The organism is Arenibacter sp. F20364 (assembly GCF_023015905.1).
In the GTDB taxonomy this organism is placed as follows: domain Bacteria; phylum Bacteroidota; class Bacteroidia; order Flavobacteriales; family Flavobacteriaceae; genus Arenibacter.
This window is the reverse complement of sequence record NZ_JALKBD010000004.1, coordinates 1-115,343: the sequence shown is the minus strand read 5'-3', so window position 1 is coordinate 115,343 and position 115,343 is coordinate 1. Positions and strand designations below refer to the sequence as shown.

Annotated in this window: 107 protein-coding genes (1 of these 107 running past the window's edge); 82 read left to right on the top strand and 25 right to left on the bottom strand. The window is 39.3% G+C overall.

Going from position 1 to position 115,343, the window contains the following annotated elements; translation table 11 throughout:
* The 3 genes in view from MWU84_RS04435 to MWU84_RS04425 are tightly spaced (at most 46 nt apart) and all read right to left on the bottom strand, a layout consistent with a single transcriptional unit that may run on beyond the window.
* Window positions 1–610 carry the 5' portion of a type 1 glutamine amidotransferase domain-containing protein gene (locus MWU84_RS04435; RefSeq protein ID WP_246898722.1) on the bottom strand. Its footprint begins 68 nt before the window's first position, so 610 of the gene's 678 nt are visible here — the first part of the coding sequence; the start codon lies at window positions 608–610; the stop codon falls past the left edge of the window.
* A 46-nt stretch (window positions 611–656) separates the two neighbouring features.
* Window positions 657–1,655, bottom strand: a complete 999-nt coding sequence (locus tag MWU84_RS04430; protein WP_246898720.1) for an NADP-dependent oxidoreductase — start codon at window positions 1,653–1,655, stop codon at window positions 657–659.
* 24 nt (window positions 1,656–1,679) lie between these two features.
* A complete protein-coding gene (locus MWU84_RS04425; RefSeq protein WP_246898717.1) occupies window positions 1,680–2,258 on the bottom strand; it encodes a TetR/AcrR family transcriptional regulator in 579 nt (192 codons plus the stop codon).
* 420 nt (window positions 2,259–2,678) lie between these two features.
* Here MWU84_RS04425 and MWU84_RS04420 point away from each other — a divergent pair, with 420 nt between their 5' ends.
* Together MWU84_RS04420 and MWU84_RS04415 are read left to right on the top strand one after the other, a co-directional pair.
* Window positions 2,679–3,488, top strand: a complete 810-nt coding sequence (locus tag MWU84_RS04420; RefSeq protein WP_246898715.1) for a helix-turn-helix transcriptional regulator — start codon at window positions 2,679–2,681, stop codon at window positions 3,486–3,488.
* 89 nt (window positions 3,489–3,577) lie between these two features.
* Window positions 3,578–6,088, top strand: a complete 2,511-nt coding sequence (locus MWU84_RS04415; RefSeq protein ID WP_246898713.1) for a TonB-dependent receptor — start codon at window positions 3,578–3,580, stop codon at window positions 6,086–6,088.
* A 126-nt stretch (window positions 6,089–6,214) separates the two neighbouring features.
* Here MWU84_RS04415 and MWU84_RS04410 read toward each other — a convergent pair whose 3' ends face one another.
* Window positions 6,215–6,910, bottom strand: a complete 696-nt coding sequence (locus MWU84_RS04410) for an intradiol ring-cleavage dioxygenase (RefSeq protein WP_246898711.1) — start codon at window positions 6,908–6,910, stop codon at window positions 6,215–6,217.
* A gap of 235 nt (window positions 6,911–7,145) precedes the next feature.
* Between MWU84_RS04410 and MWU84_RS04405 the strand changes: the two genes are divergently transcribed.
* The 4 genes from MWU84_RS04405 to MWU84_RS04390 all read left to right on the top strand — a co-directional run bounded on the left by MWU84_RS04405 (window position 7,146) and on the right by MWU84_RS04390 (window position 10,711).
* Window positions 7,146–8,489: a DEAD/DEAH box helicase gene (locus MWU84_RS04405; RefSeq protein ID WP_246898709.1), complete on the top strand. Its 1,344-nt coding sequence runs from the start codon at window positions 7,146–7,148 to the stop codon at window positions 8,487–8,489.
* Between the two features lie 2 nt (window positions 8,490–8,491).
* Window positions 8,492–9,805, top strand: a complete 1,314-nt coding sequence (locus MWU84_RS04400) for a DEAD/DEAH box helicase (protein ID WP_246898707.1) — start codon at window positions 8,492–8,494, stop codon at window positions 9,803–9,805.
* A 144-nt stretch (window positions 9,806–9,949) separates the two neighbouring features.
* On the top strand, window positions 9,950–10,144 hold the full coding sequence (locus tag MWU84_RS04395) for a cold shock domain-containing protein (RefSeq protein WP_031444295.1): 195 nt from the start codon (window positions 9,950–9,952) through the stop codon (window positions 10,142–10,144).
* Between the two features lie 117 nt (window positions 10,145–10,261).
* Window positions 10,262–10,711: a KTSC domain-containing protein gene (locus MWU84_RS04390; protein ID WP_246898705.1), complete on the top strand. Its 450-nt coding sequence runs from the start codon at window positions 10,262–10,264 to the stop codon at window positions 10,709–10,711.
* 229 nt (window positions 10,712–10,940) lie between these two features.
* Here the strand turns inward: MWU84_RS04390 and MWU84_RS04385 are convergent, their stop codons facing one another.
* A complete protein-coding gene (locus MWU84_RS04385) occupies window positions 10,941–11,330 on the bottom strand; it encodes a DoxX family protein (RefSeq protein WP_246898702.1) in 390 nt (129 codons plus the stop codon).
* A 207-nt stretch (window positions 11,331–11,537) separates the two neighbouring features.
* Here MWU84_RS04385 and MWU84_RS04380 point away from each other — a divergent pair, with 207 nt between their 5' ends.
* From MWU84_RS04380 to MWU84_RS04340, 9 genes are all read left to right on the top strand, one after another.
* A complete protein-coding gene (locus MWU84_RS04380; RefSeq protein WP_246898700.1) occupies window positions 11,538–12,110 on the top strand; it encodes a TetR/AcrR family transcriptional regulator in 573 nt (190 codons plus the stop codon).
* A 100-nt stretch (window positions 12,111–12,210) separates the two neighbouring features.
* Window positions 12,211–13,311 carry an MBL fold metallo-hydrolase gene (locus MWU84_RS04375; protein WP_246898698.1) on the top strand — a complete coding sequence of 367 codons (1,101 nt, stop codon included), beginning with the start codon at window positions 12,211–12,213 and terminating at the stop codon, window positions 13,309–13,311.
* Between the two features lie 14 nt (window positions 13,312–13,325).
* Window positions 13,326–13,532: a hypothetical protein gene (locus tag MWU84_RS04370; protein ID WP_246898696.1), complete on the top strand. Its 207-nt coding sequence runs from the start codon at window positions 13,326–13,328 to the stop codon at window positions 13,530–13,532.
* A 97-nt stretch (window positions 13,533–13,629) separates the two neighbouring features.
* A complete protein-coding gene (locus tag MWU84_RS04365; protein ID WP_246898694.1) occupies window positions 13,630–14,517 on the top strand; it encodes a carbon-nitrogen hydrolase in 888 nt (295 codons plus the stop codon).
* Window positions 14,518–15,546: an agmatine deiminase family protein gene (locus tag MWU84_RS04360; protein WP_246898691.1), complete on the top strand. Its 1,029-nt coding sequence runs from the start codon at window positions 14,518–14,520 to the stop codon at window positions 15,544–15,546.
* A 416-nt stretch (window positions 15,547–15,962) separates the two neighbouring features.
* Window positions 15,963–16,808 (top strand): helix-turn-helix domain-containing protein, encoded by an 846-nt coding sequence (locus MWU84_RS04355; protein WP_246898689.1) that lies wholly within the window; start codon window positions 15,963–15,965, stop codon window positions 16,806–16,808.
* Between the two features lie 83 nt (window positions 16,809–16,891).
* The gene (locus MWU84_RS04350; RefSeq protein ID WP_246898687.1) at window positions 16,892–17,440 is read left to right on the top strand and encodes a carboxymuconolactone decarboxylase family protein; all 549 of its coding nucleotides are present in this window, start codon (window positions 16,892–16,894) and stop codon (window positions 17,438–17,440) included.
* 67 nt (window positions 17,441–17,507) lie between these two features.
* The gene (locus tag MWU84_RS04345) at window positions 17,508–17,930 is read left to right on the top strand and encodes an OsmC family protein (RefSeq protein ID WP_246898684.1); all 423 of its coding nucleotides are present in this window, start codon (window positions 17,508–17,510) and stop codon (window positions 17,928–17,930) included.
* A gap of 262 nt (window positions 17,931–18,192) precedes the next feature.
* Window positions 18,193–19,296, top strand: coding sequence for a heparan-alpha-glucosaminide N-acetyltransferase domain-containing protein (locus MWU84_RS04340; RefSeq protein WP_246898682.1), 1,104 nt, complete (start codon window positions 18,193–18,195; stop codon window positions 19,294–19,296).
* 403 nt (window positions 19,297–19,699) lie between these two features.
* Here MWU84_RS04340 and MWU84_RS04335 read toward each other — a convergent pair whose 3' ends face one another.
* Together MWU84_RS04335 and MWU84_RS04330 are read right to left on the bottom strand one after the other, a co-directional pair.
* On the bottom strand, window positions 19,700–20,065 hold the full coding sequence (locus tag MWU84_RS04335) for an ArsC/Spx/MgsR family protein (protein ID WP_246898680.1): 366 nt from the start codon (window positions 20,063–20,065) through the stop codon (window positions 19,700–19,702).
* Between the two features lie 21 nt (window positions 20,066–20,086).
* Window positions 20,087–20,302 carry a hypothetical protein gene (locus tag MWU84_RS04330; protein WP_246898678.1) on the bottom strand — a complete coding sequence of 72 codons (216 nt, stop codon included), beginning with the start codon at window positions 20,300–20,302 and terminating at the stop codon, window positions 20,087–20,089.
* 369 nt (window positions 20,303–20,671) lie between these two features.
* Here MWU84_RS04330 and MWU84_RS04325 point away from each other — a divergent pair, with 369 nt between their 5' ends.
* Window positions 20,672–21,685 (top strand): zinc-binding alcohol dehydrogenase family protein, encoded by a 1,014-nt coding sequence (locus tag MWU84_RS04325; RefSeq protein ID WP_246898675.1) that lies wholly within the window; start codon window positions 20,672–20,674, stop codon window positions 21,683–21,685.
* A 70-nt stretch (window positions 21,686–21,755) separates the two neighbouring features.
* On the top strand, window positions 21,756–22,226 hold the full coding sequence (locus MWU84_RS04320) for a RidA family protein (protein ID WP_246898671.1): 471 nt from the start codon (window positions 21,756–21,758) through the stop codon (window positions 22,224–22,226).
* Window positions 22,227–22,290: 64 nt separating this feature from the next.
* On the opposite strand, the gene MWU84_RS04315 is transcribed toward MWU84_RS04320, so the two are convergent.
* Entirely contained in the window at window positions 22,291–23,397 is a 1,107-nt protein-coding gene (locus MWU84_RS04315) for a Gfo/Idh/MocA family oxidoreductase (protein WP_246898669.1), read from the bottom strand.
* Between the two features lie 190 nt (window positions 23,398–23,587).
* Here MWU84_RS04315 and MWU84_RS04310 point away from each other — a divergent pair, with 190 nt between their 5' ends.
* Entirely contained in the window at window positions 23,588–24,907 is a 1,320-nt protein-coding gene (locus MWU84_RS04310) for an MFS transporter (RefSeq protein WP_246898666.1), read from the top strand.
* A 27-nt stretch (window positions 24,908–24,934) separates the two neighbouring features.
* Here MWU84_RS04310 and MWU84_RS04305 read toward each other — a convergent pair whose 3' ends face one another.
* Window positions 24,935–25,819, bottom strand: coding sequence for an AraC family transcriptional regulator (locus MWU84_RS04305; protein ID WP_246898664.1), 885 nt, complete (start codon window positions 25,817–25,819; stop codon window positions 24,935–24,937).
* A 167-nt stretch (window positions 25,820–25,986) separates the two neighbouring features.
* Here MWU84_RS04305 and MWU84_RS04300 point away from each other — a divergent pair, with 167 nt between their 5' ends.
* The 17 genes from MWU84_RS04300 to MWU84_RS04220 all read left to right on the top strand — a co-directional run bounded on the left by MWU84_RS04300 (window position 25,987) and on the right by MWU84_RS04220 (window position 41,909).
* Window positions 25,987–26,661 carry an NAD(P)H-dependent oxidoreductase gene (locus tag MWU84_RS04300; protein ID WP_246898661.1) on the top strand — a complete coding sequence of 225 codons (675 nt, stop codon included), beginning with the start codon at window positions 25,987–25,989 and terminating at the stop codon, window positions 26,659–26,661.
* An 81-nt stretch (window positions 26,662–26,742) separates the two neighbouring features.
* Window positions 26,743–27,750: a zinc-binding alcohol dehydrogenase family protein gene (locus tag MWU84_RS04295; protein WP_246898659.1), complete on the top strand. Its 1,008-nt coding sequence runs from the start codon at window positions 26,743–26,745 to the stop codon at window positions 27,748–27,750.
* Window positions 27,751–27,886: 136 nt separating this feature from the next.
* Complete coding sequence (locus tag MWU84_RS04290) at window positions 27,887–28,384, top strand: cupin domain-containing protein (RefSeq protein WP_246898656.1); 498 nt, start codon at window positions 27,887–27,889, stop codon at window positions 28,382–28,384.
* 25 nt (window positions 28,385–28,409) lie between these two features.
* Window positions 28,410–29,243, top strand: a complete 834-nt coding sequence (locus tag MWU84_RS04285) for a DUF4437 domain-containing protein (RefSeq protein WP_246898654.1) — start codon at window positions 28,410–28,412, stop codon at window positions 29,241–29,243.
* Window positions 29,244–29,299: 56 nt separating this feature from the next.
* Complete coding sequence (locus MWU84_RS04280; RefSeq protein ID WP_246898653.1) at window positions 29,300–30,166, top strand: AraC family transcriptional regulator; 867 nt, start codon at window positions 29,300–29,302, stop codon at window positions 30,164–30,166.
* 213 nt (window positions 30,167–30,379) lie between these two features.
* Window positions 30,380–31,225, top strand: a complete 846-nt coding sequence (locus tag MWU84_RS04275) for an enoyl-CoA hydratase/isomerase family protein (protein WP_246898651.1) — start codon at window positions 30,380–30,382, stop codon at window positions 31,223–31,225.
* Between the two features lie 36 nt (window positions 31,226–31,261).
* Window positions 31,262–32,245, top strand: coding sequence for a zinc-dependent alcohol dehydrogenase family protein (locus tag MWU84_RS04270; protein WP_246898648.1), 984 nt, complete (start codon window positions 31,262–31,264; stop codon window positions 32,243–32,245).
* Window positions 32,246–32,451: 206 nt separating this feature from the next.
* Window positions 32,452–33,414, top strand: coding sequence for a 2OG-Fe(II) oxygenase (locus MWU84_RS04265; protein WP_246898645.1), 963 nt, complete (start codon window positions 32,452–32,454; stop codon window positions 33,412–33,414).
* A 97-nt stretch (window positions 33,415–33,511) separates the two neighbouring features.
* Complete coding sequence (locus MWU84_RS04260) at window positions 33,512–34,315, top strand: SDR family NAD(P)-dependent oxidoreductase (protein ID WP_246898643.1); 804 nt, start codon at window positions 33,512–33,514, stop codon at window positions 34,313–34,315.
* A 708-nt stretch (window positions 34,316–35,023) separates the two neighbouring features.
* On the top strand, window positions 35,024–35,998 hold the full coding sequence (locus MWU84_RS04255; protein WP_246898641.1) for an LLM class oxidoreductase: 975 nt from the start codon (window positions 35,024–35,026) through the stop codon (window positions 35,996–35,998).
* A 487-nt stretch (window positions 35,999–36,485) separates the two neighbouring features.
* Window positions 36,486–37,934, top strand: coding sequence for a CotH kinase family protein (locus MWU84_RS04250; protein WP_246898638.1), 1,449 nt, complete (start codon window positions 36,486–36,488; stop codon window positions 37,932–37,934).
* 158 nt (window positions 37,935–38,092) lie between these two features.
* Window positions 38,093–38,947 carry an AraC family transcriptional regulator gene (locus MWU84_RS04245; RefSeq protein WP_246898635.1) on the top strand — a complete coding sequence of 285 codons (855 nt, stop codon included), beginning with the start codon at window positions 38,093–38,095 and terminating at the stop codon, window positions 38,945–38,947.
* A gap of 92 nt (window positions 38,948–39,039) precedes the next feature.
* A complete protein-coding gene (locus tag MWU84_RS04240; RefSeq protein WP_246898633.1) occupies window positions 39,040–39,441 on the top strand; it encodes a DUF5367 family protein in 402 nt (133 codons plus the stop codon).
* A gap of 4 nt (window positions 39,442–39,445) precedes the next feature.
* Window positions 39,446–39,955, top strand: coding sequence for a DUF1772 domain-containing protein (locus tag MWU84_RS04235; protein WP_246898629.1), 510 nt, complete (start codon window positions 39,446–39,448; stop codon window positions 39,953–39,955).
* A 49-nt stretch (window positions 39,956–40,004) separates the two neighbouring features.
* Window positions 40,005–40,850 (top strand): NAD(P)H-binding protein, encoded by an 846-nt coding sequence (locus tag MWU84_RS04230; protein WP_246898626.1) that lies wholly within the window; start codon window positions 40,005–40,007, stop codon window positions 40,848–40,850.
* Between the two features lie 94 nt (window positions 40,851–40,944).
* Complete coding sequence (locus MWU84_RS04225; RefSeq protein WP_246898624.1) at window positions 40,945–41,406, top strand: hypothetical protein; 462 nt, start codon at window positions 40,945–40,947, stop codon at window positions 41,404–41,406.
* Window positions 41,406–41,909: a GNAT family N-acetyltransferase gene (locus tag MWU84_RS04220; protein ID WP_246898622.1), complete on the top strand. Its 504-nt coding sequence runs from the start codon at window positions 41,406–41,408 to the stop codon at window positions 41,907–41,909. The genes MWU84_RS04225 and MWU84_RS04220 overlap by 1 nt, the downstream gene beginning before the upstream one ends.
* 21 nt (window positions 41,910–41,930) lie before the next feature.
* On the opposite strand, the gene MWU84_RS04215 is transcribed toward MWU84_RS04220, so the two are convergent.
* Entirely contained in the window at window positions 41,931–42,824 is an 894-nt protein-coding gene (locus MWU84_RS04215; protein WP_246898619.1) for a LysR family transcriptional regulator, read from the bottom strand.
* A gap of 105 nt (window positions 42,825–42,929) precedes the next feature.
* Here MWU84_RS04215 and MWU84_RS04210 point away from each other — a divergent pair, with 105 nt between their 5' ends.
* The 10 genes from MWU84_RS04210 to MWU84_RS04165 all read left to right on the top strand — a co-directional run bounded on the left by MWU84_RS04210 (window position 42,930) and on the right by MWU84_RS04165 (window position 50,021).
* The gene (locus tag MWU84_RS04210; RefSeq protein WP_246898617.1) at window positions 42,930–43,433 is read left to right on the top strand and encodes a lipocalin-like domain-containing protein; all 504 of its coding nucleotides are present in this window, start codon (window positions 42,930–42,932) and stop codon (window positions 43,431–43,433) included.
* 51 nt (window positions 43,434–43,484) lie between these two features.
* Window positions 43,485–44,693 carry an MFS transporter gene (locus MWU84_RS04205; RefSeq protein ID WP_246898615.1) on the top strand — a complete coding sequence of 403 codons (1,209 nt, stop codon included), beginning with the start codon at window positions 43,485–43,487 and terminating at the stop codon, window positions 44,691–44,693.
* Window positions 44,694–44,795: 102 nt separating this feature from the next.
* Window positions 44,796–45,140 (top strand): 5-carboxymethyl-2-hydroxymuconate Delta-isomerase, encoded by a 345-nt coding sequence (locus MWU84_RS04200; RefSeq protein ID WP_246898612.1) that lies wholly within the window; start codon window positions 44,796–44,798, stop codon window positions 45,138–45,140.
* A gap of 196 nt (window positions 45,141–45,336) precedes the next feature.
* Window positions 45,337–45,630: a hypothetical protein gene (locus MWU84_RS04195; protein ID WP_246898610.1), complete on the top strand. Its 294-nt coding sequence runs from the start codon at window positions 45,337–45,339 to the stop codon at window positions 45,628–45,630.
* A complete protein-coding gene (locus MWU84_RS04190) occupies window positions 45,623–46,030 on the top strand; it encodes a hypothetical protein (protein ID WP_246898608.1) in 408 nt (135 codons plus the stop codon). Before MWU84_RS04195 ends, MWU84_RS04190 begins: the two co-directional genes overlap by 8 nt.
* 26 nt (window positions 46,031–46,056) lie before the next feature.
* Entirely contained in the window at window positions 46,057–46,998 is a 942-nt protein-coding gene (locus MWU84_RS04185; protein WP_246898605.1) for a hypothetical protein, read from the top strand.
* Window positions 46,998–47,450 (top strand): GNAT family N-acetyltransferase, encoded by a 453-nt coding sequence (locus MWU84_RS04180; RefSeq protein ID WP_246898603.1) that lies wholly within the window; start codon window positions 46,998–47,000, stop codon window positions 47,448–47,450. The genes MWU84_RS04185 and MWU84_RS04180 overlap by 1 nt, the downstream gene beginning before the upstream one ends.
* Window positions 47,451–47,719: 269 nt before the next feature.
* On the top strand, window positions 47,720–48,316 hold the full coding sequence (locus MWU84_RS04175; protein WP_246898600.1) for a DUF6515 family protein: 597 nt from the start codon (window positions 47,720–47,722) through the stop codon (window positions 48,314–48,316).
* Between the two features lie 398 nt (window positions 48,317–48,714).
* Window positions 48,715–49,245: a hypothetical protein gene (locus MWU84_RS04170; RefSeq protein ID WP_246898598.1), complete on the top strand. Its 531-nt coding sequence runs from the start codon at window positions 48,715–48,717 to the stop codon at window positions 49,243–49,245.
* A 410-nt stretch (window positions 49,246–49,655) separates the two neighbouring features.
* Window positions 49,656–50,021 carry a DoxX family protein gene (locus tag MWU84_RS04165; protein WP_246898596.1) on the top strand — a complete coding sequence of 122 codons (366 nt, stop codon included), beginning with the start codon at window positions 49,656–49,658 and terminating at the stop codon, window positions 50,019–50,021.
* An 11-nt stretch (window positions 50,022–50,032) separates the two neighbouring features.
* Here MWU84_RS04165 and MWU84_RS04160 read toward each other — a convergent pair whose 3' ends face one another.
* Window positions 50,033–50,380, bottom strand: a complete 348-nt coding sequence (locus MWU84_RS04160; RefSeq protein ID WP_246898594.1) for a DoxX family protein — start codon at window positions 50,378–50,380, stop codon at window positions 50,033–50,035.
* A gap of 212 nt (window positions 50,381–50,592) precedes the next feature.
* Here MWU84_RS04160 and MWU84_RS04155 point away from each other — a divergent pair, with 212 nt between their 5' ends.
* From MWU84_RS04155 to MWU84_RS04145, 3 genes are all read left to right on the top strand, one after another.
* Window positions 50,593–51,144, top strand: a complete 552-nt coding sequence (locus MWU84_RS04155) for a fasciclin domain-containing protein (RefSeq protein WP_246898592.1) — start codon at window positions 50,593–50,595, stop codon at window positions 51,142–51,144.
* Window positions 51,145–51,492: 348 nt separating this feature from the next.
* Window positions 51,493–53,520, top strand: coding sequence for a M13 family metallopeptidase (locus MWU84_RS04150; protein ID WP_246898590.1), 2,028 nt, complete (start codon window positions 51,493–51,495; stop codon window positions 53,518–53,520).
* A 396-nt stretch (window positions 53,521–53,916) separates the two neighbouring features.
* Window positions 53,917–56,121 (top strand): hypothetical protein, encoded by a 2,205-nt coding sequence (locus tag MWU84_RS04145; protein ID WP_246898588.1) that lies wholly within the window; start codon window positions 53,917–53,919, stop codon window positions 56,119–56,121.
* Between the two features lie 103 nt (window positions 56,122–56,224).
* Here MWU84_RS04145 and MWU84_RS04140 read toward each other — a convergent pair whose 3' ends face one another.
* Complete coding sequence (locus MWU84_RS04140) at window positions 56,225–57,139, bottom strand: response regulator transcription factor (RefSeq protein WP_246898586.1); 915 nt, start codon at window positions 57,137–57,139, stop codon at window positions 56,225–56,227.
* A 202-nt stretch (window positions 57,140–57,341) separates the two neighbouring features.
* Between MWU84_RS04140 and MWU84_RS04135 the strand changes: the two genes are divergently transcribed.
* Window positions 57,342–58,166 (top strand): DUF4440 domain-containing protein, encoded by an 825-nt coding sequence (locus MWU84_RS04135; protein ID WP_246898584.1) that lies wholly within the window; start codon window positions 57,342–57,344, stop codon window positions 58,164–58,166.
* A gap of 28 nt (window positions 58,167–58,194) precedes the next feature.
* Window positions 58,195–58,335 carry a hypothetical protein gene (locus tag MWU84_RS04130; RefSeq protein ID WP_246898581.1) on the top strand — a complete coding sequence of 47 codons (141 nt, stop codon included), beginning with the start codon at window positions 58,195–58,197 and terminating at the stop codon, window positions 58,333–58,335.
* Window positions 58,336–58,698: 363 nt separating this feature from the next.
* Here the strand turns inward: MWU84_RS04130 and MWU84_RS04125 are convergent, their stop codons facing one another.
* The 4 genes from MWU84_RS04125 to MWU84_RS04110 all read right to left on the bottom strand — a co-directional run bounded on the left by MWU84_RS04125 (window position 58,699) and on the right by MWU84_RS04110 (window position 63,638).
* Window positions 58,699–59,427, bottom strand: a complete 729-nt coding sequence (locus tag MWU84_RS04125) for a c-type cytochrome (RefSeq protein ID WP_246898579.1) — start codon at window positions 59,425–59,427, stop codon at window positions 58,699–58,701.
* A 9-nt stretch (window positions 59,428–59,436) separates the two neighbouring features.
* Window positions 59,437–60,906 (bottom strand): NAD(P)/FAD-dependent oxidoreductase, encoded by a 1,470-nt coding sequence (locus tag MWU84_RS04120; protein ID WP_246898578.1) that lies wholly within the window; start codon window positions 60,904–60,906, stop codon window positions 59,437–59,439.
* A 235-nt stretch (window positions 60,907–61,141) separates the two neighbouring features.
* Window positions 61,142–62,002, bottom strand: a complete 861-nt coding sequence (locus tag MWU84_RS04115; RefSeq protein ID WP_246898576.1) for an RNA polymerase sigma factor RpoD/SigA — start codon at window positions 62,000–62,002, stop codon at window positions 61,142–61,144.
* Between the two features lie 349 nt (window positions 62,003–62,351).
* Window positions 62,352–63,638, bottom strand: coding sequence for an esterase-like activity of phytase family protein (locus MWU84_RS04110; RefSeq protein ID WP_246898573.1), 1,287 nt, complete (start codon window positions 63,636–63,638; stop codon window positions 62,352–62,354).
* Window positions 63,639–64,143: 505 nt separating this feature from the next.
* On the opposite strand from MWU84_RS04110, the gene MWU84_RS04105 reads away from it, so the two are divergent.
* Window positions 64,144–65,235, top strand: a complete 1,092-nt coding sequence (locus MWU84_RS04105; protein WP_246898570.1) for a nickel-binding protein — start codon at window positions 64,144–64,146, stop codon at window positions 65,233–65,235.
* A gap of 128 nt (window positions 65,236–65,363) precedes the next feature.
* The gene (locus MWU84_RS04100; RefSeq protein ID WP_246898567.1) at window positions 65,364–65,852 is read left to right on the top strand and encodes a nuclear transport factor 2 family protein; all 489 of its coding nucleotides are present in this window, start codon (window positions 65,364–65,366) and stop codon (window positions 65,850–65,852) included.
* Window positions 65,853–65,975: 123 nt separating this feature from the next.
* Here the strand turns inward: MWU84_RS04100 and MWU84_RS04095 are convergent, their stop codons facing one another.
* Complete coding sequence (locus tag MWU84_RS04095) at window positions 65,976–66,167, bottom strand: hypothetical protein (RefSeq protein WP_246898565.1); 192 nt, start codon at window positions 66,165–66,167, stop codon at window positions 65,976–65,978.
* 174 nt (window positions 66,168–66,341) lie between these two features.
* On the opposite strand from MWU84_RS04095, the gene MWU84_RS04090 reads away from it, so the two are divergent.
* Window positions 66,342–66,887 (top strand): hypothetical protein, encoded by a 546-nt coding sequence (locus MWU84_RS04090; RefSeq protein ID WP_246898563.1) that lies wholly within the window; start codon window positions 66,342–66,344, stop codon window positions 66,885–66,887.
* Window positions 66,888–67,062: 175 nt separating this feature from the next.
* On the opposite strand, the gene MWU84_RS04085 is transcribed toward MWU84_RS04090, so the two are convergent.
* Complete coding sequence (locus MWU84_RS04085) at window positions 67,063–69,090, bottom strand: NADPH-dependent 2,4-dienoyl-CoA reductase (protein ID WP_246898562.1); 2,028 nt, start codon at window positions 69,088–69,090, stop codon at window positions 67,063–67,065.
* A gap of 250 nt (window positions 69,091–69,340) precedes the next feature.
* On the opposite strand from MWU84_RS04085, the gene MWU84_RS04080 reads away from it, so the two are divergent.
* The 10 genes from MWU84_RS04080 (at window position 69,341) to MWU84_RS24265 (ending at window position 80,049) form a co-directional block, all read left to right on the top strand.
* Window positions 69,341–69,928, top strand: a complete 588-nt coding sequence (locus MWU84_RS04080) for a DUF6515 family protein (protein ID WP_246898560.1) — start codon at window positions 69,341–69,343, stop codon at window positions 69,926–69,928.
* A gap of 337 nt (window positions 69,929–70,265) precedes the next feature.
* The gene (locus MWU84_RS04075) at window positions 70,266–71,483 is read left to right on the top strand and encodes an efflux RND transporter periplasmic adaptor subunit (RefSeq protein WP_246898557.1); all 1,218 of its coding nucleotides are present in this window, start codon (window positions 70,266–70,268) and stop codon (window positions 71,481–71,483) included.
* Window positions 71,461–72,231 carry an ABC transporter ATP-binding protein gene (locus MWU84_RS04070; protein ID WP_246898555.1) on the top strand — a complete coding sequence of 257 codons (771 nt, stop codon included), beginning with the start codon at window positions 71,461–71,463 and terminating at the stop codon, window positions 72,229–72,231. The genes MWU84_RS04075 and MWU84_RS04070 overlap by 23 nt, the downstream gene beginning before the upstream one ends.
* Before the next feature lie 9 nt (window positions 72,232–72,240).
* The gene (locus MWU84_RS04065; RefSeq protein WP_246898553.1) at window positions 72,241–73,458 is read left to right on the top strand and encodes an ABC transporter permease; all 1,218 of its coding nucleotides are present in this window, start codon (window positions 72,241–72,243) and stop codon (window positions 73,456–73,458) included.
* Window positions 73,459–73,707: 249 nt separating this feature from the next.
* Complete coding sequence (locus MWU84_RS04060; protein WP_281502504.1) at window positions 73,708–74,277, top strand: TetR/AcrR family transcriptional regulator; 570 nt, start codon at window positions 73,708–73,710, stop codon at window positions 74,275–74,277.
* Between the two features lie 56 nt (window positions 74,278–74,333).
* The gene (locus MWU84_RS04055) at window positions 74,334–75,158 is read left to right on the top strand and encodes an N-acyl homoserine lactonase family protein (protein ID WP_246898549.1); all 825 of its coding nucleotides are present in this window, start codon (window positions 74,334–74,336) and stop codon (window positions 75,156–75,158) included.
* Between the two features lie 413 nt (window positions 75,159–75,571).
* The gene (locus MWU84_RS04050; RefSeq protein ID WP_246898547.1) at window positions 75,572–76,030 is read left to right on the top strand and encodes a carboxymuconolactone decarboxylase family protein; all 459 of its coding nucleotides are present in this window, start codon (window positions 75,572–75,574) and stop codon (window positions 76,028–76,030) included.
* A gap of 706 nt (window positions 76,031–76,736) precedes the next feature.
* Window positions 76,737–77,834, top strand: coding sequence for a histidinol-phosphate transaminase (locus tag MWU84_RS04045; RefSeq protein WP_246898545.1), 1,098 nt, complete (start codon window positions 76,737–76,739; stop codon window positions 77,832–77,834).
* A 42-nt stretch (window positions 77,835–77,876) separates the two neighbouring features.
* Window positions 77,877–78,707, top strand: a complete 831-nt coding sequence (locus MWU84_RS04040) for a transporter substrate-binding domain-containing protein (protein ID WP_246898543.1) — start codon at window positions 77,877–77,879, stop codon at window positions 78,705–78,707.
* 541 nt (window positions 78,708–79,248) lie between these two features.
* Entirely contained in the window at window positions 79,249–80,049 is an 801-nt protein-coding gene (locus tag MWU84_RS24265; RefSeq protein WP_281502503.1) for a hypothetical protein, read from the top strand.
* Window positions 80,050–80,585: 536 nt separating this feature from the next.
* On the opposite strand, the gene MWU84_RS04030 is transcribed toward MWU84_RS24265, so the two are convergent.
* Both MWU84_RS04030 and MWU84_RS04025 read right to left on the bottom strand, forming a co-directional pair.
* A complete protein-coding gene (locus MWU84_RS04030) occupies window positions 80,586–81,188 on the bottom strand; it encodes a hypothetical protein (RefSeq protein ID WP_246898541.1) in 603 nt (200 codons plus the stop codon).
* An 89-nt stretch (window positions 81,189–81,277) separates the two neighbouring features.
* Window positions 81,278–83,902 (bottom strand): T9SS type A sorting domain-containing protein, encoded by a 2,625-nt coding sequence (locus MWU84_RS04025; RefSeq protein ID WP_246898539.1) that lies wholly within the window; start codon window positions 83,900–83,902, stop codon window positions 81,278–81,280.
* 642 nt (window positions 83,903–84,544) lie between these two features.
* Between MWU84_RS04025 and MWU84_RS04020 the strand changes: the two genes are divergently transcribed.
* The 4 genes from MWU84_RS04020 (at window position 84,545) to MWU84_RS04005 (ending at window position 89,532) form a co-directional block, all read left to right on the top strand.
* On the top strand, window positions 84,545–85,144 hold the full coding sequence (locus MWU84_RS04020; RefSeq protein ID WP_246898535.1) for a DUF6642 family protein: 600 nt from the start codon (window positions 84,545–84,547) through the stop codon (window positions 85,142–85,144).
* A 659-nt stretch (window positions 85,145–85,803) separates the two neighbouring features.
* Window positions 85,804–85,953, top strand: a complete 150-nt coding sequence (locus MWU84_RS04015) for a hypothetical protein (RefSeq protein WP_246898532.1) — start codon at window positions 85,804–85,806, stop codon at window positions 85,951–85,953.
* A 105-nt stretch (window positions 85,954–86,058) separates the two neighbouring features.
* A complete protein-coding gene (locus MWU84_RS04010) occupies window positions 86,059–88,953 on the top strand; it encodes a Tn3 family transposase (RefSeq protein ID WP_094998668.1) in 2,895 nt (964 codons plus the stop codon).
* 438 nt (window positions 88,954–89,391) lie between these two features.
* On the top strand, window positions 89,392–89,532 hold the full coding sequence (locus tag MWU84_RS04005) for a hypothetical protein (RefSeq protein ID WP_157730747.1): 141 nt from the start codon (window positions 89,392–89,394) through the stop codon (window positions 89,530–89,532).
* Between the two features lie 317 nt (window positions 89,533–89,849).
* Here the strand turns inward: MWU84_RS04005 and MWU84_RS24395 are convergent, their stop codons facing one another.
* Together MWU84_RS24395 and MWU84_RS03990 are read right to left on the bottom strand one after the other, a co-directional pair.
* On the bottom strand, window positions 89,850–91,712 hold the full coding sequence (locus MWU84_RS24395) for a glycosyltransferase (protein WP_317045924.1): 1,863 nt from the start codon (window positions 91,710–91,712) through the stop codon (window positions 89,850–89,852).
* Between the two features lie 323 nt (window positions 91,713–92,035).
* Window positions 92,036–92,263, bottom strand: coding sequence for a hypothetical protein (locus MWU84_RS03990; protein ID WP_246898529.1), 228 nt, complete (start codon window positions 92,261–92,263; stop codon window positions 92,036–92,038).
* A gap of 304 nt (window positions 92,264–92,567) precedes the next feature.
* Between MWU84_RS03990 and MWU84_RS03985 the strand changes: the two genes are divergently transcribed.
* From MWU84_RS03985 to MWU84_RS24260, 14 genes are all read left to right on the top strand, one after another.
* Entirely contained in the window at window positions 92,568–95,303 is a 2,736-nt protein-coding gene (locus MWU84_RS03985; protein WP_246898526.1) for a Plug domain-containing protein, read from the top strand.
* Between the two features lie 551 nt (window positions 95,304–95,854).
* A complete protein-coding gene (locus MWU84_RS03980) occupies window positions 95,855–96,250 on the top strand; it encodes a hypothetical protein (RefSeq protein ID WP_246898524.1) in 396 nt (131 codons plus the stop codon).
* A 117-nt stretch (window positions 96,251–96,367) separates the two neighbouring features.
* Entirely contained in the window at window positions 96,368–100,783 is a 4,416-nt protein-coding gene (locus MWU84_RS03975) for a CusA/CzcA family heavy metal efflux RND transporter (protein ID WP_246898522.1), read from the top strand.
* Between the two features lie 16 nt (window positions 100,784–100,799).
* Entirely contained in the window at window positions 100,800–102,059 is a 1,260-nt protein-coding gene (locus MWU84_RS03970; RefSeq protein ID WP_246898519.1) for an efflux RND transporter periplasmic adaptor subunit, read from the top strand.
* A gap of 115 nt (window positions 102,060–102,174) precedes the next feature.
* Window positions 102,175–102,513: a P-II family nitrogen regulator gene (locus MWU84_RS03965; RefSeq protein ID WP_246898517.1), complete on the top strand. Its 339-nt coding sequence runs from the start codon at window positions 102,175–102,177 to the stop codon at window positions 102,511–102,513.
* A gap of 15 nt (window positions 102,514–102,528) precedes the next feature.
* Window positions 102,529–102,951: a transcriptional repressor gene (locus MWU84_RS03960; RefSeq protein ID WP_246898515.1), complete on the top strand. Its 423-nt coding sequence runs from the start codon at window positions 102,529–102,531 to the stop codon at window positions 102,949–102,951.
* Between the two features lie 44 nt (window positions 102,952–102,995).
* Window positions 102,996–103,358, top strand: coding sequence for an STAS/SEC14 domain-containing protein (locus MWU84_RS03955; RefSeq protein WP_246898513.1), 363 nt, complete (start codon window positions 102,996–102,998; stop codon window positions 103,356–103,358).
* Between the two features lie 255 nt (window positions 103,359–103,613).
* Window positions 103,614–104,291 carry a hypothetical protein gene (locus tag MWU84_RS03950; RefSeq protein WP_246898511.1) on the top strand — a complete coding sequence of 226 codons (678 nt, stop codon included), beginning with the start codon at window positions 103,614–103,616 and terminating at the stop codon, window positions 104,289–104,291.
* Window positions 104,292–104,316: 25 nt separating this feature from the next.
* Window positions 104,317–104,982, top strand: coding sequence for a bestrophin family ion channel (locus MWU84_RS03945; RefSeq protein ID WP_246898509.1), 666 nt, complete (start codon window positions 104,317–104,319; stop codon window positions 104,980–104,982).
* Between the two features lie 12 nt (window positions 104,983–104,994).
* Window positions 104,995–107,526, top strand: a complete 2,532-nt coding sequence (locus MWU84_RS03940; protein WP_093978618.1) for a heavy metal translocating P-type ATPase — start codon at window positions 104,995–104,997, stop codon at window positions 107,524–107,526.
* 37 nt (window positions 107,527–107,563) lie between these two features.
* Window positions 107,564–108,040, top strand: coding sequence for a transcriptional repressor (locus MWU84_RS03935; protein WP_093978619.1), 477 nt, complete (start codon window positions 107,564–107,566; stop codon window positions 108,038–108,040).
* Between the two features lie 328 nt (window positions 108,041–108,368).
* On the top strand, window positions 108,369–108,725 hold the full coding sequence (locus MWU84_RS03930; protein ID WP_093978620.1) for an STAS/SEC14 domain-containing protein: 357 nt from the start codon (window positions 108,369–108,371) through the stop codon (window positions 108,723–108,725).
* Between the two features lie 160 nt (window positions 108,726–108,885).
* Complete coding sequence (locus MWU84_RS03925) at window positions 108,886–110,784, top strand: heavy metal translocating P-type ATPase (RefSeq protein WP_246899038.1); 1,899 nt, start codon at window positions 108,886–108,888, stop codon at window positions 110,782–110,784.
* Window positions 110,785–111,011: 227 nt separating this feature from the next.
* A complete protein-coding gene (locus MWU84_RS24260) occupies window positions 111,012–111,143 on the top strand; it encodes a hypothetical protein (RefSeq protein ID WP_281502464.1) in 132 nt (43 codons plus the stop codon).
* 379 nt (window positions 111,144–111,522) lie between these two features.
* Here MWU84_RS24260 and MWU84_RS03920 read toward each other — a convergent pair whose 3' ends face one another.
* Genes MWU84_RS03920 through MWU84_RS03910 form a run of 3 tightly spaced genes read right to left on the bottom strand, consistent with a single transcriptional unit; the run spans window position 111,523 to window position 114,407 of the window.
* The gene (locus MWU84_RS03920; RefSeq protein WP_093978622.1) at window positions 111,523–112,746 is read right to left on the bottom strand and encodes a hypothetical protein; all 1,224 of its coding nucleotides are present in this window, start codon (window positions 112,744–112,746) and stop codon (window positions 111,523–111,525) included.
* Complete coding sequence (locus tag MWU84_RS03915; protein ID WP_093978623.1) at window positions 112,743–113,177, bottom strand: Rieske (2Fe-2S) protein; 435 nt, start codon at window positions 113,175–113,177, stop codon at window positions 112,743–112,745. The genes MWU84_RS03920 and MWU84_RS03915 overlap by 4 nt, the downstream gene beginning before the upstream one ends.
* Window positions 113,178–113,180: 3 nt before the next feature.
* Window positions 113,181–114,407, bottom strand: coding sequence for a di-heme oxidoredictase family protein (locus MWU84_RS03910; RefSeq protein WP_232513946.1), 1,227 nt, complete (start codon window positions 114,405–114,407; stop codon window positions 113,181–113,183).
* A 76-nt stretch (window positions 114,408–114,483) separates the two neighbouring features.
* Between MWU84_RS03910 and MWU84_RS03905 the strand changes: the two genes are divergently transcribed.
* Window positions 114,484–115,140, top strand: coding sequence for a metal-dependent transcriptional regulator (locus MWU84_RS03905; RefSeq protein WP_093978625.1), 657 nt, complete (start codon window positions 114,484–114,486; stop codon window positions 115,138–115,140).
* Window positions 115,141–115,343: the final 203 nt, after the last annotated feature.

Genomic DNA, 115,343 nt, shown 5'->3' with positions numbered 1-115,343 from the left:
AATTCCCGTCCTGTATGGCATAGGCTGCCCAATCGGTTTCTTTGGAATAGGTGCCTCCTTTTTCTTTTAACATGTCTTCCACTAAAAATGGAACCACATTCGTGAGCTGAACTGCCGCCTCTTCAGTATTGGTAAATCCGGTTACCTTTTTGCCTTTGACCAGTGGAGAGCCATCTTCATTTTTAACCCCTTTTAGTGCGGCCGGGGCGTGACATACAAAGCCAATCGGTTTCTTCTGTCTGTTAAAAGTCTCAATGAGTGCTATAGATGTGGTATCGTTCGCCAAATCCCATAACGGTCCGTGGCCTCCTGGATAAAATACGGCGTCGTAGTCACTGGGATCTATTTTTGACAAGGCCAAAGTATTCTTTATTTTATCCTGTGCCACGGCGTCATTTTTAAATCGCTCGGTATCCCTTGTACTGGTTTCAGGGGTATCGCTACTTGGGTCTATAGGTGCAACTCCGCCTTTGGGAGTGACCAAGGTAATATCGGCCCCTTTATCCAATAAGGTATAATATGGATTTGCAAATTCTTCGATCCAAAATCCTGTTTTCTTTCCGGTATCCCCCAATTTATCGTGGGATGTTAGTACAAATAGTATTTTCATTTGTTTTTATTTTAATGTTATTTAATATGGGAATTGTAATCCAAACCTAGACTTTTACGATCATTTTCCCTTTGTTTTTACCCTCAAACAAATCCAAAAATGCTTGTGGGGTGTTTTCAAAACCGTTTACAACGGTTTCGGTATAATTTAATTTACCTTCGGCCAACCAAGTGGATAAATTCTTCATGGCTTCAGGGAATTTTTCCGCATAATTGGAAACAATAAAACCTTGCATTAAGGCACTGTTTTTAATCAAAAATGGTTGAACGCTAATACTTTTGGGCATTTCTGTGTTGTTGTACACCGAAATGGCACCGCAAATAATCATTCTAGCATATTTGTTGATATTATATAAAACCGCATCGGAGATTGGGCCACCTACATTATCAAAATAAACGTCCACACCGTCTGGACAAGCTGTTCTTATGGCTGCTCTCATATCGTCTGTAGTGTTATAGTTAATAGCGTGGTCAAAGCCGAATTCCGAGGTAAGCATGGCCACTTTTTCATCCGTTCCGGCAATACCCACAACATATAGTCCTAATATTTTTCCAATCTGCCCAACTACGCTGCCCACTGCCCCGGCGGCACCAGAAATCAGTAAGGTCTCCCCGGCTTTGGGTTTTCCTATTTCGTTGAGGCCCAAATAAGCGGTTAGTCCGGTCATACCTAAAATACCCAAATAAGCACTAAGGGGGGCTAGGTCCTTATTTATATTTAAAAGGCCTTCTCCTTTGGAAACCTGTTGGGTTTTCCAGTCCATCATCCCCGAAACATAATCGCCCTCTTTAAATTTATCGTTCTTGGAAGCCATAACTTTGGCAACAACACCGGAGGTTATGGGTTTTCCCAACTCAAAGGGGGGAACGTATGATTTGGCATCATTCATTCTTCCCCTTAAATAGGGGTCAACGGAAATATAGGTGGCTTCCAGAAGTATTTCTCCTTTTTGAATGTTTAGATCCTTATCCTCATTTACGAATTCGAAATCTGACAGGGTAGGTTTCCCTACAGGTCTTTTTTTTAATATAATAGTCTGTATCATTATGTAGTTTTAGTGTATTGGGGTTTATTTTTTTATACTGCTCCAGGCCGCCTGATAGGCATCCTCCAGGTGATATTGGTTTAATTGAAAAACACCCCTTTGTTGCATTATCATTAAAAAAGATAAAGGATTAATGGTGTAGGCATAGAGGAGATAGGGCGACAAAGGTTTTATGATGCCTTCCTTTTTCCCCTTTTCCCATAGGTCCAATAGTGGCTGCAGGTGTTTTAGACCTTCCTGTCTACTGGCTTCGTCAATCATGGGTGTATTGTCGCACTGGGCCAGAAACATAGCTTCTTCCACTTCCTTAAGTTTAAAATCGGCAATACGCTTCCATATTTTTTCAAAACCTTCGGCTACAGGGGTGTCGCTACTAAAGTTTTTGAAAGCATAGGCCGTATATGTGGCCTTAACTTCTATATACACTTTGTTTACAAGGTCCTGCTTATTGTCAAAATACAGGTAAATAGTAGCGGGTGAGACGTTAGCCATTTTTGCAATCTTGGACATGGGGGTAGCGTGGAAACCATTGTTGTTGACCAAGTTAATGGTAGCTTTTACCAAGGCATTTCGCTTTTCAATACTTTTTTGAAGTTTTGCCATAATGTTCTAAATGGAAATTTATAAGGGTGCTGTTCAAGGTTGATAGCAATATGGGTACAAAGATAAGAATAAAAATGAATGTTCATTCTTTTTCGTAACATTTTAACAAAAGTTTACAGGAATAAAAATTTGCATAGAACGGGATATTGTTATTAAAAGCTGATTATTTGGGAGTGATAGGGGATAGTGGTTAATTTGGGAGGACTTTGATAAAAGCAAAATCTGACCATGATGTAATCTGCCAAAATCGCCGTACTCGAAAAGGCATAGCCTTCAGATACCCAATACAGAGAGCACTTCGGAAATTAAGGTGAATAAAACTTTATGATAAATTTATCTTAAAGTTAAGTTTACTAAAATTGAATTTAAAACGTAATATTTACATTTACTGCTATTATACTTAGTTAACCACAGACCATTTTGAACGATTCCATCAGCACATACAACAAAATTAATGCTGAAGTTGGTATAAAAATAGAACCTTTCGATGTCACTAAAAGGTATACCAAGCCTCACAAACACAATAAATATCTCGAAATAATCTATTTTGTAAAAGGTAGTGGTTTTCATCATATGGACATGACAAGCCATAGCATAGAACCACCGCTGCTGTTTTTGGTGAAGAAGGACGAAGTTCACCATTGGGAGATTATTACTAAACCCCAAGGATATGTCATTATTATTAAGGAGTCCTTTTTAGAAAAAACACTGGACAAATACATCAATACCCAGCTGATTAAACTTAGTAACTGTCAAAAAATAAAGGTTGAAGATCATGATAGTTCTCTAAAATTCCTGTTCGAGGCATTGTGTTGGGAAATGAAACAACTTCAATTGAACCAAGAAGCCGTGGAGGGGGGATTAAAGGCCATATTGTCCAAAATGGTAAAATACGCCTCTGCCCAAGGAGGAGAAAATACGGATAAGACCACGCAATTCATTAATCTATTATCTGAAAATTTAAAGAATAATGTCTCTTTTTACGCAGAGACTTTGAATACCACTTCGCAGAATCTCAACGCCATATGTCATAAGGTCTTCGACAAAACAGCCTCGGATGTTATTGCAGAGCATATTATCAGGGAAGTAAAACGACAACTTATATATACCAATAAATCTATAAGTGATATAGCTTATGATCTAGATTTTAAGGATACCTCGCACTTCACCAAATATTTCAAGCGCTATACACAGCAAACCCCTTTACAGTATAAAAAATCACATTTGTGATTATAAACACCATTCCTTTTTCAAATACACCATTTTAAGTTCTATGGCAGATCTATTTTTGTCGAAAATTAAGATCAAACCAATTACTTATGAATTTTAAAAGTACTTTTATTATTGCGGTCCTATTATGTGGCCTGCAAGTTGTAACCGCCCAGATTTCCGGAAAAATTATTGATGCCAGCGATAGCTCACCCTTGGAATACGCCACGGCAGCACTATATAATCAGACAGATGGGGCTTTGGTCACAGGAGTGGTTACATCTCAAGATGGTTCCTTTGTTATAGACGGAGTAAAACCTGGAACCTATTATGTGGAAGCTTCATTTATGGGGTATGATACCCAAACAATCTCCGATATTGAAATAGATAAAAAGCAACCGGCGAAAGTTCTTGAGGTAGTAGGATTGTCCTTCGGAAACCAACTGGACGAGGTTGTTGTACAAGGAGAACGGTCCACGGTGCTTCACAAGATAGACCGTCAGGTATTTGATACCAAAAAGTTTCAAAATAGTCAGGGAGGAAATGCCATTGATGTGGTTAGGAACTTGCCAACGGTAACGGTAGATGCCCAGGGCGGTGTAAGTGTAAGGGGCAGTCAGGGTTTTGCCGTTTTGATTAACGGAAAACCAACCCAGGGCGACGCCAGTACCATATTGGCGCAATTGCCTGCAAATGCATTGGAAACAGTGGAATTGATTACTGCACCTTCGGCCAAATATGACCCTGAGGGCAAAGGGGGTATATTGAATATAATTACCAAAAAGGGGGCTACAAATGGTGTTTATACCCAAGTAAACGTTCGTGCAGGATTACCTTCCATTGAGCCCTATGGCACCAAGGAGGCTGCACAGCGATATGGTATGGATGCAACTATAAACAAGCGAACCGATAAATGGAACCTGTCCTTTGGAACAAGTTACCAGCGCAATGATAAAACAGGTAGGAGGGAAGGTGAGTTATTTGTCATAAATGAAGCCGAGAACAAACAAACCTTTTTGCCTTCCGATGGGGAACGGAGTTTTGATGATATTAGCTATAACGGTAGATTCGGTATAGACTTTACACCTAATGAGGCGGATACCTATTCTTTGGGTTTTTATGCAGGAAAGCATACAGTAGATCGTTTGGCCGATATCGATTACTATGACAATCACGCCATTTCGCCTATAGGCAGTGGTAACAGGGAATATACTTTTCAGTATTACAATCATAATTTAAGAACCAGAAAGGGCGATTTTGCCCTAGGTAGTTTTGATTATGCCCATAAATTCAACAATGATTCCAAGTTGTCTACCTCCCTATTGTATGAATACACTTTTTTGGGCGGTCCTACCTATAATGATAATTTGGGTCTTACCGATCGTAATATTATTTATCAGCAGGAGTACAATACCAATGACAACCCACTAAACGGGTATAGGGTGAATGTGGATTATCAATTTAAGCCTTTTTCCATTGGTACTTTGGAAACAGGCTATCAATTTAGGGATATTGACCACACAGGTGAGTTTGTTTATGAGCGCGATGGCGTTTTAGTACCTGAGTTTTCCAGTAATATAAGTTTACAGCGTACCATTCATTCTGGATATGCACAACTAACAGGCGCAAGCAATAAATGGGACTATGCCGGAGGTCTGCGATTGGAATCCATGGATCGTACTTATTCGGAAGATTTAAGGACAGCCGACCCCGAGCAAACCTATACCTATGATTTTGTTAAGCTGTTTCCATCCGCATCATTGCAGTATACGGTTAACGACAGGACCAAATGGAAGGCAGCTTATAGCAAAAGGGTAGAAAGAACAACTACCCTTAAAATGAACAGTTTCGCCGAAAGGGAACACTCCGAGGTTTTTGAACAGGGAGACAATCAATTGAGGCCGGAATTTATTGATCTGCTGGAACTAGGTATAACCAAAAGCTTTAAAGGTGGTAATTCCATCAACGCCACGGCTTACTATAGGCATGTTGACAATGTAATAAACCGTGTGAACACCTTGGCCTATGAAGCTAATGGTGCTGTATTGGACAGTATTATTAATAGGGTTTACTCCAACGTAGGAAAAAGCAATGCCCTTGGAATTGAAATAGGGGCACAACTAAAACCTACCGCCAATTGGACGAATTATATAGGAACAAATATTTATTCCTATGATATAGACGGGGCCTTTATTTTTAGACATAGGGATGGTATCTCTAGAAATTACGGTGTAAATAGCAGTGCCACCATTTATTCTTTTAACGTAAATTCCACCTATTCGTTCTGGGAAAATGCCTCTTTGCAATTTACGTTCAATTATTTGTCCGATACGAATACCGCCCAAGGAGAAGATTCTAGATTCTATTCCCCTAATCTTACCTTTCGAAAGTCGTTTTTTGATGATAAATTAACGGCAACCCTTCAATGGCAGAATATAGATATGGGCTTGTTGGACACCAATGAACAACGTATCACTACGTTTAAAGCCAATGAATTCTACACTACTACCAATTACCGATATGAAGTGGATATGATATCCATTAATTTGTCCTATACTTTTAATGCCACAAAAAGTAAGGCCAAGTTTATAGAAAGTGAGTTTGGCAAAAAGGAATTCTAAATAAGAAAGTGTTCTGGATATTAACTAAAATAAGGTCTGGCAATCATATTTTGCCGGACTTTTTTTGTTCTTATAATTAGGTCAGTACTCTTTAAAGAGGCCTAGTCTTAATAAAGGAGTATTATGTTATACTACAATCGTCTTTAACAAAGTGTAACCATCCGTTGTATTGCCTGTTACGGAATCTGCCATATTACCTGTAAGACTGTTGTTAAACACATTATCCTTTGAATTTAAGGTGTCTGCTTCACCTTGATAGGAGGCCGTGGCATATACGTCATCACAAACGGCTTTTGGAAAGGCAATTTGGCTTATTTTAATCGATTTTTCATTGGCATCCAAAATTTCAAGATGAATGTGGGGTGCTCTACCTGGGTACCAACCCGGAAAAATACTTATGAATGAAGCGTTTCCGTTCGAATCGGTAATTTGTCGTCCCCTCAAAAAATGGGCATTGGTATAATCGCTCTGTTGTAGTGCCGTATTCCCATATTCGGAATAATAGCCTTGGGCATCGCAATGCCATACATCAACATAAACTCCGGAAAGTGGATTGCAATCGTTGCTCTTGTTTAACACCTTAAGAGTAAATAGTAAAGCAACACCAATTCTATCCGAGACAATATTGGACTTCATTAAATCCGACGGAGTTTTGATTGGAAACGGTCCGGCCGTCTCACTAGGGGATAATTCACAATCTTCCTTACCCTCTTCCTGGATTTTAGGATCACTATCCTTAGTACAGGCTTGTACCACGGTAGGGACGGCAACGAATATTCCCATCCCCAAAACTCCTTTTTTCAGAAAATCGTTTCTTTTCATCCTAATTCAGCTTTAGTATATAATAAAGTTATTTAAAAAGTAGGTCTTAAGGAAGAAAATTGGAGGAATAGTGCAGGCAAGAGGAATATGGATTATTTTTTTTCTATACTTTTTGTAAAGAATGCTGCATACGATAAAATAGGAAACAAGAGCACTAACCGTTAATATATTGGAATATAAACCAATTACAGGCATTCCCTAGAAAACTGTGGCTATCTTTGCCGAAAATTATTTTATGTCAAAGCAGTTTTCTGATTTAGGAATTAACGAACACCTACTTCAAAGTTTAATAGACCAACAAATATCAGAGCCCACTGATATTCAGAAGAAGGTGATTCCTGTGATTTTGGAGCAAAACAAGGATGTAGTTGCTTTGGCAAAAACAGGAACAGGTAAAACGGCTGCTTTTGGTTTGCCCTTATTACAATTAATAGAAACTGAAAATACCAATATCCAGGGCGTAATATTGGCGCCTACACGGGAACTGGGGCAACAGATCTATACTAATCTGGTTTCCTTTTCTACCCATAGTCCGTCTATTTCCATTGCTTCAATATGTGGAGGAATCCCTATAAAGCCTCAAATAGAACGTTTAAAGAGTGCCACCCATATCGTAGTAGCCACACCAGGTCGCTTAGTGGATTTGGTGAAGCGAGGAGCCATGAACATTAAAAATATTAAGTATTTGGTCTTGGATGAAGCCGATGAAATGGTAACTGCCTTAAAGGTGGATTTGGATAGTATTATTGCAGAAATCCCAAAATCCAGAAAAACATTATTGTTTACGGCTACCATGCCAGGAGCCTTAAAACAATTGATCCAGAATTATATGTCCAAACATGTAGTTCAGATAGAAGCGGACACGGCTACATTAGGGCATCAGGGAATAGAACATAGGTATGTTGTCGTAGAACCCATTGAGAAATTGGAAGTTCTACTTCACTTTTTAAAGTCCAGGGAGGGAGAAAGAGGAATTATTTTTTGCAAGACGAAAGCGGCGGTAAATAAATTGGGAAAAAACTTGGCCATCAATAAATTCCGATCAGGTGCAATACATGGGAGTTTAACCCAAGGTATTCGAGATCGGGTAATGGGACAATTTAGAGAAGGGTTTATAGATATTATGGTGGCGACCGATTTGGCTGCCCGTGGTATTGATGTTAAGGAAATATCCTATGTAGTAAATTATCATTTGCCAGATACTTATGATACCTATGTGCACAGGAGTGGACGTACCGCCAGGGCAGGGGCAGCTGGATTTTCATTAACCGTTATCCAGAAAGAGGAAGTAGAGGATATTGCCGAATTCCAAGAGGAGTTGGGTATAGATTTTAAAGAATTTAAAAAAGCGGATGCCGAAAGTATTGAAGAAAATAACGCCTTGATTTGGGCCAACAAAATATTCAAGACCAAACCCAATCGTACTATTTCCCAAGATTTTAGGGAGAAAATAAGAACAGTATTTCATCACTTGACCAAGGAGGAACTTATAGATAAGATACTTACAGATCATTTGGGGCAATCAAGCAGTGGAAGCCCAAAATTGGAATCGCCCAAAAAGAAAAAAAATAAACAATAATCATGGCCAACAATATAAAAGAGCAGGAGGATATTTTATCAAAATTAAAGATCCAACAGTTGAACCCTATGCAGGAAGAGGCCATTTCTGTTATTGAAAAAACAGCCAATACAATTATTCTGTCCCCAACGGGAACCGGTAAGACCTTGGCATTTCTATTGCCTTTATTGGAAACTCTGGATCCTAATATTGACGAGGTCCAGGCACTTATTCTAGTGCCTACCCGGGAATTGGCCATACAAATTGAGCAAGTGGTTAGGAATATGGGGACCGGTTATAAGGTAAATGCCGTTTATGGAGGGCGCCCCATGTCCAAGGATAAGATTGAAATTAAACATAGCCCTTCTATTTTAATAGGAACCCCAGGACGTATTTTGGACCATTTTGATAGTGACCGGTTCTCTAGGGAAAGTATTGAGACCCTGGTATTGGATGAGTTCGACAAGTCTCTGGAAATAGGTTTTGAGGAAGAAATGTCGGGAATTTTGAATGAATTGCCCAATATTAAGAAGCGCATCCTAACCTCGGCAACCCAGGGTGTTGGCTTTCCAAGTTTTGTAAAATTGGATAATCCTGTAGTTATTGATTATTTACAAGTAAAAATAGCCTCAAAATTAGCTATCAAGAAGGTGAGTACGGAGACTAAGGATAAGTTGCCCAGATTGTTGGAATTGTTATTGCACATAGGAAATCAACCAGGAATAATTTTTTGCAATTTTAGGGACAGCATCGAGGAAGTGAGTACTTTTCTGGATAAAAACAGTATAGGTCATAGCTGTTTTTCCGGTGGCATGGAACAAAAGGATAGGGAGCGTTCCCTTATTAAATTTAGAAATGGGACGAGCCAAATTTTGATAGCAACGGATTTGGCAGCTAGGGGAATTGATATTCCGGAATTGAAATATATTATTCATTATGAACTTCCACATTCTTTGGAAGAGTTTACCCATAGAAATGGAAGGACCGCAAGGGTCAATGCCAAGGGCACTGCCTATGTGCTAAAATGGGAAAATGAAAACCTGCCCTCGTTTATAGATGATGCGGAAGGAGTGGATATAACAAGGCAAGCAAAAAGAAAACCACAATATTGGGAAACCTTGTTTATTTCCGGTGGAAGAAAGGACAAAATTTCCAAAGGGGATATCGCCGGCCTATTTTTTAAACAGGCGCGTATCAACAAAGATCAATTGGGAGAAATAGAGTTAAAACAGGATTGTGCCTTTGTGGCCGTACCATTGTCGATAGCCGGTGAGCTAGTCAAAAAACTGAACAACACGCGTTTAAAAAAGAAAAAAGTACGGATATCCGTACTATAATTAGGGGTATAATAACAGCGTAAATTTGAAAATAAATGCCTCTAAAAAACAAGTTTGTAAATATAAATGAAGTAAATAGCTGTTTTTTAAATTATTAGCACCATCTTTGCAACTTAATATTATAATAAATTTAATTACATTACGATGAGTAGTAAAGGAACAGTAAAATTTTTCAACGACACTAAAGGTTTTGGTTTTATCACTGAAGAAGGTGTTGAAAAAGATCATTTCGTACACATTTCAGGATTGATCGATGAAATTCGCGAAGGCGATGAAGTATCTTTTGACCTTAAAGAAGGTAACAAAGGATTAAACGCAGTAAACGTACAAGTTATATAATATATACTTCCATGTTTAATGAATTGGCCCATCTTAATAGATGGGCTTTTTTTATTTGTTAAATACAGCGGGTTGTAAGAAATTAGACGTAGTTTCGCGCCCTGTAAAAATATCATTATGAAGCGCATAAACGAATACAAGAAACTTTTTGGAATAGAAAAGGAGATCGATCTAAAGGTACTTAAGAAAAGTTACCGCGACTTGGTTAAGGAATGGCATCCGGATAAGTTTCAGGAAGGGGATATTAAGCGCGAGGAAGCAGAGGTAAACAGTAGAAAGATTATAGATGGTTATCATTTTTTGGTGAGCATTGCTCCAGAAACAAAAATGGCAAACTTGGAGGCCTATACGGAAACCATCACCAATTCGGGGATAGCCGATTACCATCACAAGGGCCTTTTATTGGAAATTACCTTCGTGGACGGATCTACCTATGAATATTTTGGTGTTACCAAGCAGGTTTACATCAAGATGGTCAATTCCAATACTGTCAACCGTTTTGCGAAGCGCATGATATATCCTAAATACAACTATAGGCAATCCAAAAAACAGCTACAAGAAGCATAGGAACTGTTGAATCCGTATGGCCGCTAGCTTAAATACAAAATCTAAAAACAAAATATAAAAGTGAAAGCCACTTCGGTTTTCACTTTTTAGTTTTAGAGGTGACCGATAATTGGTTGTTAGGCCTCTTCTGTTGCCCAAATTGCTGTTACTTTCCCAATGCTAAACCTATAATCCCTTATTTGATTTAAGGTAATACTTTGTTTTGGACGGGAACAAGGTCTATCTGTAATTATAAACCGGCCAGTACTACTTCACCAGCCACGATTCCAACGGATAACAAAAACAATATCAGGGCGGGAAACGACTTTATATTAGGGTCATCTGCTTTAAAATGCATGGCAATGGCGCCTAACATAAAAATCCCCATTGCCCCAGCGGCAGGAGTGCTAAGGTCCTTTAACCAAATGGATACCACCAATAGTATGGCCAGGCCAACTTTAATGGTTCCAACTATGTACATTATGGTATGGGAGAGACCATAGGTTTCAAATTCCTCCTTCATGGATTTGGATTCACCTCCTCGCCATGGAGTGGGTTTGTTGAAGCGGAGAAACCAAACATTTAGGATGCTTAAAAAAATGATGATTTTCGCAGCTACCGTAAAGTAGTAAATAAGCATATGTCCCTATGAATTTAATATTGGTAATGGTTATCAAAACCTAAGATAAGAATTATCTGTTTGTACACAGTACTATGGCTGAAAATTTTGGGATTCATGCAGTGAACTGCAGATCAAGGCCATTTTCTATTGATTTAATGAACTTATGAAAATACTAAAATTCACATAAACGAATATTTATTCGATTTTAAATTATATATTTGCGCTGTGAGAGTAAAAGATGAATCAAAACAATTAGCTATTGTAGAAAATACCTTGGATGTTGTTTTTGAAAGGGGATTTGCTGGAATTAAGATGGCGGACCTAGCCAAACGTGTGGGTTTATCGGTATCTACCTTGTATGTATATTATAAGAATAAGGAAGATTTAATAGTTTCCATTGCTACAGCACTTATTGAAAGGGAAACGCAGAGAAGCGAACAGGAAATAACGGAGGACTTGCCCTATAAGTTAAAATTAAAAATGTTATGGCTGTATTGGGTCAATTTCAGTATCAACCACAAAAAGGAGATGAGTTTTTTGGAACAGTTAAAAAAATCGCCCTATTACGATAAGATACCCATATCCGTAAAGGAGACAAAAAGTAAGATGGCTATGGGGCTCATTGATCAAGGAAAGAAGGAGAGGTTGCTCAAAAATATTGACAATCAGATTCTTATGGCTATTATTGGTGCGGTAATGGGGGAAATGGTGAAGTTGATAATGGACAAAAAAATGGAATTGAATCAGGAAAATATCGATTTTATGTTCTCGATGGTTTGGGATGCAATCAAAAGTTAGTTTTTTTTGGATCAAAACAGAATAAATATTCGATAATAGGGGTGTAAATGCTGTATTCGCAGCGAAAATTATGTATCAATTGAAAAAATCAATAAAGAAAATGAGTGTAATAATTGGAAGTGGGTTTCTATTAGTGATCCTCATAGGGGTTTTGTTTTTGTATTTGAGTCCAGAGTTCGGGGGGAAGCTCACTACGGAGCAGAAAGCGGTCTATGCAAAATCCCCAAATTATAGTAATGGGAAATTTATGAATAAGAGTAGGGTAAAATTGGATATGGGTATGCGCGATATGGGCAAGAGTTTGGCTGGCTATTTCCGACAATCGCCAAGTACCAAACCTAGTAAGAATATTCCTGTGGAGAAACTGGATTCACTGGAAATCGTCCAATACCAGGATAGTACACGCCTTATCTGGTTTGGACATTCCGCCTTTTTACTGCAAATGAACAATAAGACCGTTCTAATAGATCCCATGTTCGGTAAGGTTCCCGCCCCGCATCCTGTGTTGGGTTCCAATAGATTCAGCAAGGAGCTTCCGATCGATGTAGAAAAACTTCCTAGAATAGATGCCGTTATAATCTCCCACGATCACTATGATCATTTGGATTATGGCTCCATTCAGAAATTAAAGGACAAGGTGAATATGTTTTATACCCCATTGGGAGTTGGGGTACATCTACAGAAATGGGGGATAGATAAGGAGCGTATTGTGGAGCTGGACTGGTGGGAAGAGATAGTGCACGATGATTTGATTTTTAGATGTACTCCGGCTCAGCATTTTTCGGGAAGAGGACTTACGGATAGGGCCAATACCTTGTGGAGTTCTTGGGTAATACAATCCGAAAGGGATAATATATTCTTTAGTGGCGACAGTGGCTATGGGTCCCATTTTAAGGAAATAGGGGACAAATATGGTCCCTTCGATTTTGCCATGATCGAATGCGGGCAATACAATGAGATGTGGCCGGATATACATATGTTTCCTGAACAGACGGCCCAAGCAGGATTGGATGTTAGGGCAAAGCAGATTATGCCTATTCATTGGGGCGCCTTTAAATTGGCAATGCACCCTTGGACGGAGCCGGTAGAACGCGTTTCGGACAAAGCAAAGGAGCTAAACCTGGAAGTACTTACACCAAGAATTGGCGAACCTATCAACCTTAATAGATTGGAATTAACTAGCACCCAATGGTGGAAATAAACCTATTACAAACAATGATTACAATTTTTAAGACAAATATCAGTGAAGAACAGGAGTCTAAAGTGAGACAATTTTTAAACCTCTTCAAGGAGATATTAAAAGTGGATTTCGATTTTGAGGATTGCGATAATATTTTGCGTATTGAAACCGCGGGAAATATCACGTCCCATGTTGAAATAGTATTGAATTCCAATGGTTATTTCTGCAAAGAACTTTTGTAAGTATATGCGTTACCATTAAGGAATTCTTTTTGTGCCCTTCCTTTAAATGGGCAGATTATTATATAATAAAGATTACTTTTGCAGCATCTTTATTTATATGAATATGAAGAATTACAAGATTGCAGTAGTACAATTAAACCTTAACGATGTTGCCGAAAACAACTTGAAAAAGTGTATAGACTGGGTTAAAAAAGCAGCTGGACAAGGAGCGGAAGTTATTTGTCTGCCCGAACTGTATAGTAGCCATTATTTTTGTCAAAGTGAGGATACCAACAATTTCGCGTTGGCAGAGCCTTTGTACAGTACTTCCTTTAAAGCCTTTAGTGCTTTGGCCAAAGAGCTTGGAGTGGTAATCATAGTACCCTTCTTTGAAAAGCGCATGGCCGGTATTTATCACAATAGCGCCTATATCATTGATACCGATGGTACCGAGGCCGGACTATACCGAAAAATGCACATTCCGGACGATCCTCATTTCTATGAAAAATTCTATTTTACACCGGGTGATCTGGGCTTTAAGAACAATCCTACCAAAAAAGGGAATATTGGAACTCTTATTTGTTGGGACCAATGGTATCCTGAAGCCGCAAGGCTTACGGCCCTAAAAGGTGCGGAAGTTTTATTTTACCCCACGGCAATTGGGTGGCATCCACAGGAGAAGGAGCAATATGGGGAAAAGCAGTACAATGCTTGGATGAATGTAATGAAAGGTCACGCCGTGGCCAACGGTGTTTTCGTTGCCGCCGCCAATAGGATAGGATTGGAACAATATCTGCCCAATACCGATGGAATCGAGTTTTGGGGCAAGTCCTTTATCGCAGGACCACAAGGCGAAATCTTGGCCCTGGCCTCCCACGATAAGGAAGAAATTATCATGGCGGAGGTGGATTTGGACCTACAGGAAAATGTGCGTCAAAATTGGCCGTTCTTTAGAGATCGCCGAATAGACGCCTTTGCCGATATCACAAAAAGAGCTTTGGATTAAATGAGAAGGTTTCCTGCAGAATGGGAAAATCAGCAGGGCATTTTGCTCTGTTTTCCCCATAACGGCAACGATTGGCCAGGTAAATACGGTGCCATTCAATGGGCTTTTGTAGAATTCATAAAAAAGGTGGCTACTTATGAGCAGGTTTTTCTGGTAGTAAACAGTACCCTACATCAGGAAAAGGTGTCGGGAATGCTGGAAATGGCCACAGTAGATCTAAAAAAAATAACTTTTATAATTCAGAAAACCAACCGCAGTTGGATGCGCGATTCCGGGCCTATTGTTGTTAAAGATGGCAAGAATCGGGAAGCATTGAACTTTAACTTCAACGGTTGGGCCAAATACTCCAATTATAAATTGGATAGAAAGCTGCCCAAAGCCATTGCAAAGGTTTTGGAAGTACCTATGAAACAGGTAGTTTATAAGGGAAAACCCGTTGTTTTGGAAGGTGGTGCCCTGGAAGTAAATGGTAAGGGAACTTTAATTACCTCTGAGGAGTGTTTGTTGCACCCTTCGATACAGGTTAGAAATGCCAATTTTACTAAGGCTGACTATGAAGCTATTTTTAAGGAATATTTTGGTATAACCAATACCATTTGGGTGGGAGATGGAATTATAGGCGATGACACCCATGGTCATATAGATGATTTGTGCAGATTTGTGGATGCAGAGACCATAGTAACAGTGGTGGAGCCGGACACAGAGCATAGAAATTATAAGGCCCTACAGGATAATCTTCAGCGCCTAAAAAAATCAGTATTGGAAAATGGCCAATCGCCAAAGATTATTACCCTTCCCATGCCAAAGGATATTGTTTTTGAAGGCTTGACCCTGCCCGCCAGTTATGCCAATTTCTTGATTCTTAACAACTGTGTGTTGGTCCCTACATTTAACGATCCCGCAGATAGAATTGCTCTAAATACCTTGGCCACCTGTTTTTTAGATAGGGAAGTTATAGGCATAAGCGCCATTGATCTCATTTGGGGGTTTGGTACCTTACATTGTCTTAGCCAGCAGATACCAGTGTAATACCGATCTACTTCAATCAGCTTTGAGATGCACTAAAGAAATCTGTAGTTACTATGATATGGGTCCCATTTTGGGGCATCCCGATAACTTTCGGGAGAAAAGTCTCAACCTAAAACCTGACATTTTAAAGTGCTAAAAAATCTTCTTCTTTAAATTAGGTTTCGTTGGCCTACAAGGGGATTGGAATCTGTGAAACCTTCTATTTTTTTTCTGCATGTCTCGTGATCGATAGGTCTGTGTGCCTTTAGTGACGGAGCCTAGAAAAGCTATAAGTTTTCACATTTAGTGGTGGATTGTCCTTAAAATGAAAGCCCTAACACCTTTTTACGACCAACGGAAAGCAGAGAATCTAACTTGTAGTCACTTTGGAGCGATCCAATACGTTTAATAAGAAACAGAATAACAAGGCGCAGCTTATGAAATTTATAGGGAATACCGAAGAGTATCTTTTTTTAAAAACAATTGATGGTCAAAGTTGTGATGTGCTAACGGAGCATATTGAAAGTAGCCTTACCATTTTATGGTTTCAAGCAGAAAATAATATTCTCATTATTGATGGAAAAGAAGAAGTATTCTCTAAAGACCAAATCGTTTTTTTAACTGAGTTCCATCAAATTGTTCCTAAGAAGATTGGGGAAACAAGATTTTTAAGGTTTAACAGGCCGTTCTATTGCATTCTGGACCATGACAGTGAAGTAGGGTGCAAGGGTATTTTATTTTTTGGAGCTTCACAACTGCCTGTTATTACTATTTCCACTGAGGAGCATCAAAAATTTGATATCCTATGGCAGATGTTCGTTATAGAAATGGAATCCAATGATAATTTACAGATAGATATGCTGCAAATGATGCTAAAACGCTATTTAATATTGTGTGCTAGACGTTATAAAAATCAAGAAAATTACCCTAACGAAAAAAGTGAAACGGACCTTGTACGTGAATATAATTTTTTGGTAGAGCAGCATTTTAGAACCAAGCACAGCGTTGCTGATTATGCTGAATTACTGTTTAAGTCCCCAAAGACGATCTCCAATATTTTTTCTAAAATGGATTCAAAATCGCCCTTGAAATATATCCATGAGCGTATTATGTTGGAGGCCAGGCGTACACTTTACTATACGGATAAGTCGGTCAAGGAAATTGCTTATGAGCTAGGGTTTGAGGATATTCAGGCCTTCAGCCGCTTTTTTAAAAAACAGGAGGGTGTTTCCCCAACAGAATATAAAGGAAAAAGGGATTTGGGAACAATTGCCAATTCTTAGGGAACAACTACCTAGCCAGACCCTTGATCTTCATTGCATCTTTGCATTGTCAAAATTAGTATAACAACGTAAAGTATAAGACAATGGAAAGATTTCAAGTACCAAGTAGAGAAGAGGTAAATACCAACAATCAAGCAATTTTCGACAATTTGAAAAAGGCTGTGGGATTCGTTCCCAATTTGTATGCATATTATGCAAAGAACGAAACTGCTTTGGGAGATTACCTAACATTACAGAATAGGAAAACAACCTTAAAAGCTAAGGAAAAAGAGGTTATTAATCTTGTGGTGAGTCAGTATAATGGTTGTAACTATTGCTTGGCCGCCCATACCCAAATTGGTAAAATGAACGGTTTTACCGAAGATCAAATAGTGGAGATAAGGACCGGTAACGCCAGTTTCGACAATAAACTGGATGCCTTGGCCAAGTTCGTGCTGGCTACGGTCAAAAATAGGGGAAGAGCTTCCGAAGAGGTTAAGGAACAACTCTTTGATGCTGGTTATACAGAAGCCAATTTGATAGATGTGGTCATCGTAATCGGAGATAAGACCATAAGTAACTTGATTCACAATCTGGCGGATTTTGAAATAGATTTTCCCTTAGCTGAAGAACTACAAGCAGCGGCCATATAAATCCGAATTAGTCAAAAAATGCCCAATTGGTAATAATCATGCCAGTTGGCTCAAAACAGGAAATAAAATGAGTACAAAAATAAATATCAAAAATTTACCGGTAGGTTACCAATCGGTAATAAGCAATGGAAGACATGCTATACTCGGGGATGAGCCCATCCCTTCCAAGGGTACGGATTTGGGTTTTTCCCCAGTGGAATTGCTATTGGCAGGAATCTCTATGTGTAAAGTGGCAACGATTAGAAATGTGGCCAGAAGAAAAGGCTGGGAAATAGGGGAGGTCGATGCCCAATTGGAACAACGGGCAGTGCGCCAACCCAACGGCAGCTTTAAAACCACAGTGGAATCCAACATCCAAATTCAGGGAAACCTCACCGAGGAGCAAAGGGAGTTATTGGTACAAGAGGCCGACAACTGTTATGTGACCAGACTGGTCAGGGGAGAATGGGAATTTCAGGAATCCGCACCACTAGAGCCAGTAGTGGCATAAATTATCATTACACAATTTATCAAATTAAAATAACCCCGGTGTTTGCATCGGGGTTATTTATTTGGTTATTTTAGGTAATCCGTTATAATACAAGTTGTGCCATGGGGTTTTAGAAGGCAGAACAGAAGTTTTATCTACACTTTACTTTAAAACATTGATAGGCTTAAATCGAAGATTTAATAAGAACCAATGAAAAGAGGCAATTAATTTGGTAGAATAATCGTACTGATTAACTTAGATGCCAAATAAAATGCATTTCACTATGAAAAGATTCAAGGCGCTCGACGTGTTTCGCGGATTGACTATTTGCCTGATGATAGTCGTTAATACCCCAGGAGATTGGGATTTTACATTTGCTCCACTTTTACATGCCAATTGGAATGGTTTTACGCCGACCGATTTGGTTTTTCCTTCTTTTCTATTTGCGGTCGGGAATGCTTTTGCCTTTGTAAAAGCCAGATGGGCCGACAAACCCTTGTCGGCAGTTTTTCAGAAAATCATAAAAAGGACCATAATAATCTTTTTGCTTGGCTATCTGATGTACTGGTTTCCCTTTGTGTCATGGACAGACTCCGGTGAACTGGCCTTGGTGCCTATTAGTGAAACACGCATATTGGGGGTATTACAGCGCATAGCACTTTGTTATTTTATTGGAGCAACCATGATTTATTTTCTTACCAACCGCCAGCTTATTTTCGCATCAATAATCATATTGCTGGGATATTGGGGGTTGCTTAGTGCCTTTGGCGACTATACTTTAGAGGGTAATTTTGTTAGGACCTTGGATAGGTTGCTTCTTGGCGATAGTCATCTTTATGGTGGTGATGGACTTCCTTTCGATCCTGAAGGGCTGTTAAGCACCTTACCGGCGGTCTGTAATGTCATTGCAGGATATCTAGTGGGAAAGTTTGTTATTCAAGGAGGCATTGCCTACGAAAAACTAGCCAAAATGCTAATGATTGCTGTAGGCTTATTGGCCGTGGCTTATTTGTGGAATTTAAGTTTTCCTGTAAACAAGAAGTTATGGACAAGTTCATTTGTTATTCTTACGATTGGCCTCGATATTATTTTATTGTCCATACTGATTTATGCTATTGAGTTTATAAAAAAGCCGGTCAACTTCAATTTCTTCGAAGTTTTTGGAAAGAACTCCCTTTTCATTTATCTACTGTCGGAATATTTGGCTATTTCCCTACTTTTTGTGCGGGTAGCTGAAAATCAAAGTTTGTATAATTATATCTACGAAAAAGGTTTTAGCTGGTTTGGACCCTATTATGGATCGTTTGCCTTTGCTATTGTTTTTATGTTAATATGTTGGCTCATAGGACTTTGGTTGGACAAAAAGAAGATTTATATAAAAGTCTAATTCCTACCTTTTATTTGTACAAACAGACGTTTACGGTAACTTGCAAAATCAACCCTATTAAAGGTTTTTAGCACTAGCCAAAATTATAAGGCTTTTTTAAATGCTTGGTAGAGACCAGAGAAAAATTATTTTTCAAGCTGCTAAAATAACCTTATTTTAAAACATAGGTTTTAAGGGGTTTAGCGAAGTTGTGAATGGTAGGGAGGTCTAGGTTCGTCTGGTGGGGCCTGCCATTCGCAGCCCGGCGTTTGATCTTATTGCTGCTTTAAGGAATAAGGACCGTTAAAACGTGCTTTTAGACCCGTATTATAAAATTTATAGATGTTATATTACTCATATCTAAAAGGATGTGAATAATTGTATAATTTATAACACCTTCAGATAAAGGGGTAAAGGAGGAGTATTAAATTTTAATAATATCGGTAGGGGTTTCTACTAAAATGGACATCTTACCCCGCAACGCTATGGGTTGCTTCATAATTTCAGGGTTGTGCCTTATCATTTTGATCCAGTCATCGGTTGAGAAGTCATGATGGTCAAAATGCGACTTATAGGCCGGATGTTCCTGATTTACCAAGTCTTTGACCTCCAAATTTAATTTGTCTGCCAATTCCACGATTTGGGTTCCGGTCAGCGGGACTTTTAAGATATCAATTTCAAATATCGCCAATCCCTCGGCTTTTGCATAGGCCAAGGTTTGCTTGGCCCTTGAGGATTTGGAACTGTAATACAGGGTAATCTGTCTTTCTGATGTGGCTATTTCTCCCATTATCTATATTTTGGAATTGCACTACCCATTTTTTTTATGAGTATCAATATGATGGCTTAATAATTGTTTTAAACTATCCAAATAATCCTGTAATGCCTTTTTATTAACGTTTGGATGATTTTTTGAAGGAATGGTCAAAGGATTCTCATCCAGAGAACGATATAGCTCAGGGTAATTGGTCTCAATATTGGTAGTGAGCTGGGTGATTTCACCTAATACTCTTTTTAAATCGGTCATATTAAAATGGTATTGATTGAATACTATAAATATAAAGAAGATTTTAGTTTAAATTCCTGATGAAAGTCATATAAATCCTTATTATAGTCTTTACTTTTAGATAATTTTCCTATTACATATTTTCAAATTTATTAACGATTTAGACATAAATGAAGGGTGTTTTGGTAAAATGAACTTCTTAAATTACATTGGGATATAGTGATATTCCTACAAGGTTAATTTCAGGTTATGATCCTATAATAGGACCAATTCAATTATATTTATGGTGTAAGAAGCAAAGTGCATATATCAATGCCCTTTAAGTTTACCTTTTAGGACATGGGTGTGTAAACTCCTAGAAGTGTCATTAAAAAAAATAAAAACTAAAAAATGAAAGCAATAGGATTCAAAAAATCGTTACCTATTAAGGAGAAGGATAGTTTTATAGCGTTCGAAACTGAAAAGCCATCGCCAACAGGATATGATTTGTTAGTTAAAATATGGGCAATATCCGTAAATCCTGTGGACTACAAAATCAGACAAAATGCGGCAAAAGATACAGTGTTGGATACGCCTAAAATTATTGGATGGGATGCCGTGGGAACCGTTGAGGCCGTAGGCGACAAAACTTCTAAGTTCCAGATCGGGGACCAGGTGTATTATGCCGGGGACCTTACTAGGAGTGGTTGTAATGCGGAATATCAACTTATTGATGAACGAATTGTTGGTCACAAGCCAAAAACTTTAAGTGCGCCTGAGGCTGCGGCCATGCCGCTTACAACCTTAACAGCCTATGAAGCACTTTTCGACCGTATTAGGATTGACCCCGAAAAGGACAAGGGTAAATCGGTCCTCATCTTAGCTGGGGCAGGCGGAGTAGGATCTATCGGAATACAATTGGCCAAGAAGCTATGCAACCTCACGGTAATTGCTACGGCCTCCCGCGAGGATTCTATAACATGGTGTAAGGATTTGGGCGCAGACCATGTGGTAAATCACTACCATTTAAAGAAGGAATTGGAAAATATTGGACATAGTGAAGTTAACTACATTTTAGATTTTGTGGATCTGGAAGGATATTGGGAATTGGCGATGGATATTATTAAACCCCAGGGGCACATTGTTTCCATTACAGGTAGCAGTAAGCCCTTAAACCTCAATTTATTAAAAAATAAGAGCGTTAGTTTTTCTTATGAATTTATGTATACCCGCTCCATGTTCAACACAGAGGATATAGAGCGGCAGCACGATATTTTGAACCACGTAGCCCATTTATTGGATGAGGGTACCTTAAAAACGACATTGACTACCACGCTTTATGGTTTTACAGTGGAAAACTTAAAGATCGCACATGAAATGCAGGAATCGGGTAAATCTATCGGCAAAACTGTTATTTTGTTTTAGGGACCTATGGCAATCCCATTCATTTTTCAAATAGTACTTTTGTCGTGGATTGATTAAAAAAGTTATGGGTATGACCATTGAAGAAAAATTAGTAAGCTTAGAAATTGTGGTACCCAAGGTAGCACCTAGAGGGGTGGGAAATTATGCTTCCTGGACCATTACGAACAATACCCTTTATACTTCTGGTCAGTTACCATGGAAAGATGGGGAGTTTGGCGTTTTGGCGTATACCGGCAGGGTAGGGAGCGACCTGAGTATAAAGCAGGGATATGACTGTGCACGTATTTGTGCCATTAATGCCATTGCCCAATTAAAGGATGCTGTTAAGGATTTGGAAAGGGTCAAAAAAATTATCCGTTTGGATTGCCATATCCAGGCGGCTGAGGGGTTTAAGGATCATTCTGATGTTTTGGATGGTGCTTCGGATGTAATGAATCAAGTGTTTGGGGAAAAGGGAATTCACACCCGGTCGGCAATCGGCATTTATCAATCGCCTTTGGATGTCCCTGTAATCGTCTACTTAATTGCAGAGGTGAGCTAATGGAGTTTTCCAATTAGGTCGATTTATTGTTAAATTAATAGCAACGATACCATAAGGTAACTGATTATAAATCAACTCTTTTCCCTGTTCTTGTCGCCTCATAAATGGCATCAATAATCTTTAAATCCTTAAGACCTTCCTCCCCATCAACCGGAACTATGGGTTGAACCCCTTCAAATATAAGTTGGGCCATACCGTCCATCTGCAGGGTTTGGTGGGTTATATGTGGTTGAGTTAATTCTCCTTTATGTGTTCTCCCCTTAATGGGGCCGTATCCTGATGAAGGCTGCATTTCTGCGTAGCCCTTTTCCCCGTTTAGGAAAAATCGGTCCAAATGTCTCATGGCATAGGTGGAAAGGCAGGAGGCTACCGCGCCACTGGGAAATCCCATTTGAAATTGTATGGTTTCATCCACTCCCTCCTTAAATTTAACGGGATCGGTCTTTGTTTCTTGGGCGGTAACCCAAATTGGTTCCTCCCCAAGCATATAGCGGGCACCGTTAATGGAATAAATGCCAATATCCATCATGGCGCCACCACCTGCAAGTTCTTTGTTTAAGCGCCATTGGGTGGGATCGCCTATGGCAAATCCAGATAAGCCTTGAAAAAACTTAAGCTTCCCGAATTCTCCATTCTGACGCATCCGTATTACTTCTACTGTTTTAGGCTCGTAATGCATACGATAGCCTACCAATAGTTTTACATTGGCCTTTTTACAGGCATCTACCATTTCCTGACCTTCCTTGGCATTAATGCCCATAGGTTTCTCGCAGATGACATGTTTTCCTGCCTTTGCCACCCTAATCACCTGATCTTTGTGCAACCCGTTGGGGGTTATGACATACACGACATCTATATCCGGATTATTTTTGATTTTGTCAAAATTCTCGTAGTTGTAGCAATTCTTTTCAGGAATATCATATTTGGCCCGCCAATCAACAACTTTGGATGGCGTACCACTAATGAGTCCGACCAACTTGGCTCTTTTACAGGATTCCATCGCTTTGGCTACTCGAGTGGCGTAACCTCCCAGTCCCATAATGGCCACCCTTAAAACAGGTCCTTCGTAAGGCTCGCTTGGTGCTGCGAACAGCTTGGCGGGACTGTATAAAATTGGTAAACTGATGGCTGAAACACTTAGTTTTTCCAAAAAATCTCTTCTTGAACCCATGGTTATCGTATTTGATTGTTCTAAAAATAGTAAAACGAAGTTAAATATCCAGCAGTTCTTTATCTCTTTTAATATACTTAAGGGGAAGCTGTAGATTGGACCAAAATAAAATTATAGATTTTGGTACTTGAAAATGCGAGGAAAGCTATTCCTTATAAAACCCTTATCTTTGCGGATTTTATTACAAAGCATGCCAAATCCGATTAAAATATCCTTAGTAAATCCCCAAAGGTTTCCTTTCTTTTATGGTTACATAGTACTGGTCATTGGTAGTATTGGCATTTTAGCCAGCATTCCGGGCCAAACCATAGGCGTATCCGTGTTTACAGACCCGGTCAAGGATGCCCTGGGATTATCAAGAAATCAGTTTAGCAATGCCTATATGTTGGGTACCCTGTTGAGTTCTGCCTTGGTGGCGAGGGCAGGCATTTGGTTCGATGCTTATGGGGCCAGATATGTGGCTTTCTTTGCTACTTTGCTTTTGGGGGTATCCCTATTGATTTTTTCAGTTTCCGTTGAAATTAGTGAAACCATTAAAAGGGTTTTTAATTTCCAATCCTGGTCGGTTCCCTTTCTATTGATTACCCTTTTGTTTTTTTTGATAAGATTTAGTGGTCAGGGTGTTTTGACCATGGCTTCTAGAAATATGATCATGATGTGGTTTAAGAAAAATAGGGGCAAAATTAATTCAATAAGCAGTATTACGGTTTCATTGGGCTTTTCCAGTGCGCCTATATTGTTGAACAGGCTTATTGATGACCATGGGTGGGAAATGAGCTGGCAGATAATGGCCATGAGTCTTTTTGTTTTTTGTGTTTGTATCTTGCTGTTATATAGAAATAGGCCGGAAGATTTTGATCTGCTTCCAGACGGATTTGCAAACAAGGAAGCGGATTGGAAGAAAGAGGAGGAGGAATCCCACTTTACCCTGGAAGAGGCAAAAAAAACTCGGGCTTTTTGGATGATAGGGTTGCTATTGGCCTTCAATAGCTTTTATGTAACAGGATTTACGTTTCATATAGTGTCTATTTTTGGGAGCCAGGACTATACTAAGGCCGAAGCCATAGCTATATTTTTACCAATGTCCATAATAGCGATCTTCGTATCCACCTTGTGCAATATTTTAAGCGATTACATTGAGCATAAAATCTATTTGTTTATTATGCTTTCGGCCGGGGTATTGGCCTCGTTAGGATTATTGTTGCTCTCCAGTCCAGTGGGGGTTTATCTATTGGTCGGAGGTTTAGGTACTATGGGCGGTTTATTTGCCGTTATCAATGCGGTTACTTGGCCGCGATTTTTCGGAAGAGAGCATTTGGGGTCCATAACTGGGAAGGTTATGAGTTTTTTGGTCGTGGGCAGTGCCATAGCACCAAGCTTATTTAGTTACTGCTATACCGCCTTGGGTTCTTACCGTTATATTGGCTATGCCACCTTGGCATTTTTGCTATTTTTGATCATTGGGTCCTTTAAGGTGAAGAATCCTCAATTAAAAACAGAGGATATTTAAACATTGGCTAAATAATGGCCATCTTGTTTAGGCAGTACAGGCATTTCGTGTTAAAAGCATATATTCTCCGTTGTTCTTAAATTCGCGGATGGAGGTGCCTACATACTTCTTAAAGGTTTTTGAGAGATGGCTAACATCCGTAAAGCCCAATTCCTGCGCAATTTCGGTCAGAGTAAAATCGGAATTCAATAATCGGATTTCCACCAATTTCAACTTGGCCTTAATAATGTATTCCCGTAAGGGCATATTCACTTGTTTTTTAAAATATTCGCTTACATAGGTAGTGGACATCAAAAAGACATCTGCCAAGTTTTCTACTTTTAAAAGCTCCGGTTTATCAATATTCTCATTAATATAGGTGAGCATCTTTGAGATTCTATCATCGGCATTGTGTTGAGGTCCCTCAAAATAGTTGGTTTTTTTGATGTTCCTTATCAGTATCTCTAAAATACTGGTCATTAGACTTGTAATAAGGTTTACGGACTCCTGCCCATAATCCCTGGATTCCTGTAAAATCATGGAAATTAGACTTTCTATATGCCGTTTATCCAAATCGTTTTTAATGATATCTCCAGGTAACTGATTATAGTTGGAAAGTATATAGGAAGCTTCCTTAAACCATTCATTTCTATCAATGGACATGCCCTTGGTGTTTTTGAAAAACGAATCCGAAAATTTCAAAAAAACAAATTTGCTAGGTTTTTCTATAGTAAACGAATGGCATTTTAAAGGGGGCAATAAAAATATACTGCCTTTGATATAGTGGTATTCATTGTAGTTAATACACTGTATTCCTTCTCCTTCCTGAATAAGGACCAGTTCAAAAAAATTGTTTTTAACCGGCCGTTGCTTCCATTCCCTTAATTCAATTTCTTGTATTTCGAAAGGTTTATGTGTCTGTAGAACATGCATTTTTAACTATTTTAAGGACAAATTTATATAAAATAAGTATATGGACTCATTTTAAGAGCCAATTAACCTTTAAAAGTACATAAATACCCAATGGTTATACCAAAAAGAAAATGACAAGTGCAGGTAACTTTGTCCCTGAATTTAATCGGAAACAAAAATTATAAAAAATGAATACACCAAACATTTCAAAAAAGGAGATTATAAATGCATTTCAATTTAGACATGCAACCAAAGAATTTGATACTACCATGAAAGTATCTGATAGTGATATGGACTTTATTTTGGAAACGGCACATTTATCACCTAGCTCTTTCGGTTTTGAACCTTGGCATTTTATTGTAGTTCAGGATATAGAGTTGAGGGAGGCCCTAAAACCTGTGGCTTGGGGAGCGCCGGTAAAATTGGATACTGCCAGTCATTTTGTGTTGGGCTTGAGCATGAAGGCACCAATGACCAAATGGGATTCGGACTACATCATGTCCATGATGAAGGATGTAAAACAATTGCCTGTGGAGGTGATAGAAATGTATTCCAAATTTTATAGGGAATTCCAGGAGCGCGACTTTAATCTGGATAATGATCAGAAGCTGTTCGATTGGGCTTCAAAGCAGACTTACATTGCCTTGGGTAATATGATGACCTCAGCTGCATTGATAGGTATTGATAGTTGTCCCATTGAAGGCTTTCATCAAGAAAAGGCGGAAGCCTTATTACAAGAAAAATTTGGGGTAGACACGGAAAAATACGGGCTGTCCTATATGGCGGCATTTGGATATAGGAAAGCAGCCCCAGAGTTCCCGAAAACTAGAAGGGATTTGGAAGAAATTGTAACCTGGAAATAATTGGAAATTAAAAAAATAACACCCTTGGGAAAGTACCGAAGAATGAAAATTTTGGAAGGTATTTAGTTAAAAAAAATGACTATGAAAGCTATAGGATACAAGGAGAATTTACCAATCAACAATGTAAAATCTCTACAAGACATAGAATTGGAAACGCCAAAAGCAACGGGAAAGGATATTTTAGTTGAAATTAAAGCCATTTCTGTTAACCCGGCAGATTACAAAGTAAGGGCAGGTATGCCTGTAGAAGGAGATAAGTGGAAAGTAATTGGTTGGGATGCTACGGGAATAGTAAGAGAAGTTGGTGATGATGTGAGCCATTTTAATGTTGGTGATGAAGTTTGGTATGCGGGCGATTTTATGCGTCAAGGTAGTTATGCTGAATTTCAAATTGTAGATGAACGTATTGTGGGCAAAAAGCCTTCAAGTTTAACGTATGCCGAGGCTGCAGCCTTACCGTTAACCACACTCACAGCCTACGAAATGTTGTTTGACAGATTACAGGTTTCTAAAGACGACGCCAACAAATCCATCTTGGTAATTGGTGCTGCTGGTGGTGTTGGTTCTATTCTAGTACAATTGGCCAAAAAGCTTACAAAACTGAATATCATTGGTACTGCTTCTAGGGAAGAAACCACATCTTGGTTAAAAGATTTGGGTGCTGATAGCGTTATAAACCACCGCAATAAATTAAGTGGGGAATTCGCAAAATACGGGTTAGCTGCGCCAGAATATGTAGTGAGTTTAAATGCTACAGAACATCACGTTGATGAAATTGCGAAGTTGATTAAACCGCAAGGTAAATTCGGATTTATTGATGACCCAAAATCGCTAAACGTAATGCCCTTTAAAGGGAAAGCGGTTTCTACTCATATCGAGTTGATGTTCACCCGTTCTATGTTCCAAACAGAAGATATGATAGAGCAACATAACATTTTAAATGAGGTCTCCGATCTTATAGATCAAGGTGTGATTAAAACCACATTAGGAGATAATTTTGGTGTTATAAATGCTGAAAACCTTAGAAAAGCACACGCTTTTTTAGAAACGGGTAAAGCAAAAGGTAAAATTGTTCTAGAAGGATTTTAAACCCTTCATTTACGAATGTCACTTCGAGTGAATGTTGAGGTACGAAAAATTTGTATCGAGAAGCTCTTAGTTAGAATGCATCTCATACAACACCCAGTTTTCGGAACAGAGAATTCACTCCATTAAAATATTCAAAATGAAAATAAAATCTATACTAGCAGCAATGGCTGTAACGGCATTTTTTGCAACTAACACTGCAAATGCACAAGTAAACACGATTGATTCTATAACATCGTCAAAAGTGCAACATTTCAATTTTGATGAAATGGAATCTGAGTCTATAGGTGAAGGAATTAAAAGGAAATGGTTTCATGGTGAAAAAGGGCAAATGACCGTTTTTGATTTGGAAGAGGGAGCACACATTCCTTGGCACCAACACCCTAATGAACAGATTACTTACATCATGTCTGGGAAGGTGAAAATTAAGACCATAATTGATGGCAAAGAGGAATTTGTAATTGTTTCTAACGGAGAAGTAATCGTTTTCCCAGAAAATGTACCACACGAATTTTGGGCAATGGAAAAAACGGTGGATTTAGATGTTCACGTTCCTGTACGCCAAGATTGGTTAAGCAAAGAATTACCGGATTACTTAAAGAAAAGCGAAGAAAATTCGCGTCAGCAATACTTATAAATAAAACATTTTAAAAAATATCACAATGAAAAAAACATTATTACTTGGATTAGCAATAGCAACAACGGCATATACAAGTGCGCAGACACCAATAACGGATCCTGCCAAATCTGTAAATGAGGTAGTAACCGCCGACAAGGTAGAATGGGGATGGTTAAATCCACTACGTGGCGATAAAAGTCCGGCTGCTGGCAAACTTTGGGGAGACCGTACAAAAAACGAACCTGCAGGATTTTTAGTAAAATTTAAAAAAGGATTTTCTTCGCCACCACATATTCATAACATAACATACCGTGGTGTTGTAATACAAGGTTTTCTACATAATGATGATGAAAATGCTGAGAAACAATGGTTGCCAGCAGGTTCTTATTGGCAACAACCAGCAGGGGAAGCACATATTACTGCGGCAGATGGTGAGGAAAATATGGCTTTTTTAGATATTCAAGAAGGTCCTTATTTAGTACAACCTACATCTGAAGCATTTGATAATGGCGAACGGCCAATAAATGTAGATAAAACCAACTTGGTTTGGTTGAACGCTAAGGATATAGAATGGGTAACAGAAAAAAGTAATGTGGAAACTGCATTTTTATGGGGAAGTCACAATGAAAACCAATTGCGTGCAACACTTTTGAAATTACCAGCTGGTTTTAGCGGTAGCATTAAAAACCTGAGTCCAAATTTTAGGGCAGTAGTTATTTCTGGTAACCTAACACATCAGTTTACTAAAAAAGGTGACAAAAACAACCTGGAACCAGGCTCTTATTTTGGAGCTGAAGAAAACGCAACTTCCATTATTTCAACAGATAAAGAGACCGTTATTTATATAAGAAGTAATTGCAATTTTGAAGTTAAGTAGTAAGATTTTTAAGTAAAACTCTCTAAAGGCTTTTTTTAATTAACTAATTCAACAAAATGCCACGTACCATCATTGAAAATATTGTAATTCAAGAATACAAAGACCAAACGTTTTTTGAGTTTTGTAAGTATACTACCATTCGGTTTTTTGAAATAGTATATTTTGAAAAAGGTACTGGCACTATTAGAATCAATGGCAACACCGTAAATTATTCCGCTAACAGTATTTTCGTTTTCATTCCCGATGATATCTATATAGTAAATGCAGAAACAGCAACATCTACAATAGCTATAAAGTTTTTAAAGAGCTTCTTTAGAAACACAACATCCCAAAATGCAAATCTACCTGTAAATGATTGGTTCAGAAAAATAGAGGAAATTCTAAATAGTGAAAGCCATCACCTTCGTGAAATGCAGTTTGAAACCGAATCAGATAGATTGCACTTGGTTTCATTAATAAATATGGTTGCCACCGAATATTTGAGCGAGCAAACTTTTGATATTTTTATCATTCAAAATTCATTATCGGTTATTTTGCATCTCATTGCCAGAAATATCCAGTATATCAATTCTGCGGATGGGACAAAAGAGGTGAAGTCATCAAAGATTCAGCAAATCATCAACTATATTCACGCTAATATTTACAATTCAGAATCGCTTACCACCAAGAACTTGGCAGAAGAGTTTCATATGGCGGACAATTATATTAGTGAGTACTTTAAAAAGCACACCGATGTTTCTTTAAAAAAGTACATTCTTAACTACAAATTAAAACTGGTAGAAACCCGTTTAAAATATACCGATTTACAGTTTTCTGAAATTGCAATGGAACTCGGCTTTACAGATTCTAGTCACTTAAATAAAACCTTCCAAAGTTATAAAGGGATGACTATTGGTTCGTATAAGGCTAGTATTTCTGTATAACTATTTATTAAAATACTTTTAAAGTCAGTACCGGCTTTGGTTTCTAAACCTTGATGCTAGTGCTGATTTTTTTGTTTTTTCCACCGAAAAAAGTATCATTTACCTTCATTTTTACTAAAAGCCCTTTGTTTTTTACCCATTTGAAAGAGTATGTCCAAGATACCTTTGTCCTGTAATTAATACAGAATAATTATCAACCTAAAACATACTATTATGGACTACAAAAACTTTCAAACATTTACAGCAGAACAAAAAGGAGGAATTTTAACAGTTGAAATCAACTTTGGACCGGTAAACGTACAAGGGCAAGAAATGCTTGCCGATTTAAACAGTCTTTGTTTGCGATTAGAGCGTGATAGAAGCGTAAAAGTAGTTGTTTTTGAATCATCAAATCCAGATTATTGGGTGTGTCATTATGATACCAACTTGCTTAAAGACATGTCTACTGAAGCTGTTCCAAGAAACGAAGTACAGTTATTGGACCTACAATCGGTTTTAGAACGCTTAAGCAAAGTACCACAAGCAACTATAGCAAAAATTGAAGGTTTTGCTCGTGGTGGCGGACACGAAATGGCGTTGGCTTTAGATATGCGTTTTGCAGCCAGAGGAAAAGCCAAGTTTATGCAAATGGAAGTAGGTATGGGCATTTTACCATGTGGAGGTGGTGCGTCTCGTATGGCAAGACAAGCAGGGTTAGGAAAGGCTTTAGAAATTATTTTAGGCGCAAGGGATTGGGATGCAGACGAAGCTGAAAAATTCGGAACTATAAACAAAGCTTTGGATGCTGATAAAATAGGGCCATATGTAGATGCATTGGCAGAACGTATATCAAAATTCCCGGCAGATTCTATTGCGGCTAGCAAACGTGCGGTGTATGCATCAATTGACCTACCCATAAAAGAGGCCTTAAAAGAAGAAGCATACCAATTGTTTCAAGCTACAAGTAAAACACCTGCAATAAAAAGATTTGCATACGCAGATGAAAACGGTGCTCAGTTTGACCATAACAACCAAAAGAATTGGGAACAAATGGTAATGGATATTCAAGAAATAAATTAATAGAATAAGAATTATAATTAAATAAGAAAGATTGATATGAAAGCAATGTTATTGAACAGTTACGGAGAAAATGCAGCATTTACAGCAACTCAAATTGAAAAATCAAAAGTAAAAGTAAATCACCTATTGGTAAAAATAGAGGCATCCAGTGTAAATACTATTGATATGATGATTAAAAATATGGGGACGGATTTACCATTGTCACCAGCTTTGCCAGCTTTATTAGGTATGGATTTCTCAGGAACCGTAGAAGCGGTTGGCGATGGTGTTGAAGGTTTTAAGGTAGGGGATGATGTCTACGGTTGCGCGGGCGGTCTGGGCGATTTACCAGGCACCTTAACAGAGTATATTGTAGCTGATAGCAAGCTTGTTGCACACAAACCAAAAGGCTTGACCATGCGCGAAACTGCTGCGTTACCATTGGTAGCTATTACGGCTTACGAAGGTTTGACCAGGGCAGGTGTAAAAGCTGGTCAAAAAGTACTGGTGCACGGTGGTTCCGGAGGTGTTGGGCACTTGGCCGTACAATTGGCCAAATATTTCGGCGCCGAAGTATTTGCCACCGGTACAGGCAACAACCAAAAAGCAATCGTAGAGAAATTTGGTGCTACCTTCATCGATTTTAAAACCGAAAAGGTAGCAGATTATACCGCTAAATATACCGATGGTGGTTTTGATGTTGTTTTTGATACCGTTGGTGGTCCAAACCTTACCAATTCTATTGAAGCAGTTGCCTTAAATGGACACATTTCTACTACGGTTTCTTTATTAGAAATCGATTTAACTCCGTTACACTTTAAAGGTGCATCATTACATGTGGTATTTATGCTGATTCCCATGCTGCACAACTTTAAAAGGGACGTACACGGGAATGTTTTAGAGCGTTTGGCCGAAATTTCCAACGAGGGACACTTAACTCCGATAGTCGATGAAAACCGATTTTCATTGGAGCAGGTGGGTGATGCCTATGCACACCTAGCTAGTGGTACTGCCATTGGTAAAGTAGTAGTTGAAAACTAAAAATAATAAGGATATACAATGTGTCCTTACTATTGGTTAGTAATGTTAAATGCCTCTTTTTGAGGCATTTTTCATATGCAGCTTCGGTCAACCTTGTTTTTTACCGAAACTACCCTTTTTGTTACCAAAGGCCAACAGGTGTTTGCACTTAATTTTGCTTTAAATAACAAGTACAATAAAAAGTATCAAGCTTAAAAAAATAAAAGATGAAAACAAAAACAAATACAAATGCACTCGCAGCAGCTCGTGCGCTTGGTTTATCTACTCGAGAAGCCTCGATAAAACGAGAAGCCTCTGTCTCACAATTTTGGAATAGCAACCGAAATTTACTCGAAGAGGCATGGGCCGAATGGGAAATGGAAAACAAGGATAATTTACTAGTTCCTGATGAAACCTTGCTTGACCCACGCTTGCGACAAGCGGTTAATGAGGCATGGGGAAACCCGGAAAAAGAAAATGCTGTTGCCGATTTATGGGAAGAAATTATTCCTGGTGTTTATTCAGCACAATTTTTTGACCTTGAGCGCTTGGCGGAATTTCGTACTTATTTAGAAGCTGTAGTAAATTCACAAATTCCCAAACGAGCTCCTTATGGTATACAATTAAATCGTTATGGAATGATGCTCGATCTACGCTCGGAGGGACATCTGGCTGCACCTAATTTTCAGGCGTTTTACAACGATATCATGGACCGTTATATGCGTCCTATCGCCCGTTTGTTACTGGGCACTTATGGCTACGATAACCAAACCTTTGGTTTCTCAATCCAGTACAACCCGGATAAGGATAAGGATTTGCACGCGCACACCGATGCTTCGGCCGCCACCTTAAATATCAATATCAATTTACCCGATGAAGAATTTACGGGATCACAAGTTGATTTCTATGATAAAACCACTGGAAACACGGTACAAACCATTTTTGAACCGGGTAAGGCCATAATTCACAGGGGTAACGTACCACACGCTACACACCCGATTACCAGTGGGCAGCGTAGTAACTTGGTAGTATGGCTATACGGCGACCAAATGCAAATACCTCGAGGTAGTACAAGTAGCTACGGTAGTGTTGGTAACTCCTTATCCAAAGTTGTTACAGAGGAAAACATCACTGCCCGCCAGCGTTGGAGTTTACCAGATGGTCCCAAAGACACCATTGCACCGTTTTAAAAAGACCGGAATCATTTTATCCACTAAAAAAAATACCTGAAATTGTAGTAGTGAACGTACTGCTACAATTTCATAATGAACAACAACAAGAAAGATCATGAAAAAACACATACTCATCACAGGAAGTACGGACGGTATAGGCAAACTATTGGCCTTGCGCTTGGCCAAGGAAGGACACTTTGTGGCTGTCCACGGTAGGAACCAAGCAAAATTGGCATCCACAGTAAAGGAAATTAAGGAGCAATCCGATAATGGGAAAATAATCGGTTTTCTAGCCGATTTTTCGGATCTGGAGGAAGTAAGGAAAATGGCAAAGGAGGTTTCTGATGAAATGCCAAAAATCGATGTACTGGTAAACAATGCGGGTATTCTTAGTAGTAGAACGAATACCGCTTCTAATGGTATGGATATTCGTTTGGTGGTAAATTATTTGGCGCCCTATGCATTGACAAATGCCGTTACGCCCCTATTAAAAAAGGCCGATGCTTCTAGAATCGTAAACCTGAGCTCCGCCGCGCAAACCTCTGTTTCCCTTGACGCTTTACAAAGCAATGTCGGCCTGGGTACCAATGAGGCCTATGCGCAAAGCAAGTTGGCATTGACCATGTGGAGTTTTTATTTGGCGGAAAAAGAACCTTCTATCACTATAGTAGCGGTAAACCCTGGTTCTTTATTAAATACCAAAATGGCATACGAAGCCTACGGGCAGCACTGGTCGCCCGCAGAAAAGGGAGTGAATATCCTGTATGACCTAAGCATGACCGACAAGGCCAGGACAAAGGCCTATTTCGACAATGATAAAGGCGGCTATGGAGATGCCCACCCCGATGCCTATGACAAAGTTAAAATAAGGCAACTTATAGCAGTAACCAATGAAGTTTTGGGCAATCCAGTTCCCTAAATAATTGTACGTTCATTCTATGTTTAAGTCCTATGCCATCCATTTGCTAAATCCGGAAATTTTGCCCAAACGTACCGATCCGTGCCCAAACATGCTTAACCCTACCCATGGGAGCAACCTTAAATAACTAATATTGTTCATGGCTTTTTGTAGTAAATAAATAAAAATGTGGGAGTGGGGTAGTTATATTGACAGCCTTAAGAATGCATTTCCCCCTTTTTTTGGTAGAGGTAGAAATTATGGATCAATTTTTCTTGGTAACTATAAAATTCGTTTTTATTATCTTTATAAAAAGTGTGGTAAGATTATTTTTATATTATACGCTGTAATCACCAATTTATACTGGGGACCTATGATTGCTTTGTGCCCAGAATATTCAAGATCTTATAGTCAAGTTTAATTGCACACATGCCATTGAAGTCTGAAGTTTAGGCTGATGAGGGTTCTCTGGTCATTATTGATGTATGGTTTATGATAGGGAAATTATCCATATCCAGGAACGGTATGAAAATTTAAAGCAACTCTGAAACACCCCAAGCCCCGGTAATAGTTCACAAACAATTTATGTAAGAGCTACTATGGTCAGCTTCAAGGTATATGGAGTTATAACATGAAGATTAAGAAGTAGGGCAGTAGGTACCAGTATAACAATCAAGCTGTAGTACAGCTCCATAGAATATAATAATTAAACCCCCGAAGAAAAAGCATATGAAGAATTTTGAGCCCATTAACAAAGCATACAACAGCGTATTTCAGCCCGATGAACTGAGCATTGGAATAACAGTGCCTATAGAGAACTACGATCAAGGGCTTATGCCCACTATGGAACATCATTTAGAACGCGCCGAATTATTGGACGAATTGGGCTTTAAGGCCCTTTGGATTCGCGATGTACCCTTTAACGTACCCTCTTTTGGCGATGCTGGTCAGATGTTTGATCCCTTTACCTATTTGGGATTTCTGGCAGCCAAAACCAAAAAAATTGCATTGGGTATTTCCAGTATTGCATTGCCATTGCACCATCCGGTACATGTGGCGAAATCCGCTGCCACCATAGACCAGCTTTCAGGTGGTAGGTTGTTGTTGGGAGTAGCCTCCGGTGACCGATTTGATGAATATCCCGCTATGGGAATCGAATATGAAAACCGTGGGGAATTGTTTCGCGAAGCCTTCAAATATATTCGTGGGGCACAACAGAGCTACCCTGTATTGGAAACCAAAAATTATGGCGATTTAAAAGGGGATATTGATATACTTCCAAAAGCAAAAAACCATAAAATTCCCTTGTTGATGACCGGCTTTAGTCAACAGTCCTTGGAGTGGAATGCCAAAAACGCAAATGGGTGGATGTACTATCCCAGGGATCCCGGACAACAGAAAAACAGAATTGAAGAATGGCGGGCTTTGGTTGCCGCAACAAGTTTATTTGACAAACCTTTTATGCAACCCTTATATGTTGATCTTCAAGAAGACGATAGTTTTAAGCCAGAACCCATTCATTTGGGCTTTAAGACGGGTGTTAATTATTTGAATACCTATTTATATCATTTAAAATCTATTGGTGTAAACCATGTAAGTATAAATCTAAGGTTCAATTCCAATAGAATGGAACGCACCTTGGAGCGACTGGCAGAAAAAGTATTGCCAGAATTTCAAAAGAACAAAAAGTCAGCAAAAATATAAGTAGCAAAACAATAGTTGTCAAAGGAACACGGACGGCATGGTTATATTTGCCGTAATACAATTGCCTACACAAGCCTATTGGTAACATTGGGGACCAGACGAAAAGGGGGGCGATCTATTAGTGGTCCTGGCCAATTCAGAAAGTATTTTGACAAGGTTAAGGGAGAAGAAAGAAGAGTATTTGCTCCAGCACATCCTGATGCCTGTGACGAAGGTAAAATAAGGCAACCTTTTGGGATTGGGAATAAAATTTTGTGCCATCCATAGGTCTGATTCAATTTTAAATAGCTTATGACCATTATGTTGACTATTCATATTAATCTAGATATTGCGGTTATTCTACGGTAATAGGATTGGTTCAATTGAATGTCATATGCGGACATTTCTTATGTTTCACTTAAAAGAGTAGGCCATTCGCTGATTTTATAAAATCCATCAACATTATATTAACATCTTTGTAAGGAAGTATTAGTCTTTAAAGTATATAATGATGAGAAAGGTAAACTTTTTGTTTTTATTAATTATGCAACTATTGCTGTGGTTTTCCTGCTCCGACGATGCTGTACAAGATACATCGGCCGGGGAAGAAATAATAGATGGCGAGACCTATGTGGAAATCTATTCCGATACCGACTTTGAAGCTGCGGACTGGACTGATGATACCCATAGTAAATCAGCAGACCCTAATTTTGAAGAAGTTTTTGAGGATGACGCAGTAAAACGTTTGGATATTGTAATTAACCAAGAGCGTTGGCAGAGTATGTTGGATGATATGACATCAATGTACGGAGTTTTTGGTGGTAGTGGAGGTCCCGGTGGTGGCCCCGGGGGTGGAGGATTGACAGATGTTGATGAAGATCCTATTTTTGTCCCCAGCGATATCATGTATAATGGCAAGGAATGGTATCGGGTAGGGGTACGTTTTAAAGGCAATTCCAGTTTACAGTCCAGCTGGACCAGCGGCATCTTAAAATTATCCTTTAAGCTGGATTTTGATGAATTTGAGGATCAATACCCCCAAATAGACAATCAACGTTTTTATGGTTTTAAGAAATTGAGTTTGAAAAATAACTATAATGACAAATCCATGCTAAGGGAAAAGGTAGCTACGGATGTTTTCAGGGATGCTGGGATAGCGAGTTCACACGCAGCATTTTATACCGTTTATGTGGATCATGGCGATGGACCCCAATATTTTGGAGTTTATACCTTGGTCGAAGAAGTGGATGACACGGTGATCGATACCCAATTTTCCGATAATGATGGTAATTTATACAAACCGGATGGTACTGGGGCCAGTTTTGCCCAAGGCACCTTTACCGAAGATGTATTTGTAAAGAAGACCAATGAAGATGAGGCCGATTTTAGTGATGTACAAAGTGTCTTCGCAGCATTGCATTCATCGGAAAGAACCACGGATCCTGCAACCTGGCGTGCCGATTTGGAAAGTGTTTTTGACACCGATACCTTTTTGAAATATTTGGCGGTCAATACAGTTATTCAAAATTGGGATACTTATGGCAGAATGACCCATAATTATTATCTGTACAACAATCCCGACACGGAAAAATTATCATGGATTCCATGGGATAACAATGAAGCCCTACAGGAAGGGAACCAGCAGGGGGCGTTAAACTTGGATTTTTCGGATTTGAATGATACGGAATGGCCATTGATAGGATACCTGTATGAAGATGCCACCTATAGAGCAAAGTATGATACCCATGTACGGGATGTAGTGGATAATGCCTTTAATATTAGTGATATGCAATCCAAATATACAACCTATGGGGCATTGTTAGAACCCTACGCCAACCTTGAAGTTTCTGGCTATTCATTTTTAAGTTCAAGTTCGGACTTTCAGGCAGCCATAAACCAATTAAATAGTCACGTTAGTGCACGTACCACAGCAGTAAATAATTATTTAAATGATTAAATATTTTTTGGTTGATGAACCTTCAGGTTGATTAGTTTTTATTGTTCCCCCGATGAAGATCCGGCTACTCGTAAGGGTAGCCGGATTTTTGGTTTATTGAGATATATTTGGTAGTTGAAATTACAAACCCAAAATTTTGTAAATTCGTTGTACGCTATATGACAAGGGATATAATCGATATTAACGACTTTATTATTTTGGTAGAAGAAGCCAAGGTAAATGTGGCTACCATAGATTCATGCTATTTTGAAGAACCTTTGATTGCTGTTGCTTTTTATGGCTCCGGCAATGTTGATTTAAAGGTGAAATATGGGGATAAACAAAAGGACTTTAATCATACCAAGGGTTTGGCACTTTCATTTTTTGCAAATGATAAAGTAGAATTCGTACATACGGTCTCCTCCTCCAAGCCTTTGGAATGCTTGGTTATAGCCACCTCTATAAAAGCCTTGGATAAACTTCCCAATGAAGAAGGCGAGCTTTTTGGGGAAATGCTGGATCAGTTGGTGAACCCTTCGGATCATTATGTGGAGGGGCCGAGTTTTATTATGACGCCGGAAATGCAGACTATTGTTGATTCCTTATTTAATATTCAATATCAGGGCAAAACCAAAATGATGTTTTTCCGAAGTCAGATAACAACACTGCTTTCCCATTTTTTCGGTCAGTTGGCCAGCTTGCAAACAGACAACCTAAGGATTCAGGAACGTAAAAAACTCAATCAGGCCAAAGAAATCCTATTGCAGAATATTGACAATCCCCCTTCACTGAACGAAATTTCCAAACAAATTGGATTGAACACCTTTAAACTAAAAAAGGACTTTAAGGCATATTTTGGTGTTCCCGTTTTTAAATACCTTCAGAACGAACGTTTGACCCTGGCCCATAAATTGATCCGCAATCAAGATGCCACCGTTCAGGAAGCGGCATGGCATGTGGGCTATGAAAGTTTAAGCTCTTTCTCCAATGCTTTTGAAAAAAAGTTTGGGTATAGACCTAGTCAGATCAAGTAGCCTCCTTTTAGAACAAATCTTTCTCCATTTGGGACAAACCTCCCAGAGCGCATTGAAATAATTTTGACATGTAACTTTTAAACTAAAAAGTCATGAAAATTAAACGTGCTCTGCTTATCGGTATTGCCATATGGATTATCGCAATACTATTTTATTCAATTTCTTACTATGTCCCGGTTTTGGAAAATGCTGAGACACAGGCAAATCTTGTGTTGTTTGCTGTAGTCATACCATTGGTGTGGTGGGGTTGTTCCTTCTACTACAGGAAAGAAAAGGATACACATGGTTATTTGGTGGGCCAAACACTGTTGTTGACTGCTGTTGTATTGGATGCCTTGATCACAGTCCCGTTCTTCATAATTCCAACAGGAGGAAGTCACTATAGCTTCTTCACATCTTTAGGATTCTGGATCATAGCTCTCGAATTTTTATTGGTAGCGGTATTGTACTGGTATGCCAAAATACACTCTAAAAAAACAGTTTCAAAACTATAAGGCTATGGAAATCACAATTGAAAATATAGGGATTACCACATTGATATTGCTAACCGGCTTATCGGCAGGTCTATGTTTCACCTGGTCCAATGCCATTACCCCGGGGATTGGCAGACTGAACGATCCTGGCTATTTAATGTCCTTTCAGCAAATGAACAGAACAATAATAAACCCCTTATTTTTGCTGGTCTTCTTTGGACCTTCCATTGTGGGGGCTATTAATCTATATCTCTTTAAAAATGCACCAAGCCCATTAATCTGGTCATTGATCTTAGGGATAGCAATTTATTTTTTCGGAGTTGTTTTGGTAACCATATTTGGTAATGTACCTCTAAATGAGGTGTTGGATAAAACCGACTTAAATTCTGCCAGTATTGAAGAGCTTAGACAATTGAGGGAAAGGTTTGAGGTAAAATGGAATCGCCTGCATCTCATCAGGACCTTGAGTTCCATAATTTCATTCCTGCTTCTTTTGATCGGCCTTTTTCAAGTCTCCAAATACAACATTCAATAGATAAACCTAATCATTATAAACATAAACATAAACATAAACGTAAATAAAAATGGAAAACATGAACAACATTTTAGTCATCGGCGGGACTGGAAAAACCGGCCAAAAAGTAGTGAAAAGATTAAGCGAAGCCGGACATAACGTTAGAATTGGCTCTAGATCGGCAACTCCGGCCTTCGATTGGGAAAATCCTGAAACGTGGTCTCAAAGCATGGAAGGAATGGATAAAGTATATATTACATTTCAGCCAGACTTGGCCGTGCCCGGAGCTTTGGAAGCCATTGAGGAGTTAACCAAAAAAGCGAAACAAAGCAATGTAAAAAAGTTGGTTCTTTTGTCGGGAAAGGGAGAAAGGGAAGCCGAACTGTGTGAACAGGTGGTGATACATTCAGGATTGGATTACACCATTGTTCGGGCCAGTTGGTTTAATCAAAATTTTAGTGAAAGCTTTTTCTTGGAACCCATTTTGGAAGGTTTTGTAGCCTTGCCACAGGCAGAGGCCAAAGTACCCTATGTGGATACCGATGATATTGCCGATGTGGCCGTAGCAGCCTTGTTGGGCGAGGAGCACAATGGAAAAATTTATCAGCTTACAGGGCCTAGGCAGCTTACTTTTAAGGAAGTGATCCAAGAAATCTCGGATGCCACTGGAAGGGACATCGCATTTACACCTATTGCCTTACCGGCCTACACCCAAGTGATGAAACAACAGGGGGTCCCTGCGGATTTTGTTTGGCTTATAGAGTATCTATTCTCTGAAGTACTAGGAAATCCCAACAATGCCGAGATTACCCATGATATAGAAAAAGTGTTGGGAAGAAAACCCAAGGACTTTTCCCAGTACGTGAAGGAGACCGTAGCGACCGGAATTTGGAATACTAAGGTTGGGACCCTTTAAAATTGGGTAATGGATAGACGTGTATTGGGCATTATTTTGCTAATTTCCTTATTTCTCTTAGCGGGGTCTGGTATATTAATGTATTTCAGGCCCTTTGAGAAAAGTGTGGCGTGAGTCTTTGCCGTATTGGTCACACAAACGGGGTATTAAGGCGGAGGACGGACTCTACATGCCCATGGGCAACTCGGCAGATATTGATGCCAATTCCGGAGCAACACCTACAGGCAATTTTATAATCCACGCCAATAGCGAAATAGCAAAGGGGAATTATAAAATACTGATGGAGTTGAATCAGTCTTATGATTGGAACGAGTTTTATACGAAGGACAAATTTCCTGAGGACGAAATTTATTCAGGCTCTGGACAGGTAGGTCAACCATCCTTAATATATGCCTCCGAAATAGCTCCCAAGGATTTTGATGCAAAGACCTATAAATTGATGGAGCTCATAGGTCACGGCCATTATTCTGGAAAAAATGGAGGTTTATATGAAGACCTTTCGCAAATAACTACCGCAAAGCAAATTGCCGATCGCATTATAATAACTATACAATAATGAAATTTAACACGATTAAACTAGAGGATATAGCCATTAGAACTGTAATCTATCCTGGAGATTTAGGTTATATAATATACAGACATGGGGCAATGTATGCCAAGGAATACAATCACGGGGTTTCTTTTGAAGTCTATGTGGCAAAAGGAATCTGTGAGTTTTACCAAAATTATGATGCCAATAAAGACAGGGTTTGGCTATGTGAGCATAAGGGCAAGATCATTGGAAGTATTTTTCTGCAGCATAGAGAGCATAGAACAGCGCAGTTACGATTTTTCTATTTGGAAAGTAAGTATAGAGGATTGGGTCTGGGCAAATTATTAATGGGTCTTTTTATGGATTTCTATAGGGAATGTGGTTACACTTCTTCTTACCTCTGGACCACTGATGAATTGGATACTGCTGCAGGATTATACCAAAAGCACGGATATGTACTACAACAAGAAGTAAAAACAAAGGTATTCGGAAAGCCATTAATAGAACGTAAGTATCAGTTGGGGTAGCTGCTGACAAACAATTAGGATTTAGGAAACGGGAGAGGGTGAGTTTGTATATTGGTCAATAATTTTATAAAATTCGCTTACAGCTCTTTTTTCATAGATGTCTTTGGCGGAAATAATCATCCCCTTTCTCATCAAAGCGGGTTGAATAATTGGGACGGCTATTATTGAGTCGTAATCTTGAATAGTTGTTTTTGCTAAAATTGTATAATATTTGCCTGATTTTACCAGATCCAAAAGCATAGGGATATCGTTTACTTCTATAGAAATATTTAAATTTAAATTCTTCTTTTTAAAAACGTCATCAATGTACTTTCGAGTACTAAATCCTTTGGCAGGTAAAGCCAACGGTAAATTCTCAATATCCTTTACTCTTATCTTATTAACCTTCTTTAAGTCAGATTCAGGGGAACCTATTAACACCATAGGGGAATCAAATAATGGCTGGTATTGGTGACTATTGTTTTTTTCGAACTCTTCAAAGGACAAAATAAAATCCAATTCAAAATTGTCCAATTTTTGTAGAAGTTCTTCAGAAGTACCATAAACAATATGTACCAAAATTTTTGGGTATAAAGCTAAAAATTGTTTTACCGTTGTAGCTATCACTTGCCTTAATGCAAAAGTGACCCCAATTTTCAGTTCACCGGTTTCCATATTATTTAAATCCTTTAACATTTGAAAACCGTTGTTGGCACTAGTAACACTTTGTAAGGCATAGTCATGAAATAATTCCCCAGCTTCGGTAAGCTTTATTCTCTTTCCAATGCGTTCAAACAACGGAGTACCTAATTCAATTTCCAATTGTTTTACCTGCTGTGATAATGTACTTTGACTTATATGCAGCACTGATGCGGCTGCTGTGAAGTTCAACAATTCTTTAGCTCTTAAGAAATATTTTAACTGTCTTAACTCCATTTTATTAATCGGTTTTATCGATTGATGTTATCGAAAAATAACGTTTTACAAATTTAGAACTTATCGTGAACTTTGTCTCAAATAAAAACATCTAATATTTAAAAAATGAAAGAAACAATTATTTTATGTCTCATATTCTTCCATGTAGGAGTATTTGGACAGCAAGTGGAGCCCGAAGTGGAAAACGAATTTATTGGCTCTTGGTCCCTCGTATCTATCACCAACATTTATGAAAACGGCAGCAAGGTTGAGCCTTATGGTCAAAATCCTGATGGATTATTAATATTTGATGCAGACGGAAACTATGCCACTCAAATATTGAAGAAGAACAGGCCATTAATAGCATCTGGCAACAAAAACACCAGTACGGCTGAAGAAAATGCTGCAATAGTTAAAGGTTTTAATGCCCACTACGGCAGATACTCCGTAGATCCCAGTACTGGAATAATGGCTTTTAATATTCTACATGCATCCTTTCCTAATTGGGAAAACAAGATTCAAAAAAGAGCTTTTAGCTGTCATAATGGAGTGCTTACATACAAGGTAACAAATACAACACAAGGCGGCAATGCTGTAATAGCAGAGGTGGTTTGGAAAAAGAGAAATTAAAGACTAGGGGGGGGGGGCATGGGAATACATCCCGAATTATAATTAGGTATTATGATCAACAATCATTCAAAAGCTGCGTTTGGCATCCTTTATTTTATTGGTTTTGCCCACCTTATCAACGATTTAATTCAGGGTGTTATTCCTTCCATTTATCCTTTGTTAAAAGAAAAGTATCAGCTATCGTTCATACAAATTGGATTAATAACTTTTGCTTTTCAGTTTACTGCTTCCCTATTGCAACCATTAGTGGGGCGTTATACGGACAAACGCCCCAAAATATATGCGTTAATTTATGGATTGGGCTTATCTGCCTTTGGGGTTTTGTTGTTGTCTTATGCCAGTAGCTTTTACGCGATACTTGCAGCCTGTATTTTAATGGGTGGGGGCTCGGCCATTTTTCATCCGGAATCCAGTCGAATTGCTAACCTGGCATCTGGCGGAAAGATAGGAGTGGCACAATCAATCTTTCAAATTGGAGGTAATTTAGGGACCGCACTAGCTCCTTTGATGGTAGCTCTTATTGTTTTACCGGATTCTCAGGATTTAATTATTGTATTTATGTTACCATTAATTTTGGGGTTGCTGGTACTTAAGGAAATTACCGTCTGGTATAAAAGGTATTTGGACGGTGTTAAATCAAGAAAAATAATTTCCCCATTGGTAAGTGTCGGCTTTTCCAAAAGAAAAACAAAATTGGTATTCGGTATACTGTTGGTAATAATTTTTTCAAAATTTATTTATGCGGCAAGCCTATCCAATTATTACACCTTCTATTTAATTGAAAAGTTTGACCTTACCATAGAGCAAGCACAAATACATCTATTTGTCTATTTATTTTCCTATATGTTGGGGACGATCATTGGGGGACCAATTGGAGATAAATTTGGAAGGGTATATGCTATATGGTTTTCTGTTTTGGGGGCTATACCGTTTACATTGGTGTTACCTTATATGAATCTTATTTATACTGATATTTTTATGGTCATTATAGCGTTGATAATGGCCTCTGCATTCCCAGCAATTATTTCATATGCCCAAGAATTGCTGCCAAACAAACTTGGGGTAGTTTCTGGTTTGTTTTACGGTTTTGCTTTTGGGGTCGCCGCTATTGGATCCGCAATAATCGGTGTTTTGGCTGACTACACCTCGATTTATTTTGTGTATCAAATTTGTTCTTTCCTGCCTTTAATAGGCGTTGTTTGCTTTTTCTTGCCCAATTTAAATCCTAAAAAAGTAAGATTGCTCTCTTCAACCCCTTAGAAGAAATAACAATGCTTTTGGAACAAATAGTTCTACCTCTAGAACAATATGTTTTTATTTTTTAAAAGCATCTTTGCTACAGGAACTAAAAAAATAGAAGATATGCCACACTTTGTAATAGATTGCTCAGAAAACATTATCAATTTGAAAACTCCGAAAGAGATTATTCAAAAGGTCTATGATACCGCCGAGTCTACGGAACTTTTTGACGAAGGGGATATTAAGGTGAGGATCAACCCTTACAAGCATTATACCATTGGGAATACAAACAGTGATTTCATTCATATTTTTGCCAATATTATGGAGGGTAGGACCAAGGAGCAAAAAAGTTTTCTGTCCAGGAGAATTATTAGCGAGTTAAAATTAATGTTCCCGGAAGTTCCCATTCTATCTATGAACATTCGAGATTTTGAGAAAGCAACCTATTGTAATAAAACCATGGTTTAGGCCGATAATGAACTCCTGCCATATTTTATGAATAAATCATAAACCATGTTCACGTTATAAGAAAATATATTTAGTGAATTAATTTTTATTAAAGACGGACGACCTATTATTTAAAAAGGTCTTTGGTGATTTGGAAAGATTCTAATCGTTTTTCAACAAAAAATAAAACAATTATCAATAATAGAAAAAACATAAGATGAATGAAGACGAAAAATTAAAAATACTAAAATTGAGTTGGGAGTTACATAATCAAGTTGAAACCAGTTACTTGAATAATCCGGCAAATAAGGACGATAAGGAGTGGTTGGAAAAACAACGTATGCTTTTGGCCGATATGGCGCTACATTTATTGCAAACATCTATCAAACCGGGTGAAATTAAATTGGATAGATTGCGCGATAATTTACATGCCATATTAACTATAACTGATCAGTTTTTACCAAACGCTAATCTTAAAAAGGCTACTGAAAAATTGTACGACAATGAATAATCAAAAGACAAGGTCAATCATTACATTCAGTATCCTTCTTTATGCCATTGTGGTTCCATTTTTGGAAATCAATGCAACCCATGTTTTCAATCCAAATTGGACTCCCCATGTTAGAATTCATGAGGTATGGCAATTAATTACCAATTCGTGTATTGGGCTTTTCTGCTTATGGTTGGTGTGGGTCAAAAAGGAAACAAGGGTAAGTGCAATTTTAAGTTTGCTAATCACTGGAGGCTTTTTGTTGGCATTTGCCTTAAAAGACTCTTACGGAGGCTCCATGAAATATTTGGATGGAAATGAAAAAACATTTTTGGGAATCAATATTGGGCTTCTAGGGTTTGGGATAGCTTTTATCTTACTCTTAATTACTATTCCAATTAAAAAGAAACTCAAACAATGATTTTCTTAATCCTCAAAAACAACAATATGAAATATAAAAAAATCACATCCATTTTTTTGACTTTCCTATTGACCTTTATTTCTTGCCAGAATAGCATAAAATCAAATCTCACCTTACTTGGAGATCAAATCCCAACAGATACTCCTTTGGTTTTTGGACCGCGTATTATTTCCACTGACGCTGCCATGGAATTCGCAATAACCTTCAGTCCTCAAATGGACGAAATGTATTTTACACGTCGTAGACCAAAAGAGAGAAATAATATTTTTGTCACAAAATTAGTTGATGGTCAGTGGGCAGAACCAGATATAGCATTTTTTTCGTCAGAGGATACATGGGATTTTGAACCTCATATCAATCCAAAAGGCGATGTACTTTATTTTGGAACTAATAGGCCACTTAACGATACTATTGCATCATCGGGAATACATGAATGGCATATTAAGAAAAACAAAAACGATTGGAGCCCACCAAAGCTTGTGGCAGAACTATTTAAAGATAGGTTTATAATGTTTGTAACCTCTTCAGAGAATGGCAACTTGTATTTCAACTCTGAGGAATTAGGGGCTAACCCCGACGATGAGCTTAGTATTTATTATGTTGTTAATAATGAAGGTCGATATACGGATTTTATAAAAATGGGTAAGGAAATAAATTCTGGAACCATGATAGCGCACCCCTTTATAGCACCCGATGAAAGCTATATGATATTTGATGGTATCAGGTCGTCCGGATATGGGGACTGTGATTTATATATCAGTTTTAAGGAAAATGGAGTCTGGACCAAATCCTATAATTTGGGGCCTGAAATAAATACAGAAATGTGCGAGATGACCGCGAGTGTTTCACCTGATGGAAAGTATCTATTTTTTCACAGAGGAGGAGGGGATATGGGAGATATTTATTGGGTAGATTTCCGACTGGTATTGGAAAGATTAAAAAAAACTGGAGGAAGTAAAGTATTGTGATGAAATTTAGAAAAGCAACAAAGAATGATGTTCCGGCCATTGTAGAAATGATTGCCGATGATGAGTTGGGAAAAACTCGGGAAGATTTCAAAACACCCTTGCCTGAGGAGTATTACAAGGCTTTTGCGAACATAGTTCAGGACAACAACCAGGAACTCATTGTGGTTGAAAATGAAGCTGGGGAGGTAGTGGGCACCTTACAACTTTCCTTTATACAATACCTCACTTATCGTGGAGGTGTCAGGGCACAGATTGAAGCGGTACGGATTAGGAAGGACCAAAGGGGAACAGGTCTCGGCACCGAAATGTTCCATTGGGCCATAGGCAGGGCAAAAGAAAGAAAGGCCCATGTATTGCAATTGACCACGGACAAGAAAAGGCCCAAGGCGATAGCTTTTTATACAAAATTGGGGTTTAAGGCCAGCCATGAAGGGATGAAGATGCATTTTTGATTGCCACCTCTTGGACATATACACTATCCTTCTAAATAAAGGTTACCGAACAATATAGATTAATGGTCCTTGGTTTCGTAAATGGGGATTTCCCTTAGTACGTCATGGACCATTCCCATTAAATCTGTTAAAATTTCATATTCATAGATAGAAATCCCGCGAACGTCTATTTGCTTTCATAATTCTTTAGGGTACCAATACCTTTATCCTGTTAATACGTTGAAACGTCCACGTATTAAGAACCATTAGAACCTTAAATCTTAGAGTTTATGAAAACATTTAATAGAATATACACCTTATCAATTTTAATTGCCCTTGCTTTTGTTACACAAGCAACTGCGCAATCTGTTGGTAACTCAAATTCCAGATCCAACAGTGGTACCAAGTCCGCAACGATCAAAAAAACGGTTAAGAACAGAGTACCGAGTACAAAGGTCACTTATAAAACTCCAATGAAAAAAGTTGTTTCGGTACGTTCGGTGCCCGATAGAAAAGTTATCGAGCATAACGGACAGAATTACTATTATGCCAATAACAAGTATTACACACAATCCAGGGGAAGGTATATTGTAATTGCTCCTAAAATAGGATTCAGAATAAGCAGCTTACCTGCAAAATACAAGCGGGTTAGTTTTAATGATTACAATTATTACAATGCCCAAGGGGTCTTTTATGTTCAAATGAATAATGAATATGAAGTGGTAGAACCCGAAATAGGAACCATGGTGTATGAGCTTCCGGATGATTATGAAAAAGTAGCCATAAATGGAAAGGAATATTACGAATATTCCAGCATCCTTTATGAAAAAGTACAAGTAGATGGCAGTAGGGCCTATGAAGTAGTAGGCTTTATAGATATGGAATAAAGATGGTTAGATTGGTTAATTAGTGAATGGGAGGGTAATTGATTTTTTAATTATCCTCCTTTTTTTGTGCTGTGGACTTATGTGAATACTGCGAAATAAGCAACCCATGATTTTTTACATTCTAAAATTGGATGTTTTTGGAAGTTGGGCCCAATTAACTTGATAATCCTTTTGACACAAAAGATTTTTTTAGTAATTTTATAGATGAACCTACAAACGTAAAATTGCATAAATATTTGATTATCAAATATTTAACAATGCTTATTTCCCGCCCTTCGTTTATACTGTAATTATTATACTGTTTTCCTCCCGTATAGGTCTAAATAGTATTTTATTCCCAAGAAAATATTATTGTCGGTCTTTTTAAACATTTCAAACATCTTTAAAATTATCTTCAAATGAAAACGTATTTCCTTGCTTTGATTTTTTTGGGGGCGAATGCCCTTACCTATTCTCAGGACGCTATAACCTATGCTCATTTTAGGGCTCCTAGACCTGTCAGTCCATCTGTGGTCAATACGACACTTACAAACACGGTCAATGCCAAATTTATGAAGGTATTGCGAAAAGATTACATGCCTATGCGGGCTAAAGCACTTCAAAAGCTGGTGGCAAATTATGATATTTCCAAAGCTTCAGTGTTTATGCCAAAGCAGAATTCTACCTATAAGGTGGTGATGAAAGAAAAGAAAGATGCCAGTACCACTGTATATAGTTACAATGGTATTATCCTTAAAAGCGAACAGACTTTCAAGAGCATTAGGTTACCCTACAATCTGAGTTCAAAAGTTATAAAGGAACATCCTGGCTGGGCTATAGACCAAGTGGATTGCCAGATCCTGTATGAAGTCAACGAAAACCCTTTAATTACATATAAGGTAAGACTTAAACAAGGAAAGGATACCAAAAACCTTGAGCTTTCTATTTAATCCTCTTTTACTGCGATTAGAGCATACAATTGCTTTTTTTTTGGCTTCAATTTTAGGTGGCTGTCTTTTACCTTATTGATAAGTACTACTTACCGGAGTTGGGGCATATGGATTAAAACTAGATGACATTACATTAAATTCTTTTGGCCATTATCACGAGATTCGTCAGAAAAGAATAACTATGGATAATGTACTGGTTTGCCATATTTTCTTTGAGAAACTTGAAAAAGAGAATTTATTTACTTCTTTAGCACAAGGTAAGACAGGAATTGAAGCTCAGGAGAGGTAGTTGTTCCTTTAAACAGGCATTAAACTTATAAGAATTAGTTAAGAAATTATATTTTTTGTTTAATAATAACTATATTTAGTTAAACATTTTGAATTATATTTTAACTAAATATCCAAAAGCCATGAATTATTTATTGATTGCGCTTCAATGCATTGTCGCTTTTAGTATTCTAAATGTGTGGCTTGTCCAAAACAAAAAGGCTACCCCATGGCGGGGAGGCAATGCTACGACCATTATAGAGGAATTTAAGGTATATGGACTTCCGGTATGGATGTGCTATGTGGTAGGCACTTTGAAAGTAATATTCGCCATTGGTCTCTTTGCCGCTATTTGGGTTCCTGAACTGAGACAAATATCGGCACTAGGTCTTGCTGCGCTTCTGATTGGGTCTATAGCAATGCATATTAAAATAAACGATCCATTAAAAAAATCCTTCCCGGCTTTCTTGTTTCTGTGCATGTGCCTCATCATTGCTTTCCCGCTCTAGAAAACATTGTATTATATTGCTCTTATGAGAAGTAGAAAAATAAGGGCATTTATAAGCGCATAGAAGAGGGAGGGGGCAGACTTAAAAAAGTTGTCCCTGATTCTCAAACGAACTATGAAACCTAATATCATTAGGATAGAAAGTCCTCCTGCGGCTAAGGCGTGGACCATTGAATCGTAATAATAACCAAAGACCAACCCTCCAGATCCCGATAACTGTAAGACTCCTACAATTTTTCTAAACTTAGCAAGTCCATATCTTGTATATTCCGCCTTCATTTCAGGGGTAATGAAACATGCTATTCCAAAGAATAGAAATGAAATTACCGAAAAGAAAGACAAACCGGTTAAGAAACCCATAAATATTATAAAAAAAGTATACGGTAAGGCTACGTCTTATATTAATTCGTTCAATTTAAGTGGTTAGAATAATAAGAGGTAATCTTTTCTTTTACAAAGTAAGTCAACCTAAAACGTTCTTCTATAATTATTTTGTTTAATGCTTTGTTAATTATATTAAACAAAAAAGTATTCTGCTTACCTTTATCATATACTTAAAAACTTAAGAAACTATGAGCACATTTAAAACACTTGGTGTTTTGGCAATAGCGGGATTATTATTTATGTCCTTTAGCCAAAACAAAAATGAAATTAGAGAGGAAAGAGACTTAGAACAAGCTGATTCCAATATTGTGGAGGTTGCCGCGGGCAATGACGCCTTTTCAACTTTGGTAGCGGCGGTAAAAGCGGCCGATCTGGTGGGCACATTGAGCAGCGAAGGTCCCTTTACGGTATTTGCACCAACCAATGACGCATTTGGAAAATTAGCTGATGGTACTGTGGAAAGTCTATTATTGCCAGAGAACAAAGAAACTTTGACCGGTATTTTGACATATCACGTTGTATCCGGAAAATTTGAGGCTGCACCCGTTATAGAGGCTATTAATGCGAATAATGGAAAATTTACCGTAACTACCGTTCAAGGTGGGAGTTTGGATTTAAGTTTAAAAGATGGCAATGTAATCTTAACGGATGCCAAGGGCAGAATGGCCACAGTAGTAATTGCGGACGTAGCGGCCTCCAACGGTGTAATTCATGCCATAGATACGGTGGTAATGCCATAACAGATTGATTTTGGAAATTAAAATTGGAAAGCTATTACTTTACGGTAATGGCTTTTTTGCTGTTATATATATATTTGGGAAACCAAAGTCGTTTACTTCAAAAGATTATTAGGGATCAAAGAAAACCATATTGCCGGAAAATCGTTTTTGAAAGTCGAACCTAACTCAAATATTCAACGGGATGGATTTATTTAATCATCCACCCACAGATTGGAAAATTTGGGATAAATGTTAGACAAACTTTAGATCATATGATATAAGGTCAGGAGTTAGAAGTTCTAGTGCAGTATTGAGGTTTACCAGTGACTGCAAATATTTTATATATTTGACAGATCATATCCTAAACAAATGAAAAATCTTTACTACTTCCCTATACTTATTTGCTTGCTTGTATGCTGCAAAAACGAACCGTCCGTAAAAAGTGATTCTCAAACTGTTGAGAGAACAGTAGTTTTTGAGGGTATTACAGACTCCATTAAACCAGGTGATAATTTCTTCGACCACGTTAACAGAACATGGTTCAACGAAGCTGTTATTGCAGAAGATCAGGTAGGAGTGGGGTCCTACCGTTTTCTAAATATTCCACAACAGGAACTACTGCAAAACATTTTAAAGGAAGTTTCCTCAGGGGAATATCCCAAAGGCAGTATTGAACAACAGCTGGGAGATTTTTATGCTTCCGGTATGGATACCCTTGTCATAGACCAAAGAGGGGCTACTCCTATAGTGCCCATATTGGAAAGAATAGAGACCATATCCAATATTCCTTCTATAATGGATTTTGTGGCGACCCAAATAAAATCTGGGGATTATTCTCTAATATCGGCATACGTATCACCCGATGAGAAAAACAGTGCCATCAATATATTGCATTTTACTCAAACAGGTTTGGGGTTGCCGGACCGCGATTATTATTTTGAGGAAGACCCTTCGGTAAAAAAGATCCAGGAGGCTTATAAAACCTACCTTAAAACCCTTTTTGAATTGGTGGGAGATCAGAATGCAAGCCAGCAGGCCAATACGGTATACGACATTGAAAAGCGGTTGGCGAAATCCCATAAAACAAGGATAGAAAGAAGAGTGGTCCAGGAAAACTACCATAAACTTTCTGTGGCTGGTTTGGATAAAACCCAGGGAAACATTGGATGGACTGCGATGTTGGTAAATTTAGGAGCCGAGGTGGATTCTGTTGATATTGGTCAGCCTGCCTATTACGAAGCCTTAAATATGGCGTTGGCCTCCATACCTATAGAGGATTGGAAGTTGTATTTAAAAGCACACTCCATTAAATCTCACGACAATATTTTAAGTACCCCTTTTCAAAACGCTGCATTTGAATTTACCAAGGTATTATCCGGGCAATCTGAGCAACAGGCCCGTGCAAAGTTAATGACACGCCGTGTAGATCAGCAAATTGGTTTTGCCCTAGGGCAATTATATGTAAAGCGCTACTTTAATGAAGATGCCAAAAAGCGCGCCTTGGAACTTGTCAATAACTTTCAGAAAACCTTGGAAAAGCGTATTCAGCAGCTGGATTGGATGAGCGATAGCACAAAGGTTAAAGCTTTGGACAAACTCTACGCTATAAATAAGAAAATAGGATATCCGGATGTGTGGCGTACCTATGAGGTGGACATAGATAGGGGCAAGTTCTTTGAGAATGTTGTCGCCTTACGGCAAAATGAATTTCAGTATGAATTGTCTCAACTCAATAAAGCGCCCAACAGGGATGAGTGGCATACCACTCCCTCTACGGTTACGGCCTACTATAATCCATCCTTAAACGAAATTGTATTTCCGGCAGGAATCCTGCAGTCGCCCTATTTTGATCTTTATGCCGATGATGCAGTGAATTACGGTGGTATTGGTATGGTGATAGGTCATGAATTCACCCATGCCTTCGACGATCAAGGGGCACAATACGATAAGAATGGAAATATCTCCAATTGGTGGACAGAGGACGATTACACGCAATTTAAGGCCAAAACCCAACAAATTGTGGAGCAGTACAATAAATTTACCGTCTTGGATAGTGTGTACCTCAAAGGAGCGTTAACGGTGGGCGAAAATACAGCAGATAATGGAGGGATTGCTATTGCCTATGATGCCTTTAAGTTAACAGAACAAGGTGGGAACACTACCAGGATTGGAGGCTTTACTCCAGACCAGCGCTTCTTTTTATCCATTGCACGTATATGGCGGGTTAAAATGCGCGATGAGTTTTTACGAAATTATGTGGCCACTGATCCACATTCTCCGCCCAAATGGCGTGTTAATGGCCCTTTAATGAATTTTACCCCCTTTTATGAGGCTTTTAATTTGAAAGAGGGCGAAGCCAATTATAAGTCCGAATCAGAAAGAATTAAGATTTGGTAAGGGATCAATACTCAGCCACATAACTATCCATTGAGTAATTTTCAGAGAGGGCAATAGCGTTCACTTGCTCAATTTCATTTTTCTAAAACACATGGAATATTAGCCTATTTGCAGAACGAGCTGTAAAGTCCAAGACCAAATTAAAGTCTTTATGATTCGATATTCCTTGTAGGCTATTTTGAAAGCATGTATACTTAGATAACAGTATACCGATGAATCTTCATATGGTGGCATTGTTGGTTTTTTTAATATAAACCGGATGCACAGGTATGTTTGTATTTTGGTTTGTTGGATATAAAAAAGTGCTTAGGTTAAAATACTATATGTATTAATCAAGAATAGTGGTACAACTTAGTCTTCATGCATCTATTTTTATGGATTCAAAAATTGACACATATGAAAAAATTATTCTTAGGGTTTTGTTTACTAGTGGGTTTTGCAACCAAGGCACAAACGGTCGCCGATCTGCCATTTCTTCAAGATAGTGCTGATAAATTCTCCTTGAAAGAGGGGGAGGGGAATGTGAATTTGCTTCAAGTAGCCAGTGATAGAAATAAGGCCATTAAAGTCCTTAGCAGTGAAGGCTTATTGCTCCCACATGAAAAAAATCTTCGACAAGATGTTCAATATCGACCTTTGCTCGATATGAATATTGTTGCATTGACGGAGTACCGAGGTCAGTTTGTTTATCTAACGGAGAAGGCGGTTTTAAGCAATGCATGGGCGGGCAAGTTATATATCAACCACGGTATAGTAGCTCCCAAGGCGATGGGTATGGGCCCAGATTTTTTGACCTTGGTTGCAGGAGAGGGCAATTTCGCTATTTTTAAGAACAACCAAGAGGTTTGGAGGTCTTCCATCGAAAACCTAAATCCGATATCTGTTCAATTCGACCCTAATTCCGGTCAGTTTTTGCTTTTAACGGCAGAAGGATTGTACCAAGTGGACAGTGTTTTAAAGACAGCGAAAAAGGTGTTTTCCGCCAATAATTTAACGGCCTTCACTTTTTTTGAAGATACCATTGTTTTGGGAACTACCAACGGTATAAATCTATTGGATCGTAAAACATTCACCTTTAATAAATTGAACGAAAAACTACCTTGGACAGAAATAACCAGTGTAAAGAACATTCGCGGCAGCCTTTGGTTGGGCTCAACCAAAGGCGCCTTTAAACTACGTGAAGATGGTAAATACGATTATTACGCTTCAAAGCGATGGTTGGTAGACGATCATGTGGCCTATATTGCAGAAGGTCCTGACGGAAGTGTACTGGTCTTGACCCAAAAGGGGATGAGCAAAATTGATTTTGAACCTATGACATTGGCGCAAAAAGCTGAGTATTTTCAAGAAATTCAACGCTTACGTCATATTCGCTACGGTTTTACATCCGATCTGGCCATGAGAACTCCGGGCGACCTTTCCACAGGCTATTTTCATGATACCGATAATGATGGATTATGGACATCCATGTATTTGGCAGGGGAGTTGTTTCGCTATGCCGTTACCAAGTCGGAAGATGCCAAACAAAATGCCTACGAAGCCTTTGAGGCCATGGAGAGGATGACGGCACTTCCTGATCTAAAAGGGTTTCCGGCAAGGTCTTTTGAAAGGGATGGCTATGAAGTGGGACTACATGCCAATGGATTTTCCGAAGAGTGGAGAGAGAAATGGGAAAAGGAAAATGGAAGGATATGGCAGTTATCAGATGATGAACTATGGCGATGGAAGTCCACAACCAGCAGCGATGAATCCTGTGGACATTTTTTCGTGTATGCACTTTTTGCTGAATTGGCTCCTGATAAGGCTTGGAGGGATAGGGCTATTCATCAAATAAAAATAGAGATGGACCATATTATGGATAATGATTGGTACTTAGTGGATTGGAACGGAAAGCCAACGGCTTGGGGAAAATGGAATCCGGAATATGTAAATAGCTTCCCGATCAACGTAGGGGATCGTAGGCTTAACTCCACGCTTATTCTGTCTTTCCTACAAGCAGCCTATCATTTTACAAAAGACAAAAAATATAAGAAGGGGGCTGAAAAGTTGATAAAAAAATATGGATACGATGAGAATGCCAACCGATCGGCTTCGGTCATCGGTTTTGTAGAAGGACAGGATTTAAGTAATACCTGGAACCACTCTGATGATGAAATGTATTTTTTGACCATTCCCTCTTTTGTTAATTATTCTTTTTCGGAAGCACAAAAAGAGGCGCATTTTGATGCGGTGAAAAGCCATTGGGAAGTGGAACGCTCTGAAAAAAATCCGTTATGGAATTATCTTTTTGCACTTTCCGGAGGGGAAAATATTGATACTGAGGAATCCGCATGGTGGTTACGGGAGTTTCCTATGGACCTCATCGATTGGAAAATTGATAATGAACATCGTAAAGACCTGACGAAAATAGCACCTAATTTTAGAAGACAGACCTATACCGAGGTATTGCCCGGTGACGAGCGGACACTCCATTTGCATAATGGGGCCTACAGAAACAATGGCGGTAGTGATGGAAAACGGGAATATGCCCCCTATATCTATTTGTTGCCCTATTGGGCGGGTAGGTATGTCGATGCCATAAGTGCTCCCCAAGCCGAGTAGTGAAATATTAAGGCATAATAAAGGGAAGTCTAGCTGACTTCCCTTTTTTTTGTTTGATCTTATGGCTTAAGTCTGGGGAGCGTGTGGTATCATTTTAACCAAATTAATTAATGGATGCCCTAAATTCCTTAGGGGAGTGCCCAACCTTTTGCTTAAACAAACGGCTAAAGTGCTGAGGATATTTAAACCCCAATTCATAGGCAATCTCACTTACAGATTTGCTTGGATCGAAAACTTTTTCCTTTGCCACATCAATGAGTTTGCCTTGTATATATTCTTGAGCCGATTTTCCTGTTTCTTTTTTTACCAGGTCCCCAAAGTAGTTTGGGGATAAATGTAATAGGTCCGCGAAATAGACTACTGAAGGCAATCCGTGGATTTTGGGTTTTTCCGAAGAAAAATAATCCTTTAGCAGCGCGTCAAATTTTTGCAAAGCTCCCTGATTTACCATTTCCCGGGTCAAGAATTGTCGGTCATAAAACCTTAGGCAATAATCCAGGAACAGTTCAATATTCCCTACAATCAACTTCTTGCTGTGTTTGTCCATATTCTGTTCCAGTTCAAACTGGATTTTGTCCAGCAAACTCAATATCACTTTTCGTTCTTTGGAAGAAAGATGTAAGGCTTCATGGCTGGAATAGGTAAAAAAAGTGTACTCATGTACCTTTTTGGCCATATCGCTACCCAACAGCAAGTCTGGGTGAAAAATCAAGGCATAGCCCTTGGGAATGAAATTAGGGTCGTAACCGCCCAATTCAATCGTTTGGTTTGGCGCCATGAAAACAAGTGTGCCTTCATCGTAGTCATAGGATTTACCACCATATTTAAGCTTACACCCAACGGCATCTTTTAAAAATATGGCATAACAACCAAAGTGAAAGGCATCATATGAGGTACTGGTATATCCATTTTCATTCACTTTGTCAAAATCTACAATACCCACCAACGGATGTAATACCTCGCAATTACGCAACTTCAAATAATCCGCTACCGTTTTAATTTCTAAAATATGCCTCACGACCAATGCTATTTATTATAAAGATAAGCTATGGATAACCAAGAAGTCAATACCTTAAGTAAAAATCTGTAATAATGGTATGAACATCCGTAACTTAGGTACACTGTTCTTACTTTCTTGACCTAATTTTGATTCGACAGAAATCCATTCTTAAAGAAAAGGATTGAATTAGACAATTTAAGAACTCTTAAAAATAAATAATATGAAAAAAATAAGGGCGATCAATTTAATATTGGCATTGGTAATGATTATCTCTTTAAATGCCCAGGAATCTGTTTTCCCAAAAGGGAAACTCGCACCTAACGTGCACCACAAAGGCGATGTTTGGCTTAGTCATGTTACGGAAGCTGATGAAACTTTTGATTATCATGTGGCACAGGCAGTCTCTGCACCGGGAGCATTTCTTAATTGGCACATACACCCAAATGGACAACAATTATTGATTACCAACGGTATTGGCTATTATCAGGAAAAAGGAAAAGAGGTGCAGGTAATTCAGGCAGGTGATGTAGTGAAATGTCTCCCCAACGTGGAGCATTGGCATGGTGCAGCTCCCAATAGTCCGGTTACCTATTTGGCTATAAGCGGAAAGACCCCTACGGTATGGACGAACGAGTTGACACAAGGGGAATATGATGCCATACAGGCGCCAAATTCTGTAAATGAAGAGCTTTTAAAACTATCAAAGGATAAATGGCAGTGGATGGCCGATAAGGACACGGAAAAATTGGGTCAGCTCTTTCATAAGGATGCCCAGTATGTTCATATGGGCGGATCATGGGGAACGGAACGCGAATTGGACATTATTAAGAGCGGCGGCATATGGTACAAGAAAGCCACGGTGCACGAGGCTTCGGTAGAAGTGATGGATGATACCGCCGTTTTGCTCAACACCATTACACTGCTGGCCGAAGTAGGCGGAAACGAGGTTAGCAATCCCTTTATAGTAACTGAAATGTACAAGAAGATAGGTGGAGAATGGAAACTGCTCAACCTTTCTTTTGTAAAGCAAATGGTTAGGGAATAAGGCTTTTTACGCAATAAAAAAATTCACCATGAAAATTAGTCTTGTGCTGGTATTGATATTGATTCTTGGATACCCATTGAAAGCCCCAAAATACGGTGGAAACCAAGATTCGCTTATCCAATCAGGAAAAGAGTATCATAGAAATTGCCAGCCATACGGCACGGGGTAATTTAATAAACTTGGAAGATCCGCTAAACGACGGACTTACCAATTCTAACCCAAGGTGAAGGTTATTATCGGGAACAAGGCAAAACCAAACGTGTTCTTAGGCAAGGAGAAACAGTAAAATGTCTTCCAAACACCCCTCATTGGCACGGAGCAATCCTTGATTCAGAATTTTCGCATATCGCAATTTCAAGCAGCGACAAAGGAGCTACCCAATGGCTGCAAGCTGTTTCGGAGGAGGAATATAATAGCTGAATGGAGTAGTGTTAGCTTCTTTATAACTTCACCAGTGCAACATCTTTTTTAATTTTGGTCCAATAATGGCCATATCTTATGGATAAAGTCCCACGCTTAAATCCTGCAGAGGTCAGTGATTTTTTAAGACAACTGTGTTCTGGGCCTGGATACTACTTTCTCCTTGATTATCGGAGCCATGATCCGTATAACGTGCGGTCATAACAAGAATACCATTTTTTGAGGATGATGTAGTTTGTTCCTTCGTTTTAATAGCACCTTTAATTCCTGCCAAATAATTTTTATCGGGATCTGTATTATTTTCCAAAATCCAGCGCACCATTTCCTGAATCTGCCCAACCTTCAGATCAGGATGGGGAGGCATTTTTTCGTCGCCCCAAACAGCAGTGCTCCCACTTATTATTTTTTTGCTAAGGGACTCCACAGCCTTTGGATCCTTGTTGTATTTGGCAGCTATCTTTTCGAATGATGGACCAATTAATGTCCCTTTGGCCATATGGCAATTGAAGCATGTAGCTCTGCCCATTTGCACCAAGGGTTTGTAATCGGTATTGGCCTCATTGTCCAAATAGGGATTTATCTCTGCAGAATCCTTTAAATATTTTACTGTTAAAAGCACCTCGTTTGGTGTAATTTCATCGTATTCAGAATTTCCATCCTCCTCGTCCGAAACCAGTATTTCGTACGGTAAAAGGGAATTCCACCTAAAAGTACTCTCGGCGGTAGGTGCTATTATCTTAATTGTGGGAGCGCCATTTTCTTGGATAGGGAGCGATGAAAAACCCAAGAGGAAATATAGGCAGGCAAGTATGATAAGGCCAAAGAATGCAATTCTTTTCATCCTGCAGGATTATAGCTTGTCTATGGTTTCCGCAACCCGGTTGGCGGATCGGGTGGCTGCTTCGGTACCCCAATTGAGATTATCAGCATAGGCACCAGCAAAATGAATACGGCCCTCCGGCGCTATAATATTAGGCCAAAATTTATGTAGTTCTCCAATGGGAAAGGCAGTTCTTTCACAGTTGGGGGAATATTTTTGTTTGGTCCAATCACGTCCCACCGCCAACTCTATCGTATCCGCTTTTCCTGGATAAACTTCACGAAAAGCTGCCAATGCCCGTTGAGGGGAAACACCACCAGGTCCTGTTCCCAGTACAATAACCCTATGAGTATCTACTTCTTCTGCGGATTGCCATACTTCCCAGAGATCGGGATGATCCAGGCTCATGTTAATATCTTTATATCCATCATCTTCCCAGAACTTGGAACTCGCCTGAAATACAAAGCGTTGATAGGAATCATAGGTGATTTTCTCGTTGATATACTGCTTCTTCTCAGTTAAAGCTGGCTGTATGGGTATCTTTTTAAGGGTAGGCAGGGGAATGCAGTTAACAAAATAATCAGCGGTTATTTCTTTTATCTCCTTTTGCCGTTCATAAGTGACCCTTATTCCTGTTTCCCCGTTGGTTATGGAAGTAATGGGGCAATTAAGCCACACTCTGGAGCCCAATCTTTTGGCAAAGGCATTCGGCAACATTTGGTTCCCGCCTTTTAATCTAAAAACTTCGGTTGGGTAAGTAGCTACGCCCCTCATTTTTAAAATGGCGGCATACCACAATTCATAAAGCGCGGAAGAATTGTTTCCCCCCAAGAATGCCATGGCAGCAGGAGAAGCACCTTCTTTTTTATAAATATCGGACATGGGCACCTTGTCCAAGGCATCATACCCAACATTGAAAGGTTGGTATTCATCTTTGAAAGCATCGAGGTACGGCTTGGTATAGAGCGACTTTAGGTCGGACCACGGGTTGGAAGATAGATAGTCAATTTCCCTTTTGTTAAAACCAAAATCTTTCAATACACCGGGGTCTTGGAGCATTTGTTCCGTATAGAACTTTCCATTGATCCTTCTTTTTAAATTTTTTCTCCTAGGGTAGGGCAGGGCTGTAATGTTGAATTCCTTCAGGTATTCCCAATATCTTTCATAACCAGGCTTTACAATATGCTCCTGCCCGAAGTCGCCATAGAGTCCGTCCGACAATTCATCTCGCGTGGTATACACATGCCCGCCATGTCTACCGGATGCTTCCAAAACAATGACCTCATGTCCTTTTTTCATCAATTCATAGGCACAGCAAAGCCCACCAATTCCCGCACCGCCGACAATTATTTTTTTTGGAGCTGCCGATGGTTTTGGCCATTCAGTATCCAAGGCCGTGTCAACCTCCTTGGCAGTAAGTGAATTAATAGGTAAAACGGTGGCCCCAACACCTGCAGTGACCACATTTTTCATGAAAGTTCTTCTTTTTAATGGGCTCATAAACTGGGTATTGTATTTTACAAAGGCTGTTTTTACACTACTGAATATACGAACTTTTTTTGAGTGACCTAGATTTTCATATACCGAACGTAATGGTGTCTCACATGGTTTTTTCAATATAATATAACTTCCTGGGAATATATTTAAAGGCCGGAATTAGGTAGGAGCGCAAAAGAGAAGTCGACTTATAAGGTCGACTTTCTTATTAATGCAGTCTTATGTTGCTAAAATGATCTTACAAATAAGCTTTTAAAATTTCGTTGCGCGATTTTCGTTGGAGCATTCGTATGGCCTTTTCCCTAATTTGTCTTACACGTTCACGGGTGACATCAAAGATCTCCCCAATTTCGCTGAGGCTCTTTGGGGTTCGCTCCCCAATTCCATAGTAAAGACGTATAATGGCACTTTCCCTATCCGGAAGTGTATTTAATACCTTCTCAATGTCTGTATTAAGGGATTCCTGCATCATTTTGGCATCAGGACTGATGGCTTCTTTGGACTTTATTACATGGTATAAATTGGAAGTTTCGCCGTCTTCAAAAGGTGCATCCATGGATAAATGCCTACCTGAATTCTTGATAGCCAGTTTAACCTGTGCCGGACTCATATCCAATTCCCTTGCAATTTCTACCGCAGTTGGGGGCCGTTGGTAGGTCTGTTCCAAATAGGAGTATACCTTGTTTATCTTGCTTATTTCACCAATTTTGTTCAGCGGCAATCGAATCATACGCGATTGTTCGGACATCGCCTGCAAGATAGACTGCCTGATCCACCAAACCGCATAGGAGATAAATTTAAATCCTCGGGTTTCATCAAAGCGTTGGGCCGCCTTGACCAAGCCAATATTTCCTTCGTTAATTAGATCGGAAAGGCGCAAGCCCTTACCTTGATATTGTTTTGCAGCAGAAACCACAAAACGTAAATTGGCATTTACTAATTTATTAAGGGCAATCTGATCTCCTTCACGAATTCTTCTGGCCAGTTCCGCCTCCTCATCTGGGGTAATCAATTCAATTTTTGATATTTCTTGAAAATACTTTTCTAAGGATCTGGTGTCTCTGTTTGTAATTTGTTTCGTGATCTTAAGTTGCCTCATATATTTGTTTTAATTATTAGTTATAACTTATAATTTAACAATTTTTTGCATAATTCCTAATAAAATAGCAATTATTTTGAAGTTATTTAAATAAATCACTTCAAATCACCTTTTCTTAATAATTTTTAGGTCTTAAGAGATATATCAATCCATATGCCCTTTGTAAATTTTTTGGACAACCCAAAATAGTTTTCATAAATAGGTCAGTTAGGTCGTACTAAGAGACCTCCTGGCAGGTAAAAAAGTTACGTAGGCAGGAGAAACCTTTGAGAAATTCCAAAAAAAGCTATTGGAAATATTTTCCCAATAGCTTTTTTCAAAATATACTGTTGTCCGGATTTAGTTGGAACTAGTAGTGTACAATATATAGGGTGTTTTGATCTATATCTGTTGAACCAGGTAATATTTTCTGATTTATGGCATCGGTTCCGGAAACGGCAAAATCATCATCATTGACAATCCCAATACGATTTTCATCAATAAGCCAGATTCCTTCCATTTTTTCATGTGGGTAATCACCTAAAGTGCCAACTACATCAACACTAAGCGTTTTGCTAACGGGCACAATATTGGCGGCTGCCAATTCTTCCCAAGTATTTTGCTCAAGTGTTTTCCCGTTCACCAGCATGCCGTCCAAGGAATTTATATCATCACAGGAAACATCGGTTGCACCGCTAATGTCTATTTTGTAAATATGTTTTTGGGCCGTTGGATCGTCGCCCGTAAATAGGCCGTCCCTTTCAATTACCAAAAATTCCGTACTGCTTAGCGCCGTAATTTCCGAGTTGGAATTCTTGGCTTTCTCCTGCTTGTACAAATATTGTTTTGTTTCGGCCGTAGCCAAATCAAAAGTAACAATTCGCGTAATGGTAAAATCGGCAACATCGTCTTTGGAAGGGTTGTATAGAGTAGATTGCATAATACCTACAAGGGTTTTCTCATCTGGAGTTATGGCTAGACCTTCCATACCTCTGTTTGCCCATCGTCTTTCAAATACGGCAGGAATCTTTCTGTCACCGGTATTGATAAACACGGGGCTGATCCTTTCCAATTGAACACCGTTGGTATCATAATGTACAATATGTGGCCCGTACTCGTCAGAAACCCAAAAGGTTCCGTCCTTTAAGGCTACCAATCCTTCGCTATCCAAACCGTATTCGTCATTTTCCAATACGGACATATTTAGGTCATAAGGTATTTCTCCCGTGGCGCCAAAGCCTTCGGGATTAGGTCTTCCACTAATTTTAGAACCAGAGGGAGTTTTTAAAAGTACCTCCCCCAGCTTTTCAATCGTTTTATCTTGCAGTAATTTATAATGACCGATTCTTGGTGTATAATCCGGTGTTGGAAAAATTTTACCGCCTGTGGTGCCTAAATTGGCGCCACGATCTGTTAAAACATAAAATTCACCTTTGTTGGTAGGGTGGGCACAAGCAGCGGAACCAAAGCCTCCGTTACGAACTTCAACATCACCTACGGTTTTTAATACGGTATACGGTAATTTAACACCGGTATTGCCCAGATCGGGAACTTCATATTCCTCCTCTTCCACAGGGTAACCGCCGTTACCATGAAACTTTTCACATGCTGTTAGACCGCATAACAGCAGTAGTCCAAAAAAAACTTGATTTTTCATTTTCATATTTATGTTGGTTTTAGAGTCTAAAAGTAAAAGGAAGTTGTTCCGATATAGTTAATAGTATGTTACCTTATCATTATTATAAGGTGTATATAATCAAGGAGTTAAGGGGGGAGGGTGTTAACTAAGAAACAAGTAAGGAACTAACTTATGGGGCATTGACCATTGCAGTATGTGCCGACAAATACTTTAAAAAAAGTAGTTAGGAAAAGAATAGACCGAGGTGGTAGGATCTGGAGAACAAATTCTTAATAATCTAAAGGATCCATCTTAACCCTAATTGAAACGGCTTTTGCTCATCTTGGGAACCCCAGCCTTGCTCGGCCCGGGATCGGTTGACAGGATAGGAGGGTAGGTGATGTGATTCCCGCCATAGTAGGCATGCGTGTGGAATGTAAAAAACTAATTCTCGGTTAAAAAAGTTACATATTTCATTCAAACAATTGGCAATTATGAAACTAAACCGTTAAAAATATCGTAATTTCTTCTCAAATTCGACATTATGCCATTGTTTTTGGATTTACATAGCCTTCCTGAAGGCATTACGGCGGCCCATGTTGCTGAAATGCACCAAGCCGATTTGGATCTTGAACATGAATACAATTGTCGTGGACTTACCTATTGGTGCGATGAAAAAAGGAAGACGGCCTTTTGTCTCATAGAGGCACCCAGTAAGGAAGCCTTGATAGACCTACATGAAAATGCGCACGGAGCTATTCCTACTCGTATTATTGAGGTAAACGACACTATAGTTGAATCATTTTTGGGACGTATCGAAGATCCTGAAAAATCTAAAAATGTAACCCTTAATATTATAAACGATCCGGCCTTTAGAACCTTAATGGTCCTTAAAATAAAGAATAAGACCTTAAGGTCAACCGAAACAAATTCTTTGCAAGAAGAAATTAGGGGCTTTACAACGGCAATAAAATCTTTAACTTCCCAATATAGAGGACGGATTGTCAGGCATGAAGCCAACACCTTTTTGTCGTCTTTTGAGGCTGTAACAGATGCGGTACATTGCGGGATAGATATTATGAACGCCTACAATAATGCCAATACACCGTATTTGGAATTCAAAATTGGTATCAGTGCAGGAACTCCTGTTACTGAAAAAGACAGTATTTTTGAGGACACTATAAAAACTTCCGATAACTTAAGTGATATCGCCAAAGGGAATTTTTCTATTTCACGAGTGGTAAAAGATCTATACGAAGGAGAAAATCAAAACAAGCCTTTGGCCAACAATTCTATTAGTGTTTTAAACAGCTCGGAGGAAGATTTTATAAGGCAGTTAATGGGGTATACCCAAAAAATTTGGTCGCATGCAACAATTAACGTTGGTGATTTTGAAGAAAATTTGGGGTTTAGTAAATCTAGATTATATAGAACCATGATGGATTTGGTTGGTAAATCGCCCAATATGTTTTTAAGGGATTACCGCTTAAATAAAGCCTTGGACCTACTGCAGGAGCATAAGGGCAATATTTCTGAAATTGGATATCAAACAGGTTTTAATACTCCGGCCTACTTTTCAAAATGTTTCCATAAAAGGTATGGCATTCTACCTTCAAACTTTATTTCAAACAAATAGAGTGTTGTTATTCGGATAGTTACTAGTGTGTTTCTTTTGATCCAAAAGTATATTTTTTTGGTCCAATCGTAGATTTACAAAAAGTTCCGTTCCGCTATTTTTGTTAAGAATCAATAAAATATATCATTATGATAACAAAAATAGGAATGGCACTTTTAATTATTTCAGGCTACTGCTGTACAAACATTTATGCACAGGGAGATCTTATAAATGATGAATTTCCCCAAGCCAAGCAAGAAGTGATGGAAACCTTTGGAGCCATTGCACAAAGTATTAAGGACGGGGATTTGGACAAGCTTATTTCCTTTCATGCCTATGGTCCAAAGTTTACGGAATTTAAAAATGGAGAACCACGTAATGGCAGTCAAGCCAACGAAATTCATGAACGCACTGTTTTTGGTTCTGTATCCGAAGTAATGAAATTTGATGCGAGAGATTTACAAATTGCGGTTTATGGAGATGTGGCCAATGTAACCTTTCATTCAGATTTTCATCTGAAATTCGGAGAAGATATGGTTATAGTTAATGATCAGATTACGCTTCTGTTTGTAAAAACCATAGATGGTTGGAAAATGGTGCATGAACATCATTCACCTTTGAAAAAAGAGGAAAGTTAAAAAGTTGGTGTAAAGCGTATATCAATAATCATTTGCTTCCTGCCTACCGCAACCCTATAGTTTTTTGTAGTAGGCAGGAAGCTTTAATATGGGGTCAAAAATGGTTGATTATATTGAAGCCCCTCAAATCTTCGCCCCCAATCTACTGGCTTGATCTATGGCGCGTTTTGCATCCAATTCGGCGGCAATATCTGCACCGCCACTTCGAGCTTCCAAGGTTTTGGTGGAGTTTTTGGTTTTGTACCGTTTTTTATTAGGCAGGGTATTAAAACAAAAATTGGGGGTTACCTTGAAATAACAAATAAACAATATCACTACATCAAGTCTATGCGGTTAAGTGAATAGGTGAGATAGCGTATTTTGTAATTTTCTTGGCTCTATCATCTTTTTGTCAGCCTAAAACTGATTTAGATCATTGTGTATTTAAGTTGAGCTTTTTAATTTATATGACTCCTTCCCAAATTCCATATTAATTTAAAACTATTTACTATGAAAACTATTAAACACATTCTACTTGTGACGGCTGTGATTACCATGACAGTATCCTGTACACACTATGATGATTTTTTTGGACGTCACAAGACCAAATTCGTTACCGTGCCATTTGAGGCCGAATTTATTGGCGATTACATGTATGTTGGACCTGATAATAAAGAAGCTACTGGCTTGGAGCCTAAATGTGACATTACACGAGTTATTGTTGATTTCGAAGGAAGTGGTACTCCTTTGGGAAATTTTATAGGAAACTTCGATTTCTGCGTAGATACAGAAGGAGGATACGGGAAAACCGATGCGTATATGGTAACAATGAAGGGGGACACTCTTTTTGTGTCAATTGCCGGAAATGTAATACAAGGTAGATTGGATGATCAGCCTGAATATGTAACCTCATATTGGCAAGATCCCTTTGAAATTCTTGGTGGAACAGGTAGATACGAAGGAGTTACAGGTAGCGGAATGTCTAATGATTACAACAGCAGTATGGATCCAAATTCCCATCACAACTGGAGTGGTACCATTACAATGAAGAAATAGTGTGCTAAATTTAAAATGTTGATTCGTTCATAGCACTTTCGACTTTGCCCATTTCACTGGGCAGGGAAATTACAATTGCCTAATTTTTGAGTATGAGTTTCGGTGAGCCGAAGCCTTGGGGCCAAACAAAAAAAAACAAAACCCTTAAGATTAAAAGTTGCTTCTATTTAAAGTGTTAAATTATTGCCGCCAACCTACAGGCTTGATCTATAGCACGTTTCGCATCCAATTCGGCCGCCACATCCGCCCCTCCAACTACATGCACTTTTAACCCTTGTGCCTCCAAGGGTTCCAACAGGTCTTTAAGTGGCAATTGACCTGCACAAATAATAATATTATCTACTGCCAACACTTTTGGATCGCCATTTTGTATATAATGCAGGCCTTCATCGTCAATTTTGGTATACTGCACCTGATTGATAAACTGTACCTTTTTGTTTTTCAAACAAGTACGATGTATCCAACCGGTAGTTTTGCCCAGGCCACCGCCAAATTTCCCCTTACTGCGCTTGAACATAAAAATTTCCCTTGGTGACTCAGGAATTTTGGCTTCTACACCTTCAATACCACTTCTAGCCTTCAAGGTTTTGTCAATTCCCCATTCCTTTAGCCAAGCGTCAATATTTAAGGAGGTGCTTTCACCTTCGTGCGACAAATATTCGGACACATCAAAACCAATTCCCCCTGCACCTATAACGGCAACATGTTTGCCCACTGGCTTTTTTAACTTTAAAACATCCATATAGCTCAGCACTTTGGGATGATCTATCCCTTCAATTTTTGGAGTTCTTGGTTTTATTCCTGTAGCCAGTATTACCTCGTCATAATTGCCATTCTTTAAATCATCCGTAGTTACCCGAGTGTTTAATTTTACGGTTACCTGGTGTAATTCCAATTGCTTGTTGAAATAGCGAATGGTTTCATAAAACTCCTCTTTCCCTGGAATTTGTTTTGCCATGTTGAACTGTCCACCAGTTTCCTTATCGGCATCAAAAAGGGTCACCTCATGTCCCCGTTGCGCTGCAATGGTGGACGCGGCCAACCCTGCGGGACCAGCACCTACTACGGCAATTTTTTTCCTTTTTTTTGTAGGAAGATAATTCAGTTCGGTTTCGTGACATGCCCTGGGATTTACCAAACAACTGGCTACTTTCCTTGCAAAAACGTGGTCCAAGCAGGCTTGGTTACAGCCAATACAGGTGTTTATTTGGTCCACTTTATTGGCTTCGGCCTTGTTTACCCATTCCGGATCCGCCAAAAAAGGACGCGCCATAGAAATCATATCGGCGTGACCTTCTGCCAATATCTTTTCAGCGGTTTCCGGCATATTTATTCTGTTGGAAGTAATTAGGGGAATGGATAGTTCTTCCTTCATTTTTTTGGTAACCCAGCTAAAGGCAGCTCTAGGTACGGATGTGGCAATGGTGGGTATTCGCGCTTCGTGCCAACCAATGCCCGTATTTATAATAGTGGCACCGGCTTTTTCAATTTCCTTGCCCAGGGCCACCACTTCTTGCCAACTGCTTCCTTTTTCCACCAGATCCAACATGGACAAGCGATAGATGATGATAAACTCGTTGCCAACTGCTTCACGGGTCTGCCTTACCAAGGCTATTGCCAAACGCATCCGGTTTTCATAGGATCCGCCATATTCGTCGGTGCGTTTATTTGTTCTCTCCGCAATAAATTGGTTGATCAGATACCCCTCCGATCCCATAATTTCTACTCCATCATAACCTGCCGATTGGGCTAGTTTGGCCGAGTTAACAAAATCACGGAGCGTACGTTCTATGCCCGAGGGTCCAAGTTTAAAAGGTTTAAAGGGAGTAATGGGCGATTTTATGGCCGAAGGTGCCACTGCCAATGGATGATATCCGTAACGGCCCGAGTGTAAAATCTGCATACAAATCTTACCACCTTCCCTGTGCACTGCCTCTGTAATTATTTTATGGTGCATTGCGTGTTTTTTGGTGCTCATACGTGCCGAAAAAGGGGCTGTCCATCCCTGTACGTTGGGAGCAATACCACCGGAAACGATTAACCCGACTCCACCTTTGGCCCGTTCTGCATAATAGGCAGCTATTCTTTCTAGGCCATTTTTTTCCTCTTCCAATCCCGTATGCATGGAACCCATTAGAATGCGGTTTTTAAGGGTCGTGAATCCTAAATCCAAGGGTTCGAAAATATGTTTGTATCTGGTCATTTTTCTTTGATTTTTATTATGCATGCATAATAATTGACAAGTTACGTTTTTTTACCCACAAAGGAGATTTGAAAGCCCAGAAGCTTGCCATGGGGCAATTGACCAAAGAATTTCTGCCTTCATCGGGAGAAAGCATCCATTCATCCCTAATCTCGAAAAAAGACTTCTTTGTCATTAAACCAATTTTGAAAATGTTTGTCAAAATACTGAAAGTATAAATTAAAATTTAACCTTTTAAAATTTATGACTTATGAAGACAAATAACAAAACATATCTTTTATTATCCTTATTACTTATAGGATTTATGTATGTGGGTACGGCCCAATCCCGTAAACGTACTACTACCACAACTAAAACGACCAGAACTGTTACCAGAAGCACCCCTAATAGGGTATCAAGTAAAAGAGTGGTTTACAAAACCCCTAAGAAGAAGGTGGTTTCCGTAAGAACAGTACCCAACAGAAGAGTGGTGAAGTACCAAGGACAAAATTACTACTATTCCAACCACAAATATTATACTTATTCCAGAGGTCGCTATATTGTAATTGCACCGAGAATAGGGTTTAGAATAAAAACTTTGCCTCCTAATTATCGCAGAGTTCGTTTTAACAACCTGGTTTATTTCTATGTGGCGGGCACCTTTTATACCGAGATGGGGAACGAATATGAAGTGGTAGAACCCGAAATAGGGACTATTGTCTATGAGCTCCCGGACGATTACGAAAAAGTTACCATAGATGGACAGACCTATTACGAGTACGCAAATATTTTGTACGAAAAAGTACAGGTAGAAGGTACTAGGGCCTATGAAGTTGTTGGTATTATCGATATGGAATAAGTAGAAGAAATAACAGTATTTTCTTAATTGAAAAGCGTTTATCAATCAAATGGTAAGCGCTTTTTTTAGTTATGGTCTTGTCGCTACCTCCACTATTTCATTTTGCCCAATTCGTCTTTTATTCAATAACTGGTCTATCGATTTTAAAGGTATTCATGAAATCTAGATTTGGCGCAGCTTATCCCAAGCATTTGAGCAATATAAAAATGAACAAAACATGAACTGTGGGAAAGTAAATTGACTGGGATAGTTCACCTGATGAATATCATATGTAGTGTTAACGATCCAAACTACTTTTATTCCTTTCTATTTCATAAGACAGGAAAATGGATCAACTATGAAGCAATTAAAATGGATTATCCCAGCGATATTAACAATAGCGATAGTCGGCTACCTTATAATGAAGCCAGAATTGGATGCAAAAAACCTGGACTTTACTTACATCCCCTTGGAAAAAGGCCATATTGAAGCGGTAGTATCCAGTACAGGAACTTTGGAAGCCATCAATACCGTGGAAATAGGAACCCAAATATCGGGGACCATTAAAAAAATATATGTAGACTATAACGATAAGGTCACAGCGGGGCAGCTTTTGGCAGAAATGGACTTAAACCTCCTGCAGACCAACCTTATAAGTGCCCAAGCAAATTTGGCCGTTGCCCAGGCGCAATTAAATCAAGTCCGTGATACCTACAATAGAAACCAGGCCCTATATAAAAAATCGGTCATATCGGAACAGGAATATAAGGATTCCCAGTATAGCTATGAACAGGCATTGAGCGCCAAAGAGGCATCATTGGCTGCAGTTAAGAATATCAAGGTCAGTATAGAATATGCACATATAAAATCGCCCATTAAGGGAACAGTAACGGAACGGAGTGTTGAAGAGGGCCAAACCGTGGCGGCCTCTTTTGCTACCCCAAAAATGTTCGTTATTGCCGAAGACTTATCAAAAATGCAAATCTTGGCAGACGTGGATGAAAGTGATATAGGATATATAAGCAACGGTCTCCAAGTACGTTTTACGGTACAGACCTATCCTGAAAAAGTGTTTAATGGGAAAGTAAGTCAGATCAGGTTACAGCCCATTCAGGTGAATAATGTTGTGAACTACCAGGTGGTTGTGGACGTGGATAATCACGAAGGGCGTTTGCTTCCGGGAATGACCGCAAGCCTCGAGTTTATAACCCAATCTGCCAAAGATGTTTTGTTGATCAATAATTCGGCCTTGCGTTTTAGGCCCAATGAACAAATGCTCAATGAAATAAAACCCATCTTGGAACAAAAAGCGAAAATGATGCTCCCGGATTCCATTCAACCGGGCTTTATAAGCGCCCTTGACAGTGAGGAACAATTTACCCCTGCCAATTTCAAGAAGAGTCTACCAAGCAATATCAATGGTTTTTTTTACAGGGATACATCAGGAAAATTGGATTTCAACTTTATTGAAACAGGCATAAAAACAGGTATGCAGTCCCAAATCCTTAGATTTTTGGATGGTTCTGAGCTGGATGGAACAACAAAAGCCATCAATGGTATTAAAACTAAAAAATAGGATGGTGCCCAAAAAAAAAGTTATAGAGACCAAAAAAATAAGTCGCGTATTCAAAACAGGTAATATTGAAGTACGTGCCTTGACAGACATTGATATTGTTATTGAAGAAGGCGAATTTGTGGTTATTATGGGGTCTTCCGGATCCGGAAAATCTACCTTGCTTCATATTTTAGGGTGTCTGGACAAGCCTACTTCCGGCGAATATTATTTGGATGGGGTGCATGTAAATAAACTGAACAAAAATCAACTGGCAGATATACGCAATCAAAAAATAGGCTTCATTTTTCAAAGCTACAATTTACTGTCGCGCACTACGGCCCTTCAAAATGTAGAGTTACCGTTGGTTTATGATAGATCGGGTCGATTTTCCAATTCAAGTGAAATCGCGAAAAAAGCATTGGAGCAAGTTGGTTTGGGCAATAGGATACACCATAAAACCAATGAGCTTTCCGGAGGACAACAACAACGGGTAGCTATTGCCAGGGCTTTGGTAAACAATCCGGCCCTTATTTTATCGGATGAAGCCACCGGTAATTTGGATAGCAAATCCAGTATTGATATCGCTGATCTGTTTGTTCGCTTAAATAACGAGGGAAAAACCATTTTAATGATTACCCACGAACCTGAAATAGCCCAGTTCGCCAAACGGATGATTTATTTAAGGGATGGACGTGTCCTAACGGACGAGCTAATTAAAAATAGAAGTACCAAAGAAAGTGCTTTAAAAGATTTGGAGCAAACAACTTAATTCAAGCTAATGAAGCAATTATTAAAAACGTTTAAGGTCGCTTTTCGGTCCATCTATAGGAACAAAACGCGAAGTTTGCTTACGGCACTCGGCATCATTATTGGTGTTGCTGCGGTGATTATGACCATTTCCGCTGGTCAGGGTGCCACACAGGAAGTACAAAGTCAGATATCGGGCTTGGGTACCAATTTATTAATGATCAGCACTAAAACGGAACACAGAGGGGGAATTGATGTTAGAATGGGCAGGCCCATAGATGAAAAAGACCTCCTTATGTTACAAAAGAACTCCGTTTGGATGCCAAGATTGTCGCCTTTGGTAGCCAATGGGGTAAGGGGCATTGGTCCGCAGGGCAATAAATCCACCACCATTTATGGGGTTTCTTCGGACTACTTCGACATCTTAAATAGGGAAATAGTTTCAGGGGACGGATTTACCGAGGAAGATGTGAAGGCGGCCCGTAAAGTCTGTGTCATTGGCGAAACCATAAAGAAAGAACTGTTTTCAAGTGCAGATCCCGTAGGACGACAAATTAGGATAGATAAGGTTCCGTTCACTATAGTTGGTATCCTAAAGGAGGAAGGCAAGGGCACCATGGGCCAGGATCAGGACGATATGCTTATTGCACCCTACACCACCATACAGAATAGGTTGTACGGTAGGCGTAGGGGCTACAATATGATTATGGCCGGTGCCTTGAGCGAGGACCATATACAGGATGCGGAAATAGAGGCTACGGAACTTTTACGGGAAACGCACCGTATTCTGGAAGGGGAGGAGGACGATTTTGAAATTATGACACAGGTGGAGCTCCAAGAAATAACAGGCAACGTAACCGGGATTTTGACCCTTATTTTAGGTGCTATAGCCAGTATTTCCCTTATTGTGGGCGGCATTGGTATCATGAATATTATGCTGGTTTCGGTAACCGAACGTACTCGGGAAATTGGCACCCGACTTGCCATTGGGGCCCGGGAAAGTGATATTTTGACCCAATTTTTGATAGAGGCCATCGCACTGAGTCTGGCTGGGGGTGTTTTAGGGATTGTGCTGGGAGTTCTGGGCAATCAAATAATTTATAAGACTACCAATTTTTATATACCCACGGCTATGGACTCCATACTCATAGGCTTTGGTTTTTCGGTATTGGTAGGTATTGTTTTTGGTTATTTTCCTGCCAGAAAAGCCGCCAGATTAAACCCCATTGATGCCCTACGGTACGAGTAGGGATTTTAATGATTGGGATATTGGCTTTGCCAATGTGTAGTAGGGGAGGGACACCCAACCGTTCTGTTAGTTTTGTCATCAAAATATTTTCATTGCCCATTTTTAGAATAGTATCCTTGACTAAATCAAAAAATGCAAATTATATGATTGGATAACTTAAATTTATTCTTTTTCATTATTTATTTGGCTAATAAATTTATTAATTGTTATATTTGTACTATATATACTAAAAAAGTACAATTTATATAAATGAATGTTCGAACTAGAATTTTAAAGGTTGCAAAACAAAAGTTTTTAAAATATGGATTTCATAAAGTATCCATGGATAGCTTAGTAAAGGAACTTAGAACAAGCAAAAGTAGCTTGTACAATCATTTTGCTTCAAAAGAAGCGTTGGTTCAAGCAGTTATGGATAGTTTGAACAATGAGATCAATACTCAATTGGAAGAAATCCTTAATGATGACAAACTTAGTTTTAAAGGAAAACTGGCATCAGTCTCCGATTTTACAAGAAACTTGTTAATCAGCGTAAGCGAAGAATTCCTTAGGGATCTTGAGATGAACACTCCCGATATATGGGATTCATTTCAACAAAACAGAATTGAAAGAATTAATAAATATTATAGAAGACTTTTTGAAATTGGTATAAATGAAAACGTCATTAGAAGTAATGTTAATTTGGATATTATCATTGCCATTTATTTCAATCTTATGGAATTACCTCTTAAAAATAAATATATTGATATACTGAATATGAATAATCAAAATATTTATGATGATGTCACAGATGTTTTTTTAAATGGCATAATTGTGAAGTGATTTTTTTTATTCTAAATAGTACTAAAAAAACTATTTTAGTACATAAAATACTTATTATGAAAATACTTAAAATACAAACAGGAAAAGTTAGAATTAAGGAAAACCAAATAACTAAATCCAAAGGATTTACTCCTCAAATGCTCAAAGTGTTATTTGGTAAAAAATGGGCTGATTGGTCACCTATATATGCGTGGGTCATTGACCATGAGGAAGGTATAATTGTGGTAGATACGGGGGAAACATATAAAACCGGTACTAAAGGGTATCTGCCTAAATGGCATCCCTATTATGCTTTAGCAGTTGAATTTGACGTGAAACAAGAGGATGAGATTGGACCTCAACTATTAAAAATGGGAATTGACCCTAAAAAAGATGTAAAAAAAGTCGTCTTGACACATCTGCATACCGATCATGCCGGTGGGTTACATCATTTCCCAAACTCAGAAATAATAATAGAAAAGAAGGAGTTTGGAAATGCCTCTGGATTAAAAGGCCTGTTAGCAGGTTATTTACCGCATAGGTGGCCAAAATGGCTCGATCCTACCTTAATAGAATTACCAAACGACCGTTATTTTACATTCAGTAAGAGTATGCCAGTAACTAAAGATGGTAAAGTAATGATAGTGGCTACACCGGGACATGTTGCAAACCATATATCGGTTATAGCGGAAGTAGATGGACTGTATTATTTTTTAGCTGGTGATACTTCGTATACTCAGGAAAACTTATTAAACGGAATACCTGATGGCATTGGAACAAAAGAAAGTGTCGATACACTTAAAGATATCGTGTTATTTTCAAAACTAAATCCTACAATTTATTTACCATCACACGATCCTTTAGTTCCAAACAGAATTGATAATAAGGAAACGATATCATAATCATAAACCAAATTCAATAGAGCATAAATCAAAGTATTCAGTCGGCTATTGGGAGTCATTGGCAATGACCAAATGATAATAATTTTATAAAAGAAATTGAAGAAGAAAAAAAGGTTTAGCTCAATCATTTTGGTTTTCACGATAATAGATTGGCTAGCCTAGTTCAAGGCACTTAGTCCGTAAGTGCCTCTGAGCGATTTATTGAAGCCTTTGAAGTAGAAGTGATAGTATTAAAGATTGATGACAATTTAAGGTAATCAATGATGTTAATAAATCAGATAAAATCACCTATTTGGTCAACGGCACTTTTGATATTAAAAAAATCAAGTAATGCTGTTTGGAGTAGAATTGTCAGATTGATAATAGTGAGTGAAATCAATTAGAATAATTATTAACGTGTTAAAACAAATATTATGGAACGAATTTCGTATCGAGATATTCCAAAAGGAATGTTCGAAAATTTAATGACAACTGAAGATTACATAAATAGCTCTTCATTAGAAACACATTTACTCGAATTGATAAGATTAAGAGTAGCGCAAAAAAATGGATGTGCCTATTGCGTAGATATGCATCACAAGGAGCTTAAGTTTCTTGGAGAAACTGATTTAAGACTATCATCCTTATGTGTCTGGAAGGAGACTCCTTATTTTACCGAAAAGGAAATGGCAGCACTTAACTTAACTGATGTACTTACAAAATTGAGTAGAGATCCTTTATCCGAAACAGTATTCGATGAATTAACCCCTCATTTTAATAAAGAAGAGATTTGCTATTTAACCTTGGCTATATCTCAAATCAATACTTGGAATCGATTAATGAAAACCTTTAAATTTACTCCAGGAAATTATCAGATAAAAGAATTGGCATAAATTAAAATTGTTTATTCAAGATTAACTAGGCCTCATAAAACTTTGGCTTAAACAATAGTAGAGGGAGCGGCCATAATTTAGGCGCGAGAAAATAAGTGCGATCTAAGAAGCACTTATTTTTCGGCCAGTTGATGAGGCTAGCATTGCAGCAGTAGGATAGTCGTATAGAGTAGGGGACCCAATAAACCAAAAAAAGTCCACCGGGCCAGAAGGCGAGGTGGACTTTTCTCTAGAAACTCTCTTTACCCAAACCAAGGCTTTCGCGAATAGTTTGGCTTTGCAGAATACAGGCTCCCGTGAAGTGATAGGAGGGGAGGGACACCGAACTTTTTAGTGGGGTGCATGAATTCTTTAATTTAAAATAACTAGCTATGAATAAATGCCCGCCATGACCTTCGGGCAGGTATCCGTTTCGGTACGGGCGGGCCTACCCGAAAGTGCACCTATTCGGTACGGGCGGGCTTGCCCGACATTGTCATTCAGGCGGGCTTATTATGCGATCCAAAGCCTGTCCTAAGCGGAGCCGAAGGGATAGGAGGGAGGGCAATGTGCGTGGAAGTATCTTGTAATTTCAAGAATTAATCCAATAGCTATTCGCAATAATTAGGTGTCATATTTCCATAATAGCTAAAAATAAAACTAAAGCATTTAACTGTTTTACCCCATATAAAAAAAATACGTAACTTATTTTCAAAATTGTTTGGAAATGAATAGAAGAAACTGGTTATCAAAGGCAACACTGGGCTCAACAGCAGTGATAATGCTTCCACATTTAGGAATAGCTATGCCTAAAACGAACCTTGGTGAGACCTATCTAAGATTAGCTTCCAATGAAAATCCATATGGGTGCTCGGAACAAGTGAAAAAGTCTTTTTTAACTTCAGCTACGGCTATTAATAGATATGCTTTTGCGTCAATTCCTGAATTAAAAATAGCCCTGGCAAAACGTTTCGAATTAACTGAGGAAAACATTTTATTGGGTGCTGGCTCCTCCGGTATCTTGGAAGCTGTCGCACATTTTATGCTACAAAGGGAAGGTGATGTAACCACTGCCACACCTACCTTTGATATATTGCCTTCCATGTTGGAAAAGTTTGGCAGAAAAACACACTATATACACTTAAAACAAGATCATACCCTTGATTTGGATGCTATGTTGGCCAAAACCCAAGAGCATCCGGGTTTGGTATATATTGTCAATCCCAATAATCCTATTGGTACGGTCGTAGCTTCTCAAGAGCTTAGGCAGTTTATTACTGAGGCCACTAAATATTCCTACGTCTTAATTGATGAGGCCTATCTTGAATTTTGCGATAACCCGGAATCGATGATAGATATGGTTATAAACCCAAGGGTCATGGTGATTAAAACATTCTCCAAAGTATATGGTTTGGCAGGCCTACGTATTGGGTATGGTTTTGCCCATGCAGCGTGGGTCAATGAATTGGAAAAATTTATGATCTTTGCCGGTCTCCCTATATCCTCTCCTTCCTTTTCTGTTGCTACGGTGGCCCTTGATGACGAGAATTTTGTAGATTTTGTGGTACAAAAAAACACAGAATCCAAAGCCATTGTAGTGGAGACTTTGAGCAAATTGGAAATCGACTACATTCCGTCGCAGACTAGTTTTATTCTTTTTGATATTTCAAAATATCCAACGGATTTTATGATGGATATGAAAAATAAGGGAATATTGATCGGGACCCGTAACTATTTGGGCAAGAAGTGGTGTAGAGTGAGTATGGGAACGGTGGAAGAAATTAAAGAATTTACAAAAGTTCTTACGGAACTTTGGAAGGCATAACATTATAGAGTTCAGGCACGTTTTTAAAATAAGTCCATGTTAATGAATAACTTCCAAATTAAGAATATAGTCCTTGTATTCGTATTACTACTACTTACGGCCTGCAGCCCTAAATTATCCAGGACCAACAAGTATTCTAATTCGGTTGCAGCCAATGTATCACCAATATTAAATACTATACTTGGCAGGGATACTATTAATATTGGTACTACAGGTGATTTTATGCCATTTTCCTATAAAACAGACTCTAGTAACAACTATTTGGGAATAGATATAGCAATGGCCAAAGACTTAGCCAATCACCTGGGTGTAAACCTTAAATTTATAGCAACCACTTGGCCTACATTAATGACAGATTTATTGGAGGGCAAGTTTGATGTTGGTATGAGTGGTATTACCATAACCGACGCTAGAAAAAAACAAGCATTATTTAGCATTCCGGTGTATTCTAGTGGCAAGGTCGCTATAACTAGGGATGAAAATGTTTCTTTATACAATAGTATAGAGAGTATTAACAAAAAAGAGGTTAAAGTTATTTTTAATCCTGGCGGTACCAATGAATCTTTTGCTAGGGCAAATTTTCCAAAAGCTACCCTAATAGTTAATGAGGACAACATAACCATTTTTCAAAAACTAATAGACAAACAAGCAGATGTAATGGTTACAGATGCTATAGAAACTAGAATACAAGAACAAATACACAAAGAGTTGGAGGCTGTTAACCTTAACAAACCCTTTAATTCTTTTGACTTTGGTTATCTGATCCAAAAGGACTCCGTTTTTAAAAGGCTTATTGATGAATGGCTTTTAGTAAAAAAACAAGACACTATAGTGGAAAAACTATTGCAGCAGGAAATTGCTAATTTGGAGTAATTTTTTTGGATGGCTTTAAATGCCATTTGCTATCTTTCTTGATTCGGATAGCGGCCAACCCAATAATACGGTATAAAAATAAAAGGTCTGCAAGACCTTTTGTTTTTTGAGCGCGTTGCGGTGATGGCCTAGTTATTACAATAATGTGCTTGCGCCTACTTGCCAAGGCTTTTTACATTAAAGGGTTATGTAACTTGAGTTTTGGTTACTGCCGAATAAAAAAGATGAGGTAGTGAACTGGGCCAATCAAAAACAGTAGATCTTCAATGAATAAATCTAGCAATTTTGCTTGCTTTATGGACTCCTTTTCAAAATAATAAAACTTCGTTAATGAACTCTTTTTTAACTGCCCGTAAGTAGGCGTATAGGAGATTGCTATTTATACAAAATAAAAATAAAAAGCTAAGTATACATGTTTTCAGGGAATTAGCCTATTCCAATAGAAATGTGATATTTTTCTTACAATATAAATATAACTGATACGTTTTTTCTTCGAGTAAATTTTGATAAAAATATAAACCAAACCAATCAAATCTATTTTATGAAAAAACATTTTAAAATTATTGCTAGTTGTGTATTGTTGTCGTCTATAGCACTGACCTCATGTAGTGTAGATGATGGCATTGATGGAGCTATGGGTCTCCAAGGTATTCAAGGTGAACAGGGTATTCAAGGAGAGCAGGGACCAAAGGGAGACAAAGGGGAAACTGGGGATGCCGGAGCCGACGGCCAAAATGGAATTGACGGAAAAGATGGAATCGATGGTGTCGATGGTGTCGATGGCCAAGATGGTGTTGATGGAATCGATGGTGCCGATGGCCAAGATGGTGCTGATGGAATTGATGGGCAAGATGGTGTTGATGGGCAAGATGGTGCCGATGGTCAAGATGGTACTGATGGTGTGGATGCCACAGTAGTTGCCAGTACTTGGATCGCCCTAACGGAAAGCGATTTTACAATTTCTCAAAAGACCGCTGGTTATGGGGATATGTACGATGCCAGTTACAGCACTGCGCTATTAACGCAAGCGGCTTTGGATCAGGATGTTATTTTGGTATATCTTAAATTGAGTACGGGCCAAATTGTTCAAATGCCCTATGTATATCATGCAGACGAGATGATGGCAGTTGCATATACCGCTATGCTAACATTGAATAGTTTAGGAATCAATGTAACGCCTTCCTATCGTCTAGAATATACCCATTTAACAGATCCGTTGGAAATCAGTGTTAGGTTTGTGATCATTCCGGCTACTACCATAGCACCTACGGCTAAAGGCGTCCAGAAGGATTTTAAGAAAATGAGTTATGAAGAAGTGATTTCTTATTTCGATTTACAATAGGAAAAGTCTATCGATATAATAAAAGACGTTCTTTCCAACTGTGGGGAGAACGTTTTTTTTATGTTTAATTTTCATTTTGGCTTAAGGTTACTCTTGCCAACTGAGCGTTATAAAGCCATAGAATTACAGTGCCTTCTCTTTCTTTTTTTTGCAAGGTGGGGTGAAGGCAAAGTTGTTGCTATGTTTAGAAATTAATTAACTATAGAATAGCTAGGATCCTGTTTTTTATTAGGCCTCCCAATATTTAAGTCAAAACTGGGCGGAGCGTAAAGAACAAGCTAAGGGAAATAATTTAGGGAGCCAGCCAGCTGGGGTGCAGGCAATTAGTCATTCAAAGAGCATCTATATTTTGGCTCAGCCAGCGAGACCTTTTAAAAAAAACGTTCTCAATATTACATTGGTAATGTTCTATCAATTTGTAAGACCAAACCTAAGATCAACATTTATAATGTTTTGCGTTTTGACACTTTGTTTTGGGTAAGGTGAAAAAAATTAAATTTCAAGACTACCTTTATAGTAATAATAACTGTATTTAACTAATCGGCTATGGTTATAGTTTGAATAGAAATAGAGAAATTTCCAAAACTATCTTTACTTTTTACCAGTACGTTATATGTAGCTCCTGCTAAAGCATTAATGGGATCCAATTCAACTGTTGTCAAATCTTCTTGTTCCTCAATGATGGCATCATTTTCCATTACAACAACATCATAGGTCAAAAGATCCCCATCTTCATCGTTCCCAATCCAAGATATAACCAATTCACCATTATTAGTATTATAAAGCATAGTGATTTCGGCGGCGAACGGTGCATAATTACCTATCGCCTCACCGGGGGTTATAAATGAAAAGGTATCACTTTGGGTCTCACCATCATTGTTCTTTGCAGTTACCATCCATGAGTATGATTTTCCTTTTTCAAGTGTAAATTTGCTTTGATTGGTTGTTGCTGTCGTATCACCAATTTCGACATCAGATTCAAAAACCTGTACCAAATAGCTAGAGGCATTTTCAGCAGCTGACCAACTTATGGTGATAGTCGCCATGTTCGCTTCACCGGAAACCTCCTCAAAATCAGTGCACGTTTCGCCATTTACCGGTAGAATGCCAACAGCTTTTCCAGGTAGTATTGATTCCATTTTATTTGTCTCTGATCCCGATTTCGAACACCCAGCTATAAATGCAATCAAAAATGTAAATACCATAGTATATCTTTGCACTAGTGTTTTCATAGTTTAATAATTTTAAAGGTTTCTAAATCTCCTTTTGACAAAACATGTACGATATACAATCCGGGAGTACAATTATCCAAATGAATGTTGTTAACCCCTGCAGTTTCTGTTTTTTCACTTAAAACAAGCTGCCCAACTGAATTATAAACTCTTATTTCGGTAACCGTAGATGCGCCCGACATTGACAGCAGGCCAGAGGTAATGGTCGGATAGACCAGAATTTGAGCTTCCAGAGAAAATGTATCGTCAATTTTTCCCTGACAATCATTATTTCCTGTAATAAGAACTTTGTTCGTCATTTTTAAGTTATGTAGTACAATCTCGTTATCAATGGTGGAATCGAATACGTATTTTTTTTGAATTCCATTGACATTTACCATATACTCGTTGCTTCCCGAAACGATATAACTAGCACTTCGGGATTTATAATCAGCTCCTTGAAACTTTCCAGCAATACTGCTCAGCTCATTAACCTTAACCCCGAAAGTTTGCTCATGAAGAACAGCGGGTATAGAAACCGTGACTTCATAAGTACCTGGCGCTAGGTCGTCTACTTTTAAATTTCCATTCAAATTTATAGCTGTAAAACTTTGGTCCCTTCCTTCACCTACAATATGAATATCAAAGCTATAGCCTATAAGCGTAGTAGCTATTTCAATGATCCCATTGTCGACATTGGGACAGGTAGGGGTCGCGCCATAAACACTTATAGCATTCAAAGCGATCAGGTCACAGCCAGAATTGTTCACAGGAACTCCAGGAATTGTATTAGGACAAACATCGTCTACATTCGCAATTCCATCCTTGTCGTCATCTGGTGGAGGGACGCCCAGCTCTGAAAGTGGCCCTGACCAAATTCCATTGGCCTCAATTGCTGCAAACATGACATCATCGTGTACTAATAGCTTGATGATACGTTTGGGTCCCATTCCCTCGGTCAGGGGATACCAAGAACTTCTTCCTTCGGTACTTACCTGAACCCCATTAAAAGTGGCCACGTATACGGCATCCCCTAAAATCTCTACGTCCCACATGTATTGTGTATCGTTGGCTATAAAGGGCAGCCAGTGACCGCCAAGGTCTTCACTTACCCAAAGACCTTGGGTTGTTGTTACATAAAGTTTGTCATTATGATATTCTAGATCAATGGGACGCTGATTGCTATATTGTCCTGGTATAGCAATATCACTCCAACTCTGTCCCAAATCTGTGGAGAGGAATATTTCACCCTGATAGGTCCCTAAGACAATAGTATCTCCTTTAATCAACATGCTTATGTATTGAAAATTAGGATTTAGACCAGCGGTTTGAGCTAAAATCCAAGTTTCTCCCATATCGGTGGAGAGAAGCACACCGGTTCCAGATTCGGAAGTAACCAAAACACCGTTGTCATATGCCAGATGCCCGGTATACTTAGAATAAGAATTAGAAAGATATTTGGGAACCCATGAATCTCCATTGTCGCTTGAACTGAAAACCCCTCCAAAAGTGCTAACAAAAAGGGTATTGTCCACGTTAACTATATCTGGAGTGTTTTGAGGATATCTTGGTCTCAAGAATTCATTATTTACAATACTCCAATTTTGACCATTGTCATTCGATCTGTAAATACCGTCGCTTCCAGAGGCAAAAACATAATTTTCGTTTTTGGCCATGCTATACGCAGATTGTGCCCTAATACCATTGTTTTTCACTGACCATGTTAGCCCGTCATCGACACTTTTATTAATACCGTCGGAGGCAGACATAATTATACCTTCATCCAAGAACAAAAGATTACTAACAAAACCTTCAGTATTAGGCTTCTGGACTAACGTCCAACTTTGTCCAATTTCCGATAAGTAAAAATATCTTCCCTTGTTCGTGGTAGCGTACAAGGTCCCTTCATGACTCTGCATACTGGTTATACTTGCCCCGGGGGACGGTATATTGGCGTTAGTCCATGTTAATGCATCTTGACTAAAAAAGACGTTGGATTGATCTGCAATAAACAACATATCATTATGTGTCGTCATTGAGCTTACTCCATTTGGCGAGAGCCCCGGCACAATAATTTCGACCCATGTATCCCCATGGTCTTGGGTTTCGTATAGTTTATTATTTCGCTTGGCATAAAGTTTTGAATTGTAAACATGTAAGTTGACAAATTGATGACCAGTTGTCCCCTCTGTTTTGAACTGCCAAGTATCCCCCTTATCAGGTGAATATATCAGGCCGCCATAAGCCAATCCTCCATAAATGTTATCTCCTTCGATAAATATGTGATATGAGGTTTCATCTTTTTGTAAAGGACTTATAGAGGTCCAACTATCGCCTTGATTTTCAGAGACATAAATCCCCTTGTTTTCGATACTAGTATAAAGAATACCATCTTCTTCGAACATGTCATAAATACGTGGGTTGTTAGGAAAACCGGAATTGCTGGGATTCCATGATTCGCCATTATCTATAGATTTATAAACTCCGCCCCACTGGGTTGCTAAAACTAAGCTGTTCTGAACTTTAAAAATTTCTTCAGTAGAGCCACCAATGGGCCCTGTAGTTTGGGTCCATTGAGAAAAAGAAGAATTGGTGTATAAAAGGCTTATGCAAAAAAATAGTAAATGTTTAACATGGGCCATATTCGTAAGGCTTTTCTTTATTGTGTGTTTCGTGTAAAGAAAGTCATTTTTAATATGAAATAGTTTTTAAAAATGATGAACGGAACGCAAAAGTCGACGGGAAGCTATTTTGAATGATAATGGTGCCTGGCCCGATTGGTAATGTTCTATCCATTTAAAGGACCAAAAGCAGGATCAACATTTATAGAAAGATTGAATGCAGCAGCATAACAACAAATACCGGACATTTAAAACCGTAAATTATCATAAAGCTATTCATATCCCTTTGCTTCAATTTATAATTCCACTATTCCTTTTCGCACATATCAGCGTAAAAGCTCAGGTAAATGATAAGCAGTTACCCATCATTATTGATTGGGATTTGCTGAATTGGACATTGGGGTATTGGCCGCACATAGTATTATGATTGTGATGGATATGGTTGTCTTCAAACAATAAAAGAAGGGTATCCCGGAAGGCTGAATGAACAATTATTGGCCCAAGTGGCCGGAATAGAGATAATGGCAGGTTGATAACCTATTATATGAGCCAACGGCAGGAGAGAAGGCTATGTGCGTGAAACGGTATTTATGTGAAAACGTTGAAAAACCAGAAGAGTTACATTAATTTTGTATTTCGTATAGTTTATGTAAATTCAGAAACTTGTTAGAGAAAAGACGACAATTGCCCCAAGAACACCCCATAGATGTAGAAAAATTCATTTTCTGTTTAGAAGGGGTCCGTGATATGGAAACGGCCAAGCTTACCGAAACACAAGAAAATCTGGAACAATTGGCCATGCAATACGGAGTAGCCAGTATTTACAAAACATGCGACACCATTGAAGGTCTAGAAGCCAGTTTAAATGCCTTGGTCATGGATGATCATCATTTTAAAGACTATGAAATCATCTACTTGGTGATACCAGGTGAGGCAAACAGTATTTGTTTAAATGACTACTACTATAGTTTACAGGAAATTGCAGAACTTTTTGAAGGAAAGTTAAAAGGAAAGATTTTACATTTTTCCAATGCAAAAGTGCTGGATTTGGACGAAGAAGAAGCACAATATTTTTTGGATATCACCAACGCAAAAGCGGTTTCTGGCTATGGCAATGAATTTAATGGACTAAGTAGCTCAAATCTTGATAAAGCATTCTTCAACTTGTTTAAGGAAGATGATAATATGTTAGATGTTGTAGAAGAATTGCACCAAAGACATTACCATGTCTGCAAATTACTTGATTTTAGATTGTATTATTAGTGAAACTCAATTTTGAGAAGTCGGTAAGACGCACTTAAAATTGCGAGTTGAACTAATCCCGCCTTTTTCGGCGGGATCTAGGTTCAATACCTCGACCCTTAGGTTCGTGCCCTCAGCAATATGCATCACAGAGCAGCTTTGAGTAAAAGTTGTCTATAACAATTGACTATATCCACAACAACTGCGTAGAACAAGGATTAGTTAAGGACCCAGTGGCTTGGAAATATAGCAGCACAAGGAACTATGAGAAGGATGAATGGTATGGGCATGAGCGTGACGCTCGCGCCAGCGTGGGGGTGCGGGCGGGCCTGCCCGACTTTGTCGTTCATGCGGGCCTATTATGCGAGCCGATGGTAGGAGGGGAGTTACACCGAACTTGTCGTGAGGTGCATGAATACCTTTAGAAACAAATAACTAGCAATTAATAAACCGAGGACCAGAATATGAAACGAAGAAAATTGCCACTTTCCGAGGTTCATGAACTTCTTTAAAAAACAATAATGAATTTGTGAATAAACACCCGCCGTGACCTTCGGGTAGGTTGTTCGTCAGACAGCTGTGTGGATTGGGTTCTTTGTGTAATTAATTTTATAGATTTGTTTTAGCAAATCAACACTTTGAACAATCAAAAATCAGTAGCAGTTTTACCCTTTGTTAATATGAGCAATGATATTGACAACGAATATTTCTGTGACGGAATCACTGAAGAAATTATAAACGCACTAACAAAAATTGACAAACTTAAGGTTATTGCCAGAACCTCATCATTTGCCTTTAAGGGAAAAGATATAGGGGTAGTGACCTCATAGCTGCATAAAGCGACAACTTAGCCCACAAGCCCTGTAAACACTGATATCGAATTTATCTCAAATATAGCGTATTAAGATAAATATGCTAATTTGTGGCAAAAACACATGGAACAAAACCAGTATCAGGATTGGTACCTGACCTACGATGAGTCAATATTGTTGAAGAATAAAAGCTTTCCCCATAAACTGGCTTTTGCAGTCCAATTGAAACAATATTTATCCACAGGTTCATTTCCTAAAAGTAAATCAAGTTTGGTAAGTGGTCTGGTTTCCCATTTAAGTGAACAGTTGGAGACCAATGAATCTATTTTAAATGAGTATGATTGGTCGCAAAGAACCGCAGAACGTCATCGTAAAGAAATATTAAAATTCTTGGGCGTTGAAAAAACAAATGAAGAACACCGCGAAGATCTTATCGATTTTTTGATTGACGACATCCTTCCCTTTGGAAGTACAAAAACAGAAATCGAAGATGTTTGCCTTAAATGGTTCTTTGAACATAAACTTTCAGCTCCTACGGAAAAAGTACTTTCCCGTATAATTTCCACTGCACTCTCGAAATTTGAAAACAGATTTTTCGATCAGGTTGCATCATTGTTGGGAAGGGGTACAACGGAATTATTCGACCGTTGCCTGAGAAGCGATCCAGGCGAAAAGGGTTCGTTTACTTGGCTTCGTTCAGATCCTGGACGTGTTGGCCTTCTAACCGTTCTTGATGAGCTGGACAAATTGGCATTTATAGAGGATTGCGCAATTCCTATTCAAGAAATCGGTGGGATACATCCCAAGATTAGGGAAAGATTGTACAAAAGAATAGCTTCGGAATCCGCTTGGGAGATAAGGCGACACCCACCATATATTAGGGATACCCTGATGGGTGTCTTTCTTTTTTCCAGAAGGCAAAAAATCATAGATGACCTTGTGGATCTTTTCATTCTCATTGTGGGAAAACTATCAAAGAAGGCAAAAAAGAAAGTAGAGACCGCACTGGTAAAGGAATTGAAACGCGTTTATGGTAAGACGACAATATTGGCCCGAATCGCCGAGGCATCATTGAAGGACCCTAAAGGAACCATCAATAGGGTAATATTTCCCATTGCAAATAAATCGAAGCTTTCCGATATCGTCAAGGAGTATAAATATTCCGGTAAGGGTTTCAAAAATGAAATCCATGGATTGGTGCGTTCCAGTTATTCCTCACATTATCGGAGAATGGTCCCGAAAATATTGGGCAGTCTTACCTTCAGGTCGAACAACGATCTGCACGTACCTATTTTGGACGCGATAGATTGGCTGTTGGAGAACCCTATGCCAAACTCAAAATTCTCAATGGACGATGACTCGATTCCCACTTCGGACATCATCAAGCCCAGCTTTGTAAAACTTGTCAAAGGGATGGGCAAAGGCGATATGGATCGGATAGACTATGAAATAGCAGTACTTGAAGCTTTGAGAAAGAGGCTCCGTTGCAAGGAAATATGGGTTGAAGGAGCCGATAGGTACCGTAATCCCGATGAGGATGTACCTAAAGACTTCAATATGAACAGGAAATTTTATTACGACCGGTTGGGCGTAGAGAACGACCCCGTGGAATTTACCAAGGGATTAAAGGAAGAAATGGAAATCGCACTGAGAACGTTAAATGAAAACTTGCCGTCCAACAAGTATGTAAGATTACGGCAAAGCGGCATCAAGAACATTGTTCTCTCCCCCATGGACCCGCTCGTGGACCCACCGAACATAAATGCGCTCAAGGGAGATGTACAATCCAGATGGCCAATGACATCACTTTTGGAAATCCTTCGCGAAGCGGACAGTTGGTCCGGGTTCACAAAATTGTTCAAGAGTATCCGGACATCTGAACGTTTGACACCGGAACAGCTCAGAAAAAGACTATTGTTGGTTCTTTATGGGCTTGGAACCAATATGGGACTTAAAAGAATAGCGTCAGGTAATAATGTAAGCTACAAGGAGCTCCGTCATGTAAAGAATGTATATGTACACAAAGATTCCCTGCGCAGTGCCATTAGGGAAGTGGCCAATGGGGTATTCTCCGTAAAGGACACCAAACTCTGGGGCGAGGCAACGACCTCATGTGCCTCCGATTCCAAAAAGTTCGGGTCCTGGGACCAGAACCTGATGGCGGAATGGCACATCCGGTATGGAGGAAGGGGCGTTATGATCTATTGGCACGTGGACACGCGATCCACCTGCATCTATTCCCAACTAAAGAAATGTTCCTCATCAGAAGTGGCCAATATGATAGAAGGTGTACTCAAGCATTGTACCGATATGAAGGTGGAAAAACAGTTTGTGGACACCCACGGTCAGAGTGAGGTCGCGTTTGCTTTTTGCAAGCTCTTGGGGTTTGAACTAATGCCAAGGTTGAAGAATATTGCCTCCCAGAAACTTTACCTACCCGATATTTCCCTAAAGAAAGAACTTAAAAACCTTTTACCGATACTCAATAGAGGTATCAAATGGGAAATCATCGAGAGGCAATATGATGAAATGGTAAAATATACCGCTGCTTTGGAACAGGGTACCGCCGACCCTGAATCAATTTTAAAGAGGTTCACCAGGGGTAACGAGAGCCATCCGACATACAGGGCCCTGCAGGAACTAGGAAAGGCGGTGAAAACGATATTCCTTTGCAGGTACCTTGCCGATGGGGACATCAGACGTGAAATACACGGGGGGCTGAACGTGATAGAGAATTGGAACTCTGCCAACGGTTTCATTTTTTTTGGAAAAAGTGGTGAAGTTTCCTCGAACCGATTGGAAGAACAGGAACTATCCGTACTTGCACTTCATCTGCTCCAGAACTGTTTAGTCTATGTGAACACACTTATGATCCAACGTGTGGTTTCCGAGAACGGATGGATGGACAGGTTTTCAAAAGAAGATTACCGAGCATTGAGCCCGTTGATACATGCACATGTGAACCCTTACGGGAAGTTTGAGCTTGATATGGACAAAAACCTCGGTCTGGCCGTGTAGGGTAATCATCCTCTGTACCAAAAATGGTTCTATTTACGGAACTGTCTAGATTTTTGTTCAAAACGATTATTTTGTACTAACCTCAAGATATAAGTCTTTTTATTCATTGGATTGCTGCCCGCGCGAATCGTCTCAGAGAGTTCCAGAATCTCCGACATTGAGAGCAGTTTCATACAGTTCAAAGTATTGCCCAGTGGAAAGGTAGCTTTCACCAGCCGCCATCCGTTTCTGTTATGAGCGATGTCTGATAAGAAAAAACCTATTCCTCAAGAGTGACATTTATATAAAGAAGTATCAAACTACCCGGCGAAGCAATAGAAAAAATCAGCTCATACTTTTTTATAAAGGAGAAATCTATACCTTCACCCTTGGCTTCCAGTTACTTTAGAAAGATTTGGCACCTAAATTCTAGTGATTCAAGGAAATGTAAAAATAATAATGATTATACAAAAATATTCAAATCATGCCGTGGTTGATCTTGATTCCCACAAGAAGAAATCCCTGTTGTCCTGTAACTATATTGATTCGGAGAAATCAAGACCGGTAAAAAACTGCTTTCCCTTGGAGACCGCCTTGTAATGCAAAGGGACGGCTACAAGGCAAGTTCAAGTGAACAAAAGGAAATCCTCAAACGGAAGGACAACGAACTTCTTTTCAAAGTCCAGGACGGGATAATCAGGTAACTCTCAAACAGATGAAGGAAATCGAAAATGATCAAATCTTACGGTTGCCAAACCCATTGAGATGAAGGGAAATAATCTGTCCTCTACTTAAATAGTTATGAAGGCCTACCAAATCATGATGGTCAGTAATGACTTTGCGCTTTAACGATTTTTCATTTGCTACACTGCCTCACAAGAGTAATAAGATTGTACAACGGCAAGGAATTTTATCGTCTATCGCTCACCGCTTTTCGCACCAAGGGTCAGCGGTTTGCCAAAAGTTTTAAGGGTATAGTGCTTAAGTTTGTTTCGAATTCCCCATTTTCTGACGAGATTCCATGGTTTTCGCTTTAGATAGGATTTGTCGCGATGCAAGAATTCTATGGTCGCGTCTATCACTCTCCCACTTGATTTTCCATCAAAATAGGGATGTATCTGTTCGGTATATTTTTTTATCAATGTCAATTTTTCGCTTGGATAGGTCAGTGCATGTTCCAATGCTTTTTCAATTTCCGAAGCGTTCTCAACATTGATCAAAAATGATTTCGGAATGTGGTGCCGAAAAGTGACTACTGGTTTCTGTTGCAAGAGGAATTCTTGTATCACCGAGGAGGTATCGGACAACAAGATGTCGGCTTCGTGAAAAAGTGGAATTAGATCTGTTGTATTATAGAACTTAAAATGCCTTCCTTCCAAACTTTTCCATTTTTCTTTTATATGATTGGGCATTTTTGGATGAAGCACATTCAAAAATTTGAACTTTCCTTTTTTCGAAAGGCGCTGTATTTCATTAAAAACGCTGTCTTCATAGGCCAAACTCAGCTTCTCGGTAAAGGTCGATGAAAGCAATACCGTGTTTCGGTGCTCCCTGTTTTTGTCAGGTAGGGGAAAAAGAGGATCTATTTTGGACCACCCCGTCTCTATGACTTCGAAATGTCGGTGCCGCTTACTCTTTTCAACGAAAATTGCGGTGGTCGACGGTCCCTGGGTACAATAAAGATCAAAGAAGCCCCGTAACCTAAAATGGCCTTTCCTGAAACTTCTTTTTTCAGCATTGAACCCATGAAAGATCTGCACTTTTAGTCCTGGAAAAAAATCGGGCACCTGGTTGGTAGCGGTAAGTACTATATGCGGGTTGTAATCCAGTACCTCATGTACTGAATTTAGTGTAGCGGTAGGGAACGGATTGTTCCTCTCGGCTTCCTTTGACTCCAAAAACCATTTTACTTCATAACCCAGGTTTAAAATTTCTTCATACAGCGGTTTTCCTATCGGAAATCCATAGGAATAGGAGATGTAAATAAGAAATCGATAATTTGAATGGATAGGTTCCTGATTGGTTTGCAGTCTTTTAAGTTCCCGGTACCTTTCATATACACCGAGCGCGTTCAGGTATGAAATGATCATGCCTTTTTTTCCGTCCAAAAAACCGAGACGGACCAGATAGTGGTTGGCATACTTCCAAAGGGGTCTTAAATATTGAGGGAAAACGGACCATTTTTTTCCTTTTTCAAACTCTTCGATGGCCCTTAAACGACCGTATCTAAGCATTTTGCCCTTATAGCCGTCATAATTTTTATAGGAGTAATGGATTAATTTTTCTTTGAGGATACCAGAATAACCATTAACCTCCAAAGTTTCGTGCACGATTTTTTTGTCCGAGAATCTAGCTTTGCTCTTTCTGAACAAGCGGTAATTTTTATCGGTCTGCCAGCCGCTGAATCGAAGCTTTTTGTTCAAGAACATAAAAGTCCGATAAACCCAATAGGCCGCATAATCCGTGCTGTCATTAACCGTTGCCATTATTTCTTTTCGCAGTGCTTCCGGCACCACTTCATCGGCATCCAAAAATAAGACCCAATCATGAGTGGCCTGTTCCAGGGCAAAGGATTTCTGTAGCGTAAAATTTTCAAATGGATGTTGAAGGACCTTTATATTTGGATGTTGCAACAAAAATTCATAGGTGCCGTCATTGCTGTACGAATCTACCACTACGATCTCATCGGCAAAGCTGACCGATCTCATGCACTGCTCAATATAGCCCATCTCATTGTAGGTGATGATTACTGCCGATATCTTCTCTTTAGCTACTGCCATAATCTTTTTTGGTGATTTGGTAATTCCATATATACAAGTAGGACAAAAATAATCATAAACATGACACCCTAAATTTATTGGACAAGTTTAATGGAGTTCATGTAAAAAAATAAAAATCCTCACCACGAGACCGATCCAAAGGATTAAATGTACCTGCTAAAAACCTTTGGTCCGTGACATAATACTTAGGGCATTGGTCTTGTATTCATCAGGAAAGTGAATAAGGCTGGCTATAAAAAAGGAAGGTCCGAAAAATTCGTAGAGGCCTATCCCCTTCTTTTTAAGTTTTTTTGGTTTTTGCCCTATTTTTTCAGGCATTGAGGTTATGCGGTTGGCAAGTTCTCGGGGTAACCCGTGATCAACAGTTTGAAAAAGACCACGGGGTCGATCGAAGGGTTGCCGGTCCTGCCGTAAAGTTCTTTCGTATCCTTATAAAGAAAACTCAGGTCAAGCGTTTCGCGGAGCATTCTGTAAAGATTTTCCTTTGGGATCAGGTCCGACAACTGGAAGCTGACGAACAATTTTTCGGTATAGTTCTTTCTGCCTTGCATACCTTTAAGTTACGGTTTTTTGCAGATTTCTAAAAGCAAAAATTGATGTTTATCGGAGTTCTGCAACAGCCACGGCAGTTTTACAAAACTGGTTTGAAAGAATGGAGGTGTCCCAAAAATGGTTCTTTTTATGAGACTATAGAAAACAAGACCGAACCTTCTTATATTTGAACTTTTCGATAATTAAACTCAGACCTTTCATAGAAAATGTTGTTTACGGTAATCATTATTCGGGACAAAGAGGATGAAATCGAGTAATACTAATTGTTGATTTTTTAGAGTTCTTCTTTAATTTTATAATAATATGCCTTTACGCCGATCCTGCATTATTATTTTTATTTTGACCATTACATGGTGCGATGCCCAGAAAAAGTTTGAGCCTGGTAATTCCGTTCCTGCAAATGCCATTGATGCGGAAAAGATTTATTTGCAGTTGACAGGAAAGACATATAATACCTCAGAAGTAGTCTGGTTCAAAGCAGTCGTATCCGAGGCTTTTGGCAACTCACTTTCGGATATTAGTAAGGTTTTGCGTGTAGAACTAATCGAACCGATCGGCCAAGAGATAATAGATAGGAAATTACTGAAATTGGAAAATGGCTTAGCTGAAAGCTTTTTTCAGCTACACGCCAATTATCCTGAAGGCAAATACTTGATACGTGCGTATACCGAATGGAACAGGAACTTTGGAACCGATTTTATCTTTTCATCCTATGTGGATGTTCTCCATTTCAAAAGACCAGAAGATAAGATCGACCCAATTCGGGATATTACAGTTGCCAAGGAATTGAATCATGAAATGGTTACTGTTTCTTCAATGATATTCCCGAACGAATTGGACAGTCTGAATAAAGGTGGGGCGATGTTGTACCTAAATTGGAAAGATGGTTCCGATTCCATTGAGGTCAAGCAAAAAAGAGGCAGGCCCGTCGGCGTAAAATTTGATATACCAAATGATGTCAAGGTCATTGGTTATCGATTAAAAACCGAAAGTAAGAGCTTTTCTAAATCTATAATTTTGGATGAGAATTCAGGAACCTTGGATTTTTTCCCCGAAGGAGGAGCATTGGTAAACGACATAAAGAGCAACATAGGCTTTAAATATCTAAACTATAAAGGCAAAGGGGCAGAAATAGAAGGGATTATAGTTGACCAGGAAAATAATGAGCTGTCTACTTTTAAAAGTAACCATCTGGGTATGGGCAAAATAGTCCTACGGCCCGAAATTGGCAAAGGCTATTTTGGGGTAGTTCAATCGACCAATGGAACAACCCATAGGTATCCCATTCCCGTGGCCAGACCTCAAGGTATGGTCATGCGGGTTATTTCCGAAAAGCATATGAAGCTAATTGCGTTGGATGCGAAACCGGTAATGACCGATAGCCTCTTCCTAAAACTTTATCACCGGGGAAAGGATATTTATATGCTAAGGGCATTGATGAAAAATGGAAAGTTTAGCTATGCCTTCAAAAGCAGGGATTTGCCGAACGGAATTATAGGGGCAACGTTATACGATTCGGGGCATATGCCCATAGCCGAACGTCATTTCTACAATCATAGGCCCGAAGACAATCTGGATATAAAAGTTGAAATGGACAAAAACGAATATGAAGCACGTGATAGTGTAATCGTTCACATTCGTTCCACGAAAGGAAAACGACCTTTGCCAAGTTCTATATCATTAATGGCGGTAAACAAAGATTATTTTGAGCGGACAAACCTTACCCATGGAAATATTGTTTCCTATTTTATGTTGGAATCAGATATCAGGGGCGAAATCGAGGATCCCGCTTATTATTTCAAACATGAGGATCATTTAAAAGATCTTGATTATTTGATGCTTACCCAAGGTTGGTCGAATTATAAGTACGACAAGCCCAAAGAACCCAAGTTGATACAACCTGAAAAGGGACTCGGTCTAACGGGGTATGTTGAGGGAGTACAGAAGGTAAAAAGGAAAAAGCGTTTTCAAAATGACAGGTACGATTTGACATTGATGACTTTTGGAGAAAAAATAACAGTTTATAATCAAGAAGTCGATAGTACGGGATATTTTAATTTCAGTCTTGAAAATAGTTACGGAGATGGAAAAAAATTTGTGATACAACCCACTTCCTCCGGTAGAAAAAGTTCAAACTTTAAGGTCCATATCCATAAAAGAAAAGTTCCCAAGATAGAGTATGAAACCGAATTGGTCATCGCTCCCGTTGATAGTATAATAGAAAAAACCGTAAGTGAGCGAATATCAAAAGATATAGCCCTCGACCCTTTTTTGTTGCCAAATACCATTGCATTGAACGAGGTTGTCGTCAGTGACTACATTCTGACCCCAGAAAGGGAAGAAATGAACAAATTACATGGTATGCCAGATGTTGTCATAGACAACAAAGAGTTGATGGCCAAAGCGAAAAATTGGACAGGAAGCCTTTATTCATGGCTATTGTTCAACTACCCTGAAGAGCTTTCGGTGAGTAGGTTGGGGAATGGGACAGGGTACTTGTATGCCCGAGTCCACGGTGCCGGTTTTACATATATCTTAATTGATGGCATTCCCGTTGTGATCGACCATTTTAGCATTGTTCCCGATATACCGATTGCTGCTGTTAAAAGTGTCGAGATTATCAGAAACACAACAAGTGCCAACCGCTATTTTCGGGATACATTCCCCTCTGCCTCCGGTTTATTCCAGCCTCCACCGTTTCCAGCAATTTTGGCAATTTATACCTATTCGGGAAAAGGTCTTTTCGGAGCTTTTCCCAAAAGGTCCAATTTATTGCTCGACTCTGCCCCTGAGTTCTCCCCCAAAAGGGAGTTTTATAGCCCTTCTTATGATGGGACCACTGATGATCCTGGTACGCCCGACTTAAGAAAATTGATACATTGGGAGCCAAATGTTGTTACGGATGCACAAGGCAATGCTACCATTAAGTTTTTTAATGGAGATATTTCGGGAAAGGTTTTGGTGATTTGTGAGGGTATCTCAATTATTGGAGATGGAATAATAGGTCAGAGTGAAACAACTTACGACATAGTTGAATAGGATTTAGCATTGAATTCCTAGTCGGATTTCAAAAAACCTCATTAAATGGTAATAGGGCCAAAACTAGTTGGTAAATTCATTCTTTATTTGAACTTTCAAATTTGCATTATCAAGATAGAGATATAATATTTGTGCTGTAAAACCAACGTTTTACAGCGCTATCGGTTATTGGCAATCAATGTGGTGACTTTTAATGATCCTGGCACTGCTCCAGATGACACGCAAACGTTTTCGGCTATTGACTGAGATGGAAAAAATAACCAGGATTGTAAATTATGTCCCCCTTTCTGCCAATGCATTTGCCACCATAGGTTTTGACTTTGCCATTTAGAACCCCCTCAGCCTTCAATTACTCAAAAAAACTTGCCCACTCCGATAACCTTGGCAGAGATAGTTCACATTCTCATTTAATACCCCTACGACCCTAATTCAGTTGTGATTCTCGACAGCTATAATTTTAATTATAAACGTCAAAATTTGCATTAGTAGCACTTTTTGACCAAAGTTTGCACAACCTGTGCATCGATAAATTTATATCTTTGTCAAACTTTATGAAAATATTCTTTTCCATATCAATGTCAATTTTATTCTTTTTTCAGGGAATTAGCATTGATATGGACTTTTGTGGACCAATTAAAGAAATTTCAAGCATTATTACCCATTATCAAGACCATAAAGTTTATGGAGACTCTTTCCTTGAATATGTAGTTGAAGATTACATTGACAATGATGCAAAAAATGAAGGGCATCATAATAACCCAGATAAGGAGAATACACCAGTCCATTCCCATCATCAATGTTGTCACCCTCTAGTATTAATTATTGCGAACAACAATTCGGCTTTAACCAATCAACTAAAGTTTGAAGGGAAAAAACAGTTTACCTTACATAAAGTAAACTTCACTTCCAGATATCTGGAATCGCTTTTCCAACCCCCTAAAGTATAATTCAGTTTTTTAAGGATAGCTATATCCTTACGTGATGCTTTTCAAAGTAAGCATCCCATTATAAACGCATTGCATCTAATTGCATTGCGAGGTTTAAACTGAATTAATACTTTTTCTATGATTAACAAAATCATTTCATTTTCCATTAATAACAAGTTTATTATTGGGCTCTTTATAGTGGCACTTGTAGGTACGGGCATTTGGTCTATGGCCACTATAAATCTGGGTTCTGTACCCGATATTACCAACAACCAAGTACAGGTTATTACAGTTGCCCCAAATTTAGGTACTGAAGATATTGAGCAATTTGTTACCTATCCGGTAGAATTGGCAATGGCCAATCTTCCTGATGTTATTGAGCTGCGTTCGGTGTCTCGTTTTGGGCTGTCCGTGGTTACCATTGTATTTAAGGACGAGGCAGGCACATATCTTCCCCGGCAATTGGTACAAGAGAAATTAACCGAAGTTGCTGGAGAAATCCCCGAAGGCTTCGGCACGCCATTTATGGCACCAATAACTACAGGGCTTGGCGAAATCTACCAATACACCTTAAAATTAAAAGAGGGCTACGAAGATAAGTACGATGCAATGGAGCTTCGTACCATCCAAGATTGGATTGTAAAACGTCAAATGGCATTAGTCCCCGGAGTGGTCGAGGTCAATGCTTTTGGAGGTTATGTAAAACAGTATGAAGTTGCAATAAATCCTAATAAGCTGAAAAGTTTCGGTATTACAATGAATCAGGTCTTTGAAGCCTTGAAAGTCAACAATGCCAATACTGGTGGTGCTTACATTGAAAAAAACCACCAAGCCAATTTTATCCGTGGCGAAGGGCTGGCACGAAGTATTGCCGATTTGGAAAACACGGTTGTAACCACACAAAATGGAAGCCCGGTTTTAATACGTGATGTCGCGGAAAAAGTAGGCTATGGTAATCAAGTGCGTTATGGTGCGTTTACCCAAGATGGACACGAAACTGTTGGTGGACAAATTTTAATGCTGAAAGGCGAAAGCCCAGGCGACGTGATTGAAAATGTGGAAAAGCGTATTGTAGAAATTCAAAAATCCCTGCCGGAAGGTGTTTATATTGATGCTTTTTTAAGCCGAAGTGAACTTATTGAGGCAACCACAAGTACCGTTAAAAACAATCTAATAGAAGGAGCCCTAATCGTCATATTTGTTTTGGTCTTACTTTTGGGAAGCTTCCGTGGTGGCTTGATAGCAGCTTCGATAATCCCTTTATGTCTATTATTTGCATTTATTTTGATGAAACAATTTGGCATTTGGGCAAATTTAATGTCCTTGGGTGCGATCGATTTTGGAATTATTGTAGATGGAGCGGTGATTATCGTGGAAGGAGCGGTTTTCCACATTCATCAACGGATGAAAAAATCCACAACCGCCATCAACCAAGCTGAAATGGATGAAATCGCCTATGATTCTTCAAGTAAAATGATGAATTCTGCCTTCTTCGGTCAACTAATTGTTCTTATAGTTTTTACACCGATTCTTTTTTTGACCGGTGTGGAAGGGAAAATGTTCCGGCCAATGGCATTTACATTTGGTTTTGCCGTTTTAGGAGCGATTATCCTTTGTCTTACCTACGTGCCAATGATGTCATCATTATTTTTAAAACCTGCTAAAAATCAAAATAGTTGGTTCGCCAAGTTTGAAAACAAGATTGATAGGTTCAGTGATAAAATTATGGATGTTCTGAATCGTATCTATCTGCCTATATTAAATTTTGCACTTCGCTTTCGGGCAGGTGTGGTTATAGGCGCGGTTTCCTTGCTTTTGATTTCAGGATTTATTTTCAGCAATATGGGAGCAGAATTTGTCCCTAAATTTGATGAAGGCGATATTGCATTTCAAGCATTGATAAAACCGGGGAGCAGTCTTACAGAATCTATTGAGGCTTCAGAGAAACTTCAGAAGTTAATCAATGAGTTTCCGGAAGTAAAAACAGTAGTTTCTAGGATTGGTGTGGCCGAAATACCGACAGACCCGATGCCTATGGATATTGCCGATAGTTATATTATTCTTGAAAAAGATAAGAGTAAATGGACTTCCGCAGATAGTAAAGAAGAACTGATAGAAAAAATACAGGAAAAAATTTCAGTAGTTCCCGGCGTAAATTTCGTGTTTACCCAACCTGTAGAACTTCGTTTTAATGAATTGCTTACAGGGGTTCGTGAGGACGTGGCAATCAAACTGTACGGAGAAGATTTAGGCGTTTTGGCAGACAAGGTACAGGAAATCGCAGCGGTCATCAGAACCGTTCCCGGAGCGGCTGACCTCAATGTAGAAGCTACAAGCGGTTTGCCACAAATGACAGTGGTGTATAACCGGGCAAAAATGGCACAATACGGTGTAACCGCTGACAAGCTGAATGATTATGTAAGTGCTTCATTTTCTGGAGAACAGGCAGGAGTCATTTTTGAAGGGGAAAAACGATTCGATGTGGTCATTCGTTTGGCAGAGGAATATCGACAAGACATCAATAGCTTAAAAAACCTTTTCATAGACCTGCCAAACGGTGCACAAGTACCTTTAAAGGAGGTGGCAGATATCAGCTATAAGCCAGGTCCGATGCAGATTTCAAGGGACAATACCTCCCGTCGTATTTCGGTAGGGGTCAATGTTCGTGGGCGCGATGTAAAATCGATGGTCGAGGAAATTCAACAAAAATTGGAAACGGATGTTAAACTGCCACCAGGTTATTTTGTAACCTACGGCGGATCATTTGAAAACCTACAACGAGCATCAGACCGATTGATGATTGTAGTCCCAATCGTTCTATTAACAATATTTGTTCTGCTTTACTTTGCTTTGAATTCAGTTACACAAGCCTTGATGATCTATATGGCAGTGCCTTTGGCGGCCATTGGTGGCGTTTTCGTTTTGTTGATTCGTGGAATGCCTTTCAGTATTTCCGCGGGAGTCGGATTTATCGTGCTCTTCGGAGTTGCCGTATTAAACGGACTCATACTCATAAATAAGTTCAATGAATTAAAAGACAGTGGAATGACAGATTTAAAAAAACGTATATATGAAGCTACGCACGAACGTTTACGTCCAATTTTATTAACAGCCATTACAACAATTATGGGCTTTATCCCAATGGCGATTTCTACCTCTGGTGGTGCCGAAGTACAGCGGCCCTTGGCGACAGTAGTCATTGGAGGAATGCTTACGGCAACATTTCTGACCTTGGTGGTTATTCCTATTCTTTATTATTGGCTGGAATCCCGAAAAGAAAAGAAGGACAATGGTGGAGATGTAAGTTATATTAAAAAATCAACCAATATTGTAACCGTATTATTGATGGTTGGAGGTTTGATGGCTTCTGGTACTTCATTTGCCCAAGACACCAATCAAGATGGTACAATCCCAAAGACCTTGACCATTGATGAGGCTATTGCTATGGCAAAACAGAATTATCCATCGCTTAAGGAAAGTCAGGCATTTATTGAACGGGAAAAGGCACTAAAGGGAACGAGTTTTGACCTTGGTAGCACACAAGTTTTCACGGGCAAAGAAGAATATGGCAATAATCTTCCTGGAGTGCAAACAACCGTTGGCGTGCAACAGGGCAATATCGATTTGCTTTCAGGATTTTCAAAATCGAAGTTTTATAAAGAGCGCATTGCCTTGGGAGAAAAGTTTTATGTGGCCAGTGAACAACAGTTGGTGCGCAATGTGATGCAAGCCTATGACCAAATTAATTATTACAAGGCACAGTTGCGTTTTGCAGACCAATTGGACAGTATTTATGCCAATTTTAAGACCGCTGCCCAACTTCGGTATGACACTGGAGAAACAGGCAAGTTGGAATTTATTTCAGCCTCTTCCGAATTTCAACAGATTCAAGTGTTGAGGCAACAAGCTTTTGATGATATTGAAATTGCCAAACGTGCCTTAAAACAATATTTGGGAACGGATGAAACCATCGAGACGGTAGATGGTTTTTACGAGCCATTGGATTTTATGGCGACATTGGATTCAACTTCGGTTGCCAATAACCCAATGTTGCAATATGCCTTGCAAAATGCCGAAGTAAGTAAAGCAAATGTGGGCGTTGAAAAATCGCAATTCCTACCGAAATTCAGTTTATCATATGGCAGGCAGGTTGTGGATGATGTTTCAGGGTTTAATACCTATCAGGCAGGTATTAGTATTCCGTTATGGTTTTTTCCGCAGAAGTCAAGGGTTAAGGCAGCCAAGGCAGACGCAATGGTAGCAGAGAATCAATATTTGGAGCAAAAAGCGGTTACAGAAAGTCGTGTTTCACAATTGACCAAATCACTCGAAAAAACAAAGAAGATTTTGCAATATTACGAAGAAGGCGCACTACTCTTGGCAGAAGAACAAATTACCACAGCGCAGTTGGCTTCTAAAGAAGGCGAAATAGATTACGTCAATTATATCACCATTCTTAATAGTGCCATCCGTATTAAACAAAACCATTTACAATACATCAATCAGTATAACCAGCAGACCATTGATATGCAATATCAATTGGGCAATTTATAACCTTAAAAAAAGAGAAATGAAGAATATACTATTAGTTAGTACCGTATTATTTACACTTATGTTTATGAGTTGTAACGATGCCCCAAAATCTGAACTTGGGCATAACGAAGCTGAAGGCGTATCAAAAACCAATGAAGTTGGAGTAGATGCACACGGCGAAGAAGGCCATGATGAAGGAGAGGAAGAAGGTGGTCACAGCGAGGAAGAAGGCGTTGTCGAACTTACAAAGCAACAGGCCGAAACCATAGGTTTGGAAATGAAACCTTTGGAGGAACGTAATTTAGGAAACAACATTAAGGTAACAGGAATGCTTGAGCTTTTCCCACAGGACAAGGCGAACATAAGCCCGTTTGTTGGTGGAAATGTGAGTTCCATAAAAGTAATCCCTGGAGATAACGTAAAGAAAGGTCAGGTGTTGGCATATATAGAACACCCAGATATCATTGCAATGCAACAGGATTATCAGGAAAAAAATGACGAACTGGTCTTTTTGAAACAGGATTTTGAACGCAAGCAGACCCTTTATGATAAAGGTGTTTCTTCTGGCAAGGAATTTCAGATGGCGCAGTCAAAATTTCGTTCCACAACATCCAGCGTCAATGGTTTGCGGTCCCAATTGAGACTGTTGAGCATTAACCCGGACAAAGTGGCGGAAGGACAGATATATTCCGCTGTTCCCATTACCTCGCCTATAAGTGGGTATGTGGATGAAGTAATGATTAGCCTTGGCGATTACGTGGCACAACAATCCAAAATGTTCTCGATAAGCGACAACTCAAAAATTTATGTCAACTTCAAAGTATATGAGAAGGACATAAAGCAAATCAAGCAAGGGCAACAGATATATTTTTCCACGGCCTCTCGTCCAGATGAACTGCTTAAAGCAACCGTTCGGTCTGTTGGTAAAACCTTCAATACAGACCCAAAAGCTTTGGAAGTTCTGGCAGATATTGAAAACAAGGATAAAAACCTATTGCCGGGTATGTATGTGGAAGGGCGAATAGTGCAAGGCGAGAAAAAGGGTTTTGCCGTACCGGAAGCTGCCATTATAAAAGAAGGCGAGCAATCCTTTATTTTTATTTTGGATGAAGATGAAGAAATGGAAGCGGACAAAATGAAATTTAAAATGATACCCGTAACGGTTGGTATTACTGATTTAGGCTTTGTTGAAGTCAACCTGCCTGCCGAAGTTTCAAAGGATGCCAAAGTCGTGATAAACGGAGCTTATAACCTGTCTTCGGAAATGGTCAAGGGCGAACTGGAACACGGACATTAATTCAATAACAATCAAAGATTTTGATTCCGAGTTTGTTTATCGTCTTAATTAGTTAGTTAAAAATTATAAAACAGACTCGGTTCAAAATTGATTAAAAATTTAAAAAGTTAATAATATGAAAGAAATAAAAGCATTTATAAAACCGAACCGAATCCAAAGAGTCATTGAAGCACTTTCTGACAATGGATTTGAAAGTATGACCCTTTCACAAGCAGAAGGCACGGGCGCGTTCAAGGCAAAAGGTGCCAGACCGTCGCTGGATTTTCACGTAACAGATAGTCCAGTGGTCAAATTGGAATTGGTCTGTCAAAATGAGGAAGCCCAAGCGGCCATTGAAACAATTATAGCCAACTCCAAAACCGACGGGCCTGGAGATGGTATAATTTATATAGCTAATATAGAAGATGCGTTTCACATTAAAACAGGAGATTCCTTAAAACGGTACGACCTATAAAACACTTTAGTACAAATGGAAAAAATAGTCCAACTACTTGAAAGCAAAGGGATACGGCCTACGGCTATGCGCTTGATGACTTATAAGCGTTTAGCAGAATTAGAGGCGGCCATAAGTCTTGGCGATTTGGAAAAGGATTTTAAGGTCAGTGAAAGAAGCACCCTATTTAGGACTATGAAAGCGTTTGAGGAAAAAGGGATTGTGCATCAAATCGAGGATGGAACAGGAGTCATAAAATACGCCCTTTGCGAAGACAATTGTGAGTGTGAGGTCGGCAACGACCTCCACTTGCATTTTCATTGCAACAGATGCGAGGAGACAGTGTGCCTGACAGCCCATAAAATTCCCCACATCAACTTGCCCGAAGGTTATATCACGGAAGATGTCAACCTAGTGGTAAAGGGCATCTGCGAAAAATGCAGCGGCAACTTGGATTAAGCGTCAGGTTTTAAAATACGATTATCGATTATAAATATAGAGCTATGGTAAAAATCTTTGAAAAAGAAGCTACGGTATATATGGTAGCACAAAATAAGCTGGATGCCAAGGATTACGAAAACTTGACCCCCGTTTTAACAAATCATCTAAAGGTGTATCAAGAAGTTTCCTGGTACATCGAAATGCAAAATTTTGAAGGTTGGACGGCAAGTGTCCATTGGAAGGGGATTGAATTGGACCTCCCCAATGAAAAGCATTTGAAGCGGGTTGCCTTGGTGGGAAACGTTAAATGGCAGGAACTATTTACAGAGGTGCTGCTTCCTTTTTCCAGGGCCCACATAAAATTTTTTAAGCCCGAAGACAAGGACTGCGCTAAAGAATGGATAGAAAAATTGGATAAGGACTGAATTATTAACGTAAAATAAAAATAGTATGACGGACGATTGGTATTTCTGTGGGATGCACTGGATATGTTCGAGGCACTGGATAATATAGATTCACTTTTAAATTAGAAAATATGGGATTTTTAAAACATTTACTCAGGGGAATGGGAAGAGGTGGACATCATTCCACCAAGCATGGTCGAAAGCACGATTACGGTTACCGGGATGGTCATTCAGGGTCGAAGGTGTTAATCCGGTGCCCAAAATGTGGCGTAGATAATGAACAAAACGCACTTTTCTGTCAAAAATGCGGCTCGGCCTTGGGAAAGGGAAAATGCAATAGTTGCAAGGAGAGCATACCGCTGGATGCTAAATTTTGCCCAAGTTGCGGTAACCGTGTCTAAACCTGTAACCATGGGAAAAATACAGCTGGCATTAGTTATCCTTTTTATCAATGTCCTTGGACTAGGGGCCCAGACAATATATATGACCAAAAAGGGACATCTAATGTTATCTACGGAGGTTGGCAAAGAACCGGTCAATGCCGAAAGCACCGAATTATCCGTACTATTAAATTATACCGATAAGCAAATAGTAGGGTCTTTGGACCTGAGAACGTTACAAATGAAAATCCCGGAAGTTAATGCAGTTTTAAAAGAGGCCGAGGATCCTTTAATGGTCTATTTCACGGGCAACATCCCTACAGAGGATTTTTTATCCTCACGCCACGACCCGATCGATTTCAATTGGCCGGTCACCGTATCCTTTCAAGATAATTCATTTCAGGTAATTCTTAGGACTACCCTGACCCACCTGGAGGAAGGGCAAAGATTTTCCTGTTTGTTAAGTGCCATGGGGGAGCTTTTAGCGGTAGAAACAGGTTTGGAGGAAATAATACCGGGATTGGACAAAGCAATAGAAATACGGTTTGCACAGATGGTATTGAAATTGGAATAGATAAAAATTTTATAGCACAAAAAAAATGGACCTACAAACAGTACTACTGTTATTACCATGTTTGGGGCTGGCAGTTTTATTAGGGATATTAATTGGCATCGGGTATTTTGGCAACTTTGTCGCCCAGTTATTGGGTTTTCGGACAAATCAGGCCTATGAACGCTGGTGGGAAGCCCGCATTATATGGGGCGCTATTGTTAATGATTCCCGAACCTTGATATGGCAGACCATTTCACTTTATGATAGGTCGGATGTGCAATATGTATATAATGTAAAGGAAATGACAAAACGCCAATTCGTATGGTGCTATGCTTTGGGCGAATATCTAAGGAATCTTCCATTTTCGTCAAATGTAGCCAGCTATGTAAGATTTGAAAGAATCAAAAACACGGATTTCCCCAAGGCACATAGCCTATTGATCCATTTGATCATATATGTTTTTGCTACAATGCTTCCTTTTGGCCTATCCGATAATGACCTCTCGCTAGAAATTGGTCTTACCATTGCTATCCCAATAATCTTTATAGCGATTAAGAAAACGTCAATTTTAATGCAGGGTCCATTTGAAAACGACCCAATGGATACACCAATGATCGATCAGGCCCAGACTATAGAAATAAAATTAAAAGAGATGATAGGTGACGTGGACTTCCCTTTTAAAATGAAACCTAACAAGTACTATATACTTTAAAACATCAGTCTAATGAAAAAACTACAAATAAAAATCCCGGTTGTCCTTCCGCAGGTTCCAAACGAAAAAGATACTTGTGTTAAAAGGCTTATTCATGAACTACAGGCTAAAGAGGGCATCGAAAAAGTGCACGTTTCGGACAAAAGGAAAAACGATGTGCCACAACTCTGTTTTCACTACGACCCTGATGTCATATCCATAGATCGAATCCAATCCTTAGCAAAAAAAACTGGTGCCGGAATAACCGATAAATATGGACATAAATTGCTCCAGGTGGAAGGAATACGTCATGCCAGACATGCCCGTAGCATCGAAAAAAGCCTACGGTCCATTGAGGGGGTCTTAGAAGCTTCGGTAGCCGGTACCGGTGTTGTACGCGTTGAATTCGACAAGGGTATAACCGGATTTGCCGCAATAGAAAAACGGCTCAGGAAAAAGGACCTTACCATTATTGAGGAATCGATGGTTATGAAAGAATTCAGCAAAAAACCAATGGAGCGTTTATTTCTAGAAGAAGAAGAAGGACTGGAAAAGGAAGGAACATCCTCAGAAAGCCACGAGCACAAGGAGGGCGAGACACACGAGGACGGAGAGGAACATGCCCACGGTGGGATTTTAGGCAAAAATACCGAACTTATTTTTTCAATTATCTGCGGGGTACTTCTCGGGATTGGCTTCGGGCTTTCCTACGTAGAATCCATCCCGGACTGGGTCAGTCTTAGCCTGTATATAGGCGCTTATTTCTTTGGTGGTTTTTTTACGGCCAAGGAAGCAGTACAGACCGTCGCCAAAGGTGGTTTTGAAATTGATTTTTTAATGCTGGTCGCCGCCATTGGCGCCGCCGTTCTTGGCGAATGGGCGGAAGGTGCACTGTTGTTGTTCCTATTTAGCCTTGGGCACGCCTTGGAACATTACGCAATGAACAAGGCAAGAAAGAGCATTGCCGCTCTTGCGGATCTTGCACCAAAAACGGCCTTGCTTAAAAAAGATGGCAAGACCGAGGAAATCGGGATTGAAAAATTGCGCATTGGTGATGTTATAGTGGTCAAGCCCAACAGCAAGATATCCGCAGATGGTGTTGTGGTCAACGGAAAAAGCAGCGTCAACCAGGCACCTATTACCGGGGAAAGTGTACCCGTGGACAAAATTCCCGTGGAAGATACGGGCAGGGACTATTCGGCAGACGATGATATTAAGGATGAAAATCGCGTATTCGCTGGAACTATCAACGGTAATAGCACGTTGGAAATAAAGGTAATCAAAGAAGCCAAAGACTCTACCCTGTCCCGATTGGTCAAACTGGTCAACGAGGCACAGACCCAGAAGTCCCCCACACAGCTGTTGACCGATAAGTTCGAAAAATACTTTGTGCCTTCCGTACTTGTACTTGTGGTTATCCTGCTCTTTGCCTTTCTGGTCATTGACGAACCTTTTAGTGCCAGTTTTTATCGTGCTATGGCGGTATTGGTGGCTGCTAGTCCCTGTGCACTGGCCATTTCAACACCAAGTGCCGTATTGAGCGGTGTGGCACGGGCGGCAAGGGGCGGTGTACTTATCAAAGGTGGGCGACCGCTTGAGGATCTGGGGGTCATTACGGCTTTGGCTTTTGATAAAACGGGAACACTAACCGAAGGCAAGCCCAAACTTACCGAGGTGGTACCATTGGGGGATATTGAAGAAAATGAACTGTTAAAGATAGCCGTTGCCGTTGAAAATTTGAGCGACCACCCTTTGGCCAAAGCCGTCGTAAGGGATGGGAGAGAGCGTCTGAAAGGTACTGCTATTACCGATGCGTCCGATTTGGAAGCGGTTCTCGGAAAAGGTATCAAAGCTTCCTTGGGCAAGGATAAAATCTATATTGGAAACCTTGACCTGTACGAAGACCTCGATGATGCAAAACCATCCGAAGAAATATCCACCAAGGTAAGGGAACTTGAAGGGGGCGGAAATACCACGATGCTCATAAGAAGGAACAAAGAATATATTGGTATCATTGCCCTGATGGACACCCCACGGGAAGCGGCCAAGGAAACTCTGAAAAAACTAAAGGAAATCGGCATCAAGCGGATGATAATGTTGACAGGGGATAATCAAAAAGTGGCCGATGCCGTTGCTAAAGAAATTGGATTGACCGATGCCTGGGGAAGCTTGTTACCGGAGGAAAAGGTAGATGCCATTAAAAAATTAAAAGAACAGGAAAGCAAGGTCGCAATGGTAGGCGACGGTGTGAACGATGCCCCTGCAATGGCGAACAGCACCGTTGGTATCGCAATGGGTGCAGCGGGCAGTGATGTGGCCTTGGAAACTGCGGACATTGCCCTAATGGCCGATAAATTGGAAACCCTGCCCTTTGCCATAGGTTTGAGCAGGAAGGCAAAGTCCATTATCAAGCAAAACCTTTGGGTCAGTCTCGGTATTGTTGCCCTGCTCATACCATCGACCATTTTTGGGCTTGCCAATATCGGTATTGCAGTGGTCATCCACGAAGGCTCAACGTTGCTTGTGGTTTTTAATGCGTTAAGGCTTTTGGCCTATAAAAAATAAATTTAATGAAAATGGTTCCTTTTGAATCAAGGTTAAAATGACCAAAACGGAAAAAATATTATCGTATCACGGTATTCGTCCCACTCAAATGAGGTCGAAGATATACAAGTTCCTGAAAAGGAAACAAAGTGCCGTGTCCTTTTCCGATTTGAAAAAGGCTTTTGTTCAAAAGAGCGAAACCAATAAAACAGCAAACAGAACGACCTTTTATCGCAATCTCAAGATTTTTGAGGATAAAGGGTTGATCCATCAGATCAATGATGGGACGGGAGTGGCAAAATATGCGATTTCTGAAGACGCCGGCAAAAAAGACCTGCATCTGCATTTTCATTGCACACAATGTTTGGAGACCACCTGTTTGCCCAGCAGAATGCCAGAAGATTGTTTACCTGCCCAGTACCAAACGCAAGGCGTTAATCTGGTGTTAAGAGGAATATGTAAAAAATGTTTGCGGAAATTATCAAAAATGAGAAACGAATCTTTATGGACAGAGAAAAATGTTCAACGTACTTGATGATAACCTTATGCCATAGCCTATAAAATATACTAGAGAATACCATAAAACGAACCAATTTGCCAAGGAAGAAGTTATGGAACGTGGAATTGTAAAAGGGAAAATGGCAAGAAATAAAATTTAGCCATGGCGTTGATAAAAATAACTGAACAAGATAGACTGAATGTTTGAAGATTTTAAACCGACCTTGATTCCCTTGAACCAAGAGTTAAATATAAGGGGCTCAAATTGTCAAGAAACTAATCCTGAAAAAAAAATTACACCGAAAAAAAGCTAAGGAATGGATTTACGATCTAAAGGGATAATAATTAATTAAAAACTATATAAAATGTTACAGATAATCGAATTAAAAGATAAAAATATTATTGAAACAAATGCTTCGGGGAAATTGGGAAAAGAAGATATCGAAAAAATCCATCCGCTTATCCATGCCATATTGGACAGGGGAATGAAGGTTCGTTGGTATTTTGAAATGGAAAATTTTACGGGCTGGGATCTTCCCGGATTATGGGAAGACCTAAAAATGGACACGGCCCACGCCAGGGATTATGAAAAAATAGCGATGGTGGGCAACAAAAAATGGCAGGAGTGGATAACGCAGTTTATGAAACCCTTTACGAACGCCAAGATCAAATATTTTGATTTGGAAGATAAAGAAACTGCAAAAAAGTGGGTAGAAGAATAAAGGCGCCAACGATCCAAGTATTTGTTATATAAAAGCGAACGACAACCACGTATTCTAGGATGTCGGTAAAGAATAAAAAATGAAAAACAGGAAATCAAAAATAAACGGCGAGAAAATAAATTGTTCTACCCAGAATCTTGAAAACGGGTGCTGTGAAACTATGGAAATTCCGCAGGTAGAACCCACCAGCAAGATAAATATCAGACCCTACATCCCTGCAGTTGTCAGTTTCATAATGTTGATGGCGGCCATACTTTTTGATTATTTAGGGACATTTCCGCATTTTGAGGGTAGGATAAGGATATTATGGTACGTTGTTGCATACCTCCCTGTTGGTTTTCCAGTAATAATGGAAGGCTGGAACAGCATTAAAAAAGGCGATTTCTTTACCGAATTCCTGTTAATGTCCATTGCCACCCTTGGTGCATTCGCCATTGGCCAATATCCCGAAGGTGTAGCAGTAATGTTATTTTATGCGGTCGGCGAATTGTTTCAAAGTGCTGCCGTTAAAAGAGCCAAGGGAAGCATCAAGGCTCTACTGGATGTAAGACCGAATGAAGCCTTGGTCTATAGGAACAACAATTATGTTTCTGTAAATCCCGAAACCGTCGCCATTGGCGAGAAAGTGCAAGTCCGTGTGGGCGAAAAAATCCCTTTGGATGGTATTTTGCTTTCCGAAAAAGGCTCGTTCAATACAGCGGCATTAACTGGCGAAAGCAAACCTGATACGATTGCAAAGGGCGAAAAAGTATTTGCAGGAAGCGTCAATCTGGATGGCGTTATTGAAATCGAAACCACCAAGGAATTCAAGGATAGTTCCATCGCTCGAATCCTCGATATGGTTCAAAATGCCACGGCCCGAAAGTCCAAAACGGAATTGTTCATCAGGAAGTTCGCTCGTGTTTATACGCCCATTGTTGTCTTTCTTGCTATTGCCCTAACGTTCCTGCCCTATTTCCTCGTTGACGTATATGAATTTAGGGACTGGTTGTACCGCGCTTTGATATTTCTTGTGATTTCGTGTCCATGTGCACTGGTAATTTCAATTCCTCTCGGTTATTTCGGTGGTCTCGGTGCAGCTTCCCGAAATGGAATCCTGTTCAAAGGTGCCTCCTTCCTCGATGCAATGACCAAAGTGAATACCATAGTAATGGACAAGACAGGCACCATTACCCAAGGAGTCTTTAAAATCAAGGAAGTCATAAATAGCACCACTTTTACGGAAGCTGAATTTATGAAATACCTGATGGCAATGGAAAAACAATCCACCCATCCCATTGCCAAGGCGATACTTGATTATAAGGTAGAAGGATTAGAATACAAGGCCGTGGAGGTATCGGAAATTGCAGGAAAAGGATTGAAAGGAACGGTTAACGGGAAAACCATTGTAGTGGGGAATATGGCATTGATGACTTCCAATGGCATTGATGTCCCTTCTGAAACCGAAAGCATTGTTGAGTCTATCGTCATGGTCGCCATTGATGGGAAATTTGCAGGATACGTGACCATTGCCGATGAACTAAAGGAAGATGCGCATCAGGCCATAAAGCAAATTAGGGAATCAGGTATTTCCAAGATTATTATGCTTTCGGGTGACAAGGATTCCATAACCCAACAGGTCGCAAAAGAATTAAAAATCGATTGGGCAAAAGGCGGTCTTTTACCGGAAGATAAGCTGAACGAGGTCGAAACGTTAAAGAAGCAATCCGATACCAAAGTCGCCTTTATAGGCGATGGTATCAACGATGCGCCCGTCTTGGCGGCAAGTGATGTGGGTATTGCAATGGGTGGTTTGGGCAGTGATGTCGCCATCGAGACGGCAGATGTCATTATTCAGACAGACCAGCCTTCAAAGATTGCAAGAGCCATCAAAATAGGGCGCTCGACAAGACAAGTCGTTTGGCAGAACATTGGTCTTGCCTTTGGTGTAAAAGTGATGGTAATGGCACTGGGAGTGTTGGGAATGGCCACGATGTGGGAAGCTGTTTTTGCTGATGTGGGGGTTGCTTTGTTGGCCATTTTAAATGCGGTAAGATTGCAGAAGATGAAATGGAAATAAAAATGATGTCGCAAAATCGTAGAAAGAGAAGAGAAAAGAAAAAAAATGAAAAACCTATGGTAAATACCATAACCAAAAAAGATAAAATACTTGGTATTCTGGCTATAGTAACAATCTTCATTGTTGTACTTGCCCTATTCTTTTATGAGGCTATTTTTTACTTTTTTTATCTCCTTTTTCACTAAAAAAATTATTATAATTATTGATAATCACATAAAATAAATATAGTGCAAGTAAAAACGATTTTGATATTGGTAGGTTTTAGCCATATCTTAAGTAATGCAATGGATTATGCCATGGGATCGGCAAAACAATTGAATTCCGGTCTGATCTTCGTTCATATTCATTCCTTGGCTTAATAGGCCGGTTTCCCAACAGGTATGGCAACGATGTCAGAAGCATAGGCAGGAAATACAATTTCACATGAAGAAGCAATTGAAAAAAGATTAAAGGATTTTCTAGATGGCCCTCCTAAACTCAACAACTCCAATCATTAAAATTTTGCGGTTTTTGGTGCTACAGTGGACGTTATTTTTCAGATTTCGATAGATAAAACGGCCGTTTTACGAAACTGGTTTGAAGTATGGGTAGGATTCCAAAAAACACTCGTTTTGTTTAATTATTGGTTTGGCCAGCACTGAACATATTTTCATCAAGACCGATCGCAAGCGTTATCCCTTATCAAGCTTAGACGTAGATGCTTTTTTCATTTTTAGTGACCCAAATAACCACCTTCAATCAAAAATAGGAAGAAATACCAAAACTAAATCCCGCAGTTTTAGCCGGGTCATTATCAAGTATATCCTTTTGTCTCTGTATACGGTAATTTAAACGAAAGACTGTTTGTGGGGAAGGTCTGAAACTAATAGCAGGTATAATACTCCAAAGGGCTTCGCCCATGTTATCTCCCGTTTCTTTGAAAGTACCTACGTTCCAATCAACATACTCGAACCTACAGGCAAAATTTAATGTTGCCTTTTCCCAATCAAATATTTCGCGCTTTAAAATAGGTTGCACTACGTCCAAAAATCCACCGTGTTGTCTGTTTCCAAATTGTTGGGTAAAAGTTTCTGGCACATCCACATTTACCCAGGCCCATTCCCCAGTTATAAAAGTGTTCAGTTTTGGCAATGTTGTATTGTAATCTATAGCATATACGTTCAGTCGTCTTTTTTCATCCAAAACAATGCCATCATCCTCGAAATTATTGTAAATACCCCCCATATAGGATAGGCCCAATTCTCCAAATTTGGTATGTCTCACCGCTATTTTTGCCGTGCTCAGCGGCGTTCCACTTGCCGACTCCTCAAAGCGTTCAATGTTGGATTTGGAAGCTGGCAAAAAAGTTTTGTTTTCGGAATTATCTATTATGGAACCATCGAACCCTCCGGACAAATAGAATTCGTAACCGAACATCCAGTCATTTTGGTACATTTTTCCGAAAAGGCCAAAACCGGCATTGCTCCAGGTAGCTGGAAGCAATTGGGTTGCTGAGATCGGCCGGTCCGTAAACTCCCATTTGGGGCCATCGTGATTTTGATTGAAAGCTCCGATAGGGTTCATGATGATCCCGCCTCTCAAATTCAGCAATGGGTGAAATTCTACATCCAAGGAAGCAAATTCAATGGCTATTTCCTTACCCCCTTCCTCAAATTCCAATTCACTTAAAAATTTTATTTTATTACCAATTGAGGAAGCGACGAACAGGGTCATTCTTCTCATTTGAAATTGGTGCCCTTCCGAGACGCCATCGGTGCCCAAACGTTGCCAATTTACCTCCGCATACCCCCCCACTGAAACGGGCATTTTTCCATAGCTCAAAAAAGGACGGCCATAAGCCGCATCCATGTTCAAATGCTGTTTTGTTGTATCTATTTTTGTTCTTTTGAAAAGTGTAGTATCTATTTGTGCATATGACAACACTGATAGAAGCTGTAACGATATTGTAATTATTAGTTTCATGCTTTTTTTAATGAAATAAGAATGTTCGGATTGGAAATTTGGATCGGAAATGACCTTAACGGGTCCGTCGCAGGACCATTGGTCACCATGCCTTTGTTGTTGAATTCGCTTCCGTGCGCCGGGCATACCAGCTTATCACCATAGGCATTCAATTCATTTCCCTGGTGGGTACATTGCAGGTATAGGGCCGTATATTCATTTTCCGAAAAACGAAAGACATAAATAGGGAACCGTAAATTATTATTTCTAACAATAATATATTTTAGGTAGGCTTCATCTTTCAAAAAATCGGAAATGGGTACCACCAAGTTTTCGTTTTCAATGTTGGCCGTTATACTTTTGTTGGAAACACAACTTTGAAGCAACATCCCTATAGAAGAAGCACCGATACAGGCATAGCCACACGTTTTTATAAATTCATTTCTCTCCATAGTTTATAACGATTCCAAGAATTTGATCAAATCTTCTTTTTCGGATCGGCTTAGGTCCAGAAACTCATTTTTACTATTGTCGGCTTCCCCTCCATGCAGTAAAATAGCTTCCTCAATACTTTTTGCCCTGCCATCATGTAATAAAAAATACTGCCCGCCTTGGGTGGTGGGCGAGAGCCCAAGTCCCCAAAGTGGTGGTGTACGCCATTCCGATGTTAATGCGCTTCCTTCCGTATAGCCATCATCAAGCCCAGGGCCCATATCGTGCAACAATAGATCCGTATATGGGGAAAATGTCTTGTTCGAAAGTGCTTCGATCGGGGAATTACCCGTTGTCAGTTCCGGAATATGGCAAGAAGCACAGTTGATTTGGGAGAAAATAGATTTACCGTTCAATATCCGGGCCTCTTCTTTATCCCGTTGTATCGGTGCCTTTAGTGTATTGATATAAGCTACAACGTCCCTAACTATTTTATCAGAGACTTCAGGGTCAATACTCAATCCCGTATAGACATCGATTGGCTCGAAAGTAGAAGTGATTCCCATATCTTGATTGTACGCAAGAACCGTTTGGTGGAGCAAATCATAGGCTGCGGCTTTTTTACCAAACCTGTGAATGTAGTCCCCTTCTTGTGAAATAGCGTTGGCAGCGGGAATAAGATAGTCGGCAAGGGCCATCCAGTTCGGTCTTCCCGAAATGCCGTCCCCGTCCAGGTCCTCAGGATCTGCCAAGGCCAAAATAGTCTCATCCGTAACATATTGCAAAAATCCAAGTCCGGTAATGGCGGGAGGTGTAAATTTTGAAAAAGTGGCTCCAGACGGAATGGTTTCCGGAGTGTATCCCGGTATCGCCCTATTTTGTAATTGCGGGCCACCCAAATGTAAAAATTGATTGCCAGTACCATCGGTCTGGCCAAAACGGGTGAGTGTGGTAAAGGGCGTTCCCTTGCCATCCCCCGCATGGCAACTGCCACAGCTCGTAGCTACAAATACAGGTCCCAGTCCGGTTTGAGAAGTGAATATGTCATCATTGAACGCTATATCTCCTGCCAAAAACTGTGCAGATTGGGCAGTGGTCAATCCTGCGATAGGACCATCCAAAAGTTCTTCTTCAAGCGGGGCCTGTGGCTCAAACTTTTCACAAGATGACAATACCAGTAGGCTTGATAAAATTGTATATACTACAATATTCTTTATGGTCATTATTAATTTGCTATAAATGTTAGACATGCAAATATATATAAGTTAGATATCTCTAACAATTTTACTGACAAATAATTTTATCTTTGTTAAAAATTATTTGTCAATGGCGACGAAAGCAAAAGAAAATTATCTAAAGGCGTTGTATCATCTTCATCTCAAAAATGAAGAGATATCCTTGTCGGAACTGGGACGCAACTTGGAATTAAGTAAGCCAACGGTCAACAATATGGTAAAGAAAATGCACCAGAACGGCTGGGTCAAATATGAAAAGTATAAACCGATAAAACTGACCAATGAGGGAAGAAAGAATGCGGTGTTGGTGATTAGAAAGCACAGATTGTCAGAAATGTTTTTGTCTCAAATTATGGGGTTCGGTTGGGAAGAGGTCCATGATATTGCCGAAGAATTGGAACATATAAAAACCGAAAATCTATTCGACAGAATGGACGAACTGTTAGGGTTTCCCAACATTGACCCACATGGTTCGCCTATTCCAAATAAAGAAGGGGAAATTGTAAAAAGGAATTATAAAACACTGGCGGAGTGTTCAGTAGGTACCAAGGTTGAGTTAAAGGCACTACGGGATAGTTCAACGGATTTTCTTCTTTTTTTGAATAAGAAAGAAATACACTTGGGCAGTGAAATATTAATTCACCAAATCGAATCTTTTGATAAGAGCATGACCATTTCATATGGTGACCACTCAGAACAAGTTTTGAGTAATTCTATTTCTAGTCGGATTTTGGTCGAGGCAATTTAGTTTTTTATTGGCTACAGTGAGCGAAAATGGCCATTGACCAGAATAGGAATATAAAGCTGACAATTTTATCCAACTTTTATGAATTTTACAAAGGATGTATTAGTCCTATAAAACGGCCGTTTTTCGGTACAACCGAAATGCCCTAAAAAAATATCTTATCCTAGTTCCATTTATCGTTCTTTTTAGTAGTTTCGTTATATAAC

Excerpts from the sequence above, each read along its gene's own strand:
- MWU84_RS04430 (WP_246898720.1), bottom strand. The coding sequence starts at position 1,655 with ATGATACAGACTATTATATTAAAAAAAAGACCTGTAGGGAAACCTACC.
- MWU84_RS04425 (WP_246898717.1), bottom strand. The coding sequence starts at position 2,258 with ATGGCAAAACTTCAAAAAAGTATTGAAAAGCGAAATGCCTTGGTAAAA.
- MWU84_RS04415 (WP_246898713.1), top strand. The coding sequence starts at position 3,578 with ATGAATTTTAAAAGTACTTTTATTATTGCGGTCCTATTATGTGGCCTG.
- MWU84_RS04410 (WP_246898711.1), bottom strand. The coding sequence starts at position 6,910 with ATGAAAAGAAACGATTTTCTGAAAAAAGGAGTTTTGGGGATGGGAATA.
- MWU84_RS04405 (WP_246898709.1), top strand. The coding sequence starts at position 7,146 with ATGTCAAAGCAGTTTTCTGATTTAGGAATTAACGAACACCTACTTCAA.
- MWU84_RS04400 (WP_246898707.1), top strand. The coding sequence starts at position 8,492 with ATGGCCAACAATATAAAAGAGCAGGAGGATATTTTATCAAAATTAAAG.
- MWU84_RS04395 (WP_031444295.1), top strand. The coding sequence starts at position 9,950 with ATGAGTAGTAAAGGAACAGTAAAATTTTTCAACGACACTAAAGGTTTT.
- MWU84_RS04390 (WP_246898705.1), top strand. The coding sequence starts at position 10,262 with ATGAAGCGCATAAACGAATACAAGAAACTTTTTGGAATAGAAAAGGAG.
- MWU84_RS04385 (WP_246898702.1), bottom strand. The coding sequence starts at position 11,330 with ATGCTTATTTACTACTTTACGGTAGCTGCGAAAATCATCATTTTTTTA.
- MWU84_RS04375 (WP_246898698.1), top strand. The coding sequence starts at position 12,211 with ATGAGTGTAATAATTGGAAGTGGGTTTCTATTAGTGATCCTCATAGGG.
- MWU84_RS04370 (WP_246898696.1), top strand. The coding sequence starts at position 13,326 with ATGATTACAATTTTTAAGACAAATATCAGTGAAGAACAGGAGTCTAAA.
- MWU84_RS04365 (WP_246898694.1), top strand. The coding sequence starts at position 13,630 with ATGAATATGAAGAATTACAAGATTGCAGTAGTACAATTAAACCTTAAC.
- MWU84_RS04360 (WP_246898691.1), top strand. The coding sequence starts at position 14,518 with ATGAGAAGGTTTCCTGCAGAATGGGAAAATCAGCAGGGCATTTTGCTC.
- MWU84_RS04355 (WP_246898689.1), top strand. The coding sequence starts at position 15,963 with ATGAAATTTATAGGGAATACCGAAGAGTATCTTTTTTTAAAAACAATT.
- MWU84_RS04350 (WP_246898687.1), top strand. The coding sequence starts at position 16,892 with ATGGAAAGATTTCAAGTACCAAGTAGAGAAGAGGTAAATACCAACAAT.
- MWU84_RS04345 (WP_246898684.1), top strand. The coding sequence starts at position 17,508 with ATGAGTACAAAAATAAATATCAAAAATTTACCGGTAGGTTACCAATCG.
- MWU84_RS04340 (WP_246898682.1), top strand. The coding sequence starts at position 18,193 with ATGAAAAGATTCAAGGCGCTCGACGTGTTTCGCGGATTGACTATTTGC.
- MWU84_RS04335 (WP_246898680.1), bottom strand. The coding sequence starts at position 20,065 with ATGGGAGAAATAGCCACATCAGAAAGACAGATTACCCTGTATTACAGT.
- MWU84_RS04330 (WP_246898678.1), bottom strand. The coding sequence starts at position 20,302 with ATGACCGATTTAAAAAGAGTATTAGGTGAAATCACCCAGCTCACTACC.
- MWU84_RS04325 (WP_246898675.1), top strand. The coding sequence starts at position 20,672 with ATGAAAGCAATAGGATTCAAAAAATCGTTACCTATTAAGGAGAAGGAT.
- MWU84_RS04320 (WP_246898671.1), top strand. The coding sequence starts at position 21,756 with ATGACCATTGAAGAAAAATTAGTAAGCTTAGAAATTGTGGTACCCAAG.
- MWU84_RS04315 (WP_246898669.1), bottom strand. The coding sequence starts at position 23,397 with ATGGGTTCAAGAAGAGATTTTTTGGAAAAACTAAGTGTTTCAGCCATC.
- MWU84_RS04310 (WP_246898666.1), top strand. The coding sequence starts at position 23,588 with ATGCCAAATCCGATTAAAATATCCTTAGTAAATCCCCAAAGGTTTCCT.
- MWU84_RS04305 (WP_246898664.1), bottom strand. The coding sequence starts at position 25,819 with ATGCATGTTCTACAGACACATAAACCTTTCGAAATACAAGAAATTGAA.
- MWU84_RS04300 (WP_246898661.1), top strand. The coding sequence starts at position 25,987 with ATGAATACACCAAACATTTCAAAAAAGGAGATTATAAATGCATTTCAA.
- MWU84_RS04295 (WP_246898659.1), top strand. The coding sequence starts at position 26,743 with ATGAAAGCTATAGGATACAAGGAGAATTTACCAATCAACAATGTAAAA.
- MWU84_RS04290 (WP_246898656.1), top strand. The coding sequence starts at position 27,887 with ATGAAAATAAAATCTATACTAGCAGCAATGGCTGTAACGGCATTTTTT.
- MWU84_RS04285 (WP_246898654.1), top strand. The coding sequence starts at position 28,410 with ATGAAAAAAACATTATTACTTGGATTAGCAATAGCAACAACGGCATAT.
- MWU84_RS04280 (WP_246898653.1), top strand. The coding sequence starts at position 29,300 with ATGCCACGTACCATCATTGAAAATATTGTAATTCAAGAATACAAAGAC.
- MWU84_RS04275 (WP_246898651.1), top strand. The coding sequence starts at position 30,380 with ATGGACTACAAAAACTTTCAAACATTTACAGCAGAACAAAAAGGAGGA.
- MWU84_RS04270 (WP_246898648.1), top strand. The coding sequence starts at position 31,262 with ATGAAAGCAATGTTATTGAACAGTTACGGAGAAAATGCAGCATTTACA.
- MWU84_RS04265 (WP_246898645.1), top strand. The coding sequence starts at position 32,452 with ATGAAAACAAAAACAAATACAAATGCACTCGCAGCAGCTCGTGCGCTT.
- MWU84_RS04260 (WP_246898643.1), top strand. The coding sequence starts at position 33,512 with ATGAAAAAACACATACTCATCACAGGAAGTACGGACGGTATAGGCAAA.
- MWU84_RS04255 (WP_246898641.1), top strand. The coding sequence starts at position 35,024 with ATGAAGAATTTTGAGCCCATTAACAAAGCATACAACAGCGTATTTCAG.
- MWU84_RS04250 (WP_246898638.1), top strand. The coding sequence starts at position 36,486 with ATGATGAGAAAGGTAAACTTTTTGTTTTTATTAATTATGCAACTATTG.
- MWU84_RS04245 (WP_246898635.1), top strand. The coding sequence starts at position 38,093 with ATGACAAGGGATATAATCGATATTAACGACTTTATTATTTTGGTAGAA.
- MWU84_RS04240 (WP_246898633.1), top strand. The coding sequence starts at position 39,040 with ATGAAAATTAAACGTGCTCTGCTTATCGGTATTGCCATATGGATTATC.
- MWU84_RS04235 (WP_246898629.1), top strand. The coding sequence starts at position 39,446 with ATGGAAATCACAATTGAAAATATAGGGATTACCACATTGATATTGCTA.
- MWU84_RS04230 (WP_246898626.1), top strand. The coding sequence starts at position 40,005 with ATGGAAAACATGAACAACATTTTAGTCATCGGCGGGACTGGAAAAACC.
- MWU84_RS04220 (WP_246898622.1), top strand. The coding sequence starts at position 41,406 with ATGAAATTTAACACGATTAAACTAGAGGATATAGCCATTAGAACTGTA.
- MWU84_RS04215 (WP_246898619.1), bottom strand. The coding sequence starts at position 42,824 with ATGGAGTTAAGACAGTTAAAATATTTCTTAAGAGCTAAAGAATTGTTG.
- MWU84_RS04210 (WP_246898617.1), top strand. The coding sequence starts at position 42,930 with ATGAAAGAAACAATTATTTTATGTCTCATATTCTTCCATGTAGGAGTA.
- MWU84_RS04205 (WP_246898615.1), top strand. The coding sequence starts at position 43,485 with ATGATCAACAATCATTCAAAAGCTGCGTTTGGCATCCTTTATTTTATT.
- MWU84_RS04200 (WP_246898612.1), top strand. The coding sequence starts at position 44,796 with ATGCCACACTTTGTAATAGATTGCTCAGAAAACATTATCAATTTGAAA.
- MWU84_RS04195 (WP_246898610.1), top strand. The coding sequence starts at position 45,337 with ATGAATGAAGACGAAAAATTAAAAATACTAAAATTGAGTTGGGAGTTA.
- MWU84_RS04190 (WP_246898608.1), top strand. The coding sequence starts at position 45,623 with ATGAATAATCAAAAGACAAGGTCAATCATTACATTCAGTATCCTTCTT.
- MWU84_RS04185 (WP_246898605.1), top strand. The coding sequence starts at position 46,057 with ATGAAATATAAAAAAATCACATCCATTTTTTTGACTTTCCTATTGACC.
- MWU84_RS04180 (WP_246898603.1), top strand. The coding sequence starts at position 46,998 with ATGAAATTTAGAAAAGCAACAAAGAATGATGTTCCGGCCATTGTAGAA.
- MWU84_RS04175 (WP_246898600.1), top strand. The coding sequence starts at position 47,720 with ATGAAAACATTTAATAGAATATACACCTTATCAATTTTAATTGCCCTT.
- MWU84_RS04170 (WP_246898598.1), top strand. The coding sequence starts at position 48,715 with ATGAAAACGTATTTCCTTGCTTTGATTTTTTTGGGGGCGAATGCCCTT.
- MWU84_RS04165 (WP_246898596.1), top strand. The coding sequence starts at position 49,656 with ATGAATTATTTATTGATTGCGCTTCAATGCATTGTCGCTTTTAGTATT.
- MWU84_RS04160 (WP_246898594.1), bottom strand. The coding sequence starts at position 50,380 with ATGGGTTTCTTAACCGGTTTGTCTTTCTTTTCGGTAATTTCATTTCTA.
- MWU84_RS04155 (WP_246898592.1), top strand. The coding sequence starts at position 50,593 with ATGAGCACATTTAAAACACTTGGTGTTTTGGCAATAGCGGGATTATTA.
- MWU84_RS04150 (WP_246898590.1), top strand. The coding sequence starts at position 51,493 with ATGAAAAATCTTTACTACTTCCCTATACTTATTTGCTTGCTTGTATGC.
- MWU84_RS04145 (WP_246898588.1), top strand. The coding sequence starts at position 53,917 with ATGAAAAAATTATTCTTAGGGTTTTGTTTACTAGTGGGTTTTGCAACC.
- MWU84_RS04135 (WP_246898584.1), top strand. The coding sequence starts at position 57,342 with ATGAAAAAAATAAGGGCGATCAATTTAATATTGGCATTGGTAATGATT.
- MWU84_RS04130 (WP_246898581.1), top strand. The coding sequence starts at position 58,195 with ATGAAAATTAGTCTTGTGCTGGTATTGATATTGATTCTTGGATACCCA.
- MWU84_RS04125 (WP_246898579.1), bottom strand. The coding sequence starts at position 59,427 with ATGAAAAGAATTGCATTCTTTGGCCTTATCATACTTGCCTGCCTATAT.
- MWU84_RS04120 (WP_246898578.1), bottom strand. The coding sequence starts at position 60,906 with ATGAGCCCATTAAAAAGAAGAACTTTCATGAAAAATGTGGTCACTGCA.
- MWU84_RS04115 (WP_246898576.1), bottom strand. The coding sequence starts at position 62,002 with ATGAGGCAACTTAAGATCACGAAACAAATTACAAACAGAGACACCAGA.
- MWU84_RS04110 (WP_246898573.1), bottom strand. The coding sequence starts at position 63,638 with ATGAAAAATCAAGTTTTTTTTGGACTACTGCTGTTATGCGGTCTAACA.
- MWU84_RS04105 (WP_246898570.1), top strand. The coding sequence starts at position 64,144 with ATGCCATTGTTTTTGGATTTACATAGCCTTCCTGAAGGCATTACGGCG.
- MWU84_RS04100 (WP_246898567.1), top strand. The coding sequence starts at position 65,364 with ATGATAACAAAAATAGGAATGGCACTTTTAATTATTTCAGGCTACTGC.
- MWU84_RS04090 (WP_246898563.1), top strand. The coding sequence starts at position 66,342 with ATGAAAACTATTAAACACATTCTACTTGTGACGGCTGTGATTACCATG.
- MWU84_RS04085 (WP_246898562.1), bottom strand. The coding sequence starts at position 69,090 with ATGACCAGATACAAACATATTTTCGAACCCTTGGATTTAGGATTCACG.
- MWU84_RS04080 (WP_246898560.1), top strand. The coding sequence starts at position 69,341 with ATGAAGACAAATAACAAAACATATCTTTTATTATCCTTATTACTTATA.
- MWU84_RS04075 (WP_246898557.1), top strand. The coding sequence starts at position 70,266 with ATGAAGCAATTAAAATGGATTATCCCAGCGATATTAACAATAGCGATA.
- MWU84_RS04070 (WP_246898555.1), top strand. The coding sequence starts at position 71,461 with ATGGTATTAAAACTAAAAAATAGGATGGTGCCCAAAAAAAAAGTTATA.
- MWU84_RS04065 (WP_246898553.1), top strand. The coding sequence starts at position 72,241 with ATGAAGCAATTATTAAAAACGTTTAAGGTCGCTTTTCGGTCCATCTAT.
- MWU84_RS04060 (WP_281502504.1), top strand. The coding sequence starts at position 73,708 with ATGAATGTTCGAACTAGAATTTTAAAGGTTGCAAAACAAAAGTTTTTA.
- MWU84_RS04055 (WP_246898549.1), top strand. The coding sequence starts at position 74,334 with ATGAAAATACTTAAAATACAAACAGGAAAAGTTAGAATTAAGGAAAAC.
- MWU84_RS04050 (WP_246898547.1), top strand. The coding sequence starts at position 75,572 with ATGGAACGAATTTCGTATCGAGATATTCCAAAAGGAATGTTCGAAAAT.
- MWU84_RS04045 (WP_246898545.1), top strand. The coding sequence starts at position 76,737 with ATGAATAGAAGAAACTGGTTATCAAAGGCAACACTGGGCTCAACAGCA.
- MWU84_RS04040 (WP_246898543.1), top strand. The coding sequence starts at position 77,877 with ATGAATAACTTCCAAATTAAGAATATAGTCCTTGTATTCGTATTACTA.
- MWU84_RS24265 (WP_281502503.1), top strand. The coding sequence starts at position 79,249 with ATGAAAAAACATTTTAAAATTATTGCTAGTTGTGTATTGTTGTCGTCT.
- MWU84_RS04030 (WP_246898541.1), bottom strand. The coding sequence starts at position 81,188 with ATGGAATCAATACTACCTGGAAAAGCTGTTGGCATTCTACCGGTAAAT.
- MWU84_RS04025 (WP_246898539.1), bottom strand. The coding sequence starts at position 83,902 with ATGGCCCATGTTAAACATTTACTATTTTTTTGCATAAGCCTTTTATAC.
- MWU84_RS04015 (WP_246898532.1), top strand. The coding sequence starts at position 85,804 with ATGAGCAATGATATTGACAACGAATATTTCTGTGACGGAATCACTGAA.
- MWU84_RS04010 (WP_094998668.1), top strand. The coding sequence starts at position 86,059 with ATGGAACAAAACCAGTATCAGGATTGGTACCTGACCTACGATGAGTCA.
- MWU84_RS04005 (WP_157730747.1), top strand. The coding sequence starts at position 89,392 with ATGATTATACAAAAATATTCAAATCATGCCGTGGTTGATCTTGATTCC.
- MWU84_RS24395 (WP_317045924.1), bottom strand. The coding sequence starts at position 91,712 with ATGGCAGTAGCTAAAGAGAAGATATCGGCAGTAATCATCACCTACAAT.
- MWU84_RS03990 (WP_246898529.1), bottom strand. The coding sequence starts at position 92,263 with ATGCAAGGCAGAAAGAACTATACCGAAAAATTGTTCGTCAGCTTCCAG.
- MWU84_RS03985 (WP_246898526.1), top strand. The coding sequence starts at position 92,568 with ATGCCTTTACGCCGATCCTGCATTATTATTTTTATTTTGACCATTACA.
- MWU84_RS03980 (WP_246898524.1), top strand. The coding sequence starts at position 95,855 with ATGAAAATATTCTTTTCCATATCAATGTCAATTTTATTCTTTTTTCAG.
- MWU84_RS03975 (WP_246898522.1), top strand. The coding sequence starts at position 96,368 with ATGATTAACAAAATCATTTCATTTTCCATTAATAACAAGTTTATTATT.
- MWU84_RS03970 (WP_246898519.1), top strand. The coding sequence starts at position 100,800 with ATGAAGAATATACTATTAGTTAGTACCGTATTATTTACACTTATGTTT.
- MWU84_RS03965 (WP_246898517.1), top strand. The coding sequence starts at position 102,175 with ATGAAAGAAATAAAAGCATTTATAAAACCGAACCGAATCCAAAGAGTC.
- MWU84_RS03960 (WP_246898515.1), top strand. The coding sequence starts at position 102,529 with ATGGAAAAAATAGTCCAACTACTTGAAAGCAAAGGGATACGGCCTACG.
- MWU84_RS03955 (WP_246898513.1), top strand. The coding sequence starts at position 102,996 with ATGGTAAAAATCTTTGAAAAAGAAGCTACGGTATATATGGTAGCACAA.
- MWU84_RS03950 (WP_246898511.1), top strand. The coding sequence starts at position 103,614 with ATGAACAAAACGCACTTTTCTGTCAAAAATGCGGCTCGGCCTTGGGAA.
- MWU84_RS03945 (WP_246898509.1), top strand. The coding sequence starts at position 104,317 with ATGGACCTACAAACAGTACTACTGTTATTACCATGTTTGGGGCTGGCA.
- MWU84_RS03940 (WP_093978618.1), top strand. The coding sequence starts at position 104,995 with ATGAAAAAACTACAAATAAAAATCCCGGTTGTCCTTCCGCAGGTTCCA.
- MWU84_RS03935 (WP_093978619.1), top strand. The coding sequence starts at position 107,564 with ATGACCAAAACGGAAAAAATATTATCGTATCACGGTATTCGTCCCACT.
- MWU84_RS03930 (WP_093978620.1), top strand. The coding sequence starts at position 108,369 with ATGTTACAGATAATCGAATTAAAAGATAAAAATATTATTGAAACAAAT.
- MWU84_RS03925 (WP_246899038.1), top strand. The coding sequence starts at position 108,886 with ATGGAAATTCCGCAGGTAGAACCCACCAGCAAGATAAATATCAGACCC.
- MWU84_RS03920 (WP_093978622.1), bottom strand. The coding sequence starts at position 112,746 with ATGAAACTAATAATTACAATATCGTTACAGCTTCTATCAGTGTTGTCA.
- MWU84_RS03915 (WP_093978623.1), bottom strand. The coding sequence starts at position 113,177 with ATGGAGAGAAATGAATTTATAAAAACGTGTGGCTATGCCTGTATCGGT.
- MWU84_RS03910 (WP_232513946.1), bottom strand. The coding sequence starts at position 114,407 with ATGTCTAACATTTATAGCAAATTAATAATGACCATAAAGAATATTGTA.
- MWU84_RS03905 (WP_093978625.1), top strand. The coding sequence starts at position 114,484 with ATGGCGACGAAAGCAAAAGAAAATTATCTAAAGGCGTTGTATCATCTT.